Origin of the sequence: Anaeromassilibacillus sp. An172 (genome assembly GCF_002160515.1) — a bacterium.
Lineage (GTDB): Bacteria > Bacillota > Clostridia > Oscillospirales > Acutalibacteraceae > Limousia > Limousia pullorum.
Map to the genome: position 1 here is coordinate 1 of NZ_NFKS01000003.1, position 115,343 is coordinate 115,343.

General features: G+C 40.8%; 112 protein-coding genes and 2 pseudogenes (1 of these 114 running past the window's edge). 94 read left to right on the top strand and 20 right to left on the bottom strand.

What is annotated here, in order from left to right; genetic code table 11:
* Nucleotides 1–142: 142 nt before the first annotated feature.
* Nucleotides 143–631, bottom strand: coding sequence for a deoxycytidylate deaminase (locus tag B5F08_RS02130; RefSeq protein WP_087376181.1), 489 nt, complete (start codon nucleotides 629–631; stop codon nucleotides 143–145).
* A gap of 33 nt (nucleotides 632–664) precedes the next feature.
* Nucleotides 665–913: an AbrB/MazE/SpoVT family DNA-binding domain-containing protein gene (locus B5F08_RS02135; RefSeq protein ID WP_087376182.1), complete on the bottom strand. Its 249-nt coding sequence runs from the start codon at nucleotides 911–913 to the stop codon at nucleotides 665–667.
* Nucleotides 914–1,144: 231 nt separating this feature from the next.
* On the opposite strand from B5F08_RS02135, the gene B5F08_RS02140 reads away from it, so the two are divergent.
* The 26 genes from B5F08_RS02140 to B5F08_RS02260 all read left to right on the top strand — a co-directional run bounded on the left by B5F08_RS02140 (nucleotide 1,145) and on the right by B5F08_RS02260 (nucleotide 21,993).
* Nucleotides 1,145–1,729, top strand: coding sequence for a nucleoside recognition domain-containing protein (locus tag B5F08_RS02140; protein WP_087376183.1), 585 nt, complete (start codon nucleotides 1,145–1,147; stop codon nucleotides 1,727–1,729).
* A complete protein-coding gene (locus tag B5F08_RS02145) occupies nucleotides 1,726–2,235 on the top strand; it encodes a spore maturation protein (protein ID WP_242968196.1) in 510 nt (169 codons plus the stop codon). The genes B5F08_RS02140 and B5F08_RS02145 overlap by 4 nt, the downstream gene beginning before the upstream one ends.
* Nucleotides 2,236–2,379: 144 nt before the next feature.
* Complete coding sequence (locus B5F08_RS02150) at nucleotides 2,380–2,892, top strand: terminase small subunit (protein WP_143256347.1); 513 nt, start codon at nucleotides 2,380–2,382, stop codon at nucleotides 2,890–2,892.
* The gene (locus B5F08_RS02155) at nucleotides 2,879–4,129 is read left to right on the top strand and encodes a PBSX family phage terminase large subunit (protein WP_087376321.1); all 1,251 of its coding nucleotides are present in this window, start codon (nucleotides 2,879–2,881) and stop codon (nucleotides 4,127–4,129) included. The genes B5F08_RS02150 and B5F08_RS02155 overlap by 14 nt, the downstream gene beginning before the upstream one ends.
* Before the next feature lie 10 nt (nucleotides 4,130–4,139).
* On the top strand, nucleotides 4,140–5,306 hold the full coding sequence (locus B5F08_RS02160; protein WP_242968199.1) for a phage portal protein: 1,167 nt from the start codon (nucleotides 4,140–4,142) through the stop codon (nucleotides 5,304–5,306).
* A 30-nt stretch (nucleotides 5,307–5,336) separates the two neighbouring features.
* Nucleotides 5,337–6,341 (top strand): hypothetical protein, encoded by a 1,005-nt coding sequence (locus tag B5F08_RS02165; RefSeq protein WP_158096184.1) that lies wholly within the window; start codon nucleotides 5,337–5,339, stop codon nucleotides 6,339–6,341.
* 15 nt (nucleotides 6,342–6,356) lie between these two features.
* Nucleotides 6,357–6,692: a hypothetical protein gene (locus B5F08_RS02170; protein WP_087376185.1), complete on the top strand. Its 336-nt coding sequence runs from the start codon at nucleotides 6,357–6,359 to the stop codon at nucleotides 6,690–6,692.
* Between the two features lie 23 nt (nucleotides 6,693–6,715).
* Nucleotides 6,716–7,729, top strand: a complete 1,014-nt coding sequence (locus B5F08_RS02175) for a phage major capsid protein (RefSeq protein ID WP_087376186.1) — start codon at nucleotides 6,716–6,718, stop codon at nucleotides 7,727–7,729.
* Nucleotides 7,730–7,742: 13 nt separating this feature from the next.
* The gene (locus B5F08_RS02180) at nucleotides 7,743–8,111 is read left to right on the top strand and encodes a hypothetical protein (RefSeq protein WP_087376187.1); all 369 of its coding nucleotides are present in this window, start codon (nucleotides 7,743–7,745) and stop codon (nucleotides 8,109–8,111) included.
* Entirely contained in the window at nucleotides 8,108–8,467 is a 360-nt protein-coding gene (locus B5F08_RS02185) for a hypothetical protein (protein WP_087376188.1), read from the top strand. The genes B5F08_RS02180 and B5F08_RS02185 overlap by 4 nt, the downstream gene beginning before the upstream one ends.
* Nucleotides 8,454–9,254, top strand: coding sequence for a hypothetical protein (locus B5F08_RS02190; protein WP_087376189.1), 801 nt, complete (start codon nucleotides 8,454–8,456; stop codon nucleotides 9,252–9,254). Before B5F08_RS02185 ends, B5F08_RS02190 begins: the two co-directional genes overlap by 14 nt.
* Nucleotides 9,241–9,375, top strand: coding sequence for a hypothetical protein (locus B5F08_RS13610; RefSeq protein ID WP_275532163.1), 135 nt, complete (start codon nucleotides 9,241–9,243; stop codon nucleotides 9,373–9,375). The genes B5F08_RS02190 and B5F08_RS13610 overlap by 14 nt, the downstream gene beginning before the upstream one ends.
* Nucleotides 9,372–9,920 carry a LysM peptidoglycan-binding domain-containing protein gene (locus B5F08_RS02195; protein ID WP_087376190.1) on the top strand — a complete coding sequence of 183 codons (549 nt, stop codon included), beginning with the start codon at nucleotides 9,372–9,374 and terminating at the stop codon, nucleotides 9,918–9,920. The genes B5F08_RS13610 and B5F08_RS02195 overlap by 4 nt, the downstream gene beginning before the upstream one ends.
* Complete coding sequence (locus tag B5F08_RS02200; RefSeq protein WP_087376191.1) at nucleotides 9,917–10,864, top strand: hypothetical protein; 948 nt, start codon at nucleotides 9,917–9,919, stop codon at nucleotides 10,862–10,864. Before B5F08_RS02195 ends, B5F08_RS02200 begins: the two co-directional genes overlap by 4 nt.
* Entirely contained in the window at nucleotides 10,851–11,180 is a 330-nt protein-coding gene (locus tag B5F08_RS02205; protein ID WP_087376192.1) for a hypothetical protein, read from the top strand. Before B5F08_RS02200 ends, B5F08_RS02205 begins: the two co-directional genes overlap by 14 nt.
* A gap of 1 nt (nucleotide 11,181) precedes the next feature.
* The gene (locus tag B5F08_RS02210) at nucleotides 11,182–11,529 is read left to right on the top strand and encodes a hypothetical protein (protein ID WP_087376193.1); all 348 of its coding nucleotides are present in this window, start codon (nucleotides 11,182–11,184) and stop codon (nucleotides 11,527–11,529) included.
* Complete coding sequence (locus tag B5F08_RS02215) at nucleotides 11,526–12,590, top strand: baseplate J/gp47 family protein (protein ID WP_087376194.1); 1,065 nt, start codon at nucleotides 11,526–11,528, stop codon at nucleotides 12,588–12,590. Before B5F08_RS02210 ends, B5F08_RS02215 begins: the two co-directional genes overlap by 4 nt.
* Nucleotides 12,591–13,160: a hypothetical protein gene (locus B5F08_RS02220; protein WP_087376195.1), complete on the top strand. Its 570-nt coding sequence runs from the start codon at nucleotides 12,591–12,593 to the stop codon at nucleotides 13,158–13,160.
* A 19-nt stretch (nucleotides 13,161–13,179) separates the two neighbouring features.
* Nucleotides 13,180–13,650, top strand: a complete 471-nt coding sequence (locus B5F08_RS02225; protein WP_087376196.1) for a hypothetical protein — start codon at nucleotides 13,180–13,182, stop codon at nucleotides 13,648–13,650.
* A 695-nt stretch (nucleotides 13,651–14,345) separates the two neighbouring features.
* Nucleotides 14,346–15,107, top strand: a complete 762-nt coding sequence (gene speD / locus B5F08_RS02230) for an adenosylmethionine decarboxylase (protein ID WP_087376197.1) — start codon at nucleotides 14,346–14,348, stop codon at nucleotides 15,105–15,107.
* Between the two features lie 29 nt (nucleotides 15,108–15,136).
* Complete coding sequence (locus tag B5F08_RS02235; RefSeq protein WP_087376198.1) at nucleotides 15,137–16,591, top strand: aminotransferase class I/II-fold pyridoxal phosphate-dependent enzyme; 1,455 nt, start codon at nucleotides 15,137–15,139, stop codon at nucleotides 16,589–16,591.
* Nucleotide 16,592: 1 nt separating this feature from the next.
* A complete protein-coding gene (gene speE / locus B5F08_RS02240; RefSeq protein ID WP_087376199.1) occupies nucleotides 16,593–17,444 on the top strand; it encodes a polyamine aminopropyltransferase in 852 nt (283 codons plus the stop codon).
* Complete coding sequence (gene speB / locus B5F08_RS02245) at nucleotides 17,434–18,288, top strand: agmatinase (protein ID WP_087376323.1); 855 nt, start codon at nucleotides 17,434–17,436, stop codon at nucleotides 18,286–18,288. Before speE ends, speB begins: the two co-directional genes overlap by 11 nt.
* A 31-nt stretch (nucleotides 18,289–18,319) precedes the next feature.
* On the top strand, nucleotides 18,320–19,522 hold the full coding sequence (locus B5F08_RS02250) for a saccharopine dehydrogenase family protein (RefSeq protein WP_087376200.1): 1,203 nt from the start codon (nucleotides 18,320–18,322) through the stop codon (nucleotides 19,520–19,522).
* Nucleotides 19,522–20,655 (top strand): carboxynorspermidine decarboxylase, encoded by a 1,134-nt coding sequence (gene nspC, locus B5F08_RS02255; RefSeq protein WP_087376201.1) that lies wholly within the window; start codon nucleotides 19,522–19,524, stop codon nucleotides 20,653–20,655. The genes B5F08_RS02250 and nspC overlap by 1 nt, the downstream gene beginning before the upstream one ends.
* A 507-nt stretch (nucleotides 20,656–21,162) precedes the next feature.
* Nucleotides 21,163–21,993, top strand: a complete 831-nt coding sequence (locus B5F08_RS02260; protein ID WP_442856052.1) for a pyridoxamine kinase — start codon at nucleotides 21,163–21,165, stop codon at nucleotides 21,991–21,993.
* Nucleotides 21,994–22,045: 52 nt separating this feature from the next.
* Here B5F08_RS02260 and sigE read toward each other — a convergent pair whose 3' ends face one another.
* On the bottom strand, nucleotides 22,046–22,813 hold the full coding sequence (gene sigE, locus B5F08_RS02265) for an RNA polymerase sporulation sigma factor SigE (RefSeq protein ID WP_087376203.1): 768 nt from the start codon (nucleotides 22,811–22,813) through the stop codon (nucleotides 22,046–22,048).
* 13 nt (nucleotides 22,814–22,826) lie between these two features.
* Nucleotides 22,827–23,678, bottom strand: a complete 852-nt coding sequence (locus B5F08_RS02270; protein WP_087376204.1) for a sigma-E processing peptidase SpoIIGA — start codon at nucleotides 23,676–23,678, stop codon at nucleotides 22,827–22,829.
* A 280-nt stretch (nucleotides 23,679–23,958) separates the two neighbouring features.
* Here B5F08_RS02270 and B5F08_RS02275 point away from each other — a divergent pair, with 280 nt between their 5' ends.
* The 15 genes from B5F08_RS02275 to B5F08_RS02345 all read left to right on the top strand — a co-directional run bounded on the left by B5F08_RS02275 (nucleotide 23,959) and on the right by B5F08_RS02345 (nucleotide 43,408).
* A complete protein-coding gene (locus tag B5F08_RS02275) occupies nucleotides 23,959–24,264 on the top strand; it encodes a hypothetical protein (protein WP_087376205.1) in 306 nt (101 codons plus the stop codon).
* Between the two features lie 39 nt (nucleotides 24,265–24,303).
* Nucleotides 24,304–26,343 (top strand): V-type ATP synthase subunit I, encoded by a 2,040-nt coding sequence (locus tag B5F08_RS02280; RefSeq protein WP_242968203.1) that lies wholly within the window; start codon nucleotides 24,304–24,306, stop codon nucleotides 26,341–26,343.
* Between the two features lie 5 nt (nucleotides 26,344–26,348).
* Nucleotides 26,349–26,828 carry a V-type ATP synthase subunit K gene (locus B5F08_RS02285; RefSeq protein WP_442856055.1) on the top strand — a complete coding sequence of 160 codons (480 nt, stop codon included), beginning with the start codon at nucleotides 26,349–26,351 and terminating at the stop codon, nucleotides 26,826–26,828.
* A 54-nt stretch (nucleotides 26,829–26,882) separates the two neighbouring features.
* Nucleotides 26,883–27,470, top strand: a complete 588-nt coding sequence (locus B5F08_RS02290) for a V-type ATP synthase subunit E (protein WP_158096185.1) — start codon at nucleotides 26,883–26,885, stop codon at nucleotides 27,468–27,470.
* A 14-nt stretch (nucleotides 27,471–27,484) separates the two neighbouring features.
* Nucleotides 27,485–28,450: a V-type ATPase subunit gene (locus tag B5F08_RS02295; protein ID WP_087376209.1), complete on the top strand. Its 966-nt coding sequence runs from the start codon at nucleotides 27,485–27,487 to the stop codon at nucleotides 28,448–28,450.
* Complete coding sequence (locus B5F08_RS02300; RefSeq protein WP_087376210.1) at nucleotides 28,443–28,760, top strand: V-type ATP synthase subunit F; 318 nt, start codon at nucleotides 28,443–28,445, stop codon at nucleotides 28,758–28,760. Before B5F08_RS02295 ends, B5F08_RS02300 begins: the two co-directional genes overlap by 8 nt.
* 34 nt (nucleotides 28,761–28,794) lie before the next feature.
* A complete protein-coding gene (locus B5F08_RS02305) occupies nucleotides 28,795–30,573 on the top strand; it encodes a V-type ATP synthase subunit A (protein WP_087376211.1) in 1,779 nt (592 codons plus the stop codon).
* A complete protein-coding gene (locus B5F08_RS02310) occupies nucleotides 30,566–31,936 on the top strand; it encodes a V-type ATP synthase subunit B (RefSeq protein WP_087376212.1) in 1,371 nt (456 codons plus the stop codon). The genes B5F08_RS02305 and B5F08_RS02310 overlap by 8 nt, the downstream gene beginning before the upstream one ends.
* A gap of 11 nt (nucleotides 31,937–31,947) precedes the next feature.
* On the top strand, nucleotides 31,948–32,595 hold the full coding sequence (locus B5F08_RS02315) for a V-type ATP synthase subunit D (protein ID WP_087376213.1): 648 nt from the start codon (nucleotides 31,948–31,950) through the stop codon (nucleotides 32,593–32,595).
* Nucleotides 32,596–32,804: 209 nt separating this feature from the next.
* On the top strand, nucleotides 32,805–33,893 hold the full coding sequence (gene spoIIP, locus B5F08_RS02320; RefSeq protein ID WP_087376214.1) for a stage II sporulation protein P: 1,089 nt from the start codon (nucleotides 32,805–32,807) through the stop codon (nucleotides 33,891–33,893).
* Between the two features lie 76 nt (nucleotides 33,894–33,969).
* A complete protein-coding gene (locus tag B5F08_RS02325) occupies nucleotides 33,970–34,452 on the top strand; it encodes a hypothetical protein (protein ID WP_087376215.1) in 483 nt (160 codons plus the stop codon).
* Between the two features lie 130 nt (nucleotides 34,453–34,582).
* A complete protein-coding gene (locus B5F08_RS02330; protein WP_087376216.1) occupies nucleotides 34,583–35,542 on the top strand; it encodes a putative ABC transporter permease in 960 nt (319 codons plus the stop codon).
* Between the two features lie 30 nt (nucleotides 35,543–35,572).
* Nucleotides 35,573–36,544 carry a tRNA dihydrouridine synthase DusB gene (dusB, locus tag B5F08_RS02335; protein ID WP_087376217.1) on the top strand — a complete coding sequence of 324 codons (972 nt, stop codon included), beginning with the start codon at nucleotides 35,573–35,575 and terminating at the stop codon, nucleotides 36,542–36,544.
* Nucleotides 36,545–36,739: 195 nt separating this feature from the next.
* Nucleotides 36,740–42,307, top strand: coding sequence for a tetratricopeptide repeat protein (locus tag B5F08_RS02340; protein WP_087376218.1), 5,568 nt, complete (start codon nucleotides 36,740–36,742; stop codon nucleotides 42,305–42,307).
* 24 nt (nucleotides 42,308–42,331) lie between these two features.
* Nucleotides 42,332–43,408, top strand: coding sequence for a hypothetical protein (locus B5F08_RS02345; RefSeq protein ID WP_087376219.1), 1,077 nt, complete (start codon nucleotides 42,332–42,334; stop codon nucleotides 43,406–43,408).
* Between the two features lie 469 nt (nucleotides 43,409–43,877).
* Here the strand turns inward: B5F08_RS02345 and B5F08_RS02350 are convergent, their stop codons facing one another.
* The 3 genes from B5F08_RS02350 to hisH form a co-directional block, all read right to left on the bottom strand.
* A complete protein-coding gene (locus B5F08_RS02350; RefSeq protein WP_087376220.1) occupies nucleotides 43,878–47,123 on the bottom strand; it encodes a CotH kinase family protein in 3,246 nt (1,081 codons plus the stop codon).
* Nucleotides 47,124–47,359: 236 nt separating this feature from the next.
* Nucleotides 47,360–48,118: an imidazole glycerol phosphate synthase subunit HisF gene (hisF, locus tag B5F08_RS02355; protein WP_087376221.1), complete on the bottom strand. Its 759-nt coding sequence runs from the start codon at nucleotides 48,116–48,118 to the stop codon at nucleotides 47,360–47,362.
* A 28-nt stretch (nucleotides 48,119–48,146) separates the two neighbouring features.
* Nucleotides 48,147–48,758, bottom strand: a complete 612-nt coding sequence (hisH, locus tag B5F08_RS02360) for an imidazole glycerol phosphate synthase subunit HisH (protein ID WP_087376222.1) — start codon at nucleotides 48,756–48,758, stop codon at nucleotides 48,147–48,149.
* Between the two features lie 325 nt (nucleotides 48,759–49,083).
* On the opposite strand from hisH, the gene B5F08_RS02365 reads away from it, so the two are divergent.
* The 11 genes from B5F08_RS02365 to B5F08_RS02415 all read left to right on the top strand — a co-directional run bounded on the left by B5F08_RS02365 (nucleotide 49,084) and on the right by B5F08_RS02415 (nucleotide 60,762).
* A complete protein-coding gene (locus tag B5F08_RS02365; protein ID WP_087376223.1) occupies nucleotides 49,084–49,995 on the top strand; it encodes a MurR/RpiR family transcriptional regulator in 912 nt (303 codons plus the stop codon).
* Nucleotides 49,985–51,220, top strand: a complete 1,236-nt coding sequence (locus B5F08_RS02370; RefSeq protein ID WP_087376224.1) for an NAD(P)/FAD-dependent oxidoreductase — start codon at nucleotides 49,985–49,987, stop codon at nucleotides 51,218–51,220. The genes B5F08_RS02365 and B5F08_RS02370 overlap by 11 nt, the downstream gene beginning before the upstream one ends.
* A gap of 84 nt (nucleotides 51,221–51,304) precedes the next feature.
* Nucleotides 51,305–51,976, top strand: coding sequence for a (d)CMP kinase (cmk, locus tag B5F08_RS02375; RefSeq protein ID WP_087376225.1), 672 nt, complete (start codon nucleotides 51,305–51,307; stop codon nucleotides 51,974–51,976).
* The gene (locus B5F08_RS02380; protein ID WP_087376226.1) at nucleotides 51,976–52,596 is read left to right on the top strand and encodes a lysophospholipid acyltransferase family protein; all 621 of its coding nucleotides are present in this window, start codon (nucleotides 51,976–51,978) and stop codon (nucleotides 52,594–52,596) included. Before cmk ends, B5F08_RS02380 begins: the two co-directional genes overlap by 1 nt.
* On the top strand, nucleotides 52,584–54,569 hold the full coding sequence (locus tag B5F08_RS02385) for a bifunctional 4-hydroxy-3-methylbut-2-enyl diphosphate reductase/30S ribosomal protein S1 (protein WP_087376227.1): 1,986 nt from the start codon (nucleotides 52,584–52,586) through the stop codon (nucleotides 54,567–54,569). Before B5F08_RS02380 ends, B5F08_RS02385 begins: the two co-directional genes overlap by 13 nt.
* Nucleotides 54,570–54,665: 96 nt before the next feature.
* Nucleotides 54,666–55,244 carry a TIGR01440 family protein gene (locus tag B5F08_RS02390; protein ID WP_242968208.1) on the top strand — a complete coding sequence of 193 codons (579 nt, stop codon included), beginning with the start codon at nucleotides 54,666–54,668 and terminating at the stop codon, nucleotides 55,242–55,244.
* A 15-nt stretch (nucleotides 55,245–55,259) separates the two neighbouring features.
* Nucleotides 55,260–55,838 carry an HD domain-containing protein gene (locus tag B5F08_RS02395; RefSeq protein WP_087376228.1) on the top strand — a complete coding sequence of 193 codons (579 nt, stop codon included), beginning with the start codon at nucleotides 55,260–55,262 and terminating at the stop codon, nucleotides 55,836–55,838.
* Nucleotides 55,839–55,865: 27 nt separating this feature from the next.
* The gene (locus tag B5F08_RS02400) at nucleotides 55,866–56,810 is read left to right on the top strand and encodes a glycosyltransferase family 2 protein (RefSeq protein ID WP_087376229.1); all 945 of its coding nucleotides are present in this window, start codon (nucleotides 55,866–55,868) and stop codon (nucleotides 56,808–56,810) included.
* Nucleotides 56,811–56,813: 3 nt separating this feature from the next.
* The gene (gene ligA / locus B5F08_RS02405) at nucleotides 56,814–58,796 is read left to right on the top strand and encodes an NAD-dependent DNA ligase LigA (protein ID WP_087376230.1); all 1,983 of its coding nucleotides are present in this window, start codon (nucleotides 56,814–56,816) and stop codon (nucleotides 58,794–58,796) included.
* 99 nt (nucleotides 58,797–58,895) lie between these two features.
* Nucleotides 58,896–59,963 (top strand): zinc-ribbon domain-containing protein, encoded by a 1,068-nt coding sequence (locus B5F08_RS02410; protein ID WP_087376231.1) that lies wholly within the window; start codon nucleotides 58,896–58,898, stop codon nucleotides 59,961–59,963.
* Nucleotides 59,964–60,084: 121 nt separating this feature from the next.
* Nucleotides 60,085–60,762, top strand: a complete 678-nt coding sequence (locus tag B5F08_RS02415) for a lactate utilization protein (protein WP_087376325.1) — start codon at nucleotides 60,085–60,087, stop codon at nucleotides 60,760–60,762.
* Nucleotides 60,763–60,897: 135 nt separating this feature from the next.
* Here the strand turns inward: B5F08_RS02415 and B5F08_RS02420 are convergent, their stop codons facing one another.
* Nucleotides 60,898–61,092, bottom strand: coding sequence for a hypothetical protein (locus B5F08_RS02420; protein ID WP_087376232.1), 195 nt, complete (start codon nucleotides 61,090–61,092; stop codon nucleotides 60,898–60,900).
* A 52-nt stretch (nucleotides 61,093–61,144) separates the two neighbouring features.
* On the opposite strand from B5F08_RS02420, the gene B5F08_RS02425 reads away from it, so the two are divergent.
* The 21 genes from B5F08_RS02425 (at nucleotide 61,145) to B5F08_RS02525 (ending at nucleotide 84,415) form a co-directional block, all read left to right on the top strand.
* Complete coding sequence (locus B5F08_RS02425; RefSeq protein ID WP_087376233.1) at nucleotides 61,145–62,554, top strand: RsmB/NOP family class I SAM-dependent RNA methyltransferase; 1,410 nt, start codon at nucleotides 61,145–61,147, stop codon at nucleotides 62,552–62,554.
* Nucleotides 62,555–63,418 carry a 16S rRNA (adenine(1518)-N(6)/adenine(1519)-N(6))-dimethyltransferase RsmA gene (gene rsmA / locus B5F08_RS02430; protein WP_087376234.1) on the top strand — a complete coding sequence of 288 codons (864 nt, stop codon included), beginning with the start codon at nucleotides 62,555–62,557 and terminating at the stop codon, nucleotides 63,416–63,418.
* 426 nt (nucleotides 63,419–63,844) lie between these two features.
* The gene (locus B5F08_RS02435) at nucleotides 63,845–64,852 is read left to right on the top strand and encodes a CHAP domain-containing protein (protein ID WP_158096186.1); all 1,008 of its coding nucleotides are present in this window, start codon (nucleotides 63,845–63,847) and stop codon (nucleotides 64,850–64,852) included.
* A gap of 132 nt (nucleotides 64,853–64,984) precedes the next feature.
* A complete protein-coding gene (gene nusB / locus B5F08_RS02440) occupies nucleotides 64,985–65,428 on the top strand; it encodes a transcription antitermination factor NusB (RefSeq protein ID WP_087376236.1) in 444 nt (147 codons plus the stop codon).
* A gap of 1 nt (nucleotide 65,429) precedes the next feature.
* Nucleotides 65,430–66,440: a hypothetical protein gene (locus tag B5F08_RS02445; RefSeq protein WP_087376237.1), complete on the top strand. Its 1,011-nt coding sequence runs from the start codon at nucleotides 65,430–65,432 to the stop codon at nucleotides 66,438–66,440.
* Between the two features lie 5 nt (nucleotides 66,441–66,445).
* A complete protein-coding gene (gene xseA, locus B5F08_RS02450; protein WP_087376238.1) occupies nucleotides 66,446–67,660 on the top strand; it encodes an exodeoxyribonuclease VII large subunit in 1,215 nt (404 codons plus the stop codon).
* Between the two features lie 92 nt (nucleotides 67,661–67,752).
* The gene (locus tag B5F08_RS02455; protein WP_087376239.1) at nucleotides 67,753–71,271 is read left to right on the top strand and encodes a DNA polymerase III subunit alpha; all 3,519 of its coding nucleotides are present in this window, start codon (nucleotides 67,753–67,755) and stop codon (nucleotides 71,269–71,271) included.
* Nucleotides 71,272–71,451: 180 nt separating this feature from the next.
* Nucleotides 71,452–72,420 (top strand): 6-phosphofructokinase, encoded by a 969-nt coding sequence (pfkA, locus tag B5F08_RS02460; RefSeq protein ID WP_087376240.1) that lies wholly within the window; start codon nucleotides 71,452–71,454, stop codon nucleotides 72,418–72,420.
* 111 nt (nucleotides 72,421–72,531) lie between these two features.
* Nucleotides 72,532–74,196 (top strand): hypothetical protein, encoded by a 1,665-nt coding sequence (locus B5F08_RS02465; protein ID WP_087376241.1) that lies wholly within the window; start codon nucleotides 72,532–72,534, stop codon nucleotides 74,194–74,196.
* Nucleotides 74,197–74,237: 41 nt separating this feature from the next.
* Nucleotides 74,238–75,194: a mechanosensitive ion channel family protein gene (locus B5F08_RS02470; protein WP_087376242.1), complete on the top strand. Its 957-nt coding sequence runs from the start codon at nucleotides 74,238–74,240 to the stop codon at nucleotides 75,192–75,194.
* 65 nt (nucleotides 75,195–75,259) lie between these two features.
* A complete protein-coding gene (locus tag B5F08_RS02475; protein ID WP_087376243.1) occupies nucleotides 75,260–75,859 on the top strand; it encodes an HD domain-containing protein in 600 nt (199 codons plus the stop codon).
* Between the two features lie 14 nt (nucleotides 75,860–75,873).
* Entirely contained in the window at nucleotides 75,874–76,467 is a 594-nt protein-coding gene (locus B5F08_RS02480; RefSeq protein ID WP_087376244.1) for an HAD family hydrolase, read from the top strand.
* 151 nt (nucleotides 76,468–76,618) lie between these two features.
* Nucleotides 76,619–77,101: a ribosome maturation factor RimP gene (rimP, locus tag B5F08_RS02485; RefSeq protein WP_087376245.1), complete on the top strand. Its 483-nt coding sequence runs from the start codon at nucleotides 76,619–76,621 to the stop codon at nucleotides 77,099–77,101.
* A gap of 75 nt (nucleotides 77,102–77,176) precedes the next feature.
* Nucleotides 77,177–78,472, top strand: a complete 1,296-nt coding sequence (gene nusA / locus B5F08_RS02490; RefSeq protein ID WP_087376246.1) for a transcription termination factor NusA — start codon at nucleotides 77,177–77,179, stop codon at nucleotides 78,470–78,472.
* A 47-nt stretch (nucleotides 78,473–78,519) separates the two neighbouring features.
* Nucleotides 78,520–78,825, top strand: a complete 306-nt coding sequence (rnpM, locus tag B5F08_RS02495) for an RNase P modulator RnpM (RefSeq protein WP_275532164.1) — start codon at nucleotides 78,520–78,522, stop codon at nucleotides 78,823–78,825.
* Nucleotides 78,815–79,150, top strand: a complete 336-nt coding sequence (locus tag B5F08_RS02500; protein WP_087376247.1) for a L7Ae/L30e/S12e/Gadd45 family ribosomal protein — start codon at nucleotides 78,815–78,817, stop codon at nucleotides 79,148–79,150. The genes rnpM and B5F08_RS02500 overlap by 11 nt, the downstream gene beginning before the upstream one ends.
* Nucleotides 79,137–81,587: a translation initiation factor IF-2 gene (gene infB, locus B5F08_RS02505; RefSeq protein ID WP_087376248.1), complete on the top strand. Its 2,451-nt coding sequence runs from the start codon at nucleotides 79,137–79,139 to the stop codon at nucleotides 81,585–81,587. The genes B5F08_RS02500 and infB overlap by 14 nt, the downstream gene beginning before the upstream one ends.
* Before the next feature lie 63 nt (nucleotides 81,588–81,650).
* Nucleotides 81,651–82,034, top strand: a complete 384-nt coding sequence (gene rbfA / locus B5F08_RS02510) for a 30S ribosome-binding factor RbfA (protein WP_087376249.1) — start codon at nucleotides 81,651–81,653, stop codon at nucleotides 82,032–82,034.
* Complete coding sequence (locus B5F08_RS02515; RefSeq protein WP_158096187.1) at nucleotides 82,012–82,980, top strand: DHH family phosphoesterase; 969 nt, start codon at nucleotides 82,012–82,014, stop codon at nucleotides 82,978–82,980. Before rbfA ends, B5F08_RS02515 begins: the two co-directional genes overlap by 23 nt.
* Nucleotides 82,964–83,884, top strand: coding sequence for a tRNA pseudouridine(55) synthase TruB (gene truB / locus B5F08_RS02520; RefSeq protein WP_087376251.1), 921 nt, complete (start codon nucleotides 82,964–82,966; stop codon nucleotides 83,882–83,884). The genes B5F08_RS02515 and truB overlap by 17 nt, the downstream gene beginning before the upstream one ends.
* Before the next feature lie 27 nt (nucleotides 83,885–83,911).
* Nucleotides 83,912–84,415 carry a macro domain-containing protein gene (locus B5F08_RS02525; protein WP_087376252.1) on the top strand — a complete coding sequence of 168 codons (504 nt, stop codon included), beginning with the start codon at nucleotides 83,912–83,914 and terminating at the stop codon, nucleotides 84,413–84,415.
* A 95-nt stretch (nucleotides 84,416–84,510) separates the two neighbouring features.
* On the opposite strand, the gene gdhA is transcribed toward B5F08_RS02525, so the two are convergent.
* Nucleotides 84,511–85,857 (bottom strand): NADP-specific glutamate dehydrogenase, encoded by a 1,347-nt coding sequence (gene gdhA / locus B5F08_RS02530; protein ID WP_087376253.1) that lies wholly within the window; start codon nucleotides 85,855–85,857, stop codon nucleotides 84,511–84,513.
* Nucleotides 85,858–86,195: 338 nt separating this feature from the next.
* Between gdhA and B5F08_RS02535 the strand changes: the two genes are divergently transcribed.
* The 3 genes and pseudogenes from B5F08_RS02535 to B5F08_RS02545 all read left to right on the top strand — a co-directional run.
* Nucleotides 86,196–86,399 (top strand): spore coat associated protein CotJA, encoded by a 204-nt coding sequence (locus B5F08_RS02535; protein WP_087376254.1) that lies wholly within the window; start codon nucleotides 86,196–86,198, stop codon nucleotides 86,397–86,399.
* Nucleotides 86,392–86,646, top strand: a complete 255-nt coding sequence (locus B5F08_RS02540; RefSeq protein ID WP_087376255.1) for a spore coat protein CotJB — start codon at nucleotides 86,392–86,394, stop codon at nucleotides 86,644–86,646. Before B5F08_RS02535 ends, B5F08_RS02540 begins: the two co-directional genes overlap by 8 nt.
* Nucleotides 86,646–86,750: pseudogene (locus B5F08_RS02545) on the top strand (manganese catalase family protein); the annotation flags it as partial. The gene B5F08_RS02540 and the pseudogene B5F08_RS02545, both read left to right, overlap by 1 nt.
* Here B5F08_RS02545 and B5F08_RS02550 read toward each other — a convergent pair.
* On the bottom strand, nucleotides 86,726–88,123 hold the full coding sequence (locus B5F08_RS02550; protein ID WP_087376257.1) for a recombinase family protein: 1,398 nt from the start codon (nucleotides 88,121–88,123) through the stop codon (nucleotides 86,726–86,728). The pseudogene B5F08_RS02545 and the gene B5F08_RS02550 sit on opposite strands and share 25 nt — an antisense overlap.
* Before the next feature lie 55 nt (nucleotides 88,124–88,178).
* Here B5F08_RS02550 and B5F08_RS13205 point away from each other — a divergent pair, with 55 nt between their 5' ends.
* The 5 genes and pseudogenes from B5F08_RS13205 to B5F08_RS02570 all read left to right on the top strand — a co-directional run.
* Entirely contained in the window at nucleotides 88,179–88,355 is a 177-nt protein-coding gene (locus B5F08_RS13205) for a hypothetical protein (protein ID WP_158096188.1), read from the top strand.
* Between the two features lie 90 nt (nucleotides 88,356–88,445).
* Nucleotides 88,446–89,402, top strand: coding sequence for a hypothetical protein (locus tag B5F08_RS02555; protein ID WP_087376258.1), 957 nt, complete (start codon nucleotides 88,446–88,448; stop codon nucleotides 89,400–89,402).
* A 12-nt stretch (nucleotides 89,403–89,414) separates the two neighbouring features.
* Nucleotides 89,415–90,176, top strand: coding sequence for a glycoside hydrolase family 25 protein (locus B5F08_RS02560; RefSeq protein WP_087376259.1), 762 nt, complete (start codon nucleotides 89,415–89,417; stop codon nucleotides 90,174–90,176).
* A 54-nt stretch (nucleotides 90,177–90,230) separates the two neighbouring features.
* Nucleotides 90,231–90,710, top strand: a complete 480-nt coding sequence (locus B5F08_RS02565) for a phage holin family protein (RefSeq protein WP_087376260.1) — start codon at nucleotides 90,231–90,233, stop codon at nucleotides 90,708–90,710.
* 49 nt (nucleotides 90,711–90,759) lie between these two features.
* Nucleotides 90,760–90,867 (top strand): annotated as a pseudogene (locus B5F08_RS02570) (manganese catalase family protein); the annotation flags it as partial.
* 22 nt (nucleotides 90,868–90,889) lie between these two features.
* Here B5F08_RS02570 and B5F08_RS02575 read toward each other — a convergent pair.
* The gene (locus B5F08_RS02575; protein WP_087376261.1) at nucleotides 90,890–92,227 is read right to left on the bottom strand and encodes an esterase/lipase family protein; all 1,338 of its coding nucleotides are present in this window, start codon (nucleotides 92,225–92,227) and stop codon (nucleotides 90,890–90,892) included.
* Nucleotides 92,228–92,666: 439 nt separating this feature from the next.
* On the bottom strand, nucleotides 92,667–94,190 hold the full coding sequence (locus B5F08_RS02580; RefSeq protein ID WP_158096189.1) for a recombinase family protein: 1,524 nt from the start codon (nucleotides 94,188–94,190) through the stop codon (nucleotides 92,667–92,669).
* A 155-nt stretch (nucleotides 94,191–94,345) separates the two neighbouring features.
* Here B5F08_RS02580 and pnuC point away from each other — a divergent pair, with 155 nt between their 5' ends.
* Nucleotides 94,346–95,104, top strand: a complete 759-nt coding sequence (pnuC, locus tag B5F08_RS02585) for a nicotinamide riboside transporter PnuC (RefSeq protein WP_242968211.1) — start codon at nucleotides 94,346–94,348, stop codon at nucleotides 95,102–95,104.
* A 51-nt stretch (nucleotides 95,105–95,155) separates the two neighbouring features.
* Here pnuC and B5F08_RS02590 read toward each other — a convergent pair whose 3' ends face one another.
* Nucleotides 95,156–95,338 carry a hypothetical protein gene (locus B5F08_RS02590; protein WP_087376264.1) on the bottom strand — a complete coding sequence of 61 codons (183 nt, stop codon included), beginning with the start codon at nucleotides 95,336–95,338 and terminating at the stop codon, nucleotides 95,156–95,158.
* Nucleotides 95,339–95,482: 144 nt separating this feature from the next.
* Here B5F08_RS02590 and B5F08_RS02595 point away from each other — a divergent pair, with 144 nt between their 5' ends.
* Together B5F08_RS02595 and B5F08_RS02600 are read left to right on the top strand one after the other, a co-directional pair.
* On the top strand, nucleotides 95,483–95,992 hold the full coding sequence (locus tag B5F08_RS02595) for a PTS sugar transporter subunit IIA (protein WP_087376265.1): 510 nt from the start codon (nucleotides 95,483–95,485) through the stop codon (nucleotides 95,990–95,992).
* 137 nt (nucleotides 95,993–96,129) lie between these two features.
* Nucleotides 96,130–97,485 (top strand): MATE family efflux transporter, encoded by a 1,356-nt coding sequence (locus B5F08_RS02600; RefSeq protein WP_242968215.1) that lies wholly within the window; start codon nucleotides 96,130–96,132, stop codon nucleotides 97,483–97,485.
* On the opposite strand, the gene B5F08_RS02605 is transcribed toward B5F08_RS02600, so the two are convergent.
* Nucleotides 97,475–99,034, bottom strand: a complete 1,560-nt coding sequence (locus B5F08_RS02605) for a recombinase family protein (RefSeq protein ID WP_087376266.1) — start codon at nucleotides 99,032–99,034, stop codon at nucleotides 97,475–97,477. The genes B5F08_RS02600 and B5F08_RS02605 overlap by 11 nt on opposite strands.
* A gap of 133 nt (nucleotides 99,035–99,167) precedes the next feature.
* Here B5F08_RS02605 and B5F08_RS02610 point away from each other — a divergent pair, with 133 nt between their 5' ends.
* Nucleotides 99,168–99,899 carry a hypothetical protein gene (locus tag B5F08_RS02610; protein ID WP_087376267.1) on the top strand — a complete coding sequence of 244 codons (732 nt, stop codon included), beginning with the start codon at nucleotides 99,168–99,170 and terminating at the stop codon, nucleotides 99,897–99,899.
* A gap of 82 nt (nucleotides 99,900–99,981) precedes the next feature.
* On the opposite strand, the gene B5F08_RS02615 is transcribed toward B5F08_RS02610, so the two are convergent.
* The 4 genes from B5F08_RS02615 to B5F08_RS02630 all read right to left on the bottom strand — a co-directional run bounded on the left by B5F08_RS02615 (nucleotide 99,982) and on the right by B5F08_RS02630 (nucleotide 103,212).
* Nucleotides 99,982–100,152, bottom strand: coding sequence for a FeoB-associated Cys-rich membrane protein (locus B5F08_RS02615; protein WP_087376268.1), 171 nt, complete (start codon nucleotides 100,150–100,152; stop codon nucleotides 99,982–99,984).
* Nucleotides 100,153–100,178: 26 nt separating this feature from the next.
* On the bottom strand, nucleotides 100,179–102,653 hold the full coding sequence (gene feoB / locus B5F08_RS02620; protein WP_087376269.1) for a ferrous iron transport protein B: 2,475 nt from the start codon (nucleotides 102,651–102,653) through the stop codon (nucleotides 100,179–100,181).
* A 106-nt stretch (nucleotides 102,654–102,759) separates the two neighbouring features.
* Nucleotides 102,760–102,981 (bottom strand): FeoA family protein, encoded by a 222-nt coding sequence (locus B5F08_RS02625; RefSeq protein ID WP_087376270.1) that lies wholly within the window; start codon nucleotides 102,979–102,981, stop codon nucleotides 102,760–102,762.
* Between the two features lie 12 nt (nucleotides 102,982–102,993).
* Nucleotides 102,994–103,212: a FeoA family protein gene (locus B5F08_RS02630; protein WP_087376271.1), complete on the bottom strand. Its 219-nt coding sequence runs from the start codon at nucleotides 103,210–103,212 to the stop codon at nucleotides 102,994–102,996.
* Nucleotides 103,213–103,422: 210 nt separating this feature from the next.
* Between B5F08_RS02630 and B5F08_RS02635 the strand changes: the two genes are divergently transcribed.
* The 8 genes from B5F08_RS02635 (at nucleotide 103,423) to B5F08_RS02670 (ending at nucleotide 111,843) form a co-directional block, all read left to right on the top strand.
* Nucleotides 103,423–103,788 carry a metal-dependent transcriptional regulator gene (locus B5F08_RS02635; RefSeq protein WP_087376272.1) on the top strand — a complete coding sequence of 122 codons (366 nt, stop codon included), beginning with the start codon at nucleotides 103,423–103,425 and terminating at the stop codon, nucleotides 103,786–103,788.
* A gap of 408 nt (nucleotides 103,789–104,196) precedes the next feature.
* Nucleotides 104,197–106,095: a PTS beta-glucoside transporter subunit IIBCA gene (locus tag B5F08_RS02645; protein ID WP_087376274.1), complete on the top strand. Its 1,899-nt coding sequence runs from the start codon at nucleotides 104,197–104,199 to the stop codon at nucleotides 106,093–106,095.
* Nucleotides 106,096–106,189: 94 nt separating this feature from the next.
* Complete coding sequence (locus tag B5F08_RS02650) at nucleotides 106,190–107,680, top strand: glycoside hydrolase family 32 protein (RefSeq protein WP_087376275.1); 1,491 nt, start codon at nucleotides 106,190–106,192, stop codon at nucleotides 107,678–107,680.
* Nucleotides 107,681–107,852: 172 nt separating this feature from the next.
* The gene (locus B5F08_RS02655) at nucleotides 107,853–108,866 is read left to right on the top strand and encodes a LacI family DNA-binding transcriptional regulator (protein WP_087376276.1); all 1,014 of its coding nucleotides are present in this window, start codon (nucleotides 107,853–107,855) and stop codon (nucleotides 108,864–108,866) included.
* A complete protein-coding gene (locus B5F08_RS02660) occupies nucleotides 108,841–109,812 on the top strand; it encodes a carbohydrate kinase family protein (protein ID WP_087376277.1) in 972 nt (323 codons plus the stop codon). The genes B5F08_RS02655 and B5F08_RS02660 overlap by 26 nt, the downstream gene beginning before the upstream one ends.
* A gap of 4 nt (nucleotides 109,813–109,816) precedes the next feature.
* The gene (locus B5F08_RS02665) at nucleotides 109,817–111,181 is read left to right on the top strand and encodes a glycoside hydrolase family 32 protein (protein WP_143256348.1); all 1,365 of its coding nucleotides are present in this window, start codon (nucleotides 109,817–109,819) and stop codon (nucleotides 111,179–111,181) included.
* A 167-nt stretch (nucleotides 111,182–111,348) separates the two neighbouring features.
* Entirely contained in the window at nucleotides 111,349–111,513 is a 165-nt protein-coding gene (locus tag B5F08_RS13210) for a hypothetical protein (protein ID WP_158096190.1), read from the top strand.
* 21 nt (nucleotides 111,514–111,534) lie between these two features.
* Entirely contained in the window at nucleotides 111,535–111,843 is a 309-nt protein-coding gene (locus B5F08_RS02670) for a manganese catalase family protein (RefSeq protein ID WP_442856053.1), read from the top strand.
* A 36-nt stretch (nucleotides 111,844–111,879) separates the two neighbouring features.
* On the opposite strand, the gene B5F08_RS02675 is transcribed toward B5F08_RS02670, so the two are convergent.
* On the bottom strand, nucleotides 111,880–113,598 hold the full coding sequence (locus B5F08_RS02675) for a phospho-sugar mutase (protein WP_087376279.1): 1,719 nt from the start codon (nucleotides 113,596–113,598) through the stop codon (nucleotides 111,880–111,882).
* Between the two features lie 285 nt (nucleotides 113,599–113,883).
* Between B5F08_RS02675 and B5F08_RS02680 the strand changes: the two genes are divergently transcribed.
* Nucleotides 113,884–114,990, top strand: coding sequence for a DUF5640 domain-containing protein (locus B5F08_RS02680; protein WP_087376280.1), 1,107 nt, complete (start codon nucleotides 113,884–113,886; stop codon nucleotides 114,988–114,990).
* A 123-nt stretch (nucleotides 114,991–115,113) separates the two neighbouring features.
* Here the strand turns inward: B5F08_RS02680 and B5F08_RS02685 are convergent, their stop codons facing one another.
* Nucleotides 115,114–115,343, bottom strand: the final stretch of a protein-coding gene (locus B5F08_RS02685) for a YebC/PmpR family DNA-binding transcriptional regulator (protein WP_087376281.1). 523 nt of this gene lie beyond the right edge of the window; 230 of the gene's 753 nt are visible here — the last part of the coding sequence; the start codon falls outside the window, past its right edge — the gene reads right to left on this strand; its stop codon occupies nucleotides 115,114–115,116.

A 115,343-nucleotide genomic window follows, 5' to 3' on the forward strand; every position in this document is an offset into this window, starting at 1 on the left:
ACAAAATATGCAAATGTCAGATCGTACCAACGTGACGTGACACGTGGCTGGGAACAAAGGGTTATACCCGTCTATGAAATACCCCCGGCTTTGCCGGGGGATCATTATTATGCTTTATAAGCTTATATTCTGTTTTATTAAATCAATAACCGAATGCGGCGACAAGTGAATCGTCGTTTTCAATCCAGTCATTTACATCAACAACAGTGTAATCTGTTTTGTTGTTTCTGATTATAACCTTTGAAATACCTGCGTTTATTATCATGCGCTTGCACATTGCGCAGGAATTAGTGTTTTCTACATATTCTCCAGTCACTGCGTCTTTTCCAACAAGGTAAAGCTTTCCGCCAAGCATCTGGTCTCTTGCGGCATGGATTATTGCGTTAGCTTCGGCGTGAACGCTTCTGCACATTTCGTATCTTTCACCACGGGGAATGTTGTGTTTTGTTCTGAAGCAGTAGCCCAAGTCTGAGCAGTTTTTTCTGCCTCTTGGTGCGCCAGTGTATCCGGTTGATACAATCTGGTCATTGTTTACTATTATCGAACCGAAATTTCTTCTGAGGCATGTTCCTCTTTCAAGAACTGTTTCGGCAATGTCGAGATAATAGTTCTCTTTGTCTATTCTTGTCATTTTTGTGTCCTCCAAATTTCATTTTCCTGAGAATTATAAATTCTCCAATTCGTTTTTGCAGTTTTCGCAAATTATTTTGCCTTTGTATTCCAAAAGCTGTGGGATTTCTTCGTTTCCGCAGAACAGGCATTTTTTACGGTATTTTCTCATTTCAATGCCGTTTTCGTTGGTAAACAATTCAAGTTCATCGTTTACGTTGAGTCCAAACTCCTGTCTGATAGGCTTTGGAATTACGATTCGTCCCAGTTTATCGATTTTGCATAAAAAACCGGCTACCTTCATAGTATTTTACATCCTTTCTTTTTAGAATATTGATTTTTCCGAATTTTAATATTTTTCAGTTAAAGAAAATTATTTTAAATTGGATTTGTAAGATGCTTCTAAAATAAGAAGGTTTATGTATAAAATACTACCAAAGAGTGGTAAAAAAGTCAAGTCTTTACAGTATATTTTTCTTTGATGAAATATTCGACAGGAAGCGACACAGGCGAAAAAGAAAAGGGGGATTTTTGCTTGTTAAACTACATTTTTGCAGTTTTTATCGGGGGTTCTGTCCTGTGCTCATTTTTTCTGGGTACGGCTGAACAGCTGACCTCCGGACTTTTGGAAAGCGCAGAGGTTTCTGTGAGCCTGCTTTTGACTATCGGCGGAGGCCTTTGCTTTTGGTGCGGGTTTATGGAGATAATGAGGGAATGCGGAGCCACGGCAATTGCCGCTAAAATTTTTTCTCCGGTATTAAAACATCTTTTTCCAAACATAGATGTTAAAAGCAAGGCTTTTGAAAATATCTCCCTGAATGTGGGCGCCAACTTTTTGGGGTTGGGAAATGCTGCTACTCCTTTCGGCTTGGCGGCTATGAAGGAGATTAAGCGGCTTGACAGGTGCGATGATACAGCTTCCGACAACATGATAGTTTTTGTTGTGCTGAATACAGCTTCAATTCAGCTTTTGCCAACCATGATTGGAACTTTAAGGGCAAAATACGGAAGTCAGTCGCCCTTTGATATTATTCCCTGTATTTGGATTGCCTCAAGTATTGCTTTGATTGTGGGAATCACGGCGGTTAAGCTTTTAAACAAAAGGGGGAGAAAAGCGTGAGCTATATTTTCCCCGTTATACTTTTGTCGGTAATGGCTATGGCGTTGTTCAAAAGAGTTCCGGTGTTTGAATGTTTTTTGAGGGGAGCTAAAAGTGGTCTGACCGTATTGCTGGAGATTACTCCGGTTATTGTTGGCTTTGTGGCTATGATTGAGGTTATGAAAGCATCGGGATTATTTGATGTTTTTTCCTCATTGATTGCGCCGGCGGCGGACTTTCTTGGCTTTCCAAAGGAAATTGTTCCAATGGCTTTACTGCGTCCCGTGTCCGGCGGCGGGTCTACCGCTTTGCTTTCGGATTTGCTTTCACAGTACGGGCCTGACAGCCTTATCGGAAGAATTACAAGCGTTATGTCCGGTTCCACTGAAACTACATTTTATGCAATAGCCGTGTATTACGGCTCGGTGGGAGTTTCAAAAACAAGGCATACTTTGTTCTGCGCTTTGCTTGCGGACTTTACCGCCGCCTGTCTTGCAGTTGTCACCGTTAAGCTGTTAATGTATTGAAATTTTGTACTTTAAACCATAGAGAAAGTAAGATTTTTGAAAAAATTTCTTATTTTCTCTTTTTTGTTGCACTCAATTATGCAATTTTTGACCTTTTTTTCCTGTTAACGGGAGGTGTAATTTGAAACACGAGGTGAAAAGTCATTGAAAAGTAAATTGACAAGGCAGGAAAGACAATTCTGCTGTAACTACGTAAGCAGCGGAAATTCCACTCAGGCGGCTGTTTTGGCGGGCTGTAAGGAAGATCCGGAAACTTGGGGAGAAAATCTTTTATGCAGGGAGGATATTGCGGACGAGATTGCAAGACTTCTTGTTATAAGAAAAAAGACGGTTTCCTCTATGGCGGTTACCGGATATAAAAAACTGGCTTTCGGAGGCATAGGGGATGCCGTGAGTTTATTATACATGGAAAACCCCGATGTTGAAAAGCTGAAAAATATGGATTTGTACTGCGTATCTGAAATACGCAGACCTAAAGAGGGCGCTATGGAAATAAAGTTTTTTGACAGGCTTAAAGCTTTGGAAAAATTGGAGGCAGGTTCATTGGAGGATAACGGGGCGGTTTCTTTCTTTGAAGCCTTAAACAGAGGAGCGTCTGCCGTGAACAATTCAGGTTCAAGACAGGAGAGAACGGAAATTGAGTATGGCGGAGATTAAGCCTTTTTCAAAAAAACAGCTTATGGCCCTTACATGGTGGTGTCCCAGCTCGCCGTGGAGAAATTATGACGCCGTTATATGCGACGGGGCGGTGAGAAGCGGAAAGACCTTTTGTATGGTTCTGTCTTTCATTGCCTGGAGTTTTTTGGAGTTTAACGACAGCTCCTTTGCCATGTGCGGCAAGACTATAAAATCCCTCAGGAGAAATGTGGTGACGCCGGTTCTGCCCCTTTTGAAAAGTCTGGGTTTTGAAACCGGCGAGAAGCTTTCCGAAAATATCCTTACCATTACCTATAAAGGAAGAAAAAACAGGTACTATCTTTTCGGAGGAAGGGATGAATCTTCGGCTTCCCTCATTCAGGGAATGACCCTTGCGGGGGTGTTTTTTGACGAGGTTGCCCTTATGCCACGGTCCTTTGTGGAACAGGCTTTGGCGAGATGTTCTGTAGGCGGGTCGAAATTCTGGTTTAACTGCAACCCCGAATACCCTCAGCACTGGTTCTATGTTGAATGGATTAAAAAGCTGAAAAAGAAAAACGCTCTTTATCTCCATTTTGTTATGGAGGATAATCCTTCACTTTCCCAAAAGACCATTGCAAGATATAAACGGCTTTATTCGGGCGCATTTTACGAGCGGTTTATTCTTGGAAAATGGGTGGCTGTTTTCGGGGCTGTGTATCCCTTTATGGACGATGAAAGCAAATATTGCGAACCTCCCGATGAACCTATGGAGGAATATGCGGTTTCCTGCGATTACGGCACGGTTAATCCCGCTTCCTTTGGACTTTGGGGTCTTAAAAGGGGAGTATGGTACAGGATTGAGGAATATTACTATCAATCAAGACAAACGGGTGTACAGAAAACTGACGAAGAACACTACGAAGCACTTAAAAGCCTTGTGGGAAGCAGAAAAATCAGCGTTGTGGTGGTTGACCCTTCTGCCGCCAGCTTTATTCAGGTAATTCAAAGACACGGGGAGTTTTCCGTTGTTCCGGCGAAAAACAATGTTACCGACGGTATACGAAAAACATCCACGGCTTTAAAGGAGGGAAAAATAAAAATTTGCAGCACTTGCAAGGACAGCATGAGGGAGTTTTCTCTGTACCGTTGGGAGAGCAGCGGAAAGTTCGATGTTCCGGTAAAGGAAAACGACCATGCCATGGACGACATAAGATATTTTGTCACCACTGTCCTTGAAAAAAGCACAGGCTTTGCCGCCTGCGCCGTTGCAAGATAAGGAGGAAAATTTGAAAGGTTTTTGGAAAAGCAAAAAGGATACCTCCCGAAACAGTGAAAGGGGCTGTGTAGTTCAAACCGCCGTGGGCGAGTACAAACGTCATCCTTTTTCTCTGCTTGACAGCTATTCGCCCCTTAGAAAAAGCGAGATGGAGCTTTATTCCACTTTACGAGAGGCTATTCCCATTGTGGATGCGGCTATAGGCAAGACCGTGAGATTGCTGGGCTCCTTTAAATTGGAGTGCGAAGAAAAGCGTATGCAGAAAGAGCTTGAGGATTTTTGCGCTAATGTAAAGGTAAACGGAACTTCAAGGGGACTTGAAACCTTTATTGCCCAGTATTTCGACCAGCTTTTAACCTACGGTACTGCGGTGGGGGAAATGGTTCTTGATAATGACGGAAATCTTGAGTATCTCTATAATGCGTCACTTAAGGATGTTGAAATACGAAAAGGTCAGTCCCCTTTAGAGGTGGTTATCTGTGTTGACAACAACTGCACATGGGAGCCTATTAAGCATCCCGAGCTTGTCTGTATGACTCCACTTAATCCCGAGCCGGGAGAGGTTGTGGGAAACTCTGTTTTAAAGGGTCTGCCCTTTGTAAGCTCCATATTGCTTAAAATCTTTACCGCAATAGGAACTAACTGGGAGAGAATCGGAAACGTGAGATTTGCCGTGACCTACAACCCTAAAAATGAGGGCTTTAATGCTTCCGCTCAGGCAAAACAGATTGCCGACGAATGGAGCAGAGCCATGAGAAACAAAGGCGAGGTCTGCGACTTTGTGGCGGTGGGAGATATTTCGGTTAAGGTAATCGGCGCCGACAATCAGGTGCTGGACTGCGATGTGCCTATAAAGCATATTTTGGAGCAGATTGTGGCAAAAATGGGAATTCCGCCTTTTATTCTCGGTCTTTCGTGGTCAAGTACCGAGAGAATGAGCCAGCAGCAGGCGGATATTCTCACCAGCGAGCTTGAATATTACAGGAAAATTTTAGAGCCGGTTATTTTGAAAATCGCTCAGATGTGGTTAAGGCTTAAAGGCAGTTTATCAAAGGTTTCCGTTGTCTGGGATAATATCAGTCTTCTTGATGAGGTTGAGCTTGCCAATGCAAGGCTTATAAACGCTCAAGCTATGCAGATTGAGGAAGCTCTCGGAAAAGGCGGTGAAAGTGAGTAATTGAAAAAGGGTGATTTGGAAGGTATGAATTTGGAGAACAGCAAAGGTCTTTTAAAAAGTATCCGTGGCGATATAGGCAATTCTCAGGCGGCTGATGTTCCAACAGATGAGGAGCTTGAGCTTATAAACGGATACACAAGAAAAAGATTTTCTAAGGAAGAGGTATATGTATTTACGGTTGTCCTTTGCGACAACGATGTGGACAGGGATTTTCAGAGATTCCCTGTGGAAACGCTGACCGCCCTTGAAAAAATGTTTGTGGGAAAAAGCGGTATTTTTGACCACAATCCCAGTACAAACAACCAGACTGCACGAATTATTTCATGCAGTACAAAGAGTGTTGACGGTGTTGTGACTGCCACAGGCGACCAGTATTTTCGCCTTGAGGCGAGGGCTTATATTCCCAGAGGAAGGCAGTTTGACGATGTTATTTATGCAATAGAAAGCGGAATAAAAAAGGAAGTCAGTGTTGGATGCAGCGTAGCTTTTGAAAAATGCTCCATATGCGGTGAAAATATGGGAAGCTGCGGACATAAAAGGGGAAATGTATACGGCGGCAAACTCTGTTACGGTGAGCTTATCGACCCCATAGACGCTTATGAATGGAGTTTCGTTGCGGTTCCCGCCCAGAGAGAAGCAGGCGTTATCAAAAGCTATCCGGGCGGTATGGAAAGGAGTATTTCAATGGAGGAAATATTGAAAAGCATAGGCGCAGGGGAAAGCCTCAGTCTTGACCCCATGCAGACCGAAAAGCTTTGTGGATATATAGAAAAGCTTAAAAAGGCGGCGGCTGACGGAGCGGTTTACAGAAACGAGCTTAAAGCCGCAGTTAAAAAGTATTCGGCGATTATTCAGCCGGATATCAGCGAAAATACGATGGAAAAAATCATAAATTCTCTCACCGTTAAAGAGCTTTCCGAGCTGAAGGCTTCCTATGAGAAAAAGGCGGCAGGGGTTATAGGAAAATGCAGACCTCAGCTTGCTTCAGTCAAAAGCGGAAAAGAGAAGAACAGCAATAAAGAATTTAAAATCTGATTTGGAGGTATATAGATGGAGAATGTTAGTTTTAACGGATACAACGAGAATGTTATAACATTGCCTGCGGCAGACGGAGTGGTAAAGGGAAGTATTGTAAAAGTTTCTGAAAATTACAAGGTTTCCAACTGCGCTGACGGCAATCAGTTTTTGGGCGTTGTTGTGAATATAAGAGGCGGCTATGCTGCGGTTCAGACAAAGGGCTACTTTAAGCTTAAAAAGGCAGGTTCAATCGGCCTTGGATTTCAGGAGCTTGCCGCTTCTTCCTCAACTGTTATTAAAGCACTTGGGGGCGGAGTTCAATGTCAGGTAATTGCCGTTGACAGCACATACGTTGAGTTTATTATATGATTTAAAAGGAGAGATTTATAATAATGGAAATGTACGAAAAGATTAAACCGGAAAAGGGTATGTATTCCTACAGAAATAAGAGTTTTTCCGATATTTTGGAGTCTTTGGACCCTTCCGAAAATTATATAGGAACAGAGCTTGAGGGTCTTGACGCTTTTTCAAGACAGCTCAAGAGATTTGACATCAAGGTAAGCGGAAAGTCTTCCGACAGAATAGAAAAGTTTTTCCAGACCTCCGACAGCGCCGCTTTGTTCCCTGAATACATAAGCAGAGCGGTTCATACAGGTATGGAAAGCGTGAACATCATAAATCAGATGGTTGCGGTTGTCACAAATATCGACGGACTTGACTACAGAAGCATCGCTTCCATTCCTTATGAGGATGAGAAAAAGCTGAAGAGAGTAAACGAGGGCGCATTTATTCCTCAGACAACCGTAAAGACACAGGATCACCTGGTTCCTCTTTACAAAAGAGGAAGAATGTTGGTTTCTTCCTATGAGGCTATCAGATATCAGCGCCTTGACCTTTTCTCTGTCACTTTAAGACAGATTGGTGCGGCTATTGCTCTTTCTCAGGCTGAGGACGCCATAAACACTATCATTAACGGCGACGGCAATTCAAATCCCTGCCCAAGCAACGATTCTGCTGATTCTGAAAACATCACTTATGACGACCTCATAAACCTTTGGACAAATCTTTCACCTTACGAGCTTAACACCATGATTGCTTCAACAGAGGCAATTAAGATGGTATTTAAAATTGACGAGATGAAGGACGCTTCCGCAGGTCTTACATTCCACGGAACAGGCAAGATGATGACTCCTTTCGGTGCAACACTTATCCATGTTCCAACCTTTGAAGGCAACAAGCTTATCGGTATGGACAAGAACTGCGCTTTGGAAATGGTTGTTTCCGGCGGTGTGCAGACTGAGTACGACAAGCTTATCGACAGACAGCTTGAAAGAGCCGCTATCACTTGCACAGCAGGCTTTGCAAAAATCTTTACCGACGCTGCAAGAGTTATCAGCATAGCCTGACGGGGGGCTTTTTATGAGCTTGAAAAATGTCACGGACAGATTTTTAATGCTTTCAGGCTTAGGGGAAAGTGATTTGAAGAGATGGACGCCTCTTTGCCGTGATTCCTTGGAATACATTGAAAGCAGACTGAAAAATAAAGATAATTCAAATGAAAATGTCTGTAGAATAAGCTCTGCCGCCGCCGCTTTGGCTTATTATTCTTACTGCCTTACCACAGGTACTTCCGGCAATCCTAAAAGATTTAAAGCCGGGGATATCGAAATAGAACAGGATTATACCCAGCTTACAGAGTCTGCAAAATCTTTGTGGCTTTGTGAAAAGGAGAAAATTTCCGACCTTTTGAAAGAGGAGGGCTTTTACTTCGGGAGGATAATCACATGAGCTTGGCAGAAAGAATACGCCGCTCTATTTCCCTTTACGGTGATAACGTTGTTGTCACCGTAAAGGGTGAAGCCAAAAGCGGCAAGGCTTTTATTGAACCCTTGAGATACAAAAACAGAATGTACATAGGCGGCAAAAGAATAGAGCCGGGATTTTACGACGGAGGTTACTATCTTTATATAGGTCAGTACGATATTCCTCTTGACGATATTCAGAACACAGTGATTTCAAGGGGAGAGGAAAAGTTTTATATAAAGCGTTCCGAGATGTACAAGTCCGGAAATGAAAATCTTTATGTGTGGGCAATAGTTGTTGTAAACACCGAAAAGGAGGATGCTGAGTATGACCAGTATTGACCAGTGGATTGACAACGCTGTACAGGCTTTGAAGAACAGCGGGAAATTCAATGACATGGTTTTTCTCAAGGAATATCAGACAAGACCTTTTGAAGTTCCTATAAAAAATTTCCTTGTTGTGGTAACGCTGGACAGCATGAAGAAAAACGGTGTAAACAGCCTGAATTACGGATATGGTAACAGAAAAGACAGCTCGTCGGCTGGATTTATTGTGTATGCTCCCTGTTCTGTAAGCGGTTATACGCTGACACAAAGAGCGCTGGAGCTTTTTAATGAAATTTCTGCATTAGGCGACGATGATGAGGACATTCCGCAGATATATTTAGAGCCTATAAAATTTGATGAAAAAGCCGACACCCTGTGCAGGGAAATAACGGTTACATTTATTAAATATTCGGAAAATTCATCTTCCGGAGGCGGCGAGGGAGACGACTATTTTGAACTGTTGATAAACGATACAAAGATAGAAAATCTTGTTGATGTGGAGTACACCGATAAAAGGGATTATTTTAATGCTGAGAGTTATCTTACAGATATTCCATCAAGGAAAGTTCCTTTAAACGGAAGCCATACAATAAATGTGAGAAAGAGGGCGTCTTATGCAGACAGCCTTTTTTATGAACCGGAGTTTTCCGCAAAGCTTTTGCTGGACGGCAGTACAAAGTGTTTTGAAAAATGTATTGTGACGGTTATTAAGACACATTTGGTTGACGGTTATTTGGTGACTGATATTGAATTTACCGGTGATATTGCCGAAAGCGGGGACGGTGAAGATGATGGACAATGAAAATATTTTTGATTTATCTCAGGGAGAAAAAAGTGTTCAGGAAATCAGCTTTTTTATGGAAAGAGAAAGTCTGAGATACACAAGAGAATTTACCGAAGAGGAAGAGGTGAAGCTTTTATGACTTTAACATCAATGAGTTTTGACGGGTATACATGGGAATTTAATTCTAAATATCTTACTTTCAGTCATAATACAAATACAAATATTTCCTATTATCCTTACGGAGGCTCAACTCTTCAGAATTTCGGAAAACAAAACTGTGTAATAACAGGAAGCGGCTGCTTTGTGGGGGAAAACTGTACTGATATGTACAATAAACTCCGTGATAAATTTAACAGTGGTAAAATCGGAGTTTTGACACTTCCGGGTTTTCCGCCCATAAATGCTTTTTTCAGCAGGCTTGTTTTAAAGGGCGAGCCTAAGCCTGATGTTCTGGATTATGAGTTTGAATTTATTGAGGTTCAGGACGAATACTTGGAAATTGCATCTCTGGATGAGTCGGGTAAATCCGGTGGAAAAAATATACGCAAGGTTATTCCAAACGGGGAAACTCTTTGGGATTTGTCATACAAATACGGTATAAATGTGGACAATCTTGTATCTTTGAATCCTCAGATAAGGCGTCCTGATATTCCAATAGAGGAAGGTCAGGTGAGGCTCAGTTGAAAATAGTGCTTACGGATATAAACGGACAGGAAAAGACTATCAGAAAATTTAAAAAGCTTGTCCTAAAAGAGGAAGAGGGAGTACCCGCTCATACACTGCTTGTGAGATTTCATTCAGAGGGAGAACCTTTATCAGAAATAGCTTTTATGAGATTTGAAGATGAAGGGAAAATTGTTTTCGACGGAATAGTTGACACCATTACAGAATTTTATTCTGAGGGGAATTACTATTTTGAGGTGTTCGGAAGAAATAGAGTGTCGTTGCTTTTGGACAATGAGGTAATGCCTGCGGTTTACAGCAATCCAACCTCGGAACAGATAAAAGAAATATTTTTAAAGCCCTATGGTTTCAGCGATTATGTGGGCGGTACATCTTCTTACAACGGGATTTTTAATGTGGCTAAGGGCAAGTCACCTTGGGACATTATCGAAAGCTTTTGCAAAACCTGTTATGAAACCGTTCCCTATTGCAGTCCTGACAATGTTATCTATTTTACCGGATTGCCGACAGGAGAGAAAATAACATTCGGAAAAGGTTTTGATATAGATTTTTCTGAGTACAGGTTTGACATACAAAGACACAAGATTATATCTTCGGTAAAAATTAAGAGAAGCGAAGCGGAGGATTATTCAACTGAAATTTTTTCTCAGGAGGCTGATAAAAGGCTTATACAAAGACAGAGGTATTTAAACGCATCAAACACACAGTTTACACCTGTTTTCTGCGCAGAAAAAATGCTTTTAAACGGAATTAACAACAGCAGAAATATATCTTTAAAGTGTTCCGGTTTGCTTTCCGATTGTCTTGGTGCTGAGGCTTCCGTCAGTGTTTTTGGAAGGGTTATCGATAATTTGAAAATTTACGGATTACAGATAAATGTCAGTGAAAACCAGATAAATACCGTGGTGGAATTAAGGGGGAACAGCAGTTATGTGGATACTTGACAGAATTGTAAAGAACAAAAGCTCAACAGAGGCAAAAAGCGGAGAAATAACAAATGCTGACGGTAAAAACATCAGCGCCGCAGGAACCGAAGAGTATTCAAGTCTGCCTATGATTTCACCCTATGGGATTGTAAGCTTCCCTCCCAAAGGTGAAAAGACTGTTGTATTATCCTATGACTTCGGAAAGGTCTGCCTTGGTGTTTTGTCCTATCCCCAGGATTTAGAGGAAGGGGAAATCCTTTTGTGCTCTCGTGGCGGCGCTCAGATAAAGCTTTGCAACAACGGCAAGGTGCTTATTAACGGCAAGGAGGTTTGATATGGATATAAAAATTCTTGACGGCGACAATGTATTGAGAGGCGACAGGTTTGAAAGCGTCTGTGGATTTGACGAAACCTCTCAGCAGGCTTTAATTGCCATAACAGGGAAAAAAGGATGTTTTATTTATGACAGGGAGCTTGGAAGTATTTTACAGGAATATATAAAAAGCGGTGAGAAAGTGACTTTAAAACAGGCGGACAGTATTGTAAGGTCTGCGGTTTCACGTCTTGAAAATGTTTCGGCAAAGGTAAAGAGTTTGGAAGAAAAAGATGGAAAATATGAAATAACGGTGATAATAACGGAAAATGACAGCGGCACACAGGAGGAAAGGGTGATTGTTATATGAGTGAAGAATACAGCAAAGTGCTGGAGAGGATGAGAAATGAGTATTACCGACAGACAGGAATGTTTCCAGATGAAAATTCTGATATTCAGATAAAAATGAAAATTCTTGCCGGTGAGCTTCACGCTTTGGGCGTAAATATTGACTGGCTGAAAAGACAGCTTAACCCTGAAACTGCGGACGGGGAATATCTTAATTATCACGGTTCAAAGCTTGGCCTTACACGAAAACCGCCTGCAAAAGCATCGGGTACAGTTAGGTTCTATACCGGGGGAGAGCTTTTCTCGGATTATGTAATCAAAGCCGGAACCCTCGTTTCTACATCGGGAAAAAATCCGGTGAGATTTGAAACAACTGAAGCAGTTATTTTAAGTGCGGGAGCAGATTATGCTGACGCAAAAGTGAGAGCAGTAGAGGGAGGAAGCTCAGGAAACGTGAATACAGGGGAAGTCAGCGTTATGGTTTCACTTTTACAGCCTGTTTCAAAGGTTACAAACCTTTCTAAGTTTACAGGGGGAACAGATGAAGAAAGCGACGAGGATTTCAGAAGCAGGATTGTAGCCGCTCAAAGCTTTCCGGCAACGGGTACAAACGCCGCATATTATGAAAAGCTTGCTTTGTCTGTAACCGGAGTGGGAGCCGCTTATGTATCTCCCAAAAGACGTGGAAAGGGCACAGTTGATATTTTTATACTTCCCAATGGTGCAGTTGAAGAAAGTCAGGTTTTGGAAAATCTTGAGGCTCTTGTGCTTCAGGAAAGAGAGCTGGGCGTTGATGTTGATGTGTTAAAGGCTACATCTGTACAGGGAAGCGTTACAGTTACGATTTATCCCGATGAGGGTTATACTTTCGATACTGTAAAAACAAACTGCTCTGAGGCTGTACAGAGAAAGGTAAGCAACCTGACAATCGGAGAGGATTTAAAGCTTTCGGATATAGGCGACGCTTTGTACCATGCTCAGGGAGTTTATGACTATAAATTTGACAGTTCCTCATCCAATATCACTGCCGGAGAAAACAGAATAATTACGGGAGTTACCCTTACCATGAAAGAAGGTGTATAAGTGGCGTATTTACCCTTTGAATATCTAAAGGAGAAACTGCTTTCCACCGGACTTTATGAGGATAAGGAGGATTCGGCGGCTCTTTTGGAGCTTAGGTGTTATGCCGCAGGTTTTCAGGCTTTGGGCGATGAGATTGAAAATGTTTTGCAGGAGAGCTTTGCTCAGACGGCGGAGTCTGCTGGTCTTGATTATATTGAAAATAAGTATGATTTGGGATTTATTTCGGACAATCAGGATGAAAGAAAAAGGGGAATAATTGCGGCTTCAAAAATTGCAGCCGGTTCCTTTACCCAGAGAAGCATAGAAACGTTTTTAAGCGAAACGGTTGGTGAGTTTGAAATGGACGCTTCTTATGCAAATTCTACAGTCGGCATAACAATAAAGAACAGGGGATTGTCCTCCTATTTTATCGAATGGATAAAGAGAATACTTCCTAAGATTATTACGGCTGAGCTGGAGCTTTCCATAACAATAGACGGTCTGTCTTGGACAAAGATAGATGAAAAAAATCTCACTTGGCTTGAAATGGACAACAAAAACTATACCTGGGCAGATATTGAAATAATGTAAAGATGAAAGGATGATATACTTGGGTTCAACCAATAAAACGGAGTATCTCGGACTTAGCGGCTGGGTACACTCTGATACTCCTAAGATGATAGATTTTGCCACAGATAACGAAATAGTGGACAGCGTCTTGGGAGAACATATAAACGACAGCAAAATACATTTGTCGGAAGAGGACAGGGCGCTTTTGGGCGGAAGTATCACTTCAATCCTTATGGCGGGAAACGGAAGCACTTCAAGAACCGTTACCCTTTCAAGTGCCCCTAAAATGGTTCAGATATTTTTGAAAAATGCTCCTCCTGCTTCCTGGAACTCAGAGAAAAGCTGTATGGTGGTAAACAGCGCTTTCGTGCTTCAAAAAGGAATGTCAACAGGAGGCGCTTCCCTTACCGATAAAAGTCTTGTGCTTACAAACAGCTCGGCTCCGTCAAACGGGATTATGTACAATCTCAACGAGGAGTACGGCCAGTATGTTATAATATGCTATAGTTAAAATACAGACACGGTTTTTAATGTGGCTTAATTTCGGTTTCCGTTTTTAGTCCCGCTTTTTCTTTAAAAGGAATTGGCGGGACTGTTTTGTTATTTAATGATTAGGCTCAAAAAATATAGTAATAATAATGAAAGACACACAGTTGTTTTTCTGTTATAAAATGTTGCTTTTTATCTGTTTTATTAGCAAAAAACAGATAGATTTGTAGAAATGTGCCTTGACTTTTACCGATAAAAATAGTATTATATAATCGACATGGGACTTAGCAGATTTTAGCGTCTTCCATGCAAATATTCTTTGACCACCATTTATTGGTTAAGGCCATGCGGACAGCCGGGTCAACTGCCGAGCGGCAACTTTGGTTGCCTTATTGATTGAGTTAAAAACTTAAAATTTTATAAGTTGGTTACTTTATAACCTGTGCGTTTATCGCATACTAACTTGTGAAACGGTCAATAAGAGTAGTAAAAGTGAGAAGTTTGCTATATAGACTCTGAATCTGTTTTTTCCGAAAATATAGACTTGTTCTTTTAGGGATAGTGTCCTTAGAAATATAAGCGGGGAAGCAGTGCGCAAGTAATGTGATAACACACATTGCCTGCGTTTTTTATTTGCAGAATACTGACTTATGTTAAATGTTCTCGCCCTTTGAAAACTTTTAAGATAAGTCAGTAATGAAGTCAGGAGGGAATAAGATGGGCCAGAAACTGAAACTTTACGGGTTCAATAATCTGACAAAATCTCTTAGTTTTAATATTTATGATGTATGTTACGCAAAGACCGCAAGGGAACAGCGTGACTATATCGCTTATATAGATGAACAGTACAATTCGGAAAGACTTACTAAAATCCTTACAAATCTTACCGATATGATTGGCGCTACGGTTTTGAATGTGTCAAGTCAGGATTATGAGCCTCAGGGTGCGTCAGTTACCATTCTTATTGCCGAGGGTTCTATGATTCCGGTGCGTGGCGAAACACAGGTTGCGCATCTTGACAAGAGCCATGTAACCGTTCATACCTATCCTGAATATCATCCCGAAACCTGTCTTGCCACATTTAGAGTGGATATAGACGTTGCAACCTGCGGAGAAATTACACCTCTTTCAACTCTTGACTATCTTATAGGCTCTTTTGACTCTGATATTATCACAATGGATTACAGAGTGAGAGGCTTTACCAGAGATGTAAACGGCAAAAAAGTTTTTGAGGACGGTAAGGTAATTTCAATTCAGGACTACATTGCTGAGGAAACCTTGAGAAAATATGACGCTGTGGATATAAATGTATATGAAGCAAACCTTTTCCACACAAAAATGATGCTCAAGGATATCAACCTGCAAAACTATCTTTTTAATACAGATGTTTACGAGCTGCCGCCGAGGGTAAGACTTGAAATAATGGACAGCATAAGACGTGAAATGATTGAAATCTACAGCGGCAGAAACATTTATTGATATATCATACAAGACCGGAGAGTGATAAAATGAGAAAGCTTTCACAGGAAAGGGCGCCTATCTATGAAGCCTTGGAAAGGTTTAAGAAAATGAGGGTAGTTCCTTTTGATGTTCCTGGTCATAAAAGAGGCCGTGGAAACCCTGAGCTTACTGCGCTTTTGGGTGAAAACTGCGTGCAGATGGATGTAAATTCCATGAAGCCTTTGGACAATCTCTGCCACCCGATTTCCGTTATCAGGGATGCGGAAGTTTTGGCAGCGGAGGCTTTTCATGCTGCTCATGCATTTTTAATGGTGGGCGGAACAACCTCTGCCGTGCAGAGCATGATTTTGTCCGTAGTAAAAAGAGGCGAAAAGATTATACTCCCACGAAACGTACACAGAAGCGTTATGGGAGCTCTTGTTTTGTGCGGGGCAATTCCGATTTACGTAAACCCCGCCTGTGATGAAAAATTGGGAATACCATTGGGGATGAGTGTTTCCGATGTAAAAAAAGCTATTGAAAAGCATCCGGACGCAAAGGCTGTGCTTGTTAACAATCCGACCTATTACGGAATATGCTCAGACCTTCGCTCCATTGTAAAGCTTGCCCATGAGCACAACATGCTCTGTCTTGCAGACGAAGCCCACGGAACACATTTTTATTTCGGAGAAAATCTTCCGGTTTCCGCAATGGACGCAGGCGCTGACATGGCTGCGGTTTCAATGCATAAGTCGGGCGGAAGCCTTACCCAAAGTTCCTTGCTTTTGGCAGGACCTGCAATGACCGAGGGTCATATAAGACAGATAATAAACCTTACACAGACCACCAGCGGTTCTTATCTTCTTCTTTCAAGCCTTGATATTTCAAGAAGAAATCTTGCATTGAGAGGAAAGGTGTCCTTTGCAAGGGTTGTTGACCTTGCAGAATACGCAAGAGCCGAGATAAACGCTATCGGCGGTTATTACGCATATTCAAAGGAGCTTATAAACGGCGACAGCATATTTGACTTTGACGTTACAAAGCTTTCTGTCAATACTTTAAATATAGGTTTGGCAGGAATTGAAGTGTACGACCTTCTTCGTGACGAATACGATATACAGATTGAGTTCGGCGACTTGGGAAATATACTTGCATACATCTCTATCGGCGACAGAATAAGAGAGATTGAAAGGCTTGTAAGCGCACTTTATGAAGTGAGAAGAAGATTTTCAAAATCAAAGTCAGACCTTATGAGCCATGAATATATTGACCCTCAGGTGGCGGTTTCTCCTCAGGATGCATTTTATGCAGACAAGGAGTCATTGCCGATACGTGAAACAGAGGGAAGAGTTTGCAGTGAATTTGTAATGTGCTATCCTCCCGGAATACCTATTCTCGCTCCGGGCGAAAGGATAACCAAAGAAATTCTCGATTATATAGAGTACGCCAAAGAAAAGGGCTGCTCGATGACAGGGCCGGAAAATCCCGATATTGAAAGGCTCAATGTTTTGAAAGGAGTTTAATATGGATTTTTGGTTTTCGGAAAAACATACTCCAAATGTTAAAATATCTATAAGAATTGACCGTCAGCTTTACAGTGGAAAAAGCGAATTTCAGAGAATTGATGTTTTTGATTCTCCGGAGTTCGGAAGATTTCTCACCCTGGACGGATATATGATGCTCACCGAAAAGGACGAGTTTATCTATCACGAGATGATAACCCATGTTCCTATGGCTGTTCATCCAAATGTAAAGAAAGTCCTTGTAATCGGCGCAGGCGACGGCGGCGTTATAAGAGAGCTGACAAAGTACCACGATATTGAACAGATTGATATGGTTGAGATTGACCCTCTTGTTGTTGAGGTCTGCAAAAAATATCTGCCTCAGACCGCCTGCCGCTTTGACGATGAAAGACTTAATATCTATTATGAGGACGGTCTGCGTTTTGTGCGTTTCCATGAAAACGAATACGATTTGATAATCGTTGACTCAACCGACCCGTTCGGACCCGGCGAGGGACTTTTCACAAGGGAGTTTTACGGCAACTGCTACAACGCCCTTAAAGAGGACGGAATAATGGTAAACCAGCACGAAAGTCCTTTTTATGACGAGGACGCAAACGCCTGCCAGAGAGCACACAAGAGAATTGTTGAATCTTTCCCGATAAGCCGTGTTTATCAGGCACATATCCCAACATATCCGTCGGGACACTGGCTTTTCGGATTTGCCTCTAAAAAATATCATCCTTTAAAGGACTTAAACGAGGTAAGATGGAACATGCGTGGACTTTCCTGCAACTACTATACAACAACACTTCACAAGGGAGCATTTTATCTCCCTGCATATGTAGAGGAGCTGCTTCAAGATGTTGAATAAAAATATAGAAACCTTCATGGCCTGTGACGCAGAGTATGAGGACGCAAAAACCGTGCTTTTCGGCGCACCTTTTGACTCCACAACCTCTTACCGTCCCGGCACAAGATTCGGAAGCCGCACTATAAGACAGGAGTCTTTCGGTGTGGAAACCTACAGTCCTTATCAGGATAAAGATATGACCGACTACAGCTTTTTTGACAGCGGAGATTTGGAACTTTGCTTCGGAAGCTCGGAAAAAGCCCTTGAGGACATCGAAGAGAGAACAAAGACAATCCTTGAGGACGGAAAAAGACCCTTTATGATGGGCGGCGAGCATCTGGTAACTTTGGGTGCAGTGAGAGCTGTCGCTAAAAAATATCCGGACCTGCACATAATCCACTTTGACGCTCATGCGGACCTGAGAGAGGAATATCTGGGCGCACAGCTTTCCCATGCGGCAGTTCTTAAAAGATGCTGGGAGCTTGTGGGCGACGATAGAATTTTTCAGTTTGGAATAAGGTCAGGGGACAGAGAGGAATTTCTCTGGGGCAAAGACCATGTTTTTACAAATAAATTTAATTTTAACGGTTTGAAAGAAACTGTAGAGAGCTTAAAGGGAAAGCCGATTTATTTTACGCTTGACCTTGATGTTCTCGACCCAAGCGTCTTCCCTGGAACCGGAACACCGGAACCGGGCGGAGTTACTTTCAATGAACTTAGGGACGCAGTTGAACTGGTTTGCTCAAGCCTCAACATTGTGGGCTGTGACGTAAACGAGTTAAGTCCGCCATATGACCCCAGCGGTATATCAGCTGCTGCGGCATGTAAAATAGTAAGAGAGATGCTATTGGCTCTTGAACAATAACAGGAATTTTTAATATCAGGAGGAATTTAAAATGGGTAAAGCTCTAATTATCGGCTGCGGCGGCGTTGCTTCCGTAGCAATTCACAAGTGCTGTCAGAACAGTGAAGTTTTTGAGGAAATCTGCATTGCCAGCAGAACAAAATCCAAATGCGACGCCCTTAAGAACGAGCTTGAGGGAAAAACAAAGACAAAAATCTCCACTGCACAGGTTGACGCAAACAGCGTTGAACAGCTTGTAAATCTTATCAATGATTTCAAACCTGACGTGGTTTTGAACCTTGCCCTTCCTTATCAGGACCTTACAATAATGGATGCTTGTCTTGCAACAAAGACACACTATATAGATACAGCAAACTATGAGCCTGAGGACACTGCAAAGTTTGAGTATAAATGGCAGTGGGCTTACAGAGAGAAATTCAAAGAAGCAGGAATTACAGCTCTGCTTGGAAGCGGTTTTGATCCGGGCGTTACAGGCGTATTCTCAGCTTATGCTTTGAAGCACGAGTTTGACGAAATCAACTACATTGATATTCTGGACTGCAACGGCGGCGACCACGGCTATCCTTTCGCTACAAACTTCAATCCGGAAATCAACATCCGTGAGGTTTCTGCTAAAGGTTCCTACTGGGAGGACGGCCATTGGGTTGAAACAGAGCCAATGGAAATTAAAAGAGAATACAACTTTGACGGCGTAGGCATGAAAGATATGTATCTGCTCCACCACGAGGAGATAGAGTCCTTGGCTCTCAATATTCCGGGAATTAAGAGAATCCGTTTCTTCATGACTTTCGGTCAGAGCTATCTTACACACCTCAAGTGTCTTGAAAATGTAGGCATGACTTCAATCGAGCCTATCATGTACGAGGGCAAGGAGATTGTTCCGCTTCAGTTCCTGAAGGCAGTTCTTCCTGACCCTGCATCTCTCGGTCCAAGAACAGTTGGTAAGACAAATATCGGCTGTATCTTCCAGGGTAAAAAGGACGGCAAGGATAAGACATATTACCTTTACAACATCTGCGACCATCAGGAGTGCTACAAAGAGGTTGGCTCTCAGGCTATCTCCTACACAACAGGCGTTCCTGCAATGATAGGCGCAATGCTTGTTATGAACGGCACATGGCAGAAGCCGGGCGTTTACAATATTGAGGAGTTCGATCCGGATCCATTTATGGACGCTCTCAACAAGTGGGGACTTCCTTGGATTGAATCCCACAATCCGGTGCTGGTTGACTGATGGAAAAGTATATAGTACCAGGTTTACCAACCCCGTATTTTGTGGTTGATGAAAGCTTCCTGATAAAAAATTTGGAGATACTCAAATCTGTATGCGACAGGGCAGGCTGTAAAATTTTGCTTGCCCAGAAAGCTTTTTCCATGTACAGAACCTATCCGCTGATAAGCCGTTATCTTTACGGAACTACCGCCAGCGGACTTCACGAGGCAAGGCTGGGAAAAGAGGAGTTTCCCGGAGAAACCCATGTTTTCTCACCAGCATACAGGGAAGATGAGTTTGAAGAGCTTTTGACCTATGCTGACCACTTTGTTTTTAACTCTCCACGTCAGGTGGAAAAGTTCGGCATGAGGGCAAAGAAAGCCGGAAAGCAGATAGGACTTAGAATAAATCCCCAGTGTTCCACTCAGGAGGGACACGAGATTTACGACCCATGCGCCGACGGTTCAAGACTTGGAACAACACTTGCAAATTTTGACCCGAAGCAGGTTGAAATCCTTGACGGACTTCATTTCCATACCTTATGCGAGCAGAACTCAGACGACCTTGAAACAACGGTTATAGAGTTTGAAAAGAAGTTCGGAAAATATCTCCATTCCATGAAATGGTTAAATCTTGGGGGAGGACATCACATCACCCGCAAGGATTACGATATAGAGAAGCTTATAAATATAGTTAAAGGCTTAAAGAAAAAGTACAATGTTGAGGTTTATCTGGAGCCGGGAGAAGCGGTTGTTTTAAACGCCGGTTTCCTTGTGACATCTGTAATGGAAACCTTTAACAATGTTATTGACGTTGCCATTGTGGACACCTCTGCGGCATGTCATATGCCCGACGTTATAGAGATGCCATACCGCCCGCCCCTTTACAACAGCGGCGAAAGCGGCGAGAAAAAATACACCTATCGTCTTGGAGGACCTACATGTCTTGCCGGCGATGTAATAGGTGACTATTCCTTTGACGAGCCTTTAAAAGAGGGCGACAAGCTTATTTTTGAGGATATGGCTCTTTACACAATGGTAAAGACAAACACCTTTAACGGAATGAAGCTGCCCTCAATAGTCTACAGAAAAAAAGACGGAAGCTTCGAGCTTGTAAGAAGTTTCACCTACGAAGATTTCAAATCCCGCCTATAGTTTTTAGCTCCGACCTGCAAATGTTTCATCTAATCTTTATGTTCTGCACAGGTCGGGCGAGACCTTTTCCTAGATCTTTGGAATGGTTCGCACTCGGTTGGGTTTCATTTTTGATCTTATAATTTACAGCTATGGTTATTTAGTTAGCCATAGCTGTTTTTATTATTCGATCTATCGTAGAACGGATTGTATATCTGTACGGTAACATAATAGCAAATGAAAAATAATGATTGTTTACGGAGATGATATTAAATTAACACAATATAATATAAGAACAAAGCTTATAGCTTTTATAATTAAATATAATGAAAAACTTTAATGTAAGCGAGCTATTCCAAAGAATAAGCAGGAGGACTCGCCCGACCTGAAACGAAAGTTAATTTCTATATCCGCCCTTTGCAGGTCGGATATAGAAATTAACTGTACTGGTTAAAAAGATTAAAACTGTATATTTAATTGTGACAGATTTTTTGATAGAATAGCAGCAGATTGAAAACGAGGTGTTTTATGATGAAAAGAATAGTTACAATTCAGGATATTTCATGCTTGGGCAAATGCTCTTTGACTGTTGCGTTGCCTATAATCTCTGCAATGGGCGTTGAGGCAGCTATAATTCCTACAGCGGTGCTTTCAACTCATACTATGTTTAAGGGATTTACCTGTAAAGACCTTGACGACCAGATTGTGCCTATTACTGACCACTGGAAAGAGCAGGGAATAAAATTCGACGGAATTTATACAGGTTACTTGGCTTCCGAGGCTCAGATTCAGACAGTTATGTCTGTAATTGAAAAGCTCAAGGACAATACTGTTGTTGTAGTTGACCCGGCTATGGCTGATAACGGTAAAATTTATCCTGCTTTTGATGAGGCTTTTCCAAAGGAAATGGCTAAGCTCTGCGGTGTTGCCGATATAATTCTTCCAAATATAACCGAAGCTTGCTTTATGACAGGTACAGAGTATAAGGAAAAATACGACGAGAACTATGTTTTTGAACTTGTTAAGAAGCTTGCCGCTTTGGGATGTAAGAAGATTATCATTAAAGGCGTGGTTATGCATGGAAACTACGGTGTTTTGGTTTATGACTGTGAGGCAAACACATATAAAACCTATTTCCATGAGAAAATTCCGGTGGGATATCATGGAACAGGAGATATTTTCTCATCTGCTTTTGTTGGCGCACTTATGGGCGGAAAAAGCCTTGAGGATAGCGTAAAAATTGCCGCTGATTATGTTGTTGAGTGTATCAGAATAACAGCCGAGAGAGAAGGCTCTAACTGGTACGGTGTTGATTTTGAAACAGCAATTCCTTTCCTTGTAGATAGAATGAGAAAGTAATTTTTATAAAAAGATAAGCTCAGAGGTTTAAAGCCCCTGAGCTTTTGTGTTTTCAGCAGTTTATTGTTCTGTCCAGTTCCTTTTTAAGCCGTCCAATGATTTTCTTTTCCAGCCTTGATATGTAGCTTTGGGAAATTCCCAGCATGTCTGCAACTTCCTTTTGAGTGTGTTCCTTTTGATTGTTTATGCCGAAGCGAAGTTCCATTATTGTTTTTTCTCTGCCTGGGAGATTTTTTATCGCCGCTAAAAGCAGATTTTGTTCAAGCTCCTGTTCGATGTTTCTGTTGATAACATCGCTGTCACTGCCCAAAACATCGCAGAGCAAAAGCTCGTTTCCGTCCCAGTCAGTATTTAAAGGTTCGTCAATGGAGATTTCGTTTTTTCTGTGTGAGGTCTTTCTCAGAAACATCAAAATTTCATTTTCAATACAGCGTGAGGCATAGGTGGCAAGCTTTATATTTTTTCCGGGAGAAAAGGTGTTCACGGCTTTTATAAGACCGATTGTGCCGATTGATACCAAGTCCTCAACACAGATACCGGAATTTTCAAATTTCTTTGCAATGTAAACCACAAGACGGAGATTGTGCACAATGAGTGGTTCCCTGGCTGATTCATCGCCGGCTTCAATCCTTTCCATGATTTTTGCTTCCTCAGTTTTAGAAAGGGGAGGCGGCAGAGTTTCGCTTCCGTTGATATAAAAAACCTGGCTTTCCGAGCCGGTAAGTCTGCGGAATATGTTCAAAAGCTTTGAAGAATATTTTCTGAATGTCAGAAGTATTTTGTTTTTCACTTTTGCAAAATATAACTCTATTAGTTCCATAATTAAAATCCTCTCATTCTACAATATCGTGATTTAAAAGTGCCATTGCGCTGTCTTTGTCTTTTATTTTTCCCTCGGAAATCGCTATGTAAATTTCCTTTTCTGATTTTTTCCCGTCTATGTAAACTTCATCGGCTTTGAAAGCTTTCAAAAAGCCCTCGCCGGAAAGAGTTTCAAAGGGTATTACACGAAATGCGGGACTGTTTTCTTCGGTTTGACAGTTGTTTGTGTCGCCGCCTATAAAAGCCGAAGCGGTTTGTTTTTTCTGAAAAACCTCAGCGTCGGCTATTATAACGGGACTGCCGGAAAAAGGCTCGTAAAGGGAACAGCCTGTGTCGGTTTTTCCGAAAAACTCCCAGAAGCAGCCGGACTTTTTAACCCTTATTTTGTGGATGATATCGTTTTCCGTTTTGTGTTTTGTGACGATTTGAATAAACCTGAAAACGAAATAACAAATCAGTGTAAGAAAAATAAATACCACCGGCGACATGTTTATGTAAATCCAGTCGTTGTTGACAACCGAGATTTTATTTATTGAAATTCCTGAAATCAGCAAAATTATGCCGCAGAAGCCGATATTTGTGAGAAGAAAGACGGCTATCTGACGGATAAAGCACCGTTTGCCGCTGTAACCGAAAGAAATTAAAACAGTCGCCACGGAGCATAAAACTTTCAGTAAAAAGCTGATTACAGGGGAGAGAGGCGGTAAAAAAATTAAAAGGGAGAATAAAGAGGTTATTCCTGCGCAGATAATAAGTCTGGAGTTTTTTGTATTAAGGCTTAGGAATTTTTTGACACAAAGCAGTATAAAATAATTTACGAAAAAATTTACACAGATTAAAACGTCAACGTAAATGGTTATCATGCTATTACCTCGTATATTGAATCGGAAAACACCGTGTTTAAATTATTGCATAAAGAAAAGAAAATATATGTCTTAATAGGGCAGTATATATTTCAGTAAATTTGAAAAATAAGAATGTATTATGTATAAAATGGTTAAAAATGTTTATAGAATTAAAAATTTTTATTGATTTTTTATAAGTTTGCATTGACTTATGAATGTTAAAAATGTAAAATAGATTTGTACACATGCTTAAAAGGTAATAAGTACATTATAATTTTGATATGGCGGTGATAATACTTTGAAACAGACAATCGATAAGCTTAGAGATGCTGAGTCAAGAGCTGTTAAGGCAGAGCAGGAGGCAAAGCAGAAAGCAAAAAGCATTGTAAGCGAAGCGCAGACAAAAAGCGCAAAAATGCTTAAAGATGCACAGCAGCAGTACAAACAAACTTCCGACGGCAAGATTGAGCTTGTCAAAAAGGAATGTGAAAAGGAACTTGCTGAAATTAAGAAAAAAAGTGACAGCGACAGCGCAAAGCTGATTGCACAGGCTGAAAAGAACTACGAAAAGGTTTTTGAAGCTGTTAAAAATGTAATCGCCTAACCTCTTTTTCTTAAATCATTAAAAATTTATGCAACGGAGGTGCGTAAATTGGCAATACTTCAAATGCAGCGGATAATGATTTATTCGCTGAAAAAGAACAGGAAAACCATCCTTGAAACCTTGCAAAGAAGAGGGGTACTGGAGGTATGTGACCTGGATATCCATGACAGTGTTTTCTTTAAGGAAGATACGGACAGTCAGCAGTCTGCATATTTGAAAAATTCTTCCGTGGCAGCTCAGGCGCTGTCAATACTGGAAGAATATGTGCCAACTGAAAAATCTGTTTTTTCCTCCATTGAGGGCAGAAAACCCCTGTCTAAAGAGTACTATTACATGTACGTTGATGAAGTGAACGAGATAATGCGTGTTGTCTACGAGGTTTTGGGGGCAAGTAAAAAGATTGCCGATGCCAAAGCCGAAATTGTAAAGCAGGAGTCAATTATTGAGTCCCTTGTTCCGTGGAAAAATCTTGATATTCCCCTTAATTTTAAGGGAACAAAAAAGACAGCGGCGTTTGTGGGAACATTTCCTGCTGAAAGAAGCTATGAAGAGATTTGCACAGCATTAAAGCTTCACTTAGATGAAAATGTTGATTTCAAAATTGAAATTATTTCATCATCGTCTCAGCTTACTTGCCTTGTAGCTATGTGTCATACTGATTTCAGAGAGCAGTTTTACAATGCTCTGAGAAAAGAGGGATTTTCAAATCCCGTGGTTGAAACACACCTTGTTCCTCAGGAAAAAGCAAAGAGAGCGGAAATGAAAATAAAGGAAGCCAATGATATAATTGAGAAAAATATAAAATACATCAAAAGCTTCCGTGGTATGAAAGACTCTTTTGCCTTTGTTGAGGACTATTTTGTTTTAAGAGCTGAAAAATATCAGGTTATAAAAAATTTGGCCAACACAAAACATGCTTTTGTACTTTGCGGCTATGTGCCAAAGTGTGACGCAGGGAAGCTTGCGGCTACTTTGTCAACAAAATACGACGCTTATGTTGAGCTTGAGGATGTCTGCGACGACGACACACCTATTAAGCTTAAAAACAATAAGTTCAGCGAGCCTGTGGAAAGCGTGCTGAAAACCTACAGTATGCCTAAGCATACAGAGGTTGACCCAACTTCCATAATGGCGATTTTTTATTATGTTTTCTTTGGAATGATGTTTTCCGACGCCGGATACGGTCTTGTAATGACCTTAGGCTGCGGCTGGGCTCTTCATCATTTCAAAAATATGGAAGAAGGCTTCAAAAAGTCGGTAAAGATGTTCTTTTACTGCGGTATCTCCACAATGTTCTGGGGAGTAATGTTCGGAAGCTTCTTCGGAGATGCGGTAAGCGTTATATGTCAGACATTTCTTCATATGGACGCTTCACAGGTTCCGCAGATACCGGGAATCACCACGGCTTTGTGGTTTAATCCGGTTGTAGACCCAATGCAGATGTTAATGTTTTCTTTCCTGCTTGGTATTATTCACCTGTTTACAGGACTTGGAATCCAAGCCTATATGCATATACGTGACGGACATTTCATATATGCAGTTTATGATGTGTTCAGCTGGTATTTGCTGGTAGGCGGCGGAATTTTGGCTTTGCTTTCTCTTGATATGATGAAAGATATGGCAGGCTTTGTACTTCCTCCGGTGTTCTTGACTATCGGCGGAATTTGCGCAGCCATAGGAGCCGTAATAATTCTTTTGTTTGCCGGAAGAGAGAGCAGAAATCCTTTAAAGAGATTTTTAAAGGGCGCCTACGGACTTTACGGCGTTACAAGCTATTTAAGCGATATTCTTTCCTACAGCCGTCTGTTGGCTTTGGGACTTGCCACCGGCGTTATTGCTCAGGTTTTCAACCAGATAGGCAGTATGCTGGGCGACAGTATTATCGCTATGATACTTTTTGCGGTAATATTTGTTGTAGGACACGGCTTGAATATCGGTATAAATGCGCTGGGCGCATATGTTCATACAAACAGATTGCAGTTTGTTGAATTTTTCGGAAAGTTTTATGAGGGCGGCGGCAAGGAGTTTATGCCCTTCAAAATCAATACTAAACATTACAATATTAAGGAGGAAATTTAATCATGATGGATTTAGGTTTATTTTTTGCAGTATTGGGAGCAGCTTTTGCAACATTTTTCGCAGGAATCGGTTCAGCTATCGGCGTTGGTAAAGCCGGTATCGCAGCAGCAGGAGTTTTGACAGAAGACCCTTCAAAGTTCGGTAAAGTTCTTATTTTCCAGCTTCTTCCGGCTACACAGGGTATTTACGGATTGCTCGTTGCTTTCCTTATCCTCTCAAACGTAGGTATTTTGGGCGAGCCAAAGGATATCACATTGCTTCAGGGACTTCTCTATTTTGCATCCTCACTGCCAATCGCATTTGCAGGACTTGTTTCCGCAATTCACCAGGGCAAGTGCTCCGTTGCAGGTATAGGCACAGTTGCAAAGAAGCCTGACCAGATGGGTAAAGCTATTATCCTCCCTGCAATGGTTGAAACATATGCAATTCTTGCTCTCCTTATCTCCATTCTTTCCGTATTCGGTGTTGCAAACGTAAACATGTAATAAACAGATAAATAATTTTGTTTGCACCTGCAAATTAAGTAATGGAGAATGGATATGAATGGATTAGATAAAATTATCAAAAAAATAGAGTCAGACAGCCAGGAAGCTTGCAGAGCTATGATTTCCGAGGCTGAGCTGAAAGCAAAAGAAATTCTGTCCGCAGGTGAGAAAAACTGTGAGGAGATAAAGAAAAGAGAGGAAATCCGCTGTGAAACAGCCTGCGCAGACGTAAGAGCAAGAGCTAAATCAGCGGCTGAACTGGAAATAAGAAAGGGAAAGCTTTTGGCAAGACAGACCGTTATTTCCGATATGCTTGAAAAGAGCAAAAACTCTCTTAAAAATCTTGACAAAGAGGAATATTTCAGCCTGATTTTAAAGATGGTTGAAAAATATTCCGAGAAACAGGACGGCGTCATTGTTTTTTCAAAGAAAGACACGGACAGAATGGATAAAAACTTTATATCCAAAATCAACAAGGTATCCGCAGGCAAGCTGATCTTGGGAGAGCCTGACAGAAAAATCGACAGCGGTTTTGTGTTGGTTTACGGTGATATAGAGATAAACTGTTCCTTTGATACAATTTTTACAGTAGAAAAAGAAAAACTTACCGATGTGGTTTCGGCAGTTTTGTTTGATAAATAAGGAGGGCTGTGCCGATGGCAACAGATTACACATATGCGGTTGCCCGTATACGTTCCAAAGAGCTTTCGCTTCTTTCCGGACACGATATCGACAGCTTGCTTTCCCTTCCGGATTATAAAAGTTGTCTGAGAGCATTGTCCGACAAGGGCTGGAATTTTCCGGACAACTCCGATATTTCCCATGTGCTTTCAATTCAGACAGAGGAATTATGGGAGCTTATGGACGAGCTTGTTAAGGACGACAATTCATTTGATATATTCAGAATAAGAAACGATTACCACAACCTGAAAGTTGCGGTGAAAGCTGTAACAAGAAGCGTTTCTCCCGAAAGTATGCTTTTGAAACATTCCGTATATTCGCCTCAGCAGATTGTAGGAGCTTTGGAAAACAGGGATTATTCCCAGCTTCCTGATATATTGCAGGAGCCTGCAAAAGAGGCTATGGCTTCACTGCTTCAGACAGCGGACGGTCAGCTTTGCGATATTATAATTGACCGTGCGGCTCTTGAGCATATCTACAGACTTGGAATGGAAAGCGACAACGACTTTATCCGCCGGTATGCTCAGCTTACAGTGGGATGCGCCGATATAAAAACCGCCGTGAGAAGCGCAAAGACCTCAAAAAGCGGCGAGTTTATCAAAAAAGCTCTCTGTCATTGTGACTGCCTTAATGTGGACGCTTTGGCGGCGGCTGCGGTAAAGGGAATAGACGAAATTTGCGATTGTCTAACAGGCACCATGTTTACATCAGCAGTGCCTTATCTTAAAATAAGTGTTTCAGCCTTTGAAAAGTGGGCTGATAACTATCTTAATTCCCTTATGCAGGAGCAGAAGTGGGACCCATTTACAATAGGACCTCTTGCGGCATACATTTTGGGAAAAGAAAAGGAAATCACCGCAGTAAGACTTATTCTTTCGGGAAAGCTCAACGGACTTTCAGACTCCGTAATAAAAGAAAGACTGAGGGATATGTATGTATAGAATAGCTGTAATAGGCGATAAGGACAGCGTTTACGGATTTGCTGCCCTTGGGCTTGACGTTGTTTATGTGGGAGAAAACGACGACCCCCACAAGGCTTTTAAAAAGCTCTGCGAAAGCGGCTATGGTATTATTTACATCACCGAAGCTTTGGCGGAGATTTTGGACGAAGAGATACAAAAGACAAATGATAACCCGATACCCGCAGTTATACTTATTCCTGGAATAAGCGGAAATACGGGCAAGGGAATTGCAAATGTCAAAAAAGCCGTTGAAAAGGCTGTGGGCAGCGACATTATTTTCAACGATTGATTTAATTTTAACCCAGTGAAGGGATTGATATAATTTGAGTATAGGAACTATCAAAAAAGTTGCCGGCCCTTTGGTTATCGCCGAAGGCATGAGAGATGCCAACATGTTCGACGTTGTAAGGGTTTCAAAGCATAGACTTATAGGTGAAATCATCGAAATGCACGGAGATAAAGCCTCTATTCAGGTTTATGAAGAAACCTCCGGACTTGGTCCGGGAGAGCCGGTAGAGTCAACCGGAGCACCTCTTTCAGTTGAATTGGGCCCGGGACTTATAAGAAGCATTTACGACGGAATTCAAAGACCTCTTGACGATATTATGAAGCTCAGCGGAAACAATCTCCAGAGAGGTGTTGAGGTTCCTTCCCTTAAAAGAGATATAAAGTGGAAGTTTACTCCATGTGTTAAATCGGGAACAAAGGTAACAGGCGGCGACGTAATAGGAACCGTTCAGGAAACCGATATAGTTCTCCATAAAATTATGGTGCCATGCAAGCTTAAAGGCACAATTAAATCTATAAAAGAGGGCGAGTTTACAGTAACTGAAGCAATCGCAGTTCTTGAAAAAGAGGACGGAACCACTCAGGACCTCACCCTTATGCAAAAATGGCCTGTTCGTGTGGGCAGACCCTATAAGAAAAAATTGTCACCTGATATGCCTCTTATCACAGGACAGAGAGTTATCGACACATTGTTCCCAATAGCAAAGGGCGGTGTTGCGGCAGTTCCGGGACCTTTCGGTTCAGGTAAAACAGTTGTTCAGCATCAGCTTGCAAAATGGGCAGAAGCAGATATCGTTGTTTACATCGGCTGCGGCGAGCGTGGCAACGAGATGACAGACGTTCTTAACGAATTCCCTGAGCTTATCGACCCGAAAACAGGCAAAACACTTATGGAGAGAACAGTGCTTATCGCCAACACCTCCGACATGCCTGTTGCAGCCCGTGAAGCTTCAATTTATACAGGTATCACAATAGCAGAGTATTTCAGAGATATGGGTTATTCTGTAGCTTTGATGGGCGATTCCACATCACGTTGGGCAGAGGCTCTCCGTGAAATGTCAGGACGTCTTGAGGAAATGCCCGGTGAAGAGGGATATCCTGCATACCTTGGTTCAAGACTTGCACAGTTCTATGAGCGTGCAGGCCGTGTAATTACCTTGGGTTCTGATGATACAGAGGGTGCACTTTCTGTAATCGGAGCGGTTTCACCTCCTGGCGGTGATATTTCCGAGCCTGTTTCTCAGGCAACCCTGAGAATTGTTAAAGTGTTCTGGGGACTTGACGCTTCACTTGCATATAAAAGACACTTCCCGGCTGTAAACTGGCTTACAAGCTACTCATTGTATGTTGATACAATGGCAAACTGGTACAAGGAAAACGTAGCTTCTGACTGGATGGACTGCCGTGGAAGAATTATGCACCTGCTTCAGGAAGAGGCTGAGCTTGAGGAAATCGTAAAGCTTGTTGGTATGGACGCACTTTCAGCTCCTGACAGACTTAAGCTTGAAGCCGCACGTTCTATAAGAGAGGACTTCCTCCATCAGAACGCATTCCATGAAACAGACACCTACACATCTCTTGACAAACAGTACAAGATGATGCACCTTGTTTTGGCATACTTCGACTTGTCAACTATGGCTCTTAAAAACGGCGCAGATATTGAAAAGCTTGTATCTCTGCCGGAAAGAGAGCGTGTAGGAAGATTTAAGTATGTTCAAAACGAGAACGCAGAAAAAGAATATGAAGACATCATGCTCAATCTTGAGAAGAGTATAAATAATTTGACAACAAAGGGGGATAATGAAGATGCCTAAGGAGTACAGAACCATAGAAGAAGTTGCAGGCCCCCTTATGCTTGTAAAAAATGTTGAAAATGTAAACTATAACGACTTGGGTGAAGTCGAGCTTGCCGACGGCGAAGTAAGACGCTGCAAGGTTTTGGAGATAAACGGCACAGACGCTTTGGTACAGCTTTTCGACTCATCCGCAGGTATCAACCTTTCAAATTCAAAGGTTAGATTCTTGGGAAGAAGCATGGAGCTGGGCGTATCAGTTGACATGCTGTCCCGTGTTTTCGACGGTATGGGACGTCCTATAGACGGCGGCCCTGAGATTTTGCCGGATAAGAGAATGGACATCAACGGTTTGCCTATGAACCCGGCGGCAAGAAACTATCCTCAGGAATTTATTCAGACAGGTGTTTCCGCTATCGACGGACTTAATACACTGGTTAGAGGACAGAAGCTTCCTATTTTCTCCGCTTCCGGTTTGCCGCACGCAAACCTTGCCGCACAGATTGCAAGACAGGCTAAGGTTAGAGGAACAACAGAGCCTTTCGCCGTTGTTTTCGCCGCAATGGGTATCACCTTTGAAGAGTCCAACTTCTTTATCGAGAGCTTTAAGGAAACAGGAGCTATCGACAGAACCGTTATGTTTGTAAACCTTGCAAACGACCCGGCTATCGAGCGTATTTCAACACCTCGTATGGCTCTTACCGCCGCAGAGTATTTGGCTTTTGATGCAGGTATGCATGTTCTTGTTATTATGACCGACATCACAAACTACGCCGACGCTCTCCGTGAGGTTTCCGCCGCAAGAAAGGAAGTTCCGGGACGCCGTGGTTATCCGGGTTACATGTACACAGACCTTGCAACACTCTATGAGCGTGCAGGAAGACAAAAGGGCAAGAACGGTTCAATCACATTAATTCCGATTTTGACTATGCCTGAGGACGATAAGACTCACCCGATTCCTGACCTTACCGGATATATCACAGAGGGTCAGATTATCCTCAGCCGTGACCTTTACAGAAAAAATATTGCTCCTCCTATAGATGTTCTTCCGTCACTTTCCCGTCTTAAGGATAAGGGTATAGGCAAGGGCAAAACAAGAGAGGACCACTCCAACACAATGAACCAGCTCTTTGCCGCATATGCCCGTGGTAAGGACGCAAAGGAACTTATGGTTATTTTGGGCGAGGCGGCTCTCACCGATATTGATAAGCTCTATGCAAAGTTTGCAGACGAGTTTGAAAAACAGTACGTATCACAGGGCTATAACACAAACAGAAGCATTGAAGAGACCCTTGACTTGGGCTGGAAGCTTCTCTCAATCCTTCCAAGAAGCGAGCTTAAACGTATCGACGACAAGTATCTTGATATGTACTATGGCAAGTAAGGGGTGATTGTATGGCAACAACACAGGTGAACCCCACCAGAATGGAGCTGACAAGGCTTAAAAAGAAGCTTGTAACAGCCACCAGAGGTCATAAACTCTTAAAGGATAAACGTGACGAGCTTATGCGCCGCTTTTTGGAGCTTGTAAAAGAGAACAAAGAGCTGAGAATGAAAGTGGAGCAGAAGATAAGCGACGCCAATAAGAATTTCGTTTTGGCATCTGCCGCAATGTCAGACGAGGTTATCTCCGCCGCATTGCTTGCACCAAAGCAGGAGGTCTATCTTGATATCGGTGAAAAGAACGTAATGAGCGTTGATATTCCGGTTTATGATATAAAAACCAGAACTCCCGACCCAAACGATATTTATTCCTACGGCTATGCTTTTACATCTTCTGAGCTTGACGATGCGGTAAAATCCTTGGCGGATATTCTTCCTGATATGCTGAAGCTTGCTGAAATTGAAAAATCCTGCCTTATGATGGCTTCGGAAATCGAAAAGACACGTCGAAGAGTTAACGCCCTTGAACACGTTATGATTCCTGACACAAAGGAAAAAATAAGATATATAACCATGAAGCTTGACGAAAACGAAAGAAGCACCCAGACAAGACTTATGAAGGTCAAGGATATGATGCTTAAAGAAGCTCACGGATATTAAATTACAGGAACGAGTTGGATTTCAGCTCGTTCCTTTATTTTTATAACCGACATGCAAAAGTTAGGCTTGAAAATCAACTTCATTTTATGTCGGGCGAGACCTTTTGCTTAATTCTTTGAAAAACATTGCTTTCATATCTATAAGAATAATAATAAAAGTCTGTACATAGAATTAAAGTAAAAGATACAGTAAAGCAGGTGGGAGAATTGGTGTACAGACGAAAAAAAGGACAGTCAAAATTTCTGGGAGTTATAGGAGGAATTTTGACTGCGGCGGCGGTTGTAAACTTGTTTTTTAATGCCGATTCTATTTTTAAAGCAGGAGGAAGCGCAATAGCTGCGGCGATTATATCGGATAATGATGAGGTTGTTAAGGTTGAGAAAACCGGCGAAAATATGGCGGAAAACCCTTTAGCCGAAAATGATACAGATGAAACCACAGAGAACACAGAATCAACCGCAGAAAACAACGGTGAAGAAGAAACCATTGACCCTGCGGAGGAATTTGCCGGAGAAGCTGTGTACCCTGTTATTGAAACAAACATAGGAGCGTCCGGAACTTTGTATGAAAACATATCCGTTAAGAATACAACAGGATATGATATAGATATTGGTTCACTGCTGGAAAGGGACTTGGGCTTTACTATGGACGACAGCTCAGAGGTTCAGGTTTTGATTGTACATACTCACGCAACTGAAGGCTACATGTCCTATGATAACGGAACATACCATGAAAGCTTTTCATCAAGAAATACCGATAATTCTCAAAATGTCTGTGCAGTTGGCGACGAAATTGCCGCAGAACTGAGCCGTCAGGGAATAGGCGTTATAAACGATACGACCCAGCACGACAACCCCAGCTACAACGGCTCTTATGACAGAAGCCTGGAAACAATAAACAGCTATTTGGAAAAATATCCTAATATTAAAGTTGTCCTTGACATTCACAGAGATTCTATAGGCTACGGCGGGGAACAGGGAAAAACAAAACCGACCTTTACATTTGACGGCAAGAAAGCCGCTCAGATTATGATTATGTCCGGATATGACGGAACAGGGGAATACAATTTTCCGTTCTGGGAGGAAAACCTGGTATTCGCTTTAAAGCTTCAAAAAACCGCCGAGGATATGTTCCCGGGAATGACAAGGCCGTTGTATTTCGGGGATTTTGCCTACAATATGAATGTAAACAACGGCTCTCTGCTTATAGAGGTGGGAACCGATATGAACACATTAGAGGAGGCAAAGTATACCGGAGAACTTTTGGGAAAGGTTCTGGCAAAGGTGTTGCAATCATAACCAAATTTTGATATAATCAATATGCATAGCATTTAAGAGTAAGTTGCTGTGACTTAATGCAGAAATAAGGAATAGTATGAGGAACGATAAAAACAACATTATAAATAGGAAAAAAGATGTAATTCTGGCTTTATTGTTTGTTTTGATTTTAATGTTTAGCTGTGTAACAAATGTTTTTGCCGTTGACCCTGAAGAAGAGACAACAGAAATTCAGGTCACAGAGCAGACAGAGCCTCAATCATCTAATGAACCTACTACTGAAGCCACGCAAGCGCCTACAGAACCTACCACTGAACCTACAACAGAACCCACAACTGAGGCGACAGAGCCAACAACAGAACCTACAACAGAGGCAACTGAAAGTACAACAGAAGAAATAGTAGAGGTGACAGAGGCAACAACCGAGGGAAATCCCTGGGATTTTGAAGTTCCGACAGAAGGAACTATCGAAGCGGAACAGACAAAGGCGGACTATTTTACCGGAACTGTTATGTGGTCTGCTGTCGGCGGAGGCTTGCTCATATTGCTTATTATGTTTATAGGCAAGCGTAAATACTGATTTTGTATTTTGCTGTAGTTATTGGTTGAGTACCGTGTTTATAAGAAACAGGTGATCGATTTACAGGATCACCTGTTTTTTATTGTATAAATTATCTTTTAAGGTATATGGTTTAGAAAGGAAAATGAAAATGAATGAAGATCTGAAAAAGGTTTCTGAAAAAACCTCAGAGGAAGAAAATCTTGAAAAAGAAGAGATTCCCGCTGAGAATGAAGGAAACAATGCTACGACTATTCAGGAAAAAATTGAACAGTTTAAAAAGATTGACAGCTTCAAAACAAACAAGAAATCCTTTGCAACAGGTATCGGATTTTACAAACTGTTTTGGGTGTTCTTTATCGGATGCTTTGTAGGTGTTGTTATTGAAGTTTTGTTCTGCATTTTTGTTACGGAACACAGATATGAGTCAAGACAGGGCTTAATTTACGGACCTTTCAATCCGGTTTATGGCTTCGGAGCTGTTGCCATGACTTTGGTTTTGTATCTGTTCAGAAAGAAAAGCGAAACCTGGACTTTCCTTGTGGGCGCTATTATAGGAGCTATATTTGAAACACTTTGTTCAGTTTATCAGGAGTATTTCCTTGGTACGGTTTCATGGGATTACACAGGCTCAAAATACAGCCTTATGGGTGGAAGAACAGATTTAGTGTATGCGGTATTCTGGGGCATACTCGCCGTAGTCTGGATTAAACTCCTGTACCCATTTATGTCGAAATGGATAGAAAAAATTCCGAATAAAGTGGGAGTTATTCTCACATGGATTCTTTTTGTGTTTATGGTGTTCGACTGCGTAATAAGCTGTATGGCGGTTGACAGAATGGTAAAACGTCACAACGGAACTGCCGAAAGCACAGCGGTGGGAAATTTCCTTGACGACCATTACCCGGATGAATTTTTGCTTACTATTTATCCAAATATGATATTTACAGATACCGGAGAAGTTCTCCATGAAGTTGCCGGTGATGACAAGGAAACAGAAAATTCTGAAAACACAGAAAACAATACTGAAAATAACATGGAAACTGAAACAGCAGCGTCAGCAAATTCAGTAAAGGTGGATTTGTTCAGCTTGTATCAGTTTGACAGATAAGTTTTTTGTGAAAAGTTAAGAGGAATTAAAATGAAATTAGGAAATTTGGAAATACAAAGAAAGGCTTGCCTTGCGCCGATGGCAGGCACTGCGGACAGAGCTTTCAGAGAACTTTGCAGAGGTTACGGAGCGGCGTTCTGTGTTTCTGAAATGGTAAGCTCAAAGGGCATATCATTCAACAGCAAAAAAAGTGCAGAACTTATGATGATATCACCTGATGAAAGACCATGCGGAGTTCAGATTTTCGGTGACGACCCAAAGGTGATGGCTGATGCCGCAAAATTTGCAATGCAGTTTGAACCGGAATTTATAGATATAAACATGGGATGCCCTGCCCCTAAAATCAGCGGAAACGGTTGCGGAAGCGCTCTTATGAAAAATCCTCCACTTTGCGGAGAAATTGTAAACGCAGTTGTAAATGCCGTAGAGATTCCGGTAACTGTAAAAATCAGAAAGGGCTGGGACGAAAACTCAGTAAACGCCGTTGAAGTTGCAAAAATCTGTGAAGAGGCAGGAGCTTCTGCAATAACCGTCCACGGAAGAACAAGAGAGCAGTTTTATCAGCCGCCGGCAGACTGGACGATTATAAGACAGGTAAAGCAGGCAGTAAACATTCCGGTTATAGGAAACGGAGACGTTACAAACGCAGAGGAAGCCTCTAAAATGATGGAGGAAACAGGCTGTGACATGATTATGATAGGCAGGGGAGCTTTGGGCAACCCTTGGATTTTCCGTGAGATAAACGCCTATTTTGACACAGACAAGCTTATTTTCCCTCCGGGACCTGCTGAAAAAATCTCTGTAATGCTCAAGCATATTCAAAAGCTTGTTGAATATAAGGGAGAGTACATCGGAATGAGAGAAGCACGCAAGCATGTTGCTTGGTATATAAAAGGCTTTAAAGGTGCCGCAGAGTTTAGAAACATGGCAGGAAAGCTTACAACCTTCGACGAACTTATAGAACTTTCAAAGCTCATATATAAAGCTCAGACAAAGGAATAATTCTATTAAACAGCGCTGTAATTTACGGCGTTGTTTTTTTATTGTCAATTCGACAAACTGCATAAAATTTAATGTTTTATAAGAAAAATACTATTTTATATTGCAAAAAACTCTGTTTTGTAATATAATATTGATACTATTTTTAGAATTGTGTTATTTTTAGCACAAAAATATTTTTAGGAAAGGAAATCGGCTATGAACTTAATAGAAAAAAAGATAAAACAGCTGCCAATAGGAAGCGAAATAGAATTGCTTTTGAGTGACGGCATGAAGGTTACCGGAAAGCTTAACGACCGGGATGACGAATGTATAGAGATAGTAAACGACAGTGAAGAAAATATTATATCGCTTGGTGAAGTGAAATCTGTCAAGCTGTTTATTTCTTCTGCCGCCTCCACAAAAGCTCCTAAACAGAAGGAGCAAGTTCAGTCTGCACCTGTTCCTAAAATCAGTTTTATGACAGAGATTAAAAACATTATGGCGTCAGATGCAAAGCTTACCGGTGTTTTTAAAGAGCTGTCAAAGGAAGAAAAGAAAATAATTAACAGCGGATACACAAGCTTTATGTCTGCTGTTAGAAATAACGATATTGACAGGGCGCTTGGTATCGTTAATAACTTAAAAAGAACAATTGAGGATTATTCAGGAAAAACTCCCTTTGGAGAAAACACATATAAACTGCTTGCGTATATGTATACAAGATGCTATATGTATGACCCTGAGTTGTATATAAAGGGAAAAAGCTACGATTTGGCGGCCATAGCTTTTTATAAAAACAAAAGCCTGGAGGATGCCGCCGCCTGCGCATCTATAGCTCTTACCGAAAATCACGACAGTGAATATATAGCAACTGTTTACACAGTGCTTTATAAAACCATGATTAAGCTCAGTGACACATCGGCTTTAATCAGCGCAATAAACAGAAACCCAATACTCGTAAGCGACAGCTATATGAGGGAAATTCTGACCGTGCTTTATGAAGAAAACGGAAAGAAATTTTCAAACAGCGTTAATACGGCGGGAATTGTACTTTTCCTTAGAAATCTTATGCCAAATAATAAAGTGGCTGAATTTATAGGCAAAAGAAAAGTAAACACAGTTAAGGCAAGTATTCCCGGAGAAAAGCTTTCCGGTAAGATTGTAAGGCTGTCATGGAGTTCTGAAAAAGGAGAAATACTCAGTGATGACAGGACTTTTAGATTTAAATACAGCGATATAGCCGACAGCAAGCTTCACGAAACAATAAGTCAAATATTTTCTTCAAACCTTGAAAGTACCGGTCAGACTATACCTGTAGATTTTGAGGTTAAAAACGGTTTTGCCTGTGTAATTAAGGAGAAAAAGCAGTTCAAAGCACAGAATAAACCTGATGCAGCTGCTCCTGAAAAGAGCGAGGAAGAAAAGCTCAATTTCCTGCAAATAGGACGAAATATCAACAGCAACAAGGACAACGAGGACAGGTTCCATGAATCTCTGACCTTCTTTAAGCGTTCTATTGAAGAGGGAGAACACGTGCCGGAAGCTGTTATAGAAGCTATAAACTGTTGTTTGACAATAGCAAACAAAGAGGATAAAAGCGAGTATTTGCAGAAGGCCTTGGAGCTTTATGAAGAGCATAAGGATAAATTTAACGGTATAGGATTGCAGTACAATTCCATACTTTATGGACTTTTCACAAAACTCAACCGTCTTGAGGACAGCATGGAGTGTGTAAACAGAATACTCAGCGATACAAATTTACCTAAGCTTACACGACTTCACTATATTGATTGCAAAGCCAGTATATACTTCAATATGGGCGAAAAGACCGGCGACCTTAATATGTACGAAAAAGCTAAAAATGAGAGCAGAAGCTGGGAGCAGGAATACCTCAACAATAAGGAAGCTTTAAGCGACAGTTTTAAGAAATTGTATTATTCCGTTATTCTTTACAGAATAGCCTATTGTCTTTATAAAACCGGAGATTTGGGAACAGCGTCTCAGGTTTTGGAAAATATACTGAAACACGACCCGGACAACGAAAACGCAAAGAACCTGAGCGTAATCTTAAATCCGGAGGATGAAGCAGAGAAAGTACAAGAGGAACCGGAAATTCAGGAAGAGAACAACGAAAATGAAGAGAATAACAGCGATGAAAATACAGCCGAGGAAGAAGCGCCATTAAAGTATGAATTTGAAGACCTTGAGGAGCTTCAGGATTACGAATATACAGATTGTTCCGGCTGGGAAGCTTTGGAATTGACGGAAAAGGAAGTTATAGATTACGCCTTGAACATTAAGGGCGACGGAAAAATACCTGTTTCCCTTACATATTTAAAAGCCGCCTCCTTGCTTAATCCAAAATTGGAGGGAATTTACCGTGATATAAGTCTTGCGGTGGATAACCCAATGGAAATACAGAATTATTCCATGACGGATATAATAACAAGATGCGGCGAGAATAGTTCGGAATACAAAAAGCTCAGAGAAATATGTTTTGCTTCCGCCTTTTTGAGAAGCGCATTTTACGGCAATACGGAGGAAACCCATTTCCGCTGTGCTGATTATTTCGGTGATGAAACTTTAAAGCGTTTCCCGTCACTGAAAGAAATTGTGGATATAGTGGACGATTTCAGAATTGCAAACGGTGTTTTGATTGATAAATATGCGGATTATCAAAACGTCAACATGGACGAGCTGGAGTTAAGACATGACAGCGTTGTAAAAGAAGCCGTAAATTCTTATGACAGATATTTCAAAAGGGTATTCCATGAGGACAAAAACCAGCTTAGATTTAAACTGACAAAATCTATGTTGTTTGAGAACAATGGTTTGCCGGAAAGAATGATGTACTTTGTATCCCACGACGACTATGATGGATTCTTAAATATAGAAAAAGAATTCAGAGAAACATTCATCAAAAACGGCGATGATATTTCTGTTTCATCAATTCATGGAGAAAAGATAGACGCTTTCATTGACCAGGCATGGAAAAGAGCGGGAGAGGACAAAAGCATTTGTGAAAGAAAAACTTCCGACCTTATGGGAAGCTTTAGAAACAACCTTTACTCGCCATTAAACAACTGCATTAAAATCGTCTGCGAGTGGGTTCAGCTCTATAAAAACGGCTGTGATTTGAAAAATACGGAAAACTATGCGGTTTACCTTGAATACAAAAAACAGCTTCTTCCATTGCTTGAAAAACTTATTGCGGAATGTGGCAATGCTCAGGAGATACAGGAAGCTTACGGTTGCGCAGTTTTAAAAGAGCTGGCACAGGAGCTTATATGGCGACTGGACGGAACATGGGACTACAGTAAGAAAAAATACTACTTCTCCGACTTTTTGAGAACAGGCAATATTCTACTTGACCAGAATTATTTGCCTGAGATAACATCAACCTTCTGCGACCTTCCGGACTTTAACGTGCTTAAGAGAATAAGAGACCACGCAGAAGCACAGGAAGCCACCATAATTGACCACGGAAAGAAAATTTTCTCAAGGGAAGAGGAGTGTCACGATTTCGGAACTGCCGGCCTGATTGCTGAATATTTGGCACATACCGAGGATAATGCAACATGGGAAATTCCCGAAAATGCTTCAATATTTGAAGAACAGGCAAAAAAGCAGATGAGGGCAAAGCTTGAGAAATTTAATTCCGACGTATGCCTTGCTATCAGCCGTGGTCAGATAAACAAATACGACCAGTTTTTAAACAGCATTGAAGCTATTACCCATTACTGGTATCAGTATTGTCTTGAAAATAAAAATTACGGATTTTTCAGCAGATTTGTAAACAGCTGTATGAAGAAAATACAGCGTGACGCCGTTTCATACGGAGAAAGACTTTTAAAACAGCTTTCCGAACTTGTGGAGTGCGAAAAACCTCAGCAGCAAATTTTGGATACAATTACCGACTACATTGACAAACAGTTCTTTACAGTGGCAGAGGACTGGATGAGCAGAATTGTAAAGGGTGACTTCGACAGCGAGTCAAAGCCTCCTCTTGATGCGGAAGAGTGTCTGAAAAGCTTCTGGAATGAGTTTGAGGAAAACTATAAAACAGTTTTTTCCGCAGGATATACTCTCAGAAGAGCGGTAAGAAAAAATATACATGTCGCCAAGGACAGAAAGGGCGGTGAAGCCCTTATAAACAACTGGCTTGACAACGGAAATAAAACCAACAGCGAGAGAATTACAACCCTTTTAAATCTTTTGGGCTGGGAAAATATTGAAACCGTTGATGAAAGCACAGACGCAAAAAATGAGATTTATCATATAAAATACAATTCCAATTATAAGGGAAAGAATGTTTATTCACATCCTATTCCTTCCTTTGGCTCAGCCTGTAAGGATAACGGATTTTACGTTGTGTGCATGTACGGATATTCCGACAGCAAAAGACTTATCGATAAATACACAGAGCTTGACAATATAAGCGGCAATAAAATAATTTTACTGGACTACGCCCTTAACGCTTCCGAAAGAAGAAGTCTTGCCAAAACGGTAAAACAAACCCCACTTATGTGGACTTATATGCTTATAGACAGAGTTACAATAATGTATATTGCAAACCACTATATAAGCGGAGGAAACAACAGAACATTGATGTCCATAACAATGCCGTTTTCCTATTTACAGCCATATGTTTACGAGTCCACATATACAATTCCTCCGGAAATGTTTATAGGCAGACGTGACGAATTGCTTTCTATTCAGTCGCCCACGGGAGCAAATCTGGTTTACGGCGGAAGACAGCTGGGAAAATCAGCCATGCTTAAAAAGGCTCAGTACGAAACGGATGACCCGAAAGCCGGACGTGTTGCGCTGTTTGTGGATATAAACGGACTTGATATAAAATCTTCCGCAGAAAAGATTTCAAACGAGCTTATGCTCAAGGGAATAGTTTCGGAAATCACCGATGACTGGGTTAATCTTTCAAATCAAATTAAAATGGGAATCACCAATAACTCCATAAACTATCTGCTTCTTATGATGGACGAGTCGGATAAATTTATTGACGACTGTAAAAACGTGAATTATCAGCCTTTGGTATGTCTTAAAGACATTCAGCAGTCCTTAAGCGGCAAGTTTAAATTTGTAATGGCAGGACTTCACGATATCGTTAAATTCCACAGAAGTGTGGCTTTGGGCAACAACTCTGTTATTTCTCATTTCTCATCAATAAACGTAACGCCGTTTAATTATGACTGCGGCAGAGAACTGCTTACAAAACCGTTGAGTTATCTGGGATTTTCATTTAACAACAACGAAACAGTGATTTCCCATATACTGTCAACTACAAACTATTTCCCTGGTATAATTCAGCTGTTTTGCAGTAAGCTCATCAAGTCAATGAAAAAGTACTACTATGAGTACAACGAGTCTGTGACTCCGCCTTACAATATAACAGAATCCCATATAGGCAAAATCCTTACAGACAAAGAGTTCCTTTTTGCAGTTAAAAACTGCTTTGAAATGACTTTAAGACTTGACGAGGAATATTATATAATAGCACTTATAATCGCTTATATGTCCTTTGTATATGAGGACACAGAGGGAAGCACTGCGGCTGAAGTCTTTGAAAATTTAAAGGAATTTGAAGTTAAAAAATTTGAAAACCACGACATATATCAGATTGAAACTCTCCTTGAGGAGCTATGCGATTTGAATGTTCTCAAAAAAGTAAACGACAGATTTTCTTTCAGAACAAAGAGCTTCAGAGATTTACTGGGAACAAAAAAAGAGGTAGAAGACGCAATCTTTGGCATTATAAGCCTGTAACAGCGGTTAAGGAGTGATTTTGATATGTGTTTCGGAGAACTTTGGTGGACTCAGATGTTAAATCCTGTCCGCACCTTTAACCTTTTGAAAAATGCTCTTTCCGAAGATAAAAATATTTTTCTGTTCTGCAAAGAGCCGATACCCTGGAAAGAAATATTAGTGGATAAAATAAAAAAACAGCTGGGAGATATCACAGCCGTAAGGTCATTTAAGATGATAAAGGCGGATAAAAATTCTCAGCCGGGCTATGTGGTTTTAAACAGCCTTTGTCCCCCTGATGTTCAGGCGGACTACTGGCCAGACCAGACCTATGCACAGTATCTTTCGGAGCTTGAAAACATAACGCTGAATTCCTTTTATGTTTGGGTAGAGGGCATCGATTCCGAGGATGAAGCCAGCAAGTGGCTCGCCTTTGTAAATGAATACAGAAAAAATTCCTATAGTCATGGAAAAGGCAAGGACAGAGCTATATTTATTTTGGAAACAGTTGGCTCATTCAGTTTTGAAACAAAGTCGGAGTATTTTGTTTCAATTAACATGACTCCCAACGAGTTCGACAGGCATATGTTCTGCATGATGAACACCTTTGATATAAACTGTTCCTATGCTTTGAAGCAGTACATAGCGGAACTTGCCTTTAACTTATCCACCGATAATATCGAGCTTTGCGGCTCTCTTGCCAAAAGCGGAGATGATTTGCTGAGCAGTCCTCATAAAACCTATAACCTATGCTGTGACAGTATGGGTATAACAGAGGAAAAGGGCAGGAAAGAGAACAGCAGAATAGACAGGGATATTATTGTTTCTCAGATGAGAACGGTTTTTCCTATGCTGGAGCAAAGGCGATATATGTTCATTGAAAAATATGTCAATGAAATAAAAAAGGTTTTACCGGTGAGCAACTCAATAGATGAGCTGGTGACAGAACCTTTCGAGCTTGAGCTAAGCACACTGTTATATATAGTAAATCAAAACCTAATAATTATTTCTGACGAGGACAGAAATAATTTGAAAATCTGCCGAGAAATAAGAAATAAGCTTGCCCATAATGAAAGGGTAAGCGGCAGGGAAATAAAAAAATTGTACGGCATGTACATTTAAAAGGAAAAGTTCCATTGAATGTTACACAACATCTTCAATGGAGCTTTTTATTTCTTTCTATATATTGTGATGTTTTGCGCATATAAAAGGAAAAAGTAAAAATTGGAAAAATTTGACAATTTATAATAGTGCAATCAAAAAAAATAAATTAAGCTTGATTTGATAAAAAATGAATTCTTTGCAAAATAATAATATTTTATACAAAGAAAAAACAGCCGTTTGGAAATAAATGTCAAAACGGCTGTTTCTCTTTGAAAAACATTAAAAACAATATCTCAAATATCATCAATACAATAAGATTTTAACACTAAACTTATAGTTTGTCAATTGAAAAATTTAATTATATAAAGAAATTGTCAAATAAGTTTTGAGGTATCTGTAAGAAACTTTACAGATAATAAAATTTGTTTAAGCTTGCATTTTTGTTATATTTAAGAATTGTTTTAGTAATTTTTAGCAGACAGAAATTTTATAAGTTAACACTTCCGTCGTCGTTGCTTGTAATAATTCTTGCTGCCATCATTTGAATAATAGATACGTCATCTATCTGTATTTTTGAGTTGTTATCCAGGTCAGCAAGAGCTGTGTCAATTTCTACAGCTGATGAATTTGTAATATAAATCTGTGTTAAGGTTGCATCCATAACTGTAATTTTGCCGCTGTGGTTTACATCGCCGAGATAGTATCTAAGACCGTCAACAGCAGATTTGAGGTTTTGATAAGCTGTGTTGATTTCATCCTGTGCAGCTGAACTGTTATCATAAACGCTATTTGCTTCTGCAATAGCTTTTTCAAGAGCTTCTCTGCTTGTCTTGGTGTAGACAGAAGCGTCTATTGCTTCTGCAGAGTCAAGAAGTGTTCTAAGTTCTTCTTTTGTTATACCTGAAGCAGCTTCTTCAAGGTTTGCAACTGCTGTGTTCAAAGTAATGCATGCATTGTTTATATCTGTCTGATATGCAGAAGGTGTGGAAAGAATTTCCATAGCCTTTTCAAGCTCGGCTTTCATTGCGCTGTAGCTTTCTTCTGTGTAACCGTCAGCTTCAATTTTGGAGGCAGTCTGTACTGCGCTGTTCAATGCTGTTGTATCTGTTGTGAAGAGATTGATTTCAGATGCACTGATAAATCTGTTAGGTGTGTCGCCCAATGTTGCTGTAGCATAAAGACGTATTCTCTTTGCCTCTACAGGTATGGAGAATATGCAGAGCTTTTCGTCCTTATTGTCTGCCCAGATACCATTTCCGCCCGGTACATCAACAAAGTTTTCACCGTCTGCTTCTGTGCTGTACATAAGCTTGTACTGTGTAATTACGCCGTTGGTGTTTTTGTCGGTTCTCGGCAAATAGGAGATAGCGGCTACATTTGAAATGCTTTCATCATTCACTGTAATGGTAATATAGTTGTCAGTTCCGTTTTCGGAAATAACAGGCATATTGCCGCCGGAATAATTTGAATGCCATATTGTGGTTGTATTTCCATCGATAGCCTTTGAGCCGTCCTCACCGTTTTGATAGCTTGCGGCTACTGCTGTCAGACTGCTCTGTGGAATCTTTGCCAAATCAAGACAGTTTTCATTATCGGCTGAAATCAAAAGTGACATAGCCTTATCAAGTCCCTTTTTCGCAGCAAGGATTTCGTCGCTTGTTGAAACTGCTGAATTGTAGATATCTTCAGCATAGCTCAATTCCTGCTGGAAGTAAGCAACAGAAGTAGCTGTGTACTTATCTGTTTCAATAAGGTTTGCCTTGTCAATGGCTTCTTTGAGGTTCTCTTTGAGTGGGTCATCAGGCTGTTCTATTTCGTATCCGAACTGCTCGTCCAGATAGTTAATTCTTTCAAGTGTGTAGTTGATTATCTGGTTCGGGTCACTTGTTGAGGATGATGGAATACCTCCGTAGATTTCCAAATCTCTGTCGAAAGCTTCCTTTGAAATGTCACCGATATAGTCGTTTAATGTTTTAACAAAGTTCTTTTCGCTGAGAACTGTATCTCTCAATTCTGCATATCTTGCAGCGATATCGTCGTAGAAGTTATTGTAAACTCTTTCCCACAAAAGAGAATTGGTTCCGTGGTCAGGACCCATGTACTCATGTGTAAGCATCCAGTCTATTGTGTTGTAATGTCCGCCGTTCCAGTAAATACCGAATGTGGAGTCCATATCATAAACTGACGGGAACCACTGCTGACCGTCGTAGGTAGCCATAAGCATGTTCTTTTCCCAGTTGTCGGTTCCGCAGATAAACAGCATGTAAACATAGTAGTCTATGCAGGAATCATAATCGAGATAATTGCTGAAAAGCTCTTTGAACTGCTGGTCATCGCTTAAGCTTACGAAGTTTATAACATTGTTAAAGGAGTTTATAACCCATGTTACATCCTCTTCATCAGGGTCAGGATATTCTATTGTCCAGTCGCTTTCATCGTATCTGCCCGGCTGTGTGAAGTTGCAGGAGCCGTCGTGTGATTCACCGGCAAGCAATGCTTCCTTTTCACCGTCGCCCATAGCGAACTGCCAGTCATCCTTAGGAACATTAAGGGTGTAAAGACCCTCGTATTTGCCGTTGATATAAACCTTTACAGGATAACCGTCAATAGCACCGCCGTTAGGAGCGTCCAAAAGCTGCTGATATGTGTCTTCACGTGAATGAACTATCTGTCCCCAAAGCTTTGCGCCGAGAACATTTCTTGAATGTGAATGGTCCATATAATTGGCTTTAAGAACATATTTGTTTTCCTTGCCCCAGCCGTCCTGAAGTTCAACCTTGTACTTTCTGTCAAAGGCTTCATCCTCATAAAACTTAACTGTGAAGTTTTTCTTAGGATAAGACATAGAGCTGTTACCCTGTAACTTGAGATTTGCATAAACATCAAAGGAAAGACCTGTTTCTGGGTCTGTATATGTAGCTGTTGTATTTGCTGTATAATCCTTTGTGTTTCCGAAAATCACGTCACGGATATCAAGGGTAGAATTATCGCTGTCTGTGTAGTTGTTGAAGTCAGTGAAGTTCAAAACAGGAATATCAAGCTCTTCTTCCGGAAGCTTGCCGCTGTCATCAGGTGCTGCATTGCCCTGACCCAATGAGTTAAATGTTACGCCGTACTCAGAGCAATAGGTTTCTGCGGCAGTACCGCTGTAGCCGTTAACTGTCATAGAAACTCTTTCATAATTCCAGTTTGATGTGTTTCTTGCATAACCGAAAGCATAAGCCCCTACTTTGTCAACGGTTTTGCCTGTTGTCACATTTTTAAGACTTGTACATCCGAGGAAAGCTCTTTCTCCGATTTCTGAAATGCTGTCGGGAAGTGTTATTTCGGAAATGTACTGACATCCTTCAAAGGCGCTTGTTCCTATAAAGGAAAGTGTGTTACCCTGGAAAGTAACGTCTCTCAACATTGTGCAGTGGAAGAAAGCGTAGTCGCCGATACTTTCTACGGATTCAGGCAATGCTATGCTTGTAATGCCGTAGTTCATAAAGAAGGCGAATTCGTCAATTCCGGTTATTTTATGGCCGTCGATTGTGTCAGGCACAATAACATCTTTTTCAGTTCCGGTGTAGCCGGTGATAACAGCATTATCGCCGTCAAGAGAATAGGTGAAGTTTGTGCCGGTTGTTTCTGCCTGTACCGATGTGGTTTCCGGCAATGCAATCGTAAATACCGAAACGAGCATTATAGCCGAAAGGAGTACAGACAAAGCTTTGTTTGTTTTCCTTTTCATAAATTTTTACCTCTTTTCTGTATGGTATTTATTCGATATAAATATATCATCTTTATGATTTTTTCGCAATTATATTTTTAACTAATTTATCACATTTTCTTTTGACTATTATCCACAATTTGAATAACAATTACTGAAATAATTAACCAAAATGTACAAATTTACGCAAAAAAGAGGCACGATAGATATAATAAAAACTCTATCGTGCTGTTAAAATTTATAGGGTATAAATTATTTTAAAGTCTTACCGGTATTCCTTTATTTGTAAGATATTCTTTTAATTGGGGAATAGGTATTTCGCCGAAGTGAAAAAGTGATGCCGCTAAAACCGCATCGGCTTTACCTATTGTAAAAGCGTCATAGAAATGTTCCAATGCTCCCGCTCCGCCGCTGGCGATAACAGGAATACCAACGCTTTCTGAAACGGCTCTGGTAAGCTCAATGTCGTAGCCTTTCTTCTGACCGTCCTCATCCATACTTGTGAGCAGGATTTCTCCGGCTCCTCGCTTTTCACATTCCACAGCCCACTTTACGGCGTCAAGTCCCATTGGTGTTCTTCCTCCGTTTATGTAGACCTCCCAGCCGCCGTTTTCACGTCTTTTGGCGTCTATTGCCGCAACAACACACTGATTTCCGAATTTATAAGCGGCTTCGTTGATGATATCGGGATTTTTAACAGCCGCAGAGTTTACGGAAACCTTGTCCGCTCCGGCTCTGAGAATAGCCTTGAAATCCTCTGTGGTTCTTATTCCGCCGCCTACAGTGAAAGGAATAAAAATAGAATCGGCAACACGGGAAACTATATCAACCATTATATTTCTGGCATCTGATGAAGCGGTTATATCGAGAAGAACCAGCTCGTCTGCGCCTTGCTTATCGTACTGAATTGCACTTTCTACAGGGTCGCCTGCGTCCACAAGATTTACAAAACTCATACCCTTTACGACACGTCCGTTTTTAACGTCAAGGCAGGGGATTATTCTTTTTGCATACATATTAAAACTCCTATCTATTTATATTCCGTCACAGCGTCATGTCTGCAAAGTTTCTGAGAATTTTAAGGCCTACATCGCCGCTTTTCTCAGGGTGAAACTGGGTTGCGTGAATATTTTTGTATTGTACCGCAGCGTGGATTTCAGTGGAATAGAATGTATCAGCGCTGACGATGTCCTTGTCCTCGGCGGTGAGATAGTAGGAATGTACGAAATACACATAGGGATTTCCTTCTATTCCTTTAAAAAGACCGTCGTTCTTTCTTATATTAAGGCTGTTCCAGCCCATGTGAGGAACCTTAATTCCCTCCTGCTTTGGAATTTTGGTTATTGTTCCCTTTAAAAGACCAAGTCCGGATGCATTTGGACTTTCCTCGCTTTCGGGGAAGAGAAGCTGGAGTCCCAGGCATATTCCCATAAAGGGTTTTCCGGAATTTGCATAGTTTTTGATAACTTCGGTAAGATTTGATTTCTCGATGTTGTCCATGCAATCGCCGAAAGAACCTACACCGGGGAGAATAGCGCCGCTTGCGCTGTTTATAATTTCCGGACTGTTTGTTAAAACGCAGTCGCAGCCTATGTGTCTTAAAGCTTTCATAACGCTCTGAATATTGCCTGCGCCGTAATCTATTACCGCTATCATAGTGACCTCCAAGGTTTACGTATTTGAATTGTTTAATATATTAGCATATTAAAGCGAAAAAAGCAATAGAATTTGTGTATATTCTTAAAAAACTGTAAAATTTATCTGCAAACTTAAAATTTATCAAGAAATAAAAGAGAATTTTAAAGAAATAAATCACAAAAGGTCAAGAAATATTTACTATAAAATTTTGTTGAAAAAAAGTTGAGATTATGGTAAAATACTTCTATGTATAGTTTAAAGATATGATGATAAGTATACGGTTTTTACTTTGTCCGTTGATAACAACCGATATTTAATCAAAAAAAGAGGTTTGTAAACAATTATGGATAAACATTTGTTGTCGAGAATAAAATCAAAATATCAGCACCTTTCAAAGGGTCAAAAGCTTATTGCTGATTTTATCGGAGAGCATTATGACGAAGCAGCTTTTATGACCGCTTCTAAGCTTGGTGAAACCGTCGGGGTAAGTGAAAGCACAGTTGTGCGCTTTGCCTGCGAGCTGGGTTACGGCGGATATCCGAAGCTTCAGAAAGCCATGCAGGAGATGATAAGGGATAAGCTTACATCTGTACAGAGAATAGACGTTACCTGCGAAAGAATAGGCGGAGGAGATGTTCTTGACAGCGTATTGAATCAGGATATTGAAAAAATCCGAAGAACCATTGAAGAAACCTCAAGAGAGGATTTCAACAATGCGGTCAAGGCAATAGTAAACGCCGAAAATATTTATATCTATGCGGTTCGCTCAACTTCACCTTTGGCAAACTTTTTGGGATATTATTTCGAGCTGATTTTCGGAAATGTAAGGGTAATCAGCACATCAAGCAAATCTGCCGCTTATGAACAGCTTTTCAGAATTACAGAAAAGGATGTTATGATAGGAATAAGCTTTCCACGCTACAGTACTATGGCGGTGGATGTAATGCATTTTGCCAGAGAGAGGGGAGCAGACGTTATCGCCCTTACTGACAGCATGATTTCACCTTTGGTTTCTCAGGCTGACCATCTTCTTATTGCAAGAAGCGACATGGCGTCTGTGGTTGATTCTTTGGTAGCGCCTTTAAGCGTGATAAACGCCCTTATAGTTGCCACTGTTATAGCGAAGAAAGAGGATGTTAAGAAAACCTTTATGGCTTTGGAGCAGGTTTGGAACGAGCAGGGAATTTACGCCAACAGTGAAACGGTAAAAAAGGATAATACATCTGAAAACGGAGAGAAACAGGATGCAAGGTGAAAAAATCGCAGTAATAGGAGCAGGCGCCGCAGGCATGATGGCGGCTTACAGGGCGGCGTCCTTGGGCGGAGATGTCACTGTATTTGAAAAAAATAACATGTTCGGTAAGAAAATAAGAATTACCGGAAAGGGCAGGTGCAATATTACAAACGCCTGCGACAACGATGAATTTATAAGAAATATCCCCACCAACGGAAGATTTATGTACAGCTCTTTAAACGGCTTTACACCTTGGGATACAATAGATTTTTTTGAAAGTCACGGACTTAAAACAAAGATTGAAAGAGGAAACAGAGTTTTTCCCGTTTCCGATAAGGCAGCTGACGTTGCTGTGACCCTTCATAAGGCGTCAGCAGAGGCAGGAGCGGTTTTCTCAGGACATAAAGTAGCCGATGTTTTGGCTGAAAACGGAGAAATAAAAGGCTTGGTTTTGGAAAACGGTGAAAAAAGAAGCTTTCAAAAGGTGATAATAGCCACCGGAGGAAAGAGTTATCCTCTTACCGGCTCCACAGGCGACGGCTATGCTTTTGCGCAAAAGCTGGGACATACAATAATCCCTTTGAAGCCATCCCTTGTTCCAATTGAAAGTCCGGATAAATTCTGCCGTGATATGCAGGGACTTTCCCTTAAAAACACAGGCATGACCGTTGTAAACGCAGACAGCGGAAAAGAGGTTTACAGGGATTTCGGCGAAATGCTTTTCACTCATTTCGGAATAAGCGGCCCCATGGTTTTAAGCGCAGGAGCAAATATTAAAAATCCTGATAAAACAAAATATGTGATTTATCTCGATTTAAAGCCCGCTTTAAGCGAAGAAAAGCTTGACCAGAGAATACTCAGAGATTTTGAGAAAAATATAAATAAAGCGGTTTCCAATTCATTGGGAGAACTGCTTCCCAGAAAGATGATACCTGTAGTTTTAAACCGCTGGGGTATTTCTTTCGATACAAAATGCAACAGCGTCACAAGGGAGCAGAGAACATTGCTCGTTAAGCTTTTGAAAAGCTTTTCAATAAATGTAAAAGGATTTAGACCTATAGAAGAAGCCATAGTAACCTCCGGAGGCGTCTGCACAAAGGAGATAAACCCGTCAACTATGGAAAGCAGAATTGTAAAAGGTCTTTATTTTGCCGGTGAGGTTATAGACGTTGACGGATATACCGGCGGATTTAATCTCCAGATTGCCTTTTCCACAGGATGGGCGGCAGGAGAAAGCTGTCTGTAATTTATTTAAGTTTATAAGTTAAATTTAGCATATATATTTGTAATTATGGAATCTACATTTTGAAAATATGAAAGGGATGATAGTATGTGCATAGCTGTGGCAATTGACGGTCCGGCAGGGGCAGGAAAGTCCTCCGTTGCAAAGGCTGTAGGAAAACAGCTGGGACTGCTTTATGTGGATACAGGTGCTTTGTACAGAACAGTGGGGCTTGCAGCCCTTAGAAAGGGCGTTGACCCTTCTTCAAAAGCGGAGGTTGAAGCTCTGCTGAAAGAAATTTCCGTGGAAATGGATTTTTCGGAAACAAGCGGTCAGGCTGTGCTTTTGAACGGAGAGGATGTAACAGGTCTTATCAGAACACCGGAGGTAAGCATGACTGCCTCTGATATTTCCGCTCTTCCTATTGTGAGAGAATATCTTTTGGGTTTGCAGAGAAACATCGCAAAAACAAAGAATGTAATCATGGACGGAAGAGATATCGGAACAGTGGTTTTGCCTGATGCGCAGGTTAAAATTTTTCTCACTGCTTCTCCTGAATCGAGAGCAGAGAGAAGATACAAAGAGCTTGTGGAAAAAGGCGAGAAAACAACAGTTAAAGATGTTTTAAGAGATGTAATCAAACGTGATTATAACGATACCAACCGAAAAGCTGCTCCTTTGCGGCCGGCGGAAGACAGTGTCCTTGTGGATACAACCAATCTTGACTTTGATGGTTCCGTTGAGGCGGTTGCAAAAATAATAAGGGAGAGAATTTCGTAATGCCAAAGGCAAAGCCGCTTTATATATTCGGACGAATAGTATTGACTCCGATTTTTAAAGTAATTTATAGAACAAAATATCATAATAAAAACAACATACCTGCCGAGGGTAAATATATACTTGCCTGCAACCATATAACCTATTCCGACCCTGTGGTTTTAGGTCTTGGACAGAAAAGACAGCTGTACTTTATGGCAAAGGCTGAGCTTTTTAAGAATAAGGCTTTCGGTGCCCTTATAAAAGCCTTGGGAGCTTTTCCGGTTTACAGAGGCGAGGGCGATAAAGATGCAATAAACCACGGAGAAGAGCTTTTGAAAAACGGAAACGTAATGGCTATTTTTATCGAGGGAACACGTTCCAGAACAGGCGAGCTTTTAAGACCCAGAAGCGGAGCGGCAATGATAGCATATGCCACGCAAACTCCGGTAATCCCTGCATGTATCACCATTAAGGGCGGCGGAAGAAAACGCTTCGGCAAGAGAATTGTCAGATTCGGCGAGCCTATGACTGTGGAGGAGCTTGGACTTCTTACAGGTTCTTCAAAGGAGTTCAGGGACGCTTCCAGAAAAATAATGGAAAAAATAACCGAAATGAGAGAGCATGACTTATGGCAACAATAAAGCTTGCAAAGACTGCCGGTTTTTGCTACGGCGTAAACCGAGCTGTTGATATGATTTACGGTCTTTTGGATGAAAAGAAAAAAGCCGTAACCTTAGGTCCTATAATACACAATATGGAGATGGTCAGAGAGCTTAAAGAAAAGGGTATCAGACCTTTAGACTCAATAGAGGAAGCCGACCTCTCCGAAATAATTGTGATAAGGTCCCACGGTGTGCCAAAGCAGGTAATAGATGATATTAACCAAAAGGGAAATCCCTTGCTTGACGCAACCTGTCCTTTTGTGGCAAAGATACACAGAATTGTCAGAAAGGCGGGACTTGAAAATAAATTTGTCCTTATTGCCGGAGACTCGGGACATCCTGAAGTCCAGGGCATAATGGGACACTGTACCGGCGAATGTATGACCTTTAAGAACCGTGAGGAATTAAGTGAAATAATGGGAAAAATTCCTCAGGAGAAACAAAATTCCCTGATTTTGGTGGCTCAAACAACTTTTGATACACAAGAATGGAAAAAATGTTTAAAAATTCTCAAAAAGGTATATACAAATGCCGAAATTTTTGATACAATATGTAATGCTACGTCGGAACGTCAAAAAGAGGCAGATGAATTATCGAGTAAATCCGATTATATGGTCGTAATCGGAGACAGACACAGTTCAAATACAAAAAAGCTGTTTGACATATGTTTGCGCAACTGTGAAAAAACAGTTCTTATAGAGACAGCGGCTGAATTGAACCGAGATATGTTCTCAAAGGCGGAACACATCGGCGTTACAGCGGGTGCATCGACACCAGACAGGATAATAAAGGAGGTACTGGATATAATGAGCGACATTATTAACAAATCCGGTGAAACAATGGAAACTGAAGAAAATTTTGAGGCGATGCTTGAGGAGTCCCTCAAAAACTTAAATACAAATGAGAGGGTAATGGGTACTGTTATTCGCATAACTCCCAGCGAGGTTTATGTGGATGTAGGCAGAAAACAGGCAGGTTACATTCCTGTTGACGAGCTTTCTAACGACCCAACAAAGAAGCCAGAAGACGTTGTAAAGGTTGGCGACGAAGTAGAGCTTCTTATCATGAAGACAAACGACCAGGAAGGCACAATCATGCTTTCAAAGCGCAGAGTAGACGCACAGAAGGGCTGGGAAGAGCTTGAAGGCCTTGTTGAGTCTAAGGAAGTTTTGAAGGGTGTTGTATCTGAGGTTGTAAACGGCGGCGTTATCGTTGTATACAACGGTGTTAGAATTTTCATCCCTGCATCACAGGCAACTGCAAGCAGAGACGAGAGCCTTGACGACCTTCTCAAGAAGGAAGTTGAGTTCAGACTCATCGAGGTTTCCCAGAAGGGCAGAAGAAGAAGAGCAGTAGGTTCTATCCGTTCCGTTCTCAGAGATAAGAGAGCAGAGCAGAAAGAAGCATTCTGGAAAGAAGCAGAGGTTGGTAAGACATACACAGGCGTTGTTAAGTCCCTTACAAACTACGGCGCATTTGTTGACCTTGGCGGCGTATTCGGAATGATTCACATTTCTGAGCTTTCTTGGAACCGCATTAAGCATCCAAGCGAGGTTGTAAACGTAGGCGACACAGTTGAAGTTTACATCAAGGACATCAACACAGAGACAAACAAGATTTCTCTCGGCTTTAAAAAGGCAGAGGACAATCCTTGGGAAATCCTCAAGAACAATTATCCTGTTGGAACAGTTGTTGACGCTAAGATTGTCGGCATGACATCTTTCGGCGCTTTTGCTAATATCATTGATGGAATTGACGGTCTTATCCATATTTCTCAGATCGCTAATAAGAGAATTGAGAAGCCACAGGATGAGCTTAAAATCGGCGAAGTTGTAAAGGCTAAAATCACAGCTATCGACTTCGACAAGAAGAGAGTAAGCTTGTCAATCAAAGAATTGCTTCCGGATGCCCCTGTAATTTCAGAGGAGGAAGCACCTGCTGACGCAGAGTAATTCTGAAACTTACGGCGGACATCCTGTTGGGTGTCCGCTTTTTGTCTTATAATAAATATCAGCTTTTTTCAAAGAAAAGAATAAGGGGTGAGCGTTGTGGAAAATATAAATTATGAAAAAATTACACAGGACGCTTTGAAATTGTTTTCAGAGCTTGTGGAGAAATCAAACCTTAAAAAAGGCGATTTGCTTGTGCTTGGCTGTTCTACCAGCGAGATTGTAGGCGGACATATAGGACATGATTCCAGCTTTGAAGCGGCTAAGGCATTGTATAAAGGTTTTTATCCCATGCTTAAAGAAAAGGGAATATATTTAGCCGCACAATGCTGCGAGCATTTAAACCGTGCTTTGGTTGTGGAAAAAGAGTATGCCTTGAGTCATAATCTCGAGGAGGTTTCCGTTGTGCCTCAGCCAAAAGCGGGAGGAAGTAGCGCAACCGTTGCCTATTCTGTTTTTGAAAATCCCTGTATGGTTGAGCATGTAAAAGCTCAGGCGGGAATTGATATAGGCGGAACTTTGATAGGTATGCACCTGAAAGAAACCGCAGTGCCTTTAAGACTTTCCGAAAATAAACTTGGAAACGCAATGATAATATGCGCCTACACAAGACCGAAATATGTGGGCGGAACCCGTGCGGTTTACGAATTTGACGAAAAATACAGAGTTAAACTGTGATTTCCGGAGGTACACATGACCCACAAAGAAGAATTTATAAGTATCTATAACAAATACATAAGCAGAGCCGGCTCCAAGGAGCTTTTGGACTGGATGCAGAAAACAGACTTTTTCACAGCTCCTGCAAGCACAAAATATCATTGCGCCTGTGAATGTGGTCTTGTGATGCACTCCGTAAGTGTTTTTAACACCCTTATGGAAAAGCATTTCGACGAGGAAAAGGACAATGCGGAGAGCTTTGCCATTGCCGCTCTGCTCCATGATTTGTGCAAGGCTCAGTTTTATAAGGTGAGCACCAGAAACGTGAAAAACGAGCAGACAGGCCAATGGGAAAAACAGCCGTTTTATGCAGTGGAGGACAGCTTTCCTTATGGTCACGGAGAAAAATCAGTTTTTCTCATAGAAAGATTTATGCGTCTTAAAATCGAAGAGGCTATGGCAATCCGCTGGCATATGGGAGGATTTGAGGACAGCAACGGCTTTACCGTAAGCCTTGCCTATGAAAAATATCCTCTGGCTGTAAAGCTTCATTTGGCGGATTTGGAGTCCACCTATCTCAGAGAAAAAGGAACTTCTGCAGTGAATAAACGATAAGTAAATGTTTAAGGAAGAGGAAAATGTATGGAAACTGAGCTGTCGGTTATAATACCAATGAAAAATTTAGGAGAAAGCATAAAAGAGGTTTTGAAAACCGTAAACAACTGTGTGCAGGGAATAAATGTTGAATATATTTTGCTTGATATAAACTCCAAAGACAATACTATGATATGTGCTTTGGACAGCGTAAAGCTCTATGGTTTAAACGGAAGAGTTATTCAATGCGGAAAAAGTCTTTACGGCGCCGTGCTTAATTCCGGTCTGAGAAATGCCCAGGGACTTTATTCAACCTTTGTGTTTCCAAGACATATGTACAAATGCTTTATCCCCGAATATCTCCAGGCGGCGAAGGAAAACCTTGCAGATGTGGTTTTCGGAAAACTGCCTGACAGTGAAAAGGGTAAAAGCCTGAACTTTTCCTCTGTAAAAATAACCGGTCAGGAAATGTTTAAAGCCATCATAAGCGGATATACAAGTCTTGACTTGGGGGCAATGATGTTTAAAACCTTTTATATAAACAGCAGAAAGGTTTATTTTGACGACGAAAGCTCAGTGGGCTATGCTGAGGAGTATATTTATAAGTCATTGCTTTTGGCGGATAAAATTCATCAGTGCGACTGCGTTATGGAAAGGGACGAGTCTGTAGAAGTCCCAAAAACAGCTTCTGCCTCCGATGATTTTGCCTGCTTTGGCAGAATTGAAAGTATGATGAGAATAAGCGAACTTTTGGAATACTGCTCGGCTGATGATGACCTGAAAGAAAAGTTTGAAAAAGAAAAAATTCCTGATACGGTTTTAAACTGCGTGGATTCACTGATAAATCACGGATACGAAATAAAAACAATAAAAAAAGCGTTAAAAATTAAGGGATACGATAAGCTTTTGACCGTATCCCAGAAAACAAATAAAAGCATAAAAAGGGCTGTGTTTAATTTTAACTATATGCCCTGGATGTACAAACCGAGGTAAAATATGGATAGATTAACTGCTGAAAAAAGAATTGAAGAGCTGGTAAAAATAATAAATTATCATAACGACCTTTATTATAACAGCGACAGCCCTGAAATAGAGGATTTTGAATACGACAGACTTTTAAGGGAACTGGAAAATCTTGAAGCTGAATTTCCTGAATTTGCAAAGCCCGATTCCCCAACCAACCGAGTAGGGGGAAGCGCAGGGGAAAAGTTTTCACCTGTAACCCATGCCGTGCCTATGGAAAGTCTCCACGATTCATTTTCACACGAAGAATTAAGACAGTTTGACAAAAGGGTCAAGGAGGTTGCCCCTGACGCTAAATATGTGGTAGAGCCGAAATTCGACGGACTCTCTGTTTCCTGTGAGTACAGAAACGGCGTCTTTGTACGTGGTTCAACCCGTGGCGACGGCGTTACCGGTGAGGACGTAACATCAAACCTTCTTACAATCAAAAATCTTCCAAAGAGAATTGAAAACGCTCCTGAGTTTTTGGAGGTGAGAGGCGAGGTGTATATGTCCACCGAAAGCTTCCAAAGACTTGTACAGCAGCAGGAAGAAAACGAGGAAAAAACCTTTAAAAACCCTCGAAATGCTGCCGCAGGCTCTTTGCGCCAGAAAGACAGCAGAATAACCGCACAAAGAGATTTGAGTATTTTTATTTTCAATATACAGCAGATTGAGGGAAAAATCATAAGCAGTCACAAGGAAAGCCTTGACTATTTGAAATCCCTCGGATTTCCGGTTGCTGATTTTTATAAGCAATTCAGCGACATAGAAAGCGTTATAGAGGAAATCGAGAGAATAGGCGAACTGAGAGGCAGTCTGCCTTACGGAATTGACGGAGCTGTTGTAAAGGTGGACAGCTATGCTGTAAGAGAGCTTTTGGGAAGCACTGCAAAGTTTCCTAAGTGGGCGGAGGCCTATAAATATCCGCCGGAAGAGAAAGCCACAAAGCTTTTGGAAATCGAGGTAAACGTGGGCAGAACCGGAGTTCTTACACCTGTTGCCATATTTGAGCCTGTAAGCCTTGCAGGAACTACCGTAAGCCGTGCTGTGCTTCACAACGAGGATTTTATAAAAGAAAAAAATATCCGTGTGGGCGACCTTATAATTGTAAGAAAAGCGGGAGAGATAATTCCCGAGGTTTTGGGAGTTAAGGAGCACGCCGATGGCGGTGAAGACTTTGTTTTTCCAACCAAATGCCCTTCCTGCGGCAGTGAAATTACAAGAGAAGAGGGCGAGGCGGCATACAGATGTACAAACACCGGCTGTCCTGCACAGCTTATAAGACACCTGATACACTTTGTCAGCCGTGACGCTATGGATATAGAGGGTCTTGGTCCTTCCTTGCTTCACCGTCTTGCCGATGATAAGATAATTTCTTCACCTGTTGATATTTACAAGCTTAAAGCCGAGGATTTGTCATCTATGGAGAGAATGGGCGAAAAATCCGCCTCAAACCTAATTGCGGCAATAGAAAAGTCAAAATCAAGAGAGCTTTACAGACTGGTCTACGCCTTGGGAATAAGACACATAGGTCAGAAAGCCGCAAAGCTTCTCTGCGAAAAATTTTTGTCCATTGAGAATATCATTAAAGCCACAGCGGAAGAAATCGGAGAAATCGACGGATACGGCGAGATAATGGCGAAAAGCGCACAGGAATATTTTTCTTTGCCTGAAACCGTAAAGCTTTTGGATGATTTGAAAGCTTTGGGCGTCGAGATGAAACCTCTTGAGAAAAAATCCGAGGGCGGAGTTTTCCAGGGTAAAACCTTTGTTCTTACAGGAACCTTGCCTACACTTAAAAGGGCGGAGGCTTCTAAAATGATTGAAGCTCAGGGCGGAAAAACCTCCTCATCTGTTTCAAAAAAGACAGACTATGTTCTTGCAGGAGAAGAAGCCGGAAGCAAGCTGGTAAAAGCTCAAAGCCTTGGTATCACCATATTGACAGAAGAGGAATTTCTCAATATGATGAATTAAATTTTACCTTAAAAAATTATTATTGAAATATATCTTGTTATATAATATAATATATAATAAGATTAAAACTTAATTTTACAAAGAAAAGAGGTCGGGAGTATGTATTGTACACAATGCGGATTTAAACTTGAAGACGATATGAAAATGTGTCCTATTTGCGGCGCTGAAGTGGAAAAATCAGCACCGTCTGTTGATGAGGGTAGAACAACAGAACAGCAGATTCAGCAGGAACCTGTAATTCAGGCACAGGAAAAACCTGAAACCCAGGAACCGCAGTCTGTCGGTTATGGAAATACACCGAACAATTACGGAACCCAGCAAAACGGCGGTTATTCTCAGTACGGAAATAATTACAGCAATTATAATATGAATGGAAATGCTCCTACAGGTCAGTATAACGGAGGATATTATAACCAGCCGCAGCAGACACCGCCTAAAAAGAAAAGCTCAGGAAAGGCGGCAGTGATAGTTTTATGCTGTATAGTCCTTGTAGCGGCTATAGGAATCGGCGCATTCTTCATATTTGGAAGCAGCTCCAAAACTTCCGTTGAAGAGGACTTCGAGCCGATTACAAATTCCAAAGACGAAACAGACGAGGACGTTTATCAGGATTACGGCGACAGTCCTTTTTATGATAATCCTTTCGATGAGGAAACAACAGAGTCTTCAGAGGATGTTTCCATGTACAAGGGTTCAACAGTGGACGGCGTGTATAAAAATGACTTTTTTGGAATTACCTATAACATCCCGAATACATATTATAGCCTCACCGAAGAGGAAATCATAAGCTATTACGGAGATAACAACGACGATATGTCTGTAGGCGTTGTAGGACTTGATTTAATAGGTGAAAACTACAGTGAGATGTTAATTTATGCTCAGAAATTAGGAAGCTTTTCCAAGGAGTTTTATCTCAATAGCTTTGTAGTAAATACTCTTTCAGGTGTTGACGAGGCTGACTATGAAGTGTCAGATGTTGAAACTGTTTCCATATGCGGAGTTGAATTTGCAAAGAAAGACGTAGAATTTGTAAATTACAACCCTGATACTGACTACAGATATAATTCTTTCTATGTAACAGAGAAAGACGGAGTATTTTTGGTAGTTTATATGTTCTATGACGACGTACAGGACAGCGAAAATCTCATGAATAATTTTGTTATATAAACAATTTTGCCCGGATGAAATACTCCGGGCTTTTTATATGCTTCTGAAACACTTGAAAAAGCCTGTTGTTTTATGTATAATAACTTTTATAAATTTTAATGATTATAAAGGGGTTGACACAATGAATTGGTGCAAACAGGAAATAATTGATAAAAAGATTGAAAAAACTATTGCAAACCTTAAAGCCAATAATATGGAGGCTTATTTTTGCCGCACTAAGGAGGACGCCAAGGCTTTGGCAGAAACTCTCATTGTTCCGGGAGATACAATAGCCAGCGGCGGTTCCGTTTCTCTTGTGGAAACCGGAATTATAGACCTTGTTAAAAAGAGCAGATATAACTATCTGGACCGTTCAAGAGAGGGAATAACACCTGAAGAAATTGACAAGGTTTACAGAGACGCTTTCAGCGCAGATGTGTATTTCACAAGTACAAACGCAGTGACCGAAAACGGCGAGCTTTACAATGTTGACGGAAACGGAAACAGAGTTGCAGCCATTGTATACGGCCCTAAAAGCGTTGTGGTTGTGTGCGGATACAATAAGATTGTAAGAGATTTGAAAGAAGCCGAAATGCGTGTTAAGGAGATTGCAGCCCCTGCAAACACTATAAGACTTAACAAGGACACATATTGCAGTAAATGCGGAGTTTGTGTTTCTGCAAAAGACGGCGAAAGCACAGGACTTGCAAAGGGATGCAAAAGTGAAGACAGAATCTGTTGCAGTTATCTTGTAAGCGGATATCAGCGTCAGAAAAACAGAATTAAGGTCATTATTGTGGGCGAGGAGCTCGGATTTTAAGATTTTAATTTCATATGTAAAATCAGCATCCGTCGGGTAAAAGAAAAAATTATCCGACGGATGCTGTAAATACACGGTTTTCGTGATTTAGGTTAAACTGTGCATATAAAATGATGGAAATGGGGAAGATATAATTTAACGGCAGTTGCTCTCGTTTTTGTTCTGAGCGCTGCGCTTCTGATTATTTTTGCTTCTCTTTACAGAGGACTGGCTGTATGACTCGTAAACATCGTTCATTGAATCTACAGGATAATTGTTATCTGCGTGGTTCATGGACTGGTTGTTCTGGTTCTGTCTGTTCTGATAATTTCTTTTGTTTTGTCTGCTCAAGTTTAGCACCTCCTTTGATATTATTATAAACTAAGAGCGTGGATATATTCTTATGATACAATTATTACCTGATTTTTTAAATGAGATAAAACCTGTCTTAAAAGAGAATTTCCAAAAATTTCTTGATAATTATGACAGCGAGCCTTTCCGTGGTTTAAGGGCAAACACTTTGAAAATCTCTGCCCAAAAGCTGAAAACCCTTTTGGACTTTCCCTGGGAACAAGTGCCATTTGCCCAGGAGGGAACCTATATACCCGCCAGTGCGTCCTCTCTTGGCAACAGCCCCTTGCATCACTGCGGCGCATACTATGTTCAGGAACCATCTGCAATGAGCGCAGTGACCCTTTTAAACCCTCAGGAAGGTGACTGTGTTCTTGATTTATGCGCAGCTCCCGGAGGAAAATCCACACAGATAGCCGCAAGGCTTAAAGGAAGCGGACTTTTGTGGTCAAACGAGATTGTAAGGTCAAGAGCTTCAATTCTCCTTTCAAATATAGAGAGGATGGGCGTGAGAAACGCAGTTGTTTCCAGCGAAAGTCCGGAGGAGCTCTGCAAAAGACTTGCAGGATGTTTTGATAAAATTCTTGTGGATGCGCCCTGCAGCGGAGAGGGAATGTTCAGAAAAGAGCCTCAGGCGCTGGAGCATTGGAGCAGAGAGCATGTGGAGGCTTGCGCAGTAAGACAGCTGAATATTTTGGAAAGCGCAAAGCTTGCTTTAAAGCCAGGCGGTGTTATTGTTTATTCAACCTGTACCTTTTCACCTGAGGAAAACGAAGGTGTTATTGAAAAGTTTCTTAATAATAATCCTGATTTTGAAATTGTAGATGAAAATGAAAGCTTCGGAATGAAAACAATGGGCGGAGCGGTTAGAATCTTTCCTTTCCATGGAGGAGAGGGACATTTTGCCGTTAAGCTCAGACATAAAGGAATGTCCATAGAAAGCGGTTCTTATTTCTATGATAGCTTTGGTGCTTCAACAGAAAGAAAAGGCTCTAAAAAGCAGGGTAAAAATCAGAGGGGAAAGGCTCAGTCCAATGAAATAACAAGTGAAGAAATTCTTGATTTTTATGACAGCTTGTTTGCAAACAGACCCTTTGGAGAAAATATTTCACAGATTAACGGAAAGATAATTTTACTTCCGGAAGCCCTGAAAAAATTCCCGTCAATAGAAAAATGCGGAGTCCTCAGAGCCGGAGTTTTGCTGGGAGAGGGCAAAAAAGGAAGAATAGAACCTGTTCACAGTGCGTTTATGGCGGCAGAAAAAGACGAATGTGTAAACACCGTCGATTTATCACTCGGTGATGAAAATATTATAAAGTACCTGAAAGGTGAGGAAATAGAGATTTCTTCCAGTATAAAAGGATATACAGCGGTTTGCTGTGAGGGAATGACCGCAGGCTTTGGAAAAGCCGTTGACGGAACACTTAAAAACAAATACCCGAAAGGATTGAGATTGTTATAAATGGAAAAACTTTCTAATATAAATACGGTAAAAGAAATCCTACATAAGCACGGCTTTACATTTTCAAAAGCACTGGGTCAGAATTTTCTTATAAATCCCTCGGTGTGCCCCAGGATGGCAATGGAGTGCGGTGTGGATGAAAACAGCGGAGTTATTGAAGTTGGCCCGGGAATCGGAGTTTTGACAAACGAGCTTGCAAAGCGTGCAAAAAAAGTTATTGCAGTTGAATTGGACAAAAGACTTTTGCCTGTTCTTGAGGAAACATTGGAAGAGTACGACAATGTAAAGGTTATTAACGAGGATGTAATGAAGCTTGACCTTAACAAGCTTATAGAGGAAGAGTTTGAGGGAATGAATGTATGCGTGTGCGCAAACCTTCCATATTACATCACATCACCTATTGTTATGCGATTGCTGGAAGAAAAACTGAATGTTTCATCTATAACCGTAATGGTTCAGAAAGAGGCTGCCCAGAGAATATGCGCAAATGTGGGCACAAGACAGTGCGGAGCGGTAACAGCGGCTGTATGGTATTACAGTGAGCCTGAACTTCTCTTTAATGTTTCATCGGGTTCTTTTATGCCTGCGCCTAAGGTTGACTCAGCGGTTATAAGACTTAACATAAGAAAAGAACCTCCCGTTTCAGTGAAGAGCGAGGAAGTGTTCTTTAAGACAATTAAGGCGGCTTTTTCACAGAGAAGAAAAAACATAGCCAATTCCCTGAGCGCCGGACTTTCTGTCGGCAAACAGGAGATAATTTCTGTACTTGAGGACTGCGGTATACCTGCTTCAAAAAGAGCTGAGGAGCTTACACTGGAAAACCTTGGAAAAATTGCCGACAGACTTTGTGATATAATAATTTAACTTAAAAAGGAATAAAAGAACTAATTACAAAAAACAGAAAGTAGTTACAGCTTTAATTTCCGATTTTCATAATAAAAAAGTGACGAAATGTGTGTTTAAATATTTTTGTATTTATAAATTTTTAAAATGCTAAAAAGAAATATTGGTAAGAAAACTATTATTCTGATATTGAATTTTCAGAAAAAAGCTTTAAATCGGGCGTTTTTTTGACAATAATTATATAATTTTAGAATAGATTTCTATTTTGTTAAAATTAACAAAAAAATATAGGGGAATTCTGTAAGAAGGAGAAAAAATAGTTGCAAATCTGTAATTGTTAGTGGTAAAATAATGACAAAGCTGTTAACAACTTGTTACCGCGGTTAAAACGATGTGTATTTCATGTGTTATGGCTTGAATAAAAATTGAATTATGCGAGGTGTTCAAGTGACCAGGAAAAAACGCATTGCGTCGTTAATAGCGGCACTTATCATAGCAATAATGTCAACTATGGTATTTATCAGTGCAAACGCTGCTTCAGATACATATGTACCAAGATTGACTGCTCCTTCAAGTGATAATGGATACTATTTTAGTAATAAAAATATTTTTTACAGCTCAGGATACGGAATGCCAAACTGTACGGCTTATGCCTACGGAAGGGCTTACGAGATTTTAGGTTCTAAACCATCTCTTCCTGGTTACGATGCCAGAAGATGGTACGAGCTTACAACCGCTTATGAAAAGGGTCAGGAACCAAGAGTCGGCGCCATAGCTTGTTGGTGGGGTGAAAGCTCAGGACATGTAGCTGTGGTTGAAAAGATTGAAGACGGCGTTGTTACTTTCTCCAATTCATCATGGAGCGGAACAATGTTTTATCTTACCACAGGAAAGGCTGACGGTTCTAATAACTTTGGCGGAAACAGCAGCTGGACATTCCAAGGCTTTATCTATCTTTTAGATGATGACGGAAGTTCAGGAGGAAGCTCAGGCGGAGCAACTGATTCCGGAAATAATGAAACACCGGTTGACCCAATCGGAGTTATCGGTGAAAATCAGCTTATGAGAGTTAACATAAAGGTTAACAGTCTTGCAGTTAGAAGCAATCCTTCAACTGACGCAAGTGCAATCGGATATATTTCAACCGGTTCACAGGGCAAGGATTACTTTGTATCAGAGCTTTGCACAGATACTAAGTACTGCTGGGGTAAGATAAATTACGGCGGCAGAGAAGGCTGGATAGCTCTTTCAACATGGGCAACAAACGAAGGTTGTTACACTTACGGAGATGTTGACATGGACGGAAGCTTGACAATTCTCGACTCCACAAAGATGCAGAGATCTATTGCCAGACTTGATAACGGCGAAACAACAGATCTTTACGATTGTGATAAAGACGGAGATTTCGACATAGCAGACTGTGTAGCACTTCAGAAAATACTTGCAGTAAGCTAATATAAAGAACATACGGCGGTGTCCATGCGGATACCGCCTTTTTTGTTTACAATAATTTATAAATGTGTTATAATTAAAAAGATTTATTTAAGGTTAGAATTTTGATAATTTATGTGTGCGAGGTATGATGCAATGACTGAAAAGAAAAACGACAACAAGCCGGTTTCAAGATATGAATCAAGAGAACAAGCTTTTATCCTTGGCTTTGAGATGCTTTTCCCGGGAAACGACAATATTTATGAGCTTATAGAAGCTGCCGATGAAAGCTTTGAGGAATTTACTGTTTCAGATTACGCAAAAAAGACAACTATGGGTGTTGAAGCTCATAAGGAAGAGCTTGACGGAATTATAGAGAAATATTTGAAATCAGGCTGGAAGCTTTCAAGAATTCCAAAGGTTGCATTGGCGGTTATGAGACTTGCAATTTATGAAATGAAATACGATAAAACTGTTCCTGTTTCAGTTTCAATAAATGAAGCTGTAGAGCTTGCAAAGAAATATACAATTGACGACAGCGGATTTGTAAACGGTGTTTTGGGAGCAGTAGCCAGAAACGAAAAGTTTGAAAGTGATTGATATGGGAATTTATCTTGGTATCGACACAAGCAACTACACCACATCTGTGGCGGTTTATGACGGCGAGAAAAACAAAATAATCCATAAAAGAAAACTTCTGCCGGTGAAAAACGGTCAGTGCGGCTTGCGCCAAAGCGACGCTGTTTTTCACCATACACAGCAGTTTTATGAAATATATAAAGAGCTTTCACAGGAAGTTGATTTAAAAAATGTCTGCGCAGTGGGCGTATCATCAAAACCAAGACCTGTGGAAAATTCCTATATGCCCTGCTTTACTGTGGGTGTAAATATTGCCCATGTTTTAGCGGATACACTTCATGTACCGATGTATGAATTTTCACATCAGGAAGGGCATATAGCTGCGGCTGTATTCAGCTGCGGCAAAACTGATTTGCTTAACTGTGATTTTATTGCCTTTCATTTAAGCGGAGGAACCACGGAAGCACTTTTGGTAAATTGCAGCGGCGGTTTTATAAAAGACATTTCTATAGTCGGTGAAACCCTTGATTTAAACGCAGGACAGGCAGTTGACAGAGCAGGAGTACAAATGGGACTTTCTTTTCCCTGCGGAAAAGAGATAGAAAAGCTTGCAAAAGAGTTTTATCTCAACATTGAAAAATATATGCCGGAGGATAAGGCTCAAAAGTATAGAAGAAACAGTTCCAAGAAAAAACTTTTCAACATAAAAACCTCAGTAAAAGAGGGACGCTGCTGTTTAAGCGGTGTTGAAAATAAATGTAGTCAAATGCTCAAATCCGGAGATTCCAAGGAGAAAACAGCGGCTTATTGTCTGGCTTATGTGGAAGAAACACTTTCGGATATGACCCGTTATATTCTTGAAAAATTCGGTGACTATCCTTTGATTTATGCCGGAGGAGTAATGTCCAATTCTATTATCAGAGAAAGAATGGAAAGGGACTTTAATTGCAGCTTTGCCTCTGCGGAATTTTCTTCCGACAATGCAGGTGGAATTGCGTTTCTCACGGGAATAAAGCACTGTAAAAGCAGGTGACTGTTATGATAAATACATCATTTAATGTTGGCAGAACCGGTGTTCTCACTGTAAGCCAGCTTAATTTTTATATAAAATCACTTATGGACAGCGATCCCAGATTATCCGGGGTTTTTATATCCGGCGAGATATCAAACCTTACAGACCATTACAGAAGCGGTCATATCTATCTTTCTCTTAAAGATGATAAATCCGTTATAAAGGCGGTAATCTTTGCTGGAAACGCCGCAAGGCTTAAATTTCGTCCGGAAAACGGAATGAAGGTAATCGCCAGAGGAAGAGTTTCCCTGTATGAAGCCACGGGACAGTATCAGCTTTATATTGATGATTTGCAGCCGTTGGGGGCAGGTGCTTTGGCTATAGCCTTTGAACAGCTTAAAAACAGGCTGGAAAAAGAGGGACTTTTTTTGCAGTCCGCAAAAAAGCCTTTGCCCTTATATCCGAAAACAGTCGGAGTTATAACATCTCCTACAGGTGCGGCTGTTGAGGATATAAAAAGTATTTTGTTAAAACGCTGGCCTCCTATAAATATTATAATATACCCTTCGCTGGTACAGGGGGAAGAAGCTCCAAAACAGCTTATACAGGGTATTAAATACTTTTCAGACACAAAATGCGCAGATGTGGTTATAATCGGCAGAGGCGGTGGTTCTGCGGAGGATTTGTGGGCATTTAACAGCGAGGAGCTTGCCAGAGCTATATTTGACTGTACTGTGCCTGTAATTTCCGCAGTCGGTCATGAAACGGATTTTACAATCTGCGATTTTGTGGCGGATGTGAGAGAGCATACACCTTCTGCGGCGGCGAAAAGAGCTGTTCCGGATATTTATGAAGAGAAAAATAAACTTGCTTCTCTGGAAAAAAGTATGGAGCGTTATGCAGAAAAAAATCTTTTGCATAAAGAGATGATTTTTGCGAGAATTCAGGACAACATGGCAATGCGTGGCCCTGAAAGGGAATTTGAAAATAAAATAGCTTATCTCAATGAGCTGAAAAAATGTTTTCATGAAGCTGAAGAAAAGTTTATTTCTTCCAAGGAGCTTGATTTAAACACAATAGAAAATAAATTCAGCCAGCTTGACCCTGAAAAAATCCTGAAAAGAGGTTATGCCGCTTTGCAAAAAGGTGGTGCGGTGATAAGCTCTGTAAATCAGATAAGCAAAGGTGACAGGATTTCGGTTACCCTTTCAGACGGTTCATTTACGGCGATAGTTGAATAAATTAAATATATTAACAGCGTGCTTCCGATAAGATATGAAAGCTGTCGGAAGTTTTGCTTATTTTTAGAAAAATACTGACAGGAGGTGGGAACATGTCTTTTGTTCATTTGCATCTTCATACCGAATACAGCCTGCTTGACGGAGCCTGCCGCATTAACAAGCTGGTGGAAAAAATAAAAGCCATAGGTCAAAATGCGGTTGCCATAACTGACCACGGCGTAATGTACGGTGTTATAGATTTTTACCGTGCCTGCAAAAAAGCAGGGATAAAGCCTGTAATCGGATGTGAAGTTTATGTAGCTCCCTCAAGCCGTTTTGACAAGGTGAGAACTGCCGGACGTGATTACTATCATATGGTTCTTTTGTGTGAAAACGATGTGGGCTACAGAAACCTTATCAAGCTTGTTTCAAAAGGCTTTACGGAGGGTTTTTATGTAAAACCAAGAATTGACGACGCCCTTTTGGAGGAATATCACGAGGGGCTTATATGCCTTTCCGCCTGCCTTGCAGGAGAGATTCCCTCACTTATTTTAAACGGAGATTACACGGCTGCTAAGAAAAAAGCCCTTTATTATAAAAATCTTTTCGGAGAAAACAACTTTTTTATTGAGCTTCAAAATCATGGAATAAGAGAACAGCAGGAGGTAAATCCGAAGCTTATTTCAATAAGTCAGGAAACAGGTATTCCTCTTGTTGTAACCAACGACAGCCACTATATCGACGCCAAGGACAGCAAGCTTCACGAGATTCTGCTCTGTATTCAGACCAACCATACAATTTACGACGACAATAAAATGGAGTTTGCAACGGAAGAATTTTATGTGAAGTCGGAAGATGAAATGAAAGAAGCTTTTCAAAATATGGAAGAAGCTTTTGAAAACACCGCAAAAATTGCCGAAAGGTGCAATGTGGATTTTGAGTTCGGAGTGAGAAAGCTGCCAAATTTCGATGTTCCAAACGACGAGGATCACTACGAATTTTTTAAACGCAGATGTTACGAGGGCCTTTACAGACACTATGGCGATAATCCGGATAAATCCCTTGTGGAGCGACTTGAATACGAGCTTACCACAATTAAAAGAATGGGATTTGTGGACTACTATCTCATTGTTGATGACTTTGTAAATTACGCAAAATCCAAAGGAATTCCCGTAGGCCCGGGAAGAGGAAGCGGCGCAGGTTCTCTGTGCGCATACTGTGTGGGAATTACAGGAATTGACCCTATTAAATATAATCTTCTATTTGAAAGATTTTTAAATCCTGAGCGTGTAAGTATGCCGGACTTCGATATAGATTTCTGCACTGAAAGACGTGGAGAGGTTATCGACTATGTTATTGAAAAGTACGGCAAAGACCGAGTGGCTCAGATTGTGGCGTTCGGTACAATGGCGGCAAGAGGTTCAGTGCGTGACGTCGGAAGAGTTTTAGGTATGCCATACGGCTCGGTGGATGTTATAGCAAAGCTTATTCCTCAGGACTTGGGAATGACAATAGAAAAGGCACTTACTGTAAGCTCTCAGCTTAAGGATAAATACGACACTGACCCGGCTGTGAAAAACCTTATAGACATAGCCATGAGCATTGAGGGAATGCCCAGAAACACCACAACCCACGCCGCAGGCGTAGTAATTACAGACCGTCCGGTAAACGATTATGTCCCCCTTGCCAGAAACGACGACACCATTGTAACCCAGTTTACCATGACCACTTTGGAGGAACTGGGACTTCTCAAAATGGATTTTTTGGGACTGAGAAACCTTACGGTTATAAATGACGCTTTGGAAATGATAAAAAGCGGCGGTGAAAAGGTGTCAATTGAAAATATTGACATAGAGGATAAGGGCGTCTATAAAATGATGGCGCAGGGCTTTACCGAGGGCGTTTTTCAGTTTGAAAGTCAGGGCATGAAAAGTGTTTTGACACAGCTTGGCCCAACCTCAATAGAAGACCTGATTGCGGTTATTTCCCTTTATCGTCCGGGACCAATGGAAAGTATCCCCATGTATATTGAAAACTCCCATCATCCGGAAAAGGTGAGATACAAGCATCCTCTTTTGAAAGATATACTCGATGTTACCTATGGATGTATTGTATATCAGGAGCAGGTAATGCAGATTTTCCGAACCCTTGCCGGATATTCTTTGGGTCGTGCGGATATTGTTCGCCGTGCCATGAGTAAGAAAAAGCACGACGTTATGGAAAAGGAAAAGGAAATTTTCATAAACGGACTTGTAAATGAAGACGGAAGCGTGGAGGTTGAAGGTTGTCTGCGCCGTGGTGTTGACAAAAACACTGCTCTTTCCATATTCTCAGAAATGGAAAGCTTTGCTTCTTACGCTTTTAACAAATCCCATGCTACGGCTTATGCTATAGTTTCATATCAGACAGCTTGGCTTAAATTCCATTATCCCTGCCAGTATATGGCGGCTTTGCTCACAAGCGTTTTGGACAGACAAAACAAGCTTGCGGTTTATATTGGAGAATGCAGACGACTTAAAATAAGGGTTTTGCCTCCTCATATCAATTACAGCCGAAACACATTTACTGTTGTGGGCGGCGATATAAGATTTGGACTTATGGCCATTAAAAATCTTGGCAAAAGCTTTATCGACAGCATTGTTGAGGAAAGACAAAAAGGTAAGTTTAAATCCCTTTACGATTTTTGCAGCAGAATGTACGGCAAAGGCACAAACTCCAGGGGAATTGAAAGTCTTATAAAATGCGGAGCCTTTGACGGACTTGGAGCAAACAGACGTCAGATGCTGACAACATTGAAAACCATAATGGACGGTGTGGAGTACGACAGAAAAAGAAACATGGCAGGACAGCTTTCCATTTTCGATATGGGCGGCGACAGCTCTGAAAAGGTTTCCGACGAGCCGGTTTACCCAAACCTTGAGGAGTTTTCAAAGGACGAACTGCTGTTTATGGAGGATGAAATCGCAGGAATGTATCTCAGCGGTCATCCCCTTGACGCCTATGACGGCTACAGCGAAAAAATAAAAGCGGACAGAATAGGTGACATAATAGACGATGAAAATTCCGACAAATACTGCGACGGAAGAAATGTGAGAGTAGTCTGCGTTGTCAAGGCTGTAAAGACACAGCTTACAAAAACCAACCAGATGATGGCTTTTGTAAGCGCAGAGGATAAGTACGGAACCTGCGAGTTTTTGGTTTTCCCGAAAATATTTGCAATGTACGGCGCATATATAAAGAAGGGCGCAGTCCTCGACATAAGCGGAAGAGTTAATTGTTCCGCTGATGAAGAACCGAAGATTATCTGCGATTTGATAAAAACAGCGGGAACATCTGCCGATGAAGTGCCGGAAAAAACAATTCCGGAGGCGGGCAGAAGCTTTTCAGGCAGACAGAATTTTGAAAACATTTCCCTTTATTTAAAGGTTGATAAAATAGGCGGGAAAAAGTATAATAGAGCAAAACAAATAATAGATATTTTTGACGGAAATACCCCTTTATATCTATATCTTGAAAACGACAAAAAGCTTCTAAAAGCTCCAAGAAACATGTGGGTTGATATAAATGATGTTATGCTTTCTGAGCTTTCGTCAAGGCTCGGGGATGATAATGTCAAAATTAAGAAAAATTGAAGCACTTTGAAAAAATCTCTTGATTATTTGTTATAGAGGGTATATAATAATATTTGAATAGTGTATACGACGTTTAATGTGGTTGTAAGCTTTAAAGCTGCATCACAGAAAATTTTACATAGTGAAATTTACGTCCTATACGCAATCATGCGCAGCATACACCAATGGAGGTTTTATATTATGGCAAAGGAAAAGATTGCAGTATTGACAAGCGGTGGAGACGCACCTGGTATGAATGCGGCTGTTAGAGCCGTTGTTAGAGCTGGTATCAACAAGGGTCTTGGCGTTGTAGGTGTTCATCGTGGATATAACGGTCTTCTTAACGGAGACGTTGTAGAGATGAATCTCCGTTCCGTTTCAGACACAATCAACCGTGGCGGTACAGTGCTTTACACAGCAAGAAGCAAAGAGTACAACACACCGGAAGGCGTTGAAAAGGCAGCAAGATATTGCAATAGTTTGGGCGTTAAAGGCGTTGTTGTTATAGGTGGTGACGGTTCCTTCAGAGGAGCAAGAGACCTTACAGCACACGGTGTACCTTGCGTTTGTATTCCAGGTACAATTGATAATGACATCGCTTGCAGTGAATACACAATCGGCTTTGACACAGCTATGAATACTGCTATGGAAATGGTTGACAAGATCAGAGATACTGCACAGTCACACGACCGTTGTTCTGTTGTAGAAGTAATGGGAAGACGTTGCGGAGATATCGCACTTCAGGCTGGTATCGCAGTGGGTGCAACATCAATCCTCGTTCCGGAAATTGAGCACGACCTTGAAAGAGACGTTGTTTCAAGAATTCTTGCAACACAGGCTACAGGTAAAAAGCATTTTATCATCGTTGTTGCTGAGGGCGTTGGCGGTGTTGAAGAAATCGCAAGATTTGTTCAGGAGCGTACAGGCATCGAATCAAGAGCAACAGTTCTCGGACATGTTCAGAGAGGCGGTTCACCAACACTCAGAGACAGAGTTGTTGCAAGTATGATGGGTCACAAGGCTGTTGAGCTTCTTATCTCAGGAGCATCAAACAGAGTTGTCGCTATGCGTGACGGAAGAATCACAGATATCGACATCACAGAAGGACTCAGCATGGAGCGTGTATTTGATAAAAATCTTTATCAGATTGCAATGGATATTTCTATCTGATTTAAAAGCGATAATTATATAGTAAGTAAGAAAAGGCACAGTATTTTATATTGTGCCTTTTCTAAAATTATTTCAACTGAAAGAGTATGTTGTGAATAAAGGATTTTGAGTATGTTAAAAAACTGGGACAAAGAAAACTACAGAATATATGGTGTTTCCCTGAACGGATATGACTGTGATGATATCACCTGCGATGTGCTGTCAAACGTGAGAGGAAGATTTTTTTTGACAGGATGTTCTCAAAAGGACAGACTTGTTAAAAACGGAGAAATCGAAAGTGTAAAATATATCTATTCCTTGGAAAAAGACAGGCCGTTGTTTTGGAGGGTTTACAAAAACAGCAAGCTCAGTGAAACCAGCCACAAGAACGGCGACGGTTCCTATTATGTGGAAACAACCAATGACAAGGGTACAGCGGAAAGAAAAATTTTCTTTTCTTCTGACCATCAGTGGATTAGAGCTGAATACTATAATTCCAATGGCTTTAACGGGGGACAGATTTTGGTGTCCTCAGGATTTAAAGACGGAAAACGTGTTTTTATCAAAAAAAGTTCTTCTCAGCCCCAGCCTGTAACCCTTTATAAGTGCAATTATGAGGATGATCCGGAAATTTTAGAGCGTGCCTTTATGAGAAATGTTTCCGTAGATGTTTCGGTTTTCTCCTCTGATGGTCTTGAGTATTATGCAGACGCTGAGGGTGTAAAGAGATTTGAAACTATAGTTGAGGATATTAAAAAAGAGATTGCCGAAGAAAAGAAAGAGGAATTTGACGTTACCGCTCAGCAGGTGGAGTCGGGCTTCAATTTTAAACCGGAATATTTTAAGAATAACAGCGGTAAAATTGATATAAGAAACGCCAGAAATTACGGCGAAGCACCGACTTTTGAACAGAAAAATATGGAAGATATGTATGAAGACGGAGAAGAGTTCAACGCTCCGCCTAAGGGATTTAAAAATATTCCTATGAATGGAGTTGCTATGGAAACTTCAAGAACAGCGGTTTCAGGAAATGATTTTGTGTTTGATAATATGGAGTCTGAGTCTGAAAATCCGGACTACAGCGGAGAAGATGTAATCGATTTAAGCGCTCCGGTAAAAGAAACAAAGAAAAAGCATAAGACAAAAGAGAGCCTGAAAGCTCACAGAAAAGAAAAACAATACGGTGATATGAATGAGTCCTTTAATTCTAAGGAAAGGATGAAAGACACTATGAACAATAAAATGGTGTATTCAGAAGAGGCAGATGTACCGGTTGAGAGCTGCTGCGAGGATAAAAATGTTACTGTTAATCCTTGGAAAGATAAATGCGACATGACTCTCAATCTCAACAATGAAATTTACAGATATTACGGAGAAACAAACAGCCGCAACGAGAGAAACGGTTACGGCAGAACCGAACAGCCTAACGGAAGAACAGCCTATGAGGGCGAGTATTTCAAAGACCACAGAGAGGGCTTTGGTGTTCACTACTATAAAGACGACGGCGTATCCTATGCCGGTACATGGAAAAACAATAAGCGTGAGGGCATGGGCGTTGGCTTTAAGCCTGACGACGGCTCTGTGCTTGCCGGAAAGTGGAGCGACAACAAGCCTCAGGGCGTATGCGTTAAATTTGACAAAGAGGGAAACGTTACATATTACGGCAAATACGTTGACGGAAAGAGAGAAGGATTTTCCGTTGTGTTCCGTGAGGACGGAGTTTTGGAAGTTGTTAAATGGAAAAATGATGAGAAATCTCCTCTTGTGCGAGAGATAGATTTAAGCGAGTTAATCTGATTTCGGTTCTTTAAACTTATGAAAGATTTAGAGGTGTGAAATTGTTTTACGGTATTTTGAGGGATTTGGTGGAATCAACCACATCTGCCACACAGGCTGCCACAGCTGCGGCAGAAACCACAGAGGATGTCACAATATCCGTTGAAGAAATTGTGGAGCAGGTAACAAATGACCCGGCGACATTTTTTGACGGGGTTTTGCAATGGCTCAAATCCATTGCGGGAAATCTTGTTGGTGCGGCTCTGATAATTATTATCGGATTTTGGGTTTCCAAAAAGATAGTAAAAATAATAAAAAAGGGAATGTTAAAGGCGAAAAACGATTATACAGTTATAACCTTTATCGGTTCCGTGGTAAATATTATTTTAAAATTTATTATAATAATTTCTGCATTGGCGGTTTTAGGTGTTGATATAACCTCGATACTTACCGCATTCGGTGCGGCGATGGTTGCCATCGGTCTTGCCTTGCAGAACAGCCTTTCAAATATTGCCAGCGGAGTGCTTATTATTTTAAACAAGCCTTTTAAAGCTGGTGATATTCTGGAGTTTCAGGGAATGACTGGAACGGTTGTAAAAATCGACCTTTTCAACACACACATGAAAACCTATGACAACAGAGAGATTATAGTTCCTAACTCCATTATGACCGGCGACAGCGTTATAAACTGTACCTCGCAGGATAAACGCCGTGTTGATTTAAAGTTTTCTATAAGCTATGACGACGACATATTGAAGGTTAAAGGCCTGCTTTATACACTTATTGCAAATTATGACTTGGTAATGAAAGACCCCGAGCCTGCTGTTTATGTGGGAAGTCATGCGGACAGCGCAATAATTATAGAGGTAAAGCTATGGACTGACCCTGCAAATTACTGGAAAGTGTATTACTATATGATGGAAAATGTTAAGCTGCTCTTTGATAAAGAGGGTATAACCATACCTTTCCCTCAAGTGGTTGTTCACAACGCTGAAGAAGAAAAAGAAAAGAAAAACTGAGCAACCTGTAAGTGTAGGGATGTGTTTTCCTATGCTTACAGGTGTTTTGCAGAAAGGGGATTTTTATGTATCCTTCAACAGAACAGGTTTATAAGGAATTGGAAGAAGCGGGAAAAAGAAATCCCGGACAGTGGATTGCCCATTCAATAAATGCCGGAAAAGCCGCAAGATTTATTGCGGAAAAGTGCCCTGAATTAAATCCGGAAAAAGCCTTTGCTTTGGGTGCGCTTCACGATATAGGAAGACGTGAGGGCGTATTCTATATGAGGCATATAATTGAGGGATACAATTATACAACGGAAAAAGGCTGGGACGAGGTGGCAAGGGTTTGTCTTACCCATTCTTTCCCTTTGCAGGACATTGCTACAGATATACAAAAGGCGGATATAACCGGAGAGCAGTATTCTTTTATAGGTGATTACATAAAGAATGCAGAGTATGACGATTATGACAGACTGATAATTCTCTGCGACTGTCTTGCAAATTCAAAGGGTTTTTGTATTCTGGAAAGACGTATGGTTGATGTGGCAAGAAGATACGGAATTTTTGAACACACCCTTGATAGATGGAACAAGTATTTCGAGCTTTTGGAGTACTTCGGAAATAAAGCCGGATGCAGTATCTACAGCCTGCTTCCGGATATAGAAAAAACAACTTTTGCATGATTTGAGGTGTTTGTATGATTAAAAATATAGTTTTTGATTTTGGAAACGTAATAGGAAAATTTGACCCTGATTACATATGCGGTTTTTACTGTGATAAGGAAAATCTTGAAACTTTCAAGGACATAATTTTTGACAAATGGGCTGATTTGGACGCCGGATATATTGAATACGACGATTTCAAAAATGAAAAAATAGATAGACTTCCCGAAAATTTGAAAGATGCGGGAGAAAACTTTTTCAAGGACTGGTATACTCACATGCCATTGCTTGAGGAAACAAAGGAGCTTGTAAGGTATTTTAAAGCCAAGGGCATGAGGCTTTTCCTGCTTTCCAATGCGCCTCAGTTTTTTGCAGACCACATCGACCACTTTAAAGAAGGTGTGGAAAGCCTTGAGGATATGGTATTTTCAGGCCCGTTGAAAATGGCAAAGCCTGATAAGGAGATTTATCTCTATGCAATGAAAAAGTTCAATACAAAGCCGGAGGAATGTCTGTTTCTTGACGACAAGGCGGAAAACGTCACCGCAGCAAGACTTATCGGTATGAACGCCCTTGTATATAAGGGGGAAGCACAGCCGGTAAAAGAATGGTACGCTGTGTTTGGCTGATAAAGTTTAAGAAACTACTCCTTTGAAATATTTCAAAAAAAGTATTGATTTTTGCATATCACTGTGTTATACTTAGCAGAGATGTAAAGGAAAAGGAGTGGGCAGCAAACCCGCTCCTTTGTATTTATTAAAATAAGGGAGTGATATTGAGGTGGCAGGAAAGAATAAAAAGAGTACTGTTGAAGTTGTTTACGAGCTTGCAAAGCCTATTGCCGATTCATTGGGCTTAAATATTTGGGATATAAGATTTCTCAAAGAGGGAGCAGGCTGGTACCTGAGAATTTTTATCGACAAGCCTGAGGGCGTAACAATCGAGGACTGCGAAAATATGTCAAGAGCTATAGACGAGCCTTTGGACAAAGCAGACCCTATTGACCAGAACTATTGCCTTGAGGTATGCTCACCGGGACTTGAAAGAGAGCTTATAAAAGAGGAACACTTCTTACAGTTCATCGGAGCAGATGTTCAGGTTAAAATGATAAGACCTATTGAAGGTATAGGCAAGGAATTCGGCGGAGTTCTCACAGGCTATGATAAAGGCGAAGTGGAGATAACAGACCACGACGGTGAAAACAAAGTTGTTATCAATAAAAAAGACGCCGCATGGATTAAGCTTGACGACCTTGATTTTTAAATTCAAACACCTTTATATCATCGGTAAAATACAAATAGATTAACATATAATTTTCAGAAAGGATAGATTGGAAAAATGGCAGCCAGATCAACAAAATCCAAAAAGGACAATAATAACTCCAACGACGAGCTTTTTGAAGCCCTTGCTCTTCTTGAAAAAGAAAGAGGAATCCCCGTTGATTATATGATAAGCCAGATCAGCAAGGCAATCCTCATTGCCTGCAAAAACACATATGGCAGCAACGAAAATGTAGATATAGTTATGAACCCGGAGCAGAAGATTTTCTCCGTAAAGCTTAAAAAGAGAGTTGTAGATGAGGTTGAAAACCCTGCAGAGGAAATCACTCTCCCGGAGGCACTTCAGTACGATAAAAGAGCTTATGTTGGCGGAGAAATCACAATAAAGCTTGACCCTAAGGAGTTCGGCAGAATTGCTGTTCAGACCTCAAGAAGCGTTATCAGACAGGGTATCAGAGACGGCGAGAAGGGCCAGATGCTTTTGGAATTCCAGAGCAAGAAGCAGGAGCTTGTAACTGCTGTTGTTGAAAAGATTGACAACAAGACAGGCGCCGCAACAGTAAGAATCGGCAAAGCCGAAGCTGTTCTTCCAAAGAGCGAGCAGGTTGGCCAGGATAACCTCAAAGAGGGCGACTTGGTTAAGATTTATGTTCTTGACGTTAAGGAAACAGAAAAAGGTCCTAAGGCATATATCTCAAGAACACATCCTGACTTTGTAAAGCGTCTCTTTGAGCAGGAAGTTCCTGAAATCTTCGACGGCATTGTTGAGATTAAGTCAGTTTCAAGAGAAGCAGGCTCAAGAACAAAGCTTGCAGTATGCAGCAAGGATAAGGAAATCGACGCAGTTGGCGCATGTATCGGTGCTAAGGGCTCAAGAGTTGCAACCATTGTTGAAGAGCTTGGCGGAGAGAAAATCGACATTGTTGAGTACAGCGACGATATTGAAAAGTTTGTTGCAGCAGCTTTGTCACCGGCAACAGCTATTTCAGTTGTAGTTACAGACCCTGTTGAGCACACATGTAAGGTAACTGTTCCTGACGGTCAGCTTTCACTTGCTATCGGCAATAAGGGACAGAACGCAAGACTTGCCGCAAAGCTTACAGGCTGGAAAATTGATATCAGACCTGAGAGCGGTTTCTACGGCGAAGAGGAAGAGCCTGTTGTAACTGCTAAGGCAGAAGAAACAGCAGAGCCTGCTAAGGAAGAGCCGGTTGCAGAAACACCTGTACAGCAGGAAACAGTGGAAGCACCTGCAAAACCAAAAAGACAGATAAACAACGACATTGATATAGACGCCCTTGTTGACAACATCGTTGCAGATTTTGATTTTGGTGACGACGAGGAAGAGGAATAATTTTTAGTTTAAAGATTGACAATGCATTGTGAAAAGGAGGGTATAGAGTGCGAGTAAAAAAAGTGCCTATGAGAAAGTGCAACGGCTGCGGCGAGATGAAACCGAAAAAGGAGCTTGTCAGAGTCGTAAAAGCTCCGGACATCAAGGACGAGGAAGGCAATGTTATTTCTCCCGGTGAGATAAGCCTTGACCTTGTAGGCAAAAAGCCGGGAAGAGGAGCTTATGTGTGCAACAATATTGAATGCCTGAGGGCGGCAAGAAAAGCCAGAAGAATTGAAAGGGCTTTCAGCTGTCAGATACCTTCCCAGGTGTACGACGCAATGGAAGAGGAGATGAACCGACATGAACGATAAACTGCTTTCTATGCTGGGACTTTGCAGAAGAGCCGGCAAATTGATTGTAGGAAACGATATTGCCGAGGACTCAGTTATAAACGGCAAAGCAGTGCTTGTTATTGCCGCCGGCGACGCTTCACAGAACACCGTTAAAAAGCTGTTTTCTACGGCTCACATGTGCAATGTTAAAACACTTGTATTGAATAGAACAAAGGATGAGCTGGGTGTGGCAGTCGGAAAATACTGCGCAGTGGCAGCCATAGTGGATGCGGGGTTTGCAAAGAAAGTTGCAGAGCTTGCAAAGATAGAGTCAGAACAGGAGGATGCAAATGATAAAGTATAAGATACATCAGGTAGCAAAAGATTTGAATGTTCCAAGTAAGGATGTAATAGATGCGGTAGCAGAGTATTGTAAGGTGACAAAAAAGTCCATGACCGCATTGGAGGAAAGCGAGCTTAACGCTGTTTTCGAGCATTTTACACAGAAAAATCAGGTAGCAAATTTTGATGAGTATTTTGCATCAAACAAGGCTGAAGAGACTCAGTCTGAAGATAAAAAGGAAGCTCCTCAGAAAGAGGAAAATTCCCAGAAAAAGGACAACGACAGACAGCAGAAAAACCGCAGACGTCAGGAGTCCGATAAAAACAACGACAATAGAAACAATAAAAAGCAGAATAACAGAAACGATTTCAAAAAGCCTTTTGACCAGAACAAAAAGAACCAGCAGCAGACAAACAACCAGCCTGCACAGAAGAGCGAAGCTCAGCCGGAGCCTGTTGTTCAGACAGAGGGCGCAATAAAGAGCAAAAGAGGAAGCGGAAGAGTTATCGACACAAGAGCCGCAGTTGTTGACGTTGAGAGATACAACGAAAAGTACGACAGACTTGCTTCCGAGAAGATTAAGACAGACAACACTGTTTCAAAGCAGAAGATAACACAGCGCTCTCAGCAGAGAGGCAAGAAGAACAGCAGAAAGGAAACAGAGGCAGAGCGTCTTAAGAGAATTGCAAACGAGAGAAAGTCAAAGCCTATCACTGTACTTATTCCTGATGAGATTGTTGTTTCTGAGCTTGCTTCAAGACTTAAGGCTACAGTTGCCGAGGTTGTTAAAAAGGCTTTCCTTATGGGAACAATGGTTACAGCCAATGATACAATAGACTTTGATACAGCAAGCCTTATTGCTATGGAATTCCATGCAAAGGTTGAAAAAGAAGTTATTGTTACAATAGAAGAAAGAATTATCGACGACAGCGAGGACGACGACGAGAACCTGGTTGAGAGAGCTCCGGTTGTTGTTGTTATGGGTCACGTTGACCACGGTAAAACATCACTTTTGGACGCTATCAGACATGCAAATGTTACAGCTTCCGAGGCCGGCGGTATTACACAGCATATCGGTGCTTACAGAGTTAAGGTTCAGGGCAGAGATATCACATTCCTTGATACACCGGGACACGAGGCTTTCACAACCATGAGAGCAAGAGGTGCACAGGTTACAGATATAGCTATCCTTGTGGTTGCCGCTGACGACGGTATCATGCCTCAGACAGTTGAAGCTATCAACCACGCAAAGGCAGCAGGCGTTTCCGTTATTGTTGCAATCAACAAGATGGATAAGCCGGGCGCAAACCCGGAACAGGTTAAGCAGCAGCTTACAGAATATGAGCTTGTTCCTGAAGAGTGGGGCGGCGATACACCTTGTATTCCTATCTCTGCAAAGACAAAGCAGGGACTTGACGAGCTTTTGGAAATGGTATTGCTTGTTGCAGATATGAAGGAGCTTAAAGCAAATCCTGACCGTGCCGCAAAGGGTACAGTAATCGAAGCACGTCTTGACAAGGGCAGAGGTACAATCGCAACAGTTCTTGTTCAGAATGGTACACTTAGAGTTGGAGATACTATAGTTGCAGGCACATCCGTAGGACGTGTAAGAGCTATGACCAACGATAAGGGCGAAAAGGTAAAGGAAGCAGGCCCATCTATTCCTGTTGAGATTACAGGTCTTGACGACGTTCCATCCGGCGGCGATATCTTCAACGCTGTTTCCGACGAGCGTCTTGCAAGAGAGCTTGTAGAGCAGAGAAAGACTGCCCGTAAGGAAGAGATGTTCAATTCTCAGACAAAGGTTACACTTGATAACCTCTTTGACCAGATGAAGCTTGGCGAGGTTAAGGAGCTTAAAATCATCGTTAAGGCTGACGTTCAGGGTTCTGTAGAGGCTGTTAAGCAGTCACTTATGAAGCTTTCAAACGACGAGGTTAGAGTAAACGTAATCCACGGCGGCGTTGGCGCTATCAACGAGTCCGACGTTATGCTTGCAAACGCTTCAAACGCTATTATTGTAGGCTTTAATGTTCGTCCTGACCCTGTTGCAAACGAAAATGCCGAGCGTGACGGTGTTGACATGCGTCTGTACAGAGTTATTTACGATTGCATCGAAGAGATTGAAGCCGCTATGAAGGGTATGCTCGCTCCTAAGACCAGAGAGGTTATTTTGGGTACAGCAGAATGCCGTAACGTAATCAAGGTTAAGAATGTTGGATTTATCGCAGGCAGCTATGTTAAGAGCGGTAAGGTTCAGAGAAACGCCGAGGTTAGAGTTGTTCGTGACGGTATTATCATTGCCGACGACAAGATTGCTTCACTCCAGAGATTCAAGGACGCTGTTAAGGAAGTTTCCGAGGGCTACGAATGTGGTATCGGACTTGAAAGATTTAACGACCTTAAAGAGGGAGATATCTTCGAGGTTTACACAATAGAAGAATACAGAGAAGACTGATAAATATAAGGAAAAGACGCCCGCTTTTTTAACGGGCGTCTTAGTAATACAGCGAGGTTTAAAATGGCAAATCATAAACTTGGAAGAACTACAGAGGATATTAAAAGAGAACTTACGGATATACTGCGCCATGTAAAAGACCCGAGAGTCAGCGATGCCTTTATCTCAATTATCCGTGTAGAGGTTACAAACGACCTTTCATACTGCAATGTTTATATAAGCGCAATGGAAGGACTTGAAAGGGCAAAGCTGGCTTTAAAGGGACTTAAATCCGCTTCAGGATTTATAAGACGTGAGCTTGGAAACAGACTTAAGCTCAGACATGTGCCGGAGCTTATTTTCCACGCAACAGATTCAATAGAGTACAGCGCAAATATTTCAAGAATACTCAACAGCCTTGACATAAAAGGGGATGAGGAAGAAGATGAGCAAGACAATAACCCTTGATGAAGCCGCAAAGCTGCTGCTTTCATGGAATAATATTGAAATTTTAACACATCAAAGCCCAGACGGAGATACTCTCGGAAGCGGTTACGCCCTTGCCTGCGCCTTGAAAGCAAAAGGCAAAAACGTAAGGGTGATTACCTGTGAAGAAATCGTGGGAAACTTCGCCTTTTTAAAGGACGGTTTGGAAACAGATGAAGATTTTGTCTGTGAGAAAGTGGTAAGCGTTGACGTGGCAACACCGTCGCTTTTAGGTGTAAACAGAGAAAAATATGAAAATATAATAGACTTGTGCCTTGACCACCATGTCACAAACGATATGGAAGCCACATACAAGTATGTGGACAGCGAAAGTGCGGCGGCAGGAGAAATAGTTTTAAAGCTTATAGACGCTTTGGGTGTTGAGATAGACAAGCATATTGCAAACTGTCTTTACACTGCAATAACCACAGATACCGGCTGTTTTAAATATTCAAACACAACCGGAGATACTCTCCGCGCGGCGGCAAGACTGCTGGATTTAGGCTGCGACAGCCAGATGATTAACTATACATTTTTTGAGCTTACCACAAGAAAAAGGGTTGAGCTGGAAAAATATATCTATGACACCATGGAGTTCTGCTGTGGCGGAAAGTGTGCTGTTATTTATATCACCTGTGATATTGTAAATAAATTTCAGCTTACAGATGACGATATGGGCGGCATTGAGAGTATTCCCAGAAGAATTGAGGGAGTCCGCCTTGGCTTGACCATAAAGGAAAAGTCTGAAAATCTCTGCAAAATTTCCGCAAGAACCAACGGTGACGTAAGCGCAAACGAATTTTGCAAAAACTTCGGCGGCGGCGGTCATGCTGCTGCGGCAGGATGCGCCATAAATGAAAATATCCAAAAGGTCAGAGAGATGATTATTTCAAAGGCAGAAGAGGTGCTCAATGAAGGAAACTGCTGAGTTAAACGGTGTTATAGTGGTAAATAAACCCATGGACTACACATCCTTTGATGTAATCGCTGTAATGCGTGGACTTTTGGGACAGAGAAAAATAGGTCACTGCGGCACCTTAGACCCAAACGCCACAGGAGTGCTTCCACTGCTTTTGGGAAATGCAACAAAGGCTCAGGATATTGTGCCAAACCACGACAAGGAGTATGTGGCAGGATTTAAACTGGGGATGACCTCGGATACACTGGATATCTGGGGGAAAATCCTTACAGAGAATAAATCTCAGGTGTCCAAAGCTGAGGCTGAGGAAGCCTTGAAAAAATTTGTGGGAGAAATTGAACAGATTCCCCCCATGTATTCTGCGGTTCAGATTGACGGAAAAAGGCTCTATGATTTGGCAAGAGAGGGCAAAGAAGTTGAAAGACAAAGCCGAAAGGTTACGGTCTATAACGCCGAGCTTTTGAGCTTTGACCCTGAGAACCAAAGCGGAACCATAAGAGTTAAATGTTCAAAAGGCACTTATATACGCACAATAATCGACGACTTGGGAAAAGAGCTTGACTGTGGTGCAGTTATGAACTCATTGCAGAGGGTTTCCGCCTGCGGCTACAATATTGAGGACGCAGTGGATTTTCTCAAGGCGAGGGAAGAGGAAAACAGGGAAAAGCTTTTGACCCATGTAATGCCTGTTGAAAGTCTTTTCACGGTCTATGGATACGTTGCTGTTTCAGAGCCTCAGGCAAAGAGATTTTCAAACGGCGGCGAGCTGGATATAAACAGAACCTTTTTAGGGAAAAAAGGCTGTGAAGACGGCGAAATTTATCGTATCAAGACGAAGGACGGGGTTTTCTTAGGACTTGGAAAAGTGAATAAAGAAAAGAATGTTATTAAATTCTATAAAAAGTTTAGCTGACGAACTTTTACTTAGGAGGAATTTGGTATGAGTCTTAGAATAATTCAGGGAGATATTACAAAGCTCAACGTAGACGCCATTGTAAACGCCGCAAAATCAAGCCTTATGGGCGGAGGCGGAGTAGACGGCTGTATCCACCGTGCCGCCGGAAAGGGACTTTTGGAGGAATGTTCAAAGCTTGGCGGCTGTCCTACCGGAGAGTCAAAAACCACAGGAGCATATAACCTGCCATGCAAGTATGTAATACATACGGTTGGCCCTGTCTGGAACGGCGGAGATTGGGGAGAGCAAAGGCTTTTGGAGTCCTGCTATAACTGCTCTTTGATTGAAGCCTTGAGACACTCATGCAAAACAGTTGCTTTTCCGCTGATTTCGGCAGGAGCTTACGGCTATCCGAAAGAAGAGGCTTTAAAAGTTGCCGTGGACTCAATCGTGACTTTCCAAAGCTATGACAAGCTTCAGGTTTTGCTGGTTCTTTTCGATATTGATACATATAAATTAGCCGTGGACATGTTCCCACAGTATATTTAATTTTTATATTAAATCAAAACACCCCCGCAGGTTTCCTGCGGGGGTGTTCTATATGGATAAAGAGTAAACAATGTAAACTATTATATACTATGAGATTAGATAAGACCCTCTGCCATCATAGCGTCTGCAACCTTCTTGAAGCCTGCAATGTTTGCACCTGCAACAAGGTCATAACCGAGGCCATATTCCTCAGCTGCTTCTGCTGACATGTCGTGGATGTTCTTCATAATCTGCTTGAGTTTAGCGTCAACCTCTTCAGCAGTCCATGAATATCTCATTGAGTTCTGGCACATCTCGAGAGCAGATGTAGCAACGCCGCCTGCGTTTGCAGCCTTTGAAGGAGCAACAGCAAGGAGGTTAGCCTTGAGATACTCAAGAGCCTCGTTAGATGTAGGCATGTTGGAAACTTCGATGTAGTACTTAGTGCCGTTCTCAACAATCTTCTTAGCCTCTTCCATACCAACTTCGTTCTGAGTTGCGCATGGGAGAACGATATCGCCCTTAACGCCCCATGGCTTCTCGCCCTTATGGTACTCAACGCCGAACTTGTCAGCATACATCTTTGCGCTTCCGTGACCGCATGCACGCATGTAGAGGAGGTAGTTGATCTTCTCTTCTGTTACAACACCGTCCGGATCGTAAGCATAACCGTCAGAACCGGAAATTGTGATAACCTTTGCGCCGAGCTCAGCAAGCTTCAAAGCAGCCCCCCATGTTACGTTGCCGTAACCGGAAGCAACAACTGTCTTGCCCTTAATATCGTCGCCGAAGTGCTTCAATACTTCGAGGAGATAGTAGATTGCACCGAAACCGGTAGCTTCTGGACGGATGAGGGAACCGCCGTAGCTGAGACCCTTACCTGTGAGAACACCGTTCTCAAATGCGCTTCTGATTCTCTTGTACTGACCGTACATATAGCCAATCTCACGGCCGCCAACGCCGATATCACCGGCAGGAACGTCTGTGTCAGGTCCGATGTACTTATAAAGTTCTGTCATGAAAGACTGGCAGAAACGCATGATTTCAGCGTCTGACTTGCCCTTAGGGTCGAAGTCGGAACCGCCCTTACCACCGCCGATTGGAAGACCTGTAAGGCTGTTCTTGAAAGTCTGCTCAAAACCGAGGAACTTAATAATACCCTGATATACGCTTGGGTGGAAACGGAGACCGCCCTTGTAAGGTCCGATAGCACCATTAAACTGGCATCTGAAACCTCTGTTAACCTGTACATTGCCGTTATCGTCCATCCATGATACACGGAAAGAGAAAAGTCTGTCAGGCTCTACCATTCTCTCAAGAAGACCTGCTTTTTCATACTCTGGGTGCTTGTCGAAAACAACCTCAAGTGACTTAAATACTTCTTCTACGCTCTGAATAAATTCCGGCTCGCCTGCATTGCGCTTCTTCACGGTGTCCAGAACTCTCTGCATATAATCATTCATTGGAATTGACCTCCCTGTTAATTTTTATGGCCGTGATTTTGTTCACGTACATAATTTTACTATCAGTCCGGCTCTTTGTCAATAGAAAACTGTCTATTATTTCAAGGAATTTCAAAAAAAATTCATTTTCTGGAAAAAAAGCAGATAAAAAAATGCTTTTATAGGGTTTTATGCAATTTAAAAAACTAAACTTGCATGATTTTATCCTGTTAATGCTTTTATGCAACAAAGTATGACTATAATTTGAATTTTTGGATTATATATATGCACATATTATTATGTTAAACATATGATATAGAGGAAGTCGATTAACCATTAAGAAAAATAAGGAGGATATTATGGACAACATGGAAAAAATCATGGGGGAATACGGCATTAAACCATTTCCGGAAATAACCTCAGAGGCGATGGCTTATGTTTCCTACCAGCCAAACGGCGCAGATACCCTTGACCCATTACAGGGTTTTGAAGTGGGAACTATGTTTAAATCCCTTAACAAACCCTTTTACGGCAAAAAATGCAGAGGTGATATGAATGACTGAACGACAAATCCTTATGAAAAAGCTGTCTACCTACGCTTTCGCCGCTGACGACCTGCATTTGTTTTTGGATACTCACCCAAACGATAGAGAAACTGCGGCAAAACTTGTTCGATATAAAGAAAAGCTAAGACCCTTGGTTGAGGAATACGAGAGCAAATTCGGCCCACTTACTGCCGACGAGAAAAACGGCAACCGCTGGGGCTGGATTCAAAGTCCCTGGCCATGGGAAATAGAGGAGGGCAAATAATGTTTGTATATGAAAAGCGTCTTCAGTATCCGGTAAATATAAAAACCACAAACCCGAAGCTTGCAAAAATTATAATAACTCAGTATGGCGGGCCTTTTGGAAAAAGGTTATTGTAAATATCCTCCTTGAAAAATACAGCGAGTTTTTCTTCCGGGCGATAAAAAACAATTTTGTCAATTATGGCGGAAAGAATAGCTTCCTTTTGATTGGGTTTAAGTTTTTCGGAGTTAAAAATAATATTAAATAAATCTGCGGATGAGGGAACAATATTTTTCTTTTCAAAATTTTTTTTGGCAAAATTAGAATCAAAATTTTTAATCTCTAAAGATGCCTTTTTAAGCTCTTCAATGGGGTAAATGCCCTCTTCGTAAGCTTTTTTTACTCTTTCATATTTTAGCTGTAACTGTTTTTGCAGTTTTGCAATATTAACAGGTAAGTTTTCTGTTTCTTGTAAATTGATTTTTTCTGCACCGCTGAAAATTTCGGCAAAAATCATAGTTAAAGATTTTTTAAGACGGTTTATTGAAACACTGTGAGAAACTGTGCATTTGTGTTTTATGTAATTGATGCATTGAAGATTTTTACCATCACCGCAGATACAGAATTTTCCCCCGCAGGAGGAACAGCGCAGAAATTTCAGAAAACAGCAATCCGTCTGTTTTTTCGTGATTTTTCTCTTTTTTTGATTTTTGATGATTGATTGAGCTTGTTTGTAATCGTTTTCGCTTATTATTGGCTCATGAACTCCAAAACAGGTTACATTATCCCAAACAACATAACCTGCATAGACCGGATTTTTAAGAAGATAAAGTACAGAACGTGAAGTCCATGGATTTCCTTTTGAAGTTTTAACGCCTGTTTTATTTAGAATTTCGCTGATTTCCTCTGTGCTTTTTCCCGATAAAAACAGGCTGTAAATCAGTTTTACATATTCCTTTTCCGTGTCAAAGGGAACAAGACTGCCTTTTAAAAATCTATAGCCGAATGGCGCCCTGCTTTGAAATTTTCCTTTTTCTGCTCTTTTGGTCATTCCTCTTTTGACCTCTTCGCCTAAGTTTACAGAGTAAAATTCATCCATCGCCTCAATCATGGCTTCCATTAAAACGGACATTTTGTCATCGCCTATGTCCTCGCTGACTGAAATCACCCTGATACCGTATTTTTTTCTGAGCATTGATTTATAAAGTATGCTGTCCTCACGGTTTCTGGCAAATCTTGAAAATTTCCAAACAAGAATTGCTTTAAATGGTGTGGGTTTATTCTTTGCTTTTTCAATCATGGACTTGAAGCCTTCACGTTTATCAGTAGATTTTCCGCTTATGCCGTTATCGCAGAATATATTTTCTTTTTTTATGCTGTAGCCATGGCTTTCAGCATAGGATAAAATTCTGTCAAGCTGGCTTTCGGGGCTGAACTCTCTCTGTTCATCGGTGGAAACCCTTATGTATGCGGCGGCTTCCCTCTTGTTGTCTGTCATAAAATCACCGTAACAATTTTCTTTGATAATACATAGTATACCAAGGGGAGAAAATATGCATAAAATTATTAAATCTGATGTCTATTTAAAAAGCCATGAAAAAGCTTTTTTGTGGTTTGATGTGGATGAAAAAAGCGGTATAAATTTAAGTGTAACTGAAAAAGAAAACAGATTTATATGCACTGAAATTTATAAAAAGCTTCGTGACTTCTATAAAAAAATTATTTTATAAATTTTAGTTGCAGGGATTTATGCAATTTTCTTTAATTTTTTACTCCTTTATGGGGAGCAGTTCCCAATATTAAAGGAAAGGAATGAGAAAATGCTTCAGAGAGAAATAAACATTACTGTAAGAAAGGATTTTATAGAAGCTTCATCCGACTGGGCAGGAACATCGGGAGACCACAAAAGCACAGTTCTTGTATTTGACATACAGGAAGAAGGTCTTGTAAACAGCGAGTATACCTACAAATTGCAGTTAAACGATGAGTTTGCATTGCTGGAACTTGAGGGGGACAAGCTTAGATTTGAACTGCCTCAGGCTGTGCTTTTTGAAAAGGACTTTCTACAGGTACAGCTCACAATATCTCACGGAGAGGAACAGGTATATGTAAGCGATATACTGGATTTTCATATATCGCCGAATTTGTGCAGTGAGCCGGTAGAAATTAAATATGACGGGCTTTTAAATGACAGTGTGGAAAACTTTAATTCCGCTGTAAAGGAATTTGAAAAGCTGTGTGATAATTTCCCTTATGTGGACAAGACCACATTGACCTGGTGGGTTTTCGACGGAAAAACAGACAAGTATGTGGACACAAAAATAAGCGCCGTTTGGGGAGAGGGCGACATGCCGGCAGGTTTTATAAAACCTGAAAATCTCTCATTTTTTGAACATGTATTGACATATACTCAGGTGCTTCCGCTTTGCAGCAAATTTTTGGGCGGAATAAACGATTACGGCAATATTGATGAAGCCATATTTGGATACTACACGTATCTTCTTGATAACTATCATGTTGGAGAGGATATAATTCACACTCAGTATTGTCATGAAGCTGTGTATGTAAATTCCGGAGGTGTTACAAGAAAGAGTCTTGATACCGGAGATTCGGATATAAATACTTCCTCAGCTTATACAAAGCTTTATATTGTTGTATCCTTTGAAAATGACTCAAAGGCTGCTGCATGGTATGAAAACAACGGTAAAGTGGACAAGTATATTTTTACGGATGAAGGCTTTAAGAAAGCTATTATCAACTGTGTCAATGAGAAATAAGGGGGTGAAAATATGAGCGTTAACAGAAAAGGTATTGATGTCAGCACATGGCAGGGGGATATTGACTGGAAGAAAGTTAAGGCTGACGGAATAGAATTTGCCATGCTTCGTTCAAGTTTTGGTAAAGAAAATATTGAAAAACAGACAGACAATAAGTTTCATAAGAATTACAAAAATGCCAAAGCGGCAGGAGTTCCGGTTGGTGCATATCATTATTCTTATGCTACAACTGTGGAGGACGCAAAAAAAGAAGCTGATTTTTTCCTTAGTATAATTAAGGGATACCAGTTTGAATATCCTGTTGCATTTGACATTGAGGACGCCAGTCAGATGAATCTGGGTAAAACACGCATAACAGATATAATCATGGCATTCTGTGAGAGGGTACAGGCAGCCGGATACTATGTTTCCGTGTATACAAATCTTGATTGGATTAACAACAGGATAGACATGAACAGGGTAAAGGTATTCGACATCTGGCTTGCCCAGTGGAACGACAAGCCAACCTATACGGGTAATTTCGGAATGTGGCAGTACACTTCAAAAGGAGTTGTCAGCGGTATAGCAGGCAATGTTGATATGGATATTGCCTATCTTGACTATCCTGAGATAATCAAAGGTGCCGGCTTAAACGGCTATACAAAAACATCACAGAACTGCAATTATGAAGTTGTGGCGATGGATAAAATCTGCAAGGAAAAAGCCCAAACCCTTGTAGAGGAGCTTAAAAACGATGGCTATTGCTGTGCTTTTTTAAGAGAAATGAAAGAGTAATGAAATTTAAAAAGGATGTAGGAAAAGAGCGTTAAGGCAAAAGGAAGGTGAAAAATGAACGAGATAAAAACATTGTATGTGATTATCTGCGGCGGCGTAGGAGCTATGTTTTCTGCGATAGCTTCATATTTCGGCGGATGGGACAGCTCGCTTGCAACGCTGGTAATTTTCATGGCGGTTGATTATATTACGGGACTGCTTGTGGCGGCGGTATTCCATAAATCACCGAAAACCGCCACAGGCACATTGGAGAGCCGTGCAGGCTGGAAAGGTCTTTGCAGAAAAGGAGTGACTTTTCTAATTGTGCTTGTGGCGTGCCGCCTTGACATAGTGGCAGGTACAACATTTTTAAGAGATACTGTAATAGTGGCGTTTCTGGTAAACGAATCGCTGAGCATAATAGAAAATGCCGGACTTATGGGAATACCAATACCGGAAGTGATTATAAATGCTGTAGATACTTTGAAGAATAAATCTGAAAGTCATTACAGTGACGAGGACGATATTCTGTACGAAGAGGATATGGAAGAGTAAGAAAAAGGGGACAGATTTTTCTGTCCCCTTAAATTATAATAACCTGTGAATATTAGGCGGTCCTGACGGTGAGTTAGGAGCTTCTCTGAGATATTTAAGCCAGAGATTTACAATGCCTTATCCGGAGCTTAAAGCCACTCTCACCGATATAGGTACATCGGCGACGAAATGATACAAAATCAAAGTCCCCTGTTTTTTAAATCCGAAACAAGATTTACATAAAACTCACGGACATCAAATTCCGGGATATTTTCTCGGTTTAAATCCACCATATCTCCGTGAGAAATGCCTCTTTTGCCTTTTACAGTTAAAAATGTATACATTTCGCCCCATTGAAAGGATTTTTCCGAAACAAGTCCGTCGTTGGGGCCGTCAAAATATTTTACAAGGTCGTAGGTAAAGTTTAGAGGAAATTTTCCTGAGGTTCGCTTATTAAGCTTTGAACCAACGCTTTGGCAGAAAATACCCTTAAATTTATCCTTTTCCTTTTCCATAATTCTGTTAAGCTTCTCGCAGTTTTTTTCCGTAAGGTCAGTAACGGCTTCCATAAAGTCGGGGGAAGTGTCGCCAAGCTTTTTAAGAGATGTGTTGTATGTATCGGCTATTTTATTCTGAACATTTTCAGGTATCTTTTTTAAAAGATAGTCTGCAAAACCACATCCACGATGGGGAGTATTTATAGTTGTGAGAGAAGCCACATATTTTTCAGCACCGCAGAAGCTTACTGCGTATCTGCAATCAAGACCGCCTTTTGAATGGGCGATGATGTTTACTTTTCCACATCCGGTTTGATTGACAATGCTTTTTATTCTGTTTGTAAGTTCCTGGGCGCTGTCAGACACAGAGGAAGCGGAATGATGGTTTCCGTAAAATATAACAGCTCCGTTGCGTTCAAGCTCTTTGGGAATTCTTCCCCAGTAGTTAAGTTTTTTTGAATCTCTGAAAAAGACTCCATGAACCAATAAAATTGGATACTTTGTTTTACAGATTTTATATTCTGCTCTCAATGTGTTTGTCTTTTCCTTGTTTTCTTCAAACTTTATTTCATCAGAGGTAATGCGAATGATTTTAATAAGCTCAATTACATTTACAACAGGAATAAAAGCCAGAAATACTCCCATAAATCTGTGATGTATTCCCAGCTGTGTTGATGAAATATATACGGAGACCATTCCGTTCCAGAAAATAACACAGTGGGCAAAAATGCATACAAGGACGCTGATAAGCAGCGGAAACCAGGAAAGTCCGAGAAAAAAGAAGGCAATAACATGAATTGTAAATGATATAATGGAAGAAAACAAAAAAGTTTTAAGCCTTTGTACACCGTGGGCGCACACTTTCATTCTCGACGACCTGTACTTACCGGGAACATAACAGTTTAATATGTTTGCACTTATAAAAGCCACAACGCTTAGCGGGATTAAAAAATACATATTGTGCTTAGCAATAAGCAGTACGGAGTTTGCTGAAAAAATAAGAAGAAGGCAATTTACAATGTTTATTATAACGGAGTTCATAGAAACCAGCCTTTTTAAGATTTATTATTACCTAAATTATAACATATAGAGTATAGCTGTGCAATTCGGTTTAAGTAAGTCTGCTATGACATGTTTATACAGATTGTTTATATTTATACACTTTTGTCAACATGTAAAAATTTCATTTATCAAAGGATTTGTTGTGGTTATAGAACACAATATGAGTTTTAAAGCTACAAAGTGTGTACAATAATAGGAAGAATATTGTAAAAAATCTCAGTTTATTGTCTGGAAAAAATATTTTCTATATGATATAATACATATTGTAGAATATCTGGCAGATGAAATAATATACACTTTTTATTTATCTGAATTTCTTTAATATTTAAAAAGCTTACAACTTTTGCCAATTCGGGCAACAACAATATCTCAATTATCAGCGAAAGGAACATTCGTCAGGGTGTTCCTTTCGCTATTTTTATGTGGTATATTGTTTGGATTTTTTGAAATATATCTCAAATTCAAATACTTGTGGAAGATGGCAAAATTTGAGTTTAACTATGCCGTTTTCATAGGCGTGCACCTTTTCAATACAATTATATATAATACTTTTTGTAATATTATTATAGTTTATTATTTTATCTATATATTTTTTTATGGTTGTATTTTTAAGTTTCTTTACAGATTGAGTTTTTTGAAGATTTTCAATCTCATTGTTATGATGAATAATCAGACTGTCATACTTTGATTTTAAAGCCATAAACTCATCTTCCGAAATTTTACGGGTTGCATAGGCGTCAATTATGTTAAGTTTCTTTATCTTTAATTCTTCAATTTCCGATTTTTTTTGTTTTAAAGAAGTTGTGGATGTTCCTGTTAATTGAATTTCTGCCATGTTCATGAGAGAGTGTATGTGCTCTGTTAGTTTTTCGTTTTGTATATTTAACAGAGAATAGCTGTAGGCTGTCATATACATAAGGCTGTCGTTTCTTATTTGATATCTCACATGACATTGATTGTTCAAACATTTCCAGACTGTGTAATATCCGTCCTTTCCTTTCTTTTTTCTTGCTGAAAAGGGACAGCCGCAGTTTGTACAGATGATTTTTCCTGAAAAATAAAACTTGTTGCTTCTTCCGGAGTCTTGTTTTTTAACATGGCTTCGGCTACATAATTCCTGCTGTGCCGCCTCCCATAAATCACGTGATATAATAGGGGCGTGGTGGTCTTTAATAAAGACGGTTTTTTCATTGCATTTGTTGGTTTTCTTTTTGTGGGTGAGATAGTCCGGTGTAAATGTCTTTTTTTGCCTTAAATCTCCGCAGTATTTTTCGTTTTTCAGAACTTTTATAATTACCGACGGAGTCCATTTTTCTTTGCCTGTATAGGTTTTAATGCCCTCGTTTTGAAGTTCCTTTGCGATTTCTGAAGCAGACATATGCAGGAAAACATATTTATTGAATATGTTTTTTACAATTTCTGCGCCATCCGTATTTACGGCTATTTTTCCCTTTTTTACATCGTAACCGAGCATTGAGGTTCCGAATACCACGCCTTTTTCCATTCTTCTTGTCTGTCCCCATTTTACACGGTCTGAGGTTTTTCGGCTTTCCTCCTGGGCAAGACTGGCCATAATTGACAGCCTAAGCTCGGCGTCAGGCTGAGATGTGTCTATTCCGTCATTCATAAACCTTATTGAAACTCCGAGATTTCTAAGCTTTCTGGAATAGGAAACGGCGTCAAGAATATTTCTTGAAAAACGGCTTACTTCCTTGGTGATTATGACCTGAAATAAACCCTTTTCCGCATCCTCCATCATCTGAATAAATCTGGTTCTGTTTTTTACGGCAGTTCCTGAAATTCCCTTGTCTGCGTAAATCTGAAACAGGGTCAAATCGGGACAGTTTTCAATGTAATTAAGAAAATAACTCATCTGACTTTCAAGAGAGTTTATCTGATCGTCTTTTTCCGTGGAAACACGGCAGTAAACAGCTGCAAGCATTATCATTTCTCCTAATTTTTTTTGGCAATAATAGTTATTTCTACACAAGTATATGAAACTGCATGGCACAGGATAATATATACATCATTTTGTGGACAAGAAAGAGCTTGTACGGTATAATTTACGGTGGAAAATATGTAAAAAGGAGATGTATAGTGAGGCAGTTTTTTAAAACAGAATTGAATAATTGGAAAATTCCAGAAATTATATGGCTTTGTTCATCGGTTTTTATTATTATATCTCTTTCTATTTATTGGAATGACAGCATAATAGGAATAATTGCGGCGGTTTCAGGGGTAGTTTATGTTATTTTGACGGGTAAAGGCAGACCATCGGGATACATTTTCGGTGTGGTTAATGTTTTACTGTATGCCTATATTTCCCTGGGCGCAAGATATTACGGGGAAGTTATGCTGAATATAATCTATTATCTTCCGATGAATTTTGTAGGCTGGTTTGTATGGCGTAAAAATATGGATGATGCCACAGGAGAGGTTAAGAAAAAAAGACTTTCTCAAAGATCCGCTCTGCTGATTTTCGGCGGCACACTGGTTGCTATTTTCCTTTACGGTGAAGTGCTTAAATACCTTGGAGGAAATATGGCTTATATGGACAGTATGAGCACAGTAATATCCGTTGTAGCTCAAATTTTGTGCGTAAAAAGATATATTGAGCAGTGGATATTGTGGATTGTGGTTGATATTGTCACGGTTGTGATGTGGATATTTGCATTTTTCAATGGGGGAGAAAGCGTAGCTACTCTGATTATGTGGAGTCTTTACACAGTCAATGGATTTATAATCTATTTCAGATGGAATAAAGATTTAAACAGACAGAGCGCAGACCTTGAATTTGCAGCGGTTCCCATTTCTGAAGGGAAGTTATCCTATTATGACAGCGGTAATATAAAGTAAAAAATATGCAGACGAGCGTTTTGCCGTCTGCATTTGTTATATTCCTTTGTTTTACCAATCCTGTTTGCTGTAAAGGAGATTTAACGACATGGAAAATATCTCTGCGTCGATTACATTATTTTCTTTCAGTTCTCTTAAAATATTTTGAATTAAAAGCCGTTCAAATTTTGAATAATTTTCCTCAGTGCATTTTTCACTGTTATAAATTGTTTTAAAAACAGGTTTTCTGACCATTAGCCTCACCTGATAAAAAGATATGCGGTAATTGCGGAAATTTGCATGTCCTATAAAAGATACATTGTAAACCCGATGTAGGTACAGAAGAATAAGACCCAAAAGGGTGTAGGTGATTTTTGAGCTGTAAAAAGGAGAAAAAATATGAACGAAAAGAGTAATCAGCTGCTGTCTCCTCTTAGCGGAACAGTGGTTCCCCTTGAACAGGTATCAGACCCGGTATTTTCAACAAATATACTGGGAAGAGGTTTTGCCATAAAACCTGAAAGCGGAAAGCTTTGCAGTCCGGCTGAATGTATTGTTGAGTCAATATCCGATACAAAACATGCCTATGTGTTAAAGACAAAACAAGGACTTGAAATGCTTATCCATGTGGGACTTGAAACGGTTTATTTAAAAGGAAAGCCTTTTAATTGTGCAGTCAAGTCCGGTGATAAAGTAAAAGCCGGTGACTTGATTTGTGAGATAGACTTGGACATGATAAAGGAAGCCGGAGCGGACACAATAGTTCCGATAACTTTCCCTAAAATACCGGGAGATAGTAAAATAGAGATAAACTACGGAAAAGTAAAAACCGGCGATGAGGTTATGTACATAGAGGAAAAGAAAAAGCTTCCGGATTTTAAAATTTTGAAAAAGCTTGGAATAAAATAAGCGATTAAACACCTTCTTTTTGAGGGTGTTTTCTTTTACTATGAATTTTAAAAAACGGTTGGAAAACAATAACAAAAGTATATTGAAAACAGTGTACCTATTTGATATTATAGTGTGGATGTAAAGGAGTGTTTGTTTTGTTCACAAGTGAGTTGACAACCAAAAGCGTTAACAAAGTGTATCTTAAATACCTGATACCCACACTTTTGGGAATGTTATCAAATTCAATTTACTGTATCGTAGACATCTATTTTGTATCGGCAGGTTCAGGAAGCCAGGGCTTGGCGGCAATGAATATATGTATGCCGGTGTTTACGATTTTGTCCTGTGTGGGTCTGCTTTTCGGAGTAGGCGGAGCTACAATAATGTCCATAAGTCAGGGAAGCGGTGATATGAATACCCGAAACAAGGCTTTTTCCGTTTCAGTATTTATGATGCTTATAGTGGGACTGATGTTCTCGGTGTTTGGAGTGCTGTTCAGAAGGGAATTTGCCTATCTTTTGGGTTCTGATGACCAGCTTCTTCCATTGGTTTTGGAGTACCTGACGCCTGTTATGTGCAGTGCATTGCCCTTTGTGCTTATGTACTCGCTGAGTGTGCTTTTAAGGGCGGATAACAACCCAAAGCTTGCAATGTCTGCCCTTATGGTGGGAAATATTTCAAATATAATATTGGACTATGTTTTTGTTTCTGTGTTCCATATGGGGATTTTTGGAGCTTCAGTGGCAACATCTATTGCGCCGGTGCTTTCACTTATCGCCGCATCATTCCATTTTATCCTTAGAAAAAATACCGTGCATTTTAAGCTTAGATCCTTTGACCCAAAGGTTATAGGCAGAATTTTGTCTGTGGGAATAGGAAGCGGCATAATGGAATTAAGTGCCGGAGCTATAATATTCATGTTTAACAGTGCAATTTTAAACTTGGGCGGAGAGGTTTACCTTGCCGCCTATGCGGTTATCACAAATATCGCCTATGTGTTTAAAGGCCTTTTAAATGGTTTTGCCCAGGCGGCACAGCCTTTAATTTCCACCAATTTCGGCTCGGGAATCATAAAGAGATGTTCAAAATCCTTGCGTGTGTGTCTGATTTACTCTTCGGTTTTTTGTATAGTTTGTTACGGAATAATTACGGTGGTTCCGGGATTTATAGTTTCCTTTTTCTCAAACGGTGATACAAATATGGAAGCTATAGCCTCAAAGGGAATGATAATGTATTTTTCATCACTGCTTTTCACAGGAATAAACACAATGCTTATGTACTTTTTCCAGTCTATAGAACAGGGAAGAAAATCCTTGCTTTTGGCTGTGTGCAAAGGATTTTTGTTTGTAACGCTTGGACTTTGGATTTTAACATCATTTATGGGTGTTGAGGGAGTTTGGTATGCGGTTTTATTTGGTGAGGTTCTGACATTTATTATCGCTTTGCCAATGGTTTTGCGCAGTGTCAAAAAGCTTAAAACAGTGACAGAAATGAAAGCGGCTACCGTTTAGGTAACTTAGGATAAACAGTAATTTCAAAAGCGTCGGGTGAGCAATGCCACCTTGCGCTTTTTTCTTTTTTGTATTCGACCTTGAAAAGCAGTTCTTTTAAAATGTCATTTTTTATTTTTGGGTCTGTTGTTTTTTGGTAAATCTCTGTGATTTTTATAGGCTCAAAAACCAATTCTGTATCATCTTTTTGCGGTGAGTTTTGATTTTCAAAGTCAGACAAGAGCTTTTTTATCTCGGATATTTCTGTTGTGAGTTTGTTTTTTCTCATATCAAAAACTTCCTTTGAATATATTCCCTGTTCAAAAAGGCTGTAAACCTTTTCCAGCTGGTTCTGTAACTTTTTTAGATTGTTTTCAAGATTTAAAACTGACAGGCAACGCAGACTTTCCTCCTGAACAGGTGTATTTTTGGGGGATTTATTTAATCGGACTTCGTATCCTTTTGCCCAAAAATCAACTGCGTTTAATATCTTTTCCTCTGCAAGGCTTAAAAGACAGGATACGTTTCCGCAGTTTTTGGGACAGACAAGATAATCGCCTGTGCATGCAGGTTTTCTAACCATTTTAGCTCCGCATTTTTCGCAGATAACTAATCCGGCTAATGGATTTTTTATTGTCTTGCTTCGGTTTACAGGAGGCCTGTGACAGGCTGAAATTTTTTCTTGAGTCTTTATAAATACGTCTTTGTCAATAATTTTTTCATGAAGCCCCGAAGTCAACATGTATTTTTCAGGTGAGTTTCTCGGGCGCTCAGTTCTCATTTTTCCCATAACTACAGATTTTAAGGCAGGACGATAATTCCAGCGTATTTGACCGCAGTAAACCGGATTGGTGAGAATTCCGTAAACAGAAGATGGCGACCACTTTTTACCGGAGGGAGATGGAATATTGTTTGAATTAAGATACCGGGAAATTTTTGAAATTCCCAAAGGCTCATATTTTTCAAGGATTTCAGTTCCATTTAAAAATAAATTAAAGATAAGCTTAACAACAGCGGCTTTATCCTCATCGATTTCAAGTGTAAAGCCTTTTTCACCTTTCAATTTAATTTTCCTGTAACCGTAGGGAGCGATGCTTCCGGTATACTTTCCCTCTCTGACTGATGATAACCGCCCACGCTGCAATCGCCTGTTTATAACCTTGTATTCACGACGGCTCATAAACAGCCCGAACTCAAAATATTCCTCGTCGAATTCGTCGCATGGGTCGTATATCTTTATAGGAGTTATAATTTTTGTTTTGCTGTACTTGAAAGTCCTTGCCACAACCCCTTGGTCAACCGTATCGCCTCTTGCAAGTCTTTCAACCTCAATTACAAAAACACCATCCCAGAGTTTTTTCTCAACCTGAAAAAGCAGTTCCTGCATAACTGGACGGGCTTCAATGCTGTCTCCTGAAACAATCTCCCGAAATATCTTTTCAATCTTTAAATCAAGCTTTCTGCTTAGTTCAAAAAGTATATCCTCATGCCTTTGTAAAGTATCAAACCGATTGGAAATATCAGCCTGCTCATCCGCTCTGGACTTCCTGAGATACATACAATAGCTCATAAAATCACCTCAATACAATCGTTATTATATATTGTAAAATAATGTTGAAATTTCTGATTAGCTGCGATATAATAATGGTAAAAAAATATTATATTTTTGGTGTATATTTAATTAAGAAAGGATTGATTATAACATGAGTAACGAAAAGAACACTAAAAGTGATGAGGAAATACGTAATGAAGTGGCTAAGTCAATGATATTTTCAAAAGAAGAAAATTTAGATGAAATGTGCGATAGCTTTGACAGTATAATGAAAGAGTGGAAGGAAGACGAATTGCGTATCCCTGAAGAAGCCATAAAGGACCTTTGCACTGATAAATACAAAAGTCAAACTGATATAAATGGTGTTATTGCAAAAATAAGCATCATAAATCAGATATATTCTACACGAGTAAAAAATATTGATACATATTGGCTGGCTAAACATATTACAAACAATGGAGAAAAGTTAGAAAAATATATATTCTCAGATAATGAAAAACAGAGAATAGAAGCGGTACAGATTATAGCAAATTCAAAATACTCAAGTGAAGACTTAAGTGATGAGAGAATAAGTCAAATGAACGACCATTATTCGTTTGCAACTAAATATTGCAGTTTTCATAATCCGGATAAGTTCCCGATTTATGATGGCTATATGTGTGCCATAGTAAAAAGCAACTGGAATAATTTATGCAAAAAAATATTTAAGAAAAAAGGAGATATTGAAAATATTGAATTTTATGAAAATTTCTGTGAAGCAATGGGAAGATTAAAGGAAATTTTTTCTAAAGAATTAGGTGAAAACATATCTGCTAAGGAGTTCGACCAGTTTTTATGGTTGTATTTAAAAAATAAAATTAAATTATTAAAAGAACAAGAATAAATAGACTTTCATACCCATAACTAGCAAAAGAGCGCTTCCTTTTTATCGGAAACGCTCTTTTTCGGCTTGTATTTTTACATAATTACTTATGGCATGAGCTGCTGTTGGGACAGTGGCCGCATCCGCAGCCACAGGAGCAGGAAGATTTGCCTTTTTTCTTGTTTCTAATCAAGGAAAATATCACAAGTCCCACGATAACTGCAACTATAAGTCCCACAATTATTGTACCCAAATTTGCAATTATAAAACTCATATACGGCCTCCTGTTTTTATTTTTTATTAAACTCTTACTTTCTTTGTAAGTCTGTTATTGTCTGTATTGTTTGGTCTGAAAAGGAGATAGAGGAACAAAACAACCAGAAGTATTGCAACTGCTGTTGCTACTGTAAATCCGCCGCCTGTGATAAGTGTTCCAAGCTGGAATATGCACATTGAAACAACATAGGCGAATACACACTGATAACCTATTGCAAACCAAGTCCATTTTGCGTTGTTCATCTCTCTTTTAATTGCGCCGATTGCGGCAAAGCATGGAGCGCAGAGCAGGTTGAACACAAGGAATGAGTAAGCGGAAAGACCTGTAAAAGATGCTCTCATGTTTGCCCAAATCTGCCAGCCGTTTTCCGCAACCTCGTCAAATCCCCCGTAGAGAACACCGAATGTGCCAACCACGTTTTCTTTTGCGATAAGTCCGGTAAAGGCGGCAACTGTTGCCTGCCAGTTTCCCCAGCCAAGAGGGGCAAAGATAGGGGAAATAAAGCTTCCGATAATTCCCAAAATACTGTTTTGCATATCCTCAACTTTGGTAAATCCGCCGCCCTCAAAACCGTAAGCGGAAGCAAACCAAACGAAGATTGTGGCGAGAAGAATAACTGTACCGGCTTTTTTGATGAATGACCAGCCTCTTTCCCACATGCTTCTGAGAACATTTCCAACAGTCGGCAGATGATATGCGGGAAGCTCCATAACGAAAGGAGCAGGGTCGCCGGAGAACATTCTGGTCTTTTTAAGGATAATACCTGAGCAGATTATGGCGGCAATACCAACAAAATATGCGCTTGGAGCTACCCACCAGGCTCTGCCGAAAAGTGCACCGGAAATAAGGGCGATTATCGGAAGCTTTGCGGAGCAGGGGATAAAGGTGGTTGTCATTATGGTCATCTTTCTGTCCCTGTCGTTTTCTATGGTTCTGGAAGCCATAATGCCGGGAACTCCGCAGCCTGTTCCTATAAGCATAGGAATAAAGGATTTACCGGAAAGTCCGAATTTTCTGAAAATTCTGTCCATGATAAATGCAATACGTGCCATGTATCCGCAGCCCTCAAGGAAAGCTAAGAACAGGAAGAGAACGAGCATCTGTGGAACAAATCCCAAAACTGCTCCAAGACCTGCAACTATACCGTCCAAAATAAGCTCCTGAAGCCAGTCTGCGCAGTTGATAGCTGTAAGACCCTGTTCAACAAATACAGGAATACCTGGAACCCAAACGCCGTAATCTGCCGGGTCTGGCTCTGAAACCTGATATGCTTCTTTAAAAAGAGCAAGATTAACCGGAACGGTTTCTGAAACCTCTCCTGTGTCGTCGTCATAGAAAACAGCTTCGCCAGTTACATTGGCGGCGGAAGCTTCAAAGGCGGCAAGCTCTTCTGCTGAGATTTCTTCACCGTTTTCTCTTGCTTCGCTTATGGCTGTTGTGTCGATACCGGCGTTCTCTGCGGCTTCAAGAAAAGCGGAAACCTCTGTGTCGGCTGTGGAATATTCCTCGCTTGCGGTTTCGTATTTGCCGGCTCCTATGCCCAGCAAATGCCAGCCGTCTCCGAATACGCCGTCGTTTGCCCAGTCGGTAAATATGGTTCCAACGGTGGTAACGGAAATGTAGTACACAATAAACATAACCACCGCAAATATTGGGAGAGCCGCCCAGCGGTTTGTTACAACTCGGTCGATTTTATCGGAGGTGCTGAGCTTATTTTTGTTGTGCTTTGTGTAACAGCCTTTGATAATTGAATCTATGTAGCTGTATCTTTCGTTGGTTATTATGCTTTCTGTGTCGTCGTCAAACTCAGTTTCAGCCTGATTGATTATTTCTTCAACATCAGGAAGATTTTTCATTGTTTCCTTTATTTTTTCGTCACGCTCAAAAAGCTTAACAGCGTAAAATCTTTTTTGGAACTGAGGAATTTCAGAAGTTAATTTATCTTCTATACTGTCAAGATATTCCTCGCATTTTTTTGAAAAGCGGTGAACAGGCTCGGTTTTTCTGCCGTTGACTGCGGCGTCGTAGGCGGCTTGAGCAGCTTCCTGAATACCTGTACCTTTCAAAGCGGAAATTTCCACCACTTTACAACCCATTTTCTTTGAAAGAACATCTATTTTAATGACGTCCTTGTTTTTTCTCACAACGTCCATCATGTTGATAGCCATTACAACAGGGATTCCCAGCTCCATAAGCTGAGTTGAAAGATAAAGGTTTCTTTCAAGGTTAGTACCGTCAACTATGTTGAGTATTGCGTCGGGCTTTTCCTGTAAAAGATAGTTTCGTGCCACAACCTCTTCCAAAGTGTAAGGGGAAAGGGAATAGATACCGGGAAGGTCGGTGATTATTACATCCTTATATCCCTTGAGTTTTCCCTCTTTTTTCTCAACGGTAACTCCGGGCCAGTTACCGACAAATTGATTTGCGCCGGTGAGACCGTTAAACAGTGTGGTTTTACCGCTGTTTGGGTTGCCGGCAAGTGCAATTTTAAACGACATACCAATTCCTCCATTAAAATAAGTTAGAATAAGCTAACTTTGTGCTCAAATAAAGATGTGTTTTAATAGATTTACTCTGCACTAAAAATATTAAAACACATCCGGATTATCCCACTTCAATCATTTCTGCGTCAGCTTTTCTCAGCGAAAGCTCGTAGCCTCGCACCTTAACTTCAACAGGATCTCCCAATGGGGCGGTCTTTCTTACAAAGATTTCCACGCCTTTGGTAATTCCCATATCCATTATTCTGCGTTTTACTGCGCCGTTGCCGTTGAGCTTTGAAACTTTTACGGTTTCGCCGCACTTAACATCCTTCAAAGTACGCATAATAACCTCCTATTAGTTACCCACCATGATTTTATTTGCCATTTCACGGCTTATAGCAACTCTTGATTCTTTTATATTTACAATCACGTTTCCGTGATTTACAGCCACAACGGTGACATCAGCGCCGACGACAAAACCGAGACTCTCCAAAAAACGTCTGATTTTTTCGTTTCCGCCAACCTTTTTGATTAAATTAACTTCACCGGCATTAGCCATAGTTAAAGGCATCATAGCCACCCCTTCTTTTATGTTAATCGGTTAGATGTTTCTAACTACATTGTATGTTAGCACAAACTAACTTATTTGTCAATAATTCTCTGTATTTTTTTGCTAATTAAATAACTTTTCTATCCTAAAAAGGAATATTATGGACGTTTTGACTTGAAAATTACCATTGGTATATGATATACTGTACAAAAGCCATAATGGGAGGTGTATTCCTTGAAAATTCAGGAATCAGCGGAAAATTATCTGGAGACTATACTTATAATAAGACAGAGAAAGGGCTATGTGCGTTCAATAGATATAGTAAACGAGCTTGATTTTACAAAACCAAGCGTAAGTGTTGCAATGAAAAATCTCAGAGAAAACGGTTACATAAGCATGGACGAAAAGGGATATATAACACTTCTTGAAAAAGGAGAAGAGATTGCTCAGACAATGCTGGAGCGTCATGTGATGCTTACAAAGTGGCTTATACAGCTTGGAGTTGACGAACAGACAGCTGCTCATGACGCATGCAGAATTGAACATGTAATCAGCAAGGAAAGCTTTGAAGCTATTAAAAAGCATGTTTCTGCCACTTGATTTTAATTTTTAAAATAAAATTTTCACTGCCGCCGAATTTCGGCGGCTTTTTCTTTTGTGTGAAAATTTTAGAAAAAATGAAAAATATAGTAAATTTGCTTTGTTGTTTATATCTAAATGGGATGTGGCTCATTTGTGCAGGATATTGAATTTTGTGTTTTTTCATGGTAAAAACGCACAACAGGACAAGCTGTTAAATAGTCATTTATACAAAGTTAAATTTTTTGATGAAAAAGTATAGAAAAACGATTTCATATATGGTATTATACATATGGAAACGATTTCATAACTAATTTCAGAAATAGAAATCAAAAAGACGAGTGGGAATAAGAACTGATTTTTAAATTATTCTGTATTTTAATCCGAAAGCGGATTTTAATAAAATATTTAAAAAAGTGAGGAGAAGTTATGGATTATCGAAAAGTGGCTCAAGAAATCTATGACAAAGTTGGGCAAAAAGAAAACATTGTGTCTGCTGCCCACTGTGCTACAAGACTTCGCTTGGTTCTTGTGGATAACGGAAAATGCGACGCAAAAGCTGTGGAAAACATTGACGGCGTTAAGGGCGTGTTCAGTGCATCCGGTCAGCTGCAGATTATTATCGGTACAGGAGAGGTAAACAAAGTTTACGACGAGTTTATCAAGATTGCCGGAATAACTGCCGCCAGCAAGGACGACGTGAAAGCGACTGCTGCTGCAAAGCAAAATGTTTTTAAACGTGCCATAAAAACATTGGGTGATATTTTTGTGCCTATCATCCCTGCTATCGTAGCAAGCGGTTTCCTTATGGGAATCATGGAAGCCTTGAACTTTATGGTAAACAACGGCTATTTGAACATGGATACATCCGGTTCAATATACGTATTTGCCAATCTGTTTGCAAACACTGCCTATACATTCCTGCCGATTTTGATAGCCTTCAGCGCAGCAAAGGCTTTCGGAGGAAACCCGTACTTGGGCGCAGTTATAGGTATGATTATGATTCACCCGAATCTCCAGAACGCATGGACAGTTGCTACCGAAGGCGTTCAGCAGACCCAAAGCGTTTGGTTTGGCCTATATTCAATAGATATGGTTGGATATCAGGGTCATGTTATTCCTGTTATTATAGCCGTATGGGTAATGTGCTTTATTGAAAAAAGACTTCACAAGATTGTACCTCCAATGTTCGACCTCTTTGTTACACCGCTTGTAAGCGTATTTGTAACAGGATATCTTACATTGTCAATTATCGGACCTGTTTTCGTAACAGTTGAAAACGCTATTATCGGCGGAATTCAGACATTGCTTACATTGCCTTTCGGTATCGGAAGCTTTATTATGGGCGGTCTTTATTCAGCAACAGTTGTTGCAGGTATTCACCATATGTACACTGTTATTGATGTTGGACAGCTTGCAATGTACGGATTTACATATTGGCTGCCGTTGGCATCCGCTGCAAACATTGCACAGGGTGCAGCTGCTTTGGCAGTAGGCTTAAAGACAAAGAACAAGAAGACAAAGGCTGTTGCAATTCCTTCTGCAATGTCCTGCTTTATGGGTATCACAGAACCTGCAATCTTCGGTGTAAACCTTAGATTCTTCAAGCCTTTCCTTTGCGGAGCTGTAGGCGGCGCCTGCGGTGCTCTGTACGCTTCAATCGTAGGCCTTGGCGCCAGCGGTACAGGTGTTACAGGTATCTTTGGACTTTTGCTCTGCCTCCACAACCCAATCAACTATATCATCATGTTCATAATTTCAGCAGGCGTTGCATTTGTTCTCACATGGCTTTTCGGCTTCAAGGATAAAAAAGAGGACGAAACAGCAACCGCTCCTGAAAACAATAACACAGATAAAAAAGAAATTCCTGCACTTCAGTGCAAAAGCGGTGTTATCTATGCACCTGTAAACGGAAAAGTTTTCTCATACGAGCAGATTCCAGACCAGACCTTTGCAGCAGGTATTCTCGGTAAAGGCGTTGGAATTGAACCTGAGGTTGGAGAAGTAGTAGCTCCCTTTGACGGAGAAATTTCATCAGTTACAGATACAAAACACGCAGTTGCAATTACATCACCGGACGGCATGGAGGTTTTAATCCATGTAGGTGTTGACACAGTTGCAATGAAGGGCGACGGCTTTAACTGCCTTGTAAAAGAGGGACAGAAAGTAAAAGCCGGAGAAAAGCTCATCACATTTGACAGAGAAAAAATCAAGAAGGCAGGACATCCGGACTGCGTTGTGGTTCTCCTGACAAACTGTGACGATTACAGTGATTTCAAGTTTAACACAGGCAGCTGCAAACTGCTTGACCAGGTTATAACAGTATAAAAAGTACTTTGCCAATGTACAATGGCGGCAAAAGCATCTGCACGTTTGTTTTTGCCGCCGGAGTACCGCCAACAATAAAGGGAGTGATTTTGAAATGACATCAGAAATCCTGCAACAGGCACGAGATTATGAAAATAAAAATGCGGACAGTATAACAAAAGAAGAGCGTCCCTCATTTCATGTGACGCCGCCAATAGGATGGATGAACGACCCAAACGGTTTTTCCGTTTACAAGGGAGAATATCACTTGTTTTTTCAGTATCATCCCTACAGTATAAAATGGGGCCCTATGCATTGGGGACACTACAAGACAAAAGATTTTATCCGCTGGGAAAGACTTCCCGTGGCGATTGCCCCTGACAGTGATTTTGACATTGACGGATGTTTTTCCGGCAGTGCAGTTGAACTTTCAGACGGCCGTCAGATGCTAATGTACACAGGCGTTTATCCTGAAATGCTTGAGAACGGAACAAAGAAAACGGTTCAAGCTCAGTGCGTGGCATTTGGTGACGGAATAAATTACGAAAAATCAAAACTAAACCCCATTTTGACAGAAAAGGATTTGCCGGAATGGGGAAGCAAATGGGATTTCAGAGACCCGAAAATCTGGAAAAAAGATAAAGATTTGTATGCGGTAATAGGTACACGTACAACAGACGGAAGCGGAGCGATACTTCTCTACAAAGCCGCTGAGGACGCTCCGGAGAAATGGACTCTTGTAAGCACGGTTGACAGGTCAAACAATGAATACGGAAAGATGTGGGAATGTCCGGATTTGTTCATGCTTGACGGCAAATGGGTTTTAATCACATCACCTCAAAACATGGTTGCCAAGGGTCTTGAATATCACAACGGCCATGACGTTATATGTATCACAGGAAATTTTGACTATGAAACAGGAAAATTCACAAGAGAAAACGTGATGCCCGTTGAAGGCGGAATTGATTTTTATGCACCACAGACTTTGCTCACACCGGACGGCAGACGCATAATGATTGCATGGATGCAGGCTTGGGACTCATCAAAATTTGTACCCAAGGGTCAAAAATGGTTCGGTATGTTCACAATACCCAGAGAGCTGACCATTAAAAACGGTTGTTTAATTCAAAACCCCGTAAGAGAAATTGAAAATTACAGATGCAATAAAGTATCGTATAAAAATATAGATATCAAAGAAGAGGTAAAACTCCCCGGAGTGGCAGGAAGAATTATTGACCTTACCGCAACGGTATACTTTGATAAAAAAGAAGCCAGCGGAAAGTTTGTAATAAAATTTGCGCAGAACGAAGATTTTTACAGCAGTATAACATATGACCCGGCAGATAATCTGCTGACTTTGGACAGAACCTATTCAGGTTTTCCACACTACATTGTCCACAGCCGCACAATAGAGGTTAAAAGGAATGAATACAATTCTTTAAAGCTCAGAATACTGCTGGACCGCAATTCGGTAGAATTGTTTGTAAACGACGGAGAGAAAGCTATGTCGGCAGCTTTGTATACTCCTCTTGACGCAGACTCAATAACATTCGAGTCAAAAGGAAATGTAAAGCTCGACATTGAAAAGTATGATTTAAAGTTTTAATTAGATTTTAATTATTCACTTATCTTTGTTAAAAAGAGCATTATAATCCGGTTGCATAAAGCTGAATATTGATGTATATTATTGATATAATTTTTGCTTTTTGCAATAACAGGGCTTGATAGCGTTTAAACAAAAGCCCACTATATAATGTACAGAAGTGAGTTGATAATATATGCAGATAAAGGATATTGCACGTCTTGCCGGAGTGTCACCGTCTACGGTGTCAAGAGTGCTGAATAATTCAGGTTATGTAAGCGAGGAAATACGTCTAAAGGTTCAAAGCGTAATAGACGAAACCGGTTACAGACCCAATCAGATTGCAAAATCCCTTAAGGACAGAAGCACCAAAACTATAGGAATAATTATTCCTCAGATAGCTTCTGAAACAATGGCGAAACTTGTCGAAGCCGCTTACAGATGCTGTAATGATAGAGGATATAAAATCCTTATGGAAAACACCCAGCTTGACTGGGGCAGAGAAATTGAAAGCCTGAAAAGTCTTTATCATCAGCAGGTTGAAGGAATACTTCTGATGTCGGTGGGACTTTCTCAGGAGCATAAACAGGTTATAGATAGTTTAAAAATACCGGTGATTGTAACCGGTCAGAAAATGGACGGGCTTTGCTGTTACACTCATGACAACAGAAACGCAGTTAAAGCTTTAGTCACAAAAATGATTGAAAGAGGCAAAAAAAGAATTGCCATTTTGAATGTGGATATAGAAGAGGATGACTCTATCAGAGTTCAGAGAGAGCTTGGATATCGTGACGCCCTTTCTGAAAATGGTATAGAGTTTGACCCGAAGCTTGCGGCTTACGGAAAATTCTCAGTGGCTTCCGGAATGGAAATGATGGGAAAAATCTGGAATGAAAACGAGGTAAAGCCCGACGGAGTTTTCGCAGTGACAGACAAAATAGCTATCGGCGCAATGAGATTTCTCATGAAACAGAAAGTAGATATACCCGTAGAATGTGCCGTGGCAGGAGTGGGCAACAATAAGCTTTCAGAATTTATTGAGCCCGCCTTGTCCACAATAGAGTATCATTATACAGAGCTTGGCACAGCGGCAACCAATTTGCTGATTGACGCTATAGAAGGAAATGAAAAGGCGGAGGGAATCCACCTTATGAAATATGACATAATTGAGAGGAGCAGCACTAATGAACAATATTCTTGTAATGGGTGAACTTTTAATTGACTTTATTCCGTGTGAAAAGGGCAGAGCCCTTAAAGATGTAGATAATTTCCAGCGTGCCGCAGGCGGTGCACCCGGCAATGTTGCGGCGGCTATTTCAAAGCTGGGCGGTCATTCCATTATGATTTCAAAGCTGGGATATGACGCTTTCGGCGACCACATTGTTGAAAACCTCAACAGCGCAGGTGTTGACACAAAATACGTTTTCAGAACAAACGAGGCAAAAACAGCTTTGGCATTTGTATCCCTTGATAAAGAGGGCAACAGAGATTTCAGCTTTTACAGAAATCCAAGTGCAGACCTGTTTTTAAGCCCTGATGATATAACAGAGGATATGTTTGATAATTGCAGTGTGTTCCATTTCGGTTCTGTAGATCTTGTGGATTATCCCGTTAAGAAGGCTCACAAGAGAGCAATAGAAATTGCGAAGGAAAAAGGTATCACAGTAAGCTTTGACCCTAACATCAGACTTCCACTTTGGGATAGCCCGGAAGCTTGTCAGGCGGCTGTAAGAGAGTTTCTGCCTTATGCTGATATAGTAAAAATTTCAGATAACGAGCTTGAGTTTATCACAGGCAAGGATGACCCGGCAGAGGCTGCAAAACTGCTTTTTGAAAACGGCTGTAAGTTCTTTATGTATACAAAGGGTAAGGACGGAGCGGAAGCTTTCACAAAGAATGTTCACGTTTCAATGCCTTGCTTCCCTGTAGAAGTTGTTGACACAACAGGTGCAGGAGATTCATTCATGGGTTCAATGCTTTACAGCATAACAGAAAAGGGAATGAGCCTTGAAGAGCTTGAAAATATCGACGAAAATACATTGAAAGAATTTGTAAAATTTTCATCACTCTATGCTGCAAGCACAACAACAAGAAAAGGCGGCGCCTGCTCAATGGCTACAATGAGTGAAATCAAAGAATTTGCAAAAAGGTTTTGATTATATGAAAAATACTTACAGACAAGAATATCATCTTATGCCTGAAACAGGCTTTTTAAATGACCCCAACGGACTTTGCTATTACAACGGCGAATATCATATTTTCCACCAGTACGCCCCACAGGGACTTTCGGCTCAAAGGGGATGGGGACATTATACAACAAAGGATTTTGTAAATTACAATAATTACGGAATGGTTATTTATCCCGATTCTGTCTGGGATAAAAACGGTTCATATTCAGGTTCTGCCCTTATTGACGACGGTGAAATGGAGCTGTTCTACACAGGAAACGTGAAGCAGCCGGGCAACCACGACTATACACTCAGCGGCAGAGAACAAAACCTCATATATATGAGTTCAAAAGACGGAGTTAATTTCTCAGAAAAAGAACTCCTTATGACAAACGACGATTATCCTGAAAATTGTTCCTGCCATGTTCGTGACCCAAAGGTTTGGAAAGAGGGAGAAAATCTCTATAAAATGATACTGGGTGCAAGAACCAGAGATGACAGGGGAGAAGCTCTCGTTTACAAATCTTCAGATAAAAAACACTGGACTCTTGATAAGGTTTATACAAAACCACAGCTGGGATACATGTGGGAATGTCCGGACTTCTTTGAGCTTGAGGGAAAAACATTCCTCTGCTGCTGTCCCCAGGGCGTAGAGCCAAAGGGAATAGAGTGCCAAAACATTTATCAGAGCGGATATATGATAGTTGAGGGCGACGAGCTTTCAGAGTTTGTAGAGTTCGACAGAGGTTTTGACTTCTATGCACCTCAAACATTCCTTGCACCGGACGGCAGAAGAATAATTATAGGTTGGTTCGGACTTCCGGATGTTCCTTATAAGAACCCAACAGAGGAAACCGAAAACTGGATTCACTGCCTTACAATTCCAAGAACACTGGAATTTAAAGATAACAAAATCTGGCAGGAACCTATAGCCGAGCTTGAAAAGCTTAGAACCGATGAAATATCCCTTTCACTTGAACCGGGAAAGATAAATATTCTTCCTAAGGTTCAGTGTGAAGCATTTATAAATTTTAAAGATAAAACAGACAGTTTTGATATTTCAATAAGAAAAGATATAAATATATCTCTCAAGGACGGCGTGTTTACCTTAAAAATAGGTGACAGTGGAAAAGGCAGAACTGAAAGAAGCTGTAAAGTAGATAAAACCGACAGCGTAAGAATTTTCAGCGACACTTCCTCAATAGAGATATTTGTAAACGGAGAGGTGTTCTCCTCAAGAATTTACGAAGAAAAAGACAATTCCGAGGACTTTACAGTTGTCCTCAATTCATCTTCACAGGGATGCGATCTCGCCTATTATATTCTGCGTCCCTTTGAGATAACAAAAATAAGCTAACGCCACAGTTTTTGTACTGTTTACTCCTTTCAACAAATATATATTGCTAAAAAATAAACGTTCTGAGGTAGGGATGACCTCAGAGCGTTTATTTTTGTGTTTTAAGAACATTGTCTTTTAAGGTCTTTTTTTAATTAGCCGGCGTATTCTTTACCGAGGTGATTGTTTTGGATAAGGATACTACAGAATTTTTTCTGGGAGAGACAAAAGTTAAAATTGCAGATCCAAAGGAAAACGTCGGTAAAGATGAAATTGAAAAAATTTTGAATACAATAGCTTTGCTTTACAAAAACACATTGAAAAACCCGGAAGATAAAAACTATAAACAGTGACAGCCTTTTGGTGCTGATGAGTTGGGACATTTGGAAATGATAGGAGCGATAGTTTATCAGCTTACAAAGAACCTGACAGAAAAGGAAATTAAGGAAGCAGGTTTTGAAGATTACTTCGTAGACCACACTTTGGGAATTTATCCCCAGTCCGCATCAGGTGTGCCTTTTTCAGCGGGAACCTTTGCTGTGAAAGGCGATCCAATAACCGATTTGCACGAAAACATGGCAGCAGATGACAGTACTTTAAAAATACATACAAAAATCCCGCATACTCTAAATCTGAGTACACGGGATTTTTTGGCTTTATGTTACGGTTTTATATTTGTTTGATGGTAAACATCAATATGACTTTTGTTTAAGGTCAGATTAAAGACCCATGATTTTTTTCATGTCGTCTGTAATCAAATCGGTGATTCTCTGTGCGTCAGCCTTGTCTTTACCAACTGCTGTCACATAAATCTTAATCTTTGGCTCTGTGCCGCTTGGACGAACAATAGCTGCATTGTTGCCCTCAAGATAATATGCCAAAACATTTGACTTAGGAAGCTCGATAACTTTTTCTGTTTCGGCAACAATGTCCTTTTCAACGCTCTCTTTGAAGTCGGAGAATTTAACAACCTTCATGCCGCTTACTTCTGCCGGGCTGTTAGCTCTGAGAGAAGCCATAATGTCAGCCATTTTCTGCATACCTGCAGCGCCGTCAAAGCTGAAGCTGAGAGTTGTGTTCTTGTAGTAACCATATTCCTCATACATAGCGTCGATAACCTGAGCAAGAGTCTTGCCCTGCTTCTTGTAATATGCCGCCATTTCGCAGATAAGCATAGAAGCAACAACTGCGTCCTTATCTCTTACATAGCTTCCTGCAAGGTAGCCGTAGCTCTCTTCAAAACCGAATACAAATCTGTCTGTTTCGTTTGCAGGTTCAAGGTTCAGGATAACCTCGCCGATGTATTTAAAGCCTGTGAGAACGTTTTTAAGTTCACAGCCGTACTTTTCGCAAAGTCTGTCAATCATTATGCTTGTAACGATTGTCTTTACAATGATTGGCTTCTCAGGAAGTGTGCCGAGACGCTTTCTGTTGGAAAGTATGTAATCTGTAAGCATAATTCCTGTTTCATTACCTGTAAGCAGACGATAGCTTCCGTCGCTGTCGATAACTGCGATACCTACACGGTCTGCGTCAGGGTCAGTTGCCAGGAGAAGGTCAGGCTTTTCAACTTCGCAAAGCTCAAGACCTTTCTGGAGAGCCTCTTTAATTTCCGGGTTTGGATAAGGACAGGTTGTAAAGTTGCCGTCCGGCATTTCCTGCTCTTTAACAATCTTAATATCCTCAACGCCGATTTCACCCAAAACTCTGCGTACAAGCTTGTTGCCTGTTCCGTTGAGAGGAGTGTAAACAACCTTAAGGTCAGCACCCTTGCAGATGCCTTCGTTTATCTGCTGTTTCTTAACATTGCCAATATATCTGTCATAAACTTCGTCAGCAACATACTCGATAAGTCCCTTGCTGATTGCTTCGTCGAAGTCCATTGTCTTTACATCTTTAAATATATCCAGCTTGCAAATCTCATCATAAACAATACCTGCGGCAACGTCTGTCATCTGGCAGCCGTCCTCACCGTAAGCCTTGTAGCCGTTGTACTTTGCCGGGTTGTGGCTTGCAGTAACCATGATACCTGCCTGACACTTGAGATCTCTTACGAGGAAGCTGAGTACAGGTGTTGGCTGAAGCTCGCTGGTGATATATGCCTTGATTCCGTTAGCTGCCAAAACCTTTGCAGCCTCAATCATAAACAGGTCTGCCTTAATACGGCTGTCGTGAGAAATAGCAACTGCACCGCCGCCGAATTTTGAGTTAACATAATTTGCAAGACCCTGTGTTGCATGTCTTACAACATAGATATTCATTCTGTTAGTACCTGCGCCGATAACACCTCTGAGACCTGCTGTACCGAACTCAAGGGAGCGGTAAAAACGCTCGTAAATCTCATCTTTATTATCTTTAATGCTTTCGAGCTCTGCAATCAGATCTTTGTCGTCTGTTGCAGACTGACACCATTGGTTATAGCTTTCCATAAAATCCATTTTAAAATCCCTCCATGGTTAGTGATTTAAAAGACGAAAATTGTGTATTCTCAAAGATAGTATAAACTTACTTTGACACACTAAATTATATCATAAATGCATAGGATTTACAAGAGATAATTTTATATTATCACCAAAAAAATGCGTTTTTTCCGAGAATTATTCTACATAAAGACTTTTAACAGGAAATATTCAACAACCGTTCACATTCTTTCTGTTGATTTGTTGCCAATGATATAGTAATATATAAAACATACAAAATAGATTATTCTGGAGGTTTAACCAATGGGCGAAGAGCAAAATAAGTCTGTTTTTGAAAATAAAGAACAGGAAGATTCAAAAGACACTGATATGAACGAAACTGTTAGTGAAACAAGTGTTGAAAACAATGAGGAAGAAACTCAGTTTGTTTCAGAACCACAAAATGATTTTTCTGATGATGTTACAGATGATCTGAATACGGAAAACGACAGCTCTGAAGAAACAGATTCAGCTGAGTTTTTTAATGAATACAGTTTTGAAAACAGCGAAGAGTCTTCCGAAAACACTGAAGAAGGAACAGAAAACCAGGTTGATACTGACCTTAGCAGCTATCAGGGACAGTATGTAAATGTTGAAGCTCAGGAAAGTACACCTGTAAAGACCAAGAAAAAAGGTATTCTTTATCCTTCAACAATAGTTGTTTTGGTGCTTGTAGTTGCGTCAATAGTTATCTATGGCATTTATGCATCGTTCCAGCCGTCAATTAAGGGCGCATGGGTGAGCACAAGTGTTGATGAAACCTCAACTGCAAATTCCTATCTTGTTTTGGGCGACGATAATGTGGCTTATATGACATTGGGAACAATGAGATATATGGGTATTTACAGCACATCTTTTGATGATGACGGTCAGAAGATTTTAACAGTTGATATTCCTTATGCACTGCAATCAAATTTTGTATATGAATTGCAGGGAGATATAATGACTCTCGTAATGGAAGGCGACACAACAGAGTATACCTTTAAGAATGTAGAGCTTCCTGACTATACCCTCACAGTTCCTGATGACTATGTAAGAGATGACAACCTTTTGGGTAAATGGAAGGATTATACCTACGATATAGAATACACATTCAGAGCTGACGGCACAATGCTCATAAGCGAAGCCGGAGTTGTTGAAGCTGACTGTATCTATAATATAGTAGACGGAACAATCCATGTTGAGTATCTCGCCGGAGAAGTATATTCAATGGATATGGAATACACAGTTGACGGAAACAATCTGACAATAGGAGTTATGAACTTCCAGAAAATTGCAGATGAAAACGGAAAAGCAATCCAGACAGAAGAGCAGACAACCGAGGCAGACACAACAGCCGAAACAACAGTAGAAGAAACAGTTGCTGCATAAAGAAAAGATCATAATTAAATAAAAAATGAAAAAACACGCCGATTTCTTACGGCGTGTTTTCTACATAATAAAACAAAAGAGCGGTGAAAACCGCTCTTTTTAGATTTTAATGATTTAATTAAATTAGTCCTCGTCTGGTGTTTCCGGCATATCCCAGTTGTGCCATACGTTCTGAACGTCGTCGTTGTCCTCAAGCATGTCGAGGAGCTTCTGCATTTTAACCTGTACATCAGGGTCGTCAATCTTTGTGTAGGTGGATGGAACCATCTCAACTTCTGCTGATGCAAAGGTATAGCCCTTAGCTGTCAGGTCGTCACGAACTGCGCCCATGTCAGAAGGCTCTGTGTAAACTG

Coding starts and splice junctions, on each gene's coding strand:
- B5F08_RS02625 (WP_087376270.1), bottom strand. CDS start 102,981: ATGCGTACTTTGAAGGATGTTAAGTGCGGCGAAACCGTAAAAGTTTCA.
- B5F08_RS02345 (WP_087376219.1), top strand. CDS start 42,332: ATGTGTTTCGGAGAACTTTGGTGGACTCAGATGTTAAATCCTGTCCGC.
- B5F08_RS02180 (WP_087376187.1), top strand. CDS start 7,743: ATGAGCTTGAAAAATGTCACGGACAGATTTTTAATGCTTTCAGGCTTA.
- B5F08_RS02300 (WP_087376210.1), top strand. CDS start 28,443: ATGTATAGAATAGCTGTAATAGGCGATAAGGACAGCGTTTACGGATTT.
- cmk (WP_087376225.1), top strand. CDS start 51,305: ATGTGCATAGCTGTGGCAATTGACGGTCCGGCAGGGGCAGGAAAGTCC.
- B5F08_RS02155 (WP_087376321.1), top strand. CDS start 2,879: ATGGCGGAGATTAAGCCTTTTTCAAAAAAACAGCTTATGGCCCTTACA.
- nusB (WP_087376236.1), top strand. CDS start 64,985: ATGACTGAAAAGAAAAACGACAACAAGCCGGTTTCAAGATATGAATCA.
- B5F08_RS02455 (WP_087376239.1), top strand. CDS start 67,753: ATGTCTTTTGTTCATTTGCATCTTCATACCGAATACAGCCTGCTTGAC.
- B5F08_RS02400 (WP_087376229.1), top strand. CDS start 55,866: ATGGAAACTGAGCTGTCGGTTATAATACCAATGAAAAATTTAGGAGAA.
- ligA (WP_087376230.1), top strand. CDS start 56,814: ATGGATAGATTAACTGCTGAAAAAAGAATTGAAGAGCTGGTAAAAATA.
- B5F08_RS02515 (WP_158096187.1), top strand. CDS start 82,012: ATGAGCAAGACAATAACCCTTGATGAAGCCGCAAAGCTGCTGCTTTCA.
- B5F08_RS02535 (WP_087376254.1), top strand. CDS start 86,196: ATGGACAACATGGAAAAAATCATGGGGGAATACGGCATTAAACCATTT.
- B5F08_RS02555 (WP_087376258.1), top strand. CDS start 88,446: ATGCTTCAGAGAGAAATAAACATTACTGTAAGAAAGGATTTTATAGAA.
- B5F08_RS13205 (WP_158096188.1), top strand. CDS start 88,179: ATGCATAAAATTATTAAATCTGATGTCTATTTAAAAAGCCATGAAAAA.
- B5F08_RS02330 (WP_087376216.1), top strand. CDS start 34,583: ATGAATGAAGATCTGAAAAAGGTTTCTGAAAAAACCTCAGAGGAAGAA.
- B5F08_RS02310 (WP_087376212.1), top strand. CDS start 30,566: ATGCCTAAGGAGTACAGAACCATAGAAGAAGTTGCAGGCCCCCTTATG.
- B5F08_RS02170 (WP_087376185.1), top strand. CDS start 6,357: ATGGAGAATGTTAGTTTTAACGGATACAACGAGAATGTTATAACATTG.
- infB (WP_087376248.1), top strand. CDS start 79,137: ATGATAAAGTATAAGATACATCAGGTAGCAAAAGATTTGAATGTTCCA.
- dusB (WP_087376217.1), top strand. CDS start 35,573: ATGAAATTAGGAAATTTGGAAATACAAAGAAAGGCTTGCCTTGCGCCG.
- B5F08_RS02575 (WP_087376261.1), bottom strand. CDS start 92,227: ATGAACTCCGTTATAATAAACATTGTAAATTGCCTTCTTCTTATTTTT.
- B5F08_RS02365 (WP_087376223.1), top strand. CDS start 49,084: ATGGATAAACATTTGTTGTCGAGAATAAAATCAAAATATCAGCACCTT.
- pfkA (WP_087376240.1), top strand. CDS start 71,452: ATGGCAAAGGAAAAGATTGCAGTATTGACAAGCGGTGGAGACGCACCT.
- B5F08_RS02590 (WP_087376264.1), bottom strand. CDS start 95,338: ATGGTCAGAAAACCTGTTTTTAAAACAATTTATAACAGTGAAAAATGC.
- B5F08_RS02615 (WP_087376268.1), bottom strand. CDS start 100,152: ATGAGTTTTATAATTGCAAATTTGGGTACAATAATTGTGGGACTTATA.
- B5F08_RS02630 (WP_087376271.1), bottom strand. CDS start 103,212: ATGATGCCTTTAACTATGGCTAATGCCGGTGAAGTTAATTTAATCAAA.
- truB (WP_087376251.1), top strand. CDS start 82,964: ATGAAGGAAACTGCTGAGTTAAACGGTGTTATAGTGGTAAATAAACCC.
- B5F08_RS02135 (WP_087376182.1), bottom strand. CDS start 913: ATGAAGGTAGCCGGTTTTTTATGCAAAATCGATAAACTGGGACGAATC.
- B5F08_RS02665 (WP_143256348.1), top strand. CDS start 109,817: ATGAAAAATACTTACAGACAAGAATATCATCTTATGCCTGAAACAGGC.
- B5F08_RS02370 (WP_087376224.1), top strand. CDS start 49,985: ATGCAAGGTGAAAAAATCGCAGTAATAGGAGCAGGCGCCGCAGGCATG.
- B5F08_RS02190 (WP_087376189.1), top strand. CDS start 8,454: ATGACCAGTATTGACCAGTGGATTGACAACGCTGTACAGGCTTTGAAG.
- B5F08_RS02395 (WP_087376228.1), top strand. CDS start 55,260: ATGACCCACAAAGAAGAATTTATAAGTATCTATAACAAATACATAAGC.
- B5F08_RS02425 (WP_087376233.1), top strand. CDS start 61,145: ATGATACAATTATTACCTGATTTTTTAAATGAGATAAAACCTGTCTTA.
- B5F08_RS02650 (WP_087376275.1), top strand. CDS start 106,190: ATGACATCAGAAATCCTGCAACAGGCACGAGATTATGAAAATAAAAAT.
- B5F08_RS02410 (WP_087376231.1), top strand. CDS start 58,896: ATGTATTGTACACAATGCGGATTTAAACTTGAAGACGATATGAAAATG.
- speD (WP_087376197.1), top strand. CDS start 14,346: ATGGGCCAGAAACTGAAACTTTACGGGTTCAATAATCTGACAAAATCT.
- B5F08_RS02680 (WP_087376280.1), top strand. CDS start 113,884: ATGGGCGAAGAGCAAAATAAGTCTGTTTTTGAAAATAAAGAACAGGAA.
- B5F08_RS02580 (WP_158096189.1), bottom strand. CDS start 94,190: ATGCTTGCAGCTGTTTACTGCCGTGTTTCCACGGAAAAAGACGATCAG.
- B5F08_RS02445 (WP_087376237.1), top strand. CDS start 65,430: ATGGGAATTTATCTTGGTATCGACACAAGCAACTACACCACATCTGTG.
- rbfA (WP_087376249.1), top strand. CDS start 81,651: ATGGCAAATCATAAACTTGGAAGAACTACAGAGGATATTAAAAGAGAA.
- rsmA (WP_087376234.1), top strand. CDS start 62,555: ATGGAAAAACTTTCTAATATAAATACGGTAAAAGAAATCCTACATAAG.
- B5F08_RS02380 (WP_087376226.1), top strand. CDS start 51,976: ATGCCAAAGGCAAAGCCGCTTTATATATTCGGACGAATAGTATTGACT.
- B5F08_RS02605 (WP_087376266.1), bottom strand. CDS start 99,034: ATGAGCTATTGTATGTATCTCAGGAAGTCCAGAGCGGATGAGCAGGCT.
- nusA (WP_087376246.1), top strand. CDS start 77,177: ATGGCAGCCAGATCAACAAAATCCAAAAAGGACAATAATAACTCCAAC.
- B5F08_RS02290 (WP_158096185.1), top strand. CDS start 26,883: ATGAATGGATTAGATAAAATTATCAAAAAAATAGAGTCAGACAGCCAG.
- B5F08_RS02475 (WP_087376243.1), top strand. CDS start 75,260: ATGTATCCTTCAACAGAACAGGTTTATAAGGAATTGGAAGAAGCGGGA.
- B5F08_RS02385 (WP_087376227.1), top strand. CDS start 52,584: ATGGCAACAATAAAGCTTGCAAAGACTGCCGGTTTTTGCTACGGCGTA.
- B5F08_RS02350 (WP_087376220.1), bottom strand. CDS start 47,123: ATGAAAAGGAAAACAAACAAAGCTTTGTCTGTACTCCTTTCGGCTATA.
- B5F08_RS02465 (WP_087376241.1), top strand. CDS start 72,532: ATGTTAAAAAACTGGGACAAAGAAAACTACAGAATATATGGTGTTTCC.
- B5F08_RS02645 (WP_087376274.1), top strand. CDS start 104,197: ATGGATTATCGAAAAGTGGCTCAAGAAATCTATGACAAAGTTGGGCAA.
- sigE (WP_087376203.1), bottom strand. CDS start 22,813: ATGGAACTAATAGAGTTATATTTTGCAAAAGTGAAAAACAAAATACTT.
- B5F08_RS02550 (WP_087376257.1), bottom strand. CDS start 88,123: ATGACAGACAACAAGAGGGAAGCCGCCGCATACATAAGGGTTTCCACC.
- B5F08_RS02565 (WP_087376260.1), top strand. CDS start 90,231: ATGAACGAGATAAAAACATTGTATGTGATTATCTGCGGCGGCGTAGGA.
- feoB (WP_087376269.1), bottom strand. CDS start 102,653: ATGTCGTTTAAAATTGCACTTGCCGGCAACCCAAACAGCGGTAAAACC.
- B5F08_RS02260 (WP_442856052.1), top strand. CDS start 21,163: ATGATGAAAAGAATAGTTACAATTCAGGATATTTCATGCTTGGGCAAA.
- B5F08_RS02235 (WP_087376198.1), top strand. CDS start 15,137: ATGAGAAAGCTTTCACAGGAAAGGGCGCCTATCTATGAAGCCTTGGAA.
- B5F08_RS02175 (WP_087376186.1), top strand. CDS start 6,716: ATGGAAATGTACGAAAAGATTAAACCGGAAAAGGGTATGTATTCCTAC.
- B5F08_RS02610 (WP_087376267.1), top strand. CDS start 99,168: ATGAGTAACGAAAAGAACACTAAAAGTGATGAGGAAATACGTAATGAA.
- B5F08_RS02675 (WP_087376279.1), bottom strand. CDS start 113,598: ATGGATTTTATGGAAAGCTATAACCAATGGTGTCAGTCTGCAACAGAC.
- B5F08_RS02595 (WP_087376265.1), top strand. CDS start 95,483: ATGAACGAAAAGAGTAATCAGCTGCTGTCTCCTCTTAGCGGAACAGTG.
- B5F08_RS02185 (WP_087376188.1), top strand. CDS start 8,108: ATGAGCTTGGCAGAAAGAATACGCCGCTCTATTTCCCTTTACGGTGAT.
- B5F08_RS02215 (WP_087376194.1), top strand. CDS start 11,526: ATGAGTGAAGAATACAGCAAAGTGCTGGAGAGGATGAGAAATGAGTAT.
- hisH (WP_087376222.1), bottom strand. CDS start 48,758: ATGATAGCGGTAATAGATTACGGCGCAGGCAATATTCAGAGCGTTATG.
- B5F08_RS13610 (WP_275532163.1), top strand. CDS start 9,241: ATGATGGACAATGAAAATATTTTTGATTTATCTCAGGGAGAAAAAAGT.
- B5F08_RS02500 (WP_087376247.1), top strand. CDS start 78,815: ATGAACGATAAACTGCTTTCTATGCTGGGACTTTGCAGAAGAGCCGGC.
- B5F08_RS02210 (WP_087376193.1), top strand. CDS start 11,182: ATGGATATAAAAATTCTTGACGGCGACAATGTATTGAGAGGCGACAGG.
- hisF (WP_087376221.1), bottom strand. CDS start 48,118: ATGTATGCAAAAAGAATAATCCCCTGCCTTGACGTTAAAAACGGACGT.
- B5F08_RS02325 (WP_087376215.1), top strand. CDS start 33,970: ATGAGGAACGATAAAAACAACATTATAAATAGGAAAAAAGATGTAATT.
- B5F08_RS02660 (WP_087376277.1), top strand. CDS start 108,841: ATGAACAATATTCTTGTAATGGGTGAACTTTTAATTGACTTTATTCCG.
- xseA (WP_087376238.1), top strand. CDS start 66,446: ATGATAAATACATCATTTAATGTTGGCAGAACCGGTGTTCTCACTGTA.
- speE (WP_087376199.1), top strand. CDS start 16,593: ATGGATTTTTGGTTTTCGGAAAAACATACTCCAAATGTTAAAATATCT.
- B5F08_RS02415 (WP_087376325.1), top strand. CDS start 60,085: ATGAATTGGTGCAAACAGGAAATAATTGATAAAAAGATTGAAAAAACT.
- B5F08_RS02270 (WP_087376204.1), bottom strand. CDS start 23,678: ATGATAACCATTTACGTTGACGTTTTAATCTGTGTAAATTTTTTCGTA.
- B5F08_RS02315 (WP_087376213.1), top strand. CDS start 31,948: ATGGCAACAACACAGGTGAACCCCACCAGAATGGAGCTGACAAGGCTT.
- nspC (WP_087376201.1), top strand. CDS start 19,522: ATGGAAAAGTATATAGTACCAGGTTTACCAACCCCGTATTTTGTGGTT.
- speB (WP_087376323.1), top strand. CDS start 17,434: ATGTTGAATAAAAATATAGAAACCTTCATGGCCTGTGACGCAGAGTAT.
- B5F08_RS02340 (WP_087376218.1), top strand. CDS start 36,740: ATGAACTTAATAGAAAAAAAGATAAAACAGCTGCCAATAGGAAGCGAA.
- B5F08_RS02195 (WP_087376190.1), top strand. CDS start 9,372: ATGACTTTAACATCAATGAGTTTTGACGGGTATACATGGGAATTTAAT.
- gdhA (WP_087376253.1), bottom strand. CDS start 85,857: ATGAATGATTATATGCAGAGAGTTCTGGACACCGTGAAGAAGCGCAAT.
- B5F08_RS02295 (WP_087376209.1), top strand. CDS start 27,485: ATGGCAACAGATTACACATATGCGGTTGCCCGTATACGTTCCAAAGAG.
- B5F08_RS02480 (WP_087376244.1), top strand. CDS start 75,874: ATGATTAAAAATATAGTTTTTGATTTTGGAAACGTAATAGGAAAATTT.
- B5F08_RS02525 (WP_087376252.1), top strand. CDS start 83,912: ATGAGTCTTAGAATAATTCAGGGAGATATTACAAAGCTCAACGTAGAC.
- B5F08_RS02250 (WP_087376200.1), top strand. CDS start 18,320: ATGGGTAAAGCTCTAATTATCGGCTGCGGCGGCGTTGCTTCCGTAGCA.
- B5F08_RS02130 (WP_087376181.1), bottom strand. CDS start 631: ATGACAAGAATAGACAAAGAGAACTATTATCTCGACATTGCCGAAACA.
- B5F08_RS02655 (WP_087376276.1), top strand. CDS start 107,853: ATGCAGATAAAGGATATTGCACGTCTTGCCGGAGTGTCACCGTCTACG.
- B5F08_RS02205 (WP_087376192.1), top strand. CDS start 10,851: ATGTGGATACTTGACAGAATTGTAAAGAACAAAAGCTCAACAGAGGCA.
- B5F08_RS02285 (WP_442856055.1), top strand. CDS start 26,349: ATGGATTTAGGTTTATTTTTTGCAGTATTGGGAGCAGCTTTTGCAACA.
- B5F08_RS02540 (WP_087376255.1), top strand. CDS start 86,392: ATGACTGAACGACAAATCCTTATGAAAAAGCTGTCTACCTACGCTTTC.
- B5F08_RS02560 (WP_087376259.1), top strand. CDS start 89,415: ATGAGCGTTAACAGAAAAGGTATTGATGTCAGCACATGGCAGGGGGAT.